Below are 115,343 nucleotides of genomic sequence, written 5' to 3' on the forward strand. Positions count from 1 at the left end.
AATTACCCTACCTACCACTCACACCCGCTGTTCTGGCGGCCATTCACAACGCTACGGGGGTATGGATGCATGCTTTTCCAGTCACCCCAGAGCGTCTGTGGCAGGCTCTCCAGGCCACCCGTACATCTTGACCTAAAGGACACTCAATGGCAGAGAACTGGCGTATCTTTATTCGGGATGCAGAAGAACAACAGGAACTCACCGAGCCGGTGGCGCAGCTGGAGAACAGTCCAACAGGCCTGATAGTGCATTTACAAAATGGCGAGACTCGTCAACTAGCGGCACAACTTGCCGAGGTAGACTTTGCCAATCACACTGTCTGGCTGACGGCTCAAACCCAGCCGCCCATCATCTCCTACATTTTCCGTCGCCGCAGTGTCCGCAAATACACCGCCGAGCCGGTCAGTGATGAAGCAATCGACCTCCTGCTCAAGGCTGCCATGGCAGCACCTTCCGCCAACGACGTACGCCCATGGGCATTTGTCGTGGTGCGCGAGCCAGAACGCCGACGCGCACTGGCCGCCATCAAGCAGTGGGCCTTTATGTGTGCAGAAGCACCGGTCGTCTTTGCGGTATTGGGCAATCCTAATCTTTCAGACCACTGGATCGAAGATTGCAGCGCGGCGGCCGAGAATCTGCTCCTAGCAGCCGCAGGGCTGGGGTTGGGAGGTGTTTGGGTGGCCATTTATCCCCGCGCCGAATACGAGAAGAAAGTGCGCACCTTGCTTAACATCCCTTCCCTCTGGCGTGTCCTTTGTTTACTGGCCATCGGGCATCCTGCGGAGCACAAGCCCCCACGCACACGGTATGAAGCCAGCAAGGTTTACTACGAAACTTTTGGAGGATAACAGCTCCTCCGATTCACACCAAATAAAAACGGGCTTCATTCGAGAAGCCCGTTTTTAGTATTTTGAGGCTGGGGGCGATGGATTCGAACCACCACACGCAGATCCAGAGTCTGCTGTCCTGCCATTAGACGAGCCCCCAGCGTTTTGAGCGTTTTTTATTCTATCATGACTCCAAAGTCGTGTCCAGAGATTTGGAGGGCGGTTCCTCGCTTTGTAGCAGACCCTCTAGGAGATGAATGGCCTGCTCCATACGTTGCAGAACCTTTTCGCGCCCGATCACTTCCATGCTCTCAAACAAAGGAGGGCTTACCTTCTGTCCCGTTATCGCCACCCGCATTAGCCCGAAAACTTGTCCGGCGGTCAAGCCGCTTTGGGCCACAAATTCGCGCATGAATGGCTCGGCAACCTCAGCACGAATATCAGGGAGGTCTTCCAGCACCTTTCGAACGCGCCGCGCCAGGTCAAGGGATTCGGCTACGTTGAGCCCCTTAACTACCAAATCTTCGGGGGCAGGAACTACGTCTTCCTTGAAGAAAAACCCTGCCATATCTGGCGCTTCGTCCAAACCACCAATGCGTTCCCGGATCAAGGGAATGATGCGAAGCAAGCGCTGATCATCTACTTGATAACCTCGTTCAAGAAAGAAGGGCTTGACCCGACGCGCTAGTTCCTCGGGCGGCAACGCTCGAATGTGAAGTCCATTGAAATGATCAAATTTGGAGAAATTGATTGCCGCAGGAGCCGGATTGAGACGTTCCAACGAGAACTTTTCAATCAGGTCCTGCATGGTGAAAAACTCCGTGTGATCATCATACGACCAGCCCATCAGGGCAATCCAGTTGACCACCGCCTCGGGCAAGTATCCCAGACCTCTCAAGTCTTTGATAAAAATGGAATAACCATCCTTCATCAGGTCCGCGGCTTCGCGCTTGCTCATTTTGCCTTTGCCGCTGGGTTTGAGAAACACTGAGAGATGCACCCAAGTTGGCTCTTCCCAACCAAATGCACGGTAGATCAAGCCGTGCAGAGGAAAGGTAGGCAACCATTCCGAACCGCGGATAACGTGTGTAATCTTCATCAAATGATCGTCCACCACTACTGCCAAATGATAAACGGCGTATCCATCTGATTTGACCAGGATGTAATCATCAATGGTGCGATTTTCTACGGTAATGTCCCCGCGTAAGAAGTCACGTACGGTGGTAACACCCTCCTTCGGGGTCTTGAAGCGAATCACATGTGGCTCCCCTGCCGCTACGCGCCGCTCCGCTGCGACTGGATCTAGCCGCCGACAGGTACCATCATAGTGCGGTGGCTCTTTACGCCGCTGCTGCTCTTGGCGCATGGCTTCGAGGCGCTGCGGTGAACAAAAGCAATAGTACGCATGTCCCTGTTCCACCAACTGGCGGGCATATCGTTGGTAAATCTCCTTGCGCTCCGATTGCCGGTAGGGACCATAAGGGCCGCCAATGTCTGGGCCTTCATCCCACTGAATCCCCAGCCAGCGCAGCCCTTGCATGATTTCCTCCTCAGCACCGGGCACTAAACGTTTACGGTCCGTATCCTCAATGCGCAAGAGAAATTGTCCCCTGGTTTTTCGGGCGAGGAGATAAGCATAAAGGGCTGTACGTGCTCCGCCCAAATGCAAGTGCCCCGTAGGCGAAGGGGCAAAACGGGTACGCGCCGGTTTCGAATAATCGTTCATATGCCTCCATTAAAAATCAAGTGTGGTGCGATGGACTGCAACACTTTCCACCAAACCAATTGCCAGTACAAGCGAAAGAAGTGAACTCCCGCCATAACTGACAAAAGGAAGTGTCAGACCCGTCACTGGGATAACATTTAGATTGACCCCAATGTTGACGGCGGTCTGGAAAAATAGCAGAGTAGCCACACCATAAGCAATCAGCGCCCCAAAGCGATCACTGGCATGGCGGGCTATATATAGACAACGCAAAATCACAAAAACGAGCAAAGCGATTACCAACATCGCCCCCACAAAGCCAAATTCTTCAGCCATCGCAGAAAAAATAAAGTCGGTATGACGTACCTTGAGAAAGCGCAACTGCACCTGGCTACCATTACCGTATCCCATCCCAAACAAACCACCTGAACCAATGGCAATCAACGCCTGTTCAACATTGTACACATTACCATGCCGGGCATTCGGGTCGGGGAAGAGAAAACTGACAATGCGTTCCTTTTGGTAATCGGCCAGGTAAGGAAAAGCCAAGACACTTCCAACGGCTGCCAGAAGCCCAAAAATCGCCAAATAATGCACCGGTAAACCACTGATCCACAGCAGGGAAAACCAAATGACCATAATCACTATAGAAGTGCTCAGATTAGGTTGTAACAGGATCCACACCACCACCCCGGCAGTCAGGATGAAACTCCGCAGCACCCAAGCCAGGTTCTTGGGTGCTTCCGCTGTGCGGGCGAAATAATCTGCCAACACCAGAATCATGATAATTTTGACCAATTCGGAGGGCTGGATCAGGATGATGCCAGTATCAAACCAACGCGCCGAGCCAAAAAGCGCCCGTCCCAGAATGTAGATCCCAATCAATGAAAGCAAAGCCAACCCGTATAGTAAGCGCGTCAATGAAGCCCAGATCCGATAATCAATCAAGGCCGTGCCTAGCAAGACCATCAACCCTATCGAAACATAAATGATTTGACGAGTGACCGATTCGGCTAGCTGGGCGTTCCCGGCAATGGCCGAACGGATCATCACAATCCCAAAAATGCACAGAATTAGAACTGCGCCGAAGAGCCAAAAATCAAAGCGGCGCCAGGTCTCACGTCGCAATAACATCGTCAAATCCTACCTCATCCACTCCGCGGGCGGCGCGCTGATTTTATGGGAATATCCGCCACCAAGCGTTGCTCACGCCCATCCTGAGTCAGATTGATGACCACCGCTCCGGGATCGATTTCCACGTGTTTTGAGATAACCGCCAATAATTCGTTTTTCAGGTTATCAAGTAGGGCTGGCGATAGATCCGTGCGATCGTGGATCAGGACGAGTTTGAGACGCTCCTTCGCCTGATCAGCGCTCTTGGTCTTATTTCCCAATAACTGCTCCAACCAGTTGCTCATCCCGTTGTCCCTCCGGAGCGGAATAGTCGTGTCAGGCGTCTCAGAAAGCCATCACTATCCTCCAGACTCAGGAAAGGTACGTTTTCTCCCATCAACCGTCTGGCAATATTCTGAAAGGCCAATCCCGCCCGTGATTTCCCATCCAGGGCCACTGGTTGCCCTTTGTTGGTGCTAATAATCACGTGCTCATCTTCCGGGACAATTCCGATCAATTCCACTGCCAGTAATTCCAATACGTCATCTGCGTTGAGCATGTCCCCGCGACGGGTCAGGTTTGGATTAACCCGATTAAGGACAAGGCGAACCGGCCCCTTTTCTTCGGCTTCCACAATCCCGATTATTCGATCAGCGTCACGAACGGCCGAGACTTCTGGATTAGTGACCACCAGCACTATATCTGCTGGAGCAAGCGCATTACGAAAGCCGCGCTCAATTCCAGCCGGCGAATCAATCAGAATCCAATCAACTTCTGGCCGTAACTCTTCACACAGGCGGTTCATATCGCTAGGAGAAATCGCATTCTTATCGCGAGTTTGAGCAGCGGGAATCAAATAAAGTTCGGGTAGACGCTTATCCCGAATCATAGCCTGGCGCAATCGGCAACGGCCTTCCACGACATCCACTAGATCATAGACAATACGATTTTCCAAACCAAGCACAACATCCAAATTACGCAGTCCAATATCCGCATCAATGCACACCACTTTTTGGCCTAATGCGGCCAAGGCCACCGCTACGTTGGCGGTCGTAGTGGTTTTGCCCACGCCGCCTTTGCCCGAGGTTACAGTTACGACCTTTGCCACCATTCCACTTTCCTCTCCGCACAATTATTTGCTCTTCCAGGGCTCCAGGACAATCTGGCCGTTTTCCAGTCGCGCCATCATCGGTTCAGTTTTACGCCGCTTCCCCGTTTGGATCACCGCAACCTGGTCTGCAATTCGCAATTGCACTGGTGCCATTTCCAAAGCGCAAATGACAGCCGCCGTATTGCCCTCAGTGCCCGCATGCACGGTACCGCGCAAACGTCCCCATACCACCACACTCCCGCCAGCGTAGATTTCTGCACCCGGGTTCACTTCGCCGATCACCACCACATGACCGCGCGTGCTCAAGCGGTAACCCGAGCGTAGTGTTCGCTGCACCAGAACCGCATTTTCTCCCTCGAGATCGGTCTCACCACGCCGCGACGGCCGCTCCAGGCGCGGCGAAGGCAAGCAAGTTGCCAACCCCAGCACCTGGGCAGTTCGCTCGGTCACAGGTGAACTGCTCAACACAGCCCATAACGAGACCCCTAGATCACTAAGGCGATCCCGCAGGCTACCCATTTCCGCAGCATGAATGATATGATTGCCCACATCAATGGCCAGACGCGCTCCCTTGAAGAAGGTAGCCTGTTCCTCAATGTAAGTAAGCAGCGCTGCCCGGAGTTCTGACCACTCGCCCTCACCAAAGGTCACCAGCAGGCCTTCCCGAATGCCCTTGATCTGAACGCGCCTGTCTACTGCGGTCGGCATGGAGGAAACCCTTGCATCATCTGGCATCATATCGCCTTTCATTATAGCAGATGTGTCCAGCGTGGCTCATATTTTGAGTGCATTGCCTTAGGGCAAGGTACTTCCGGCACCTTCTATATCCACCTCTTTCAGTTTGAAGTAAGCCTCCATAACTCGCCGTACCACGGGTGCGGCTAAGCGCGCCCCTTCATCGCCGTTGTAAACAAAGGCCACAACGGCAATTTCAGGATTGTCGAAAGGAGCATATCCCACGTACCAGGCATGTGCCGGCCAGTTCCCTGGCTGGCATAGGTTTTTAGCTTGGGCCACGTTATCGCAATATTCGGCTGTCCCGGTCTTGCCGGCTGAGGGGATCGGAAAACCCTCAAAGATGCTTGAGGCAGTGCCACTGACGACTACTTCGCGCAAACCCTCTTGCACTTTCTTGACTACCCAGGGGGCTACCGTCTTCATCTCGCCGGTTTGCAAGTAGTTCTCATCGTACACATGAATGACCGGATCCTGAGTGATATCCCACAACATCTTGGGCTCAAAGGGCTGCACCACGTTCCCTTCGCTATCCAAAACCTCACGCACAATGGTAGGTTTCATCAACTTACCATCGTTAGCGATCGTCGCCATGGACACCAGCACTTGTAAAGGCGTAGAAAGGACGTAACCCTGCCCAATAGTTGCAATATACGTATCTCCGGTAGACCAGTTTTCACCCACGTTGATGCGCTTCCAATCGGGGTCTGGGATCAGGCCATCCTGCTCCCCCGGCAACTCAATTCCCAGCACACGGCCATAGCCGATGGCTCTGGCGTATTCGCCTAGGCGCCAGATATTTAATCCCTTGGGTACCTCATTCCTATACCCGCCCCCCACCTTGTAAAAATACACATCGCAGGATTGGGCCAAACCGTGGATAAAGTCTAGATCACCATGTCCGCCCCCGGTAATTCTGTAGGTGTAACATACATAGTCGCGCGTGCGGGGGTTGGGGTCGTTCTCGAAATAGCGTTCTTCAACCGTGATCTTGCCTGGATCATTGATTTTTTGCTCGGGTGTAACAACCCCTTCGTTCAAGATTCCCAAAGCCGCTGCTAGTTTAAACACCGAGCCCGGTGGATGCTCAGCAGAAATAGCGTGATTGAGTAGCGGGCGATAAGGATCTCGCTGGAGTTGCTCATAGTAATAAGCGGGGATGAAGCGCGCCATGCGATTGTTTTCATAACTTGGGTAAGACACCATCGCCAGAATCTCGCCGGTCTTGGGATTCATAGCAATTACCACACCGCTGGTATAACGCTGCTCACCAAAATATCGATTCCAGCGATCCATCCAGTTCACCAAGGCGGCCTCGGCAGCGGCCTGTAAACGTGTATCAATAGTGAGTTTGATCGAGTAGCCCGGCACGGGTTGCTCAGGAGGCTCCAAATCGCGTAAAATCTGGCCCGCCGCGTCGACCTCAACTACCCGCTTCCCATTCTGACCGATCAGCAAATCATTAAGCGAGTACTCTACGCCGGCAAATCCCACTTTATCGCGGTTGGGGAGGAAGCCACGTGCCCGGTAATCTGCCTCTTCACTGGCCGGAATAGGCCCCAGGAATCCCACCACGGTCGAAGTCAGCGAACCTGTCGGATATTCGCGCACCGACTCAACCTCTATCCCCACACCGGGCAGATCCGCAGCCCGTTCGCGAAGGATCATCGCCGTGCGTTGGTCAATATTACATTTGATCTGAATGGGCCGGTAAGGAGCGTTGGTGTCACCAATGTACACAATTTGCGCGATCCCCAAATCGGTAGCACAAGGGGTGAAATTGCGCACAGTCTCCTTATTGATCTCCCCATTATTGACCGGTACACCGATCAACTGGGAGAGCTGGCGGTAAACCTCCTGAATGCCCCCCTCATCAGCAGGCAATTCGGCAGGAGTGATAACCACGTTATAGGATGGTACATTTTTCGCCAGGATGTAGCCGTTGCGGTCATAAATCAGGCCACGTTGGGTCGGTAAGCTAATTTCCATGGTGCGATTATCTTCCGCGCGAATCCGATAATTCGTCCCCTGCAGAATCTGCAGGTTAAAAAGGCGCAGGACGTAAAAGCCGATCACGAATGCGATCAACGCATAAAATACGGTCAATCGCCAGTGCTCAAATGGATGTGGGTGTTCCATTGGTTCATGCATTTTTCACCACCGTCTCGGGATACAGCCAGTTCGCTAGATCATTAAACAACGCGTACACTGGAAAAGCGAGCACAATGTTGAGGAAAAGGCTGGGCAAAGTTACATGGGTTAACGCACTTTCCCAGGGCAGGGGGCTTCCACTAAACTGTAGCACCACAATCGTCAAAGCATGATATATTAGCGTCCCCCAAAAGGTCACGAAAAGCATGGCCAGTAGGGGGATTTGCCACACCTGGCGACGGATCATCCTTGCCAAGGCGACAACCAAACCATATCCAATCAAGGGCAACAGCAGTGGCATTCCGGAAACCCATCCTACTAGAAGCCCCCCCGCCAACACCCAGACTAAAGCAGACCGGACACGTTCATGCAGGGCCCAGGCAATTAGTGCTAGCAAGATAAGATCACCGCTCCCGCTCAAGAGGGTGAGACGACTAATGATGGCGGTTTGAATCATTAATAACCCCCCAAGTAACGGAAAGGCCAGCCAATCTGCCAGCATACCCACCTCACGGAATGGGGGTTGGAATCAGGGGCGCGAGCTGGATCGGTCGGAAATTAGTGATGACGAGCACCGCTTGGAGGGTGCTAAAATCCACAACGGGCTGCACAACAGCCGTCTGAAACAACTGATTGGGCTGTTTACGAATATCACTGACCTGCCCCACCAGAATATCTGGGGGATAGGTGCCGCCCAGTCCCGAGGTCAACACCAGATCTCCCAACTGAATAACCGTATCCTGAGGGATCATCTCCAGGCTGATCTCCCCCGTTACCGAACCATGCACTTGGCCTTCCACCTTACTATTTTGAAGGCGCACGTTAACGATGGTACCGGCATCTGTGATCAATTGAACTCGCGCCGCACCTGCTGTCACCGCATCCACACGCCCTACCAACCCCTGGCTGGTCACTACTGGCATTCCATGACGGATCCCATCATCCGAGCCTCGGTCAATAATCACGTAATGAAGAAAAGGGCTTGGATCACGGCCAATGACATTGGCCGCCACATACTGATTTTGCGGATGAGCGCGCGCAAAGTCGAGGAGGGCATAAATGACTTGGGCTTCCCGAAGCTGTTGCTGGAGTTCAATCACTTGTGCCTGTAACTCAGCCACCTGCCGTTCTAACTCTAAGTTACGTTGCTGAAGAGAGGCCATATCGCGCGGGGCAGTAAGGAATTGGTAGGCCGCAATATAGCGGCTCGAGATCCATTGCTGTACTCCCACCAGCGGAGACATGACACCGCGCAAGAGAGGATGCAAATAACCACTTAGCGCTAGCAGTATCAACCCACTGGCAACGATAAGCACTAGAGCGGTTTGCCAAAACCGCGAGACCAGCGTTTTCATAGGCTCAAGATAACGTCAAATCGCCTTTCTGCCAATTCGACAATTGTGAGGACCTGCTCAACCTCGGCTGTTGCGATCTACATCCACTAGGAATTCGGCAAAGCGATCCAAATCTTCGAGGACAATCCCCGTACCCCGCACCACACATGTCATAGGATCTTCGGCCACCCAAACCCGCAGGTTAAGTTCATCGCTCAAACGCTCAGCGAGCCCCTGGAGCTGCGCCCCGCCACCGGCTAAACACACCCCAGCCTCCATGAGGTCAGACACAATCTCTGGAGGGGCTTCATCTAGGGCATCTTTGATCGTATCTACGATCACCTGAACCGAACCCGCTATTGCCTCGCGAATTTCCACGGATGAGACTTCCACCGACTCTGGCAGGCCATTGATAAGATTGCGACCGCGCACCACCATGGTCTTCTCAGTGGGTAAGGGATAGGCCGATCCAATATTAACCTTCACCTGCTCAGCCATGCGTTCCCCGATGAGCAGGTTGTACTTGTTGCGAATATATTGGATAATATCTTGATCCATCTCGTCGCCTGCTACCCTTAAAGAACGCGAGACCACCACCCCCCCCATAGAAAGCACGGCCACCTCGGTCGTCCCACCACCAATATCTACGATCATACTTCCACGCACATCCGCTACCGGGAGTCCTGCCCCCAGCGCTGCGGCTTTGGGTTCTTCAATCAAATAGGCCTCGCGAGCCCCGGCGGCCATCGCCGCATCATAGACTGCACGTTTTTCAACCTCCGTTGCTCCTGAAGGAATGCCCACCACCACCCGTGGCCGTGGCATGGGCACGATGGTCTGCTGGTGGGCCTTACCGATAAAATAACCCAACATTGCCTGGGTAATTTCAAATTCCGCAATCACCCCATCACGCAACGGGCGAATAGCGATGACATTTGTGGGGGTGCGTCCTACCATTTCCTTGGCTTGCAAACCAATAGCAAGCGGCTTTTTGGTGCGCTTATCAATAGCCACCCATGAAGGCTCATTGATGATGATCCCCTTGCCGCGAACGTTAACAAGCGTGTTGGCTGTTCCCAGATCAATCCCAATATCCAAAGAGAACAAGCCTAAAAGCCAATTTAGGGGGTTAATTGCCAACCTTAGTACTCCTTACTCACGTTGGTGTCAACTGAGGTTCCACAACCTTCCGCACAAATTATACCCTATAAAGAAGTAGAGATAGGTGTACACCAGCACAAGTGAGCCGCCCTAATGGGGCCATGGGGATTTACTATCCTTGACCACACCGCTCGGCCCGAGTAGAATAAATATCAAACATATGCGGGCGTGGCCAAGGGGTAAGGCATCAGCCTTCCAAGCTGAGATTCGCGGGTTCGAATCCCGTCGCCCGCTCTAGATAGTATCAACACGTCAAACACCGCCACAAGACTAAAATGTGGCGGTGTTTATGTTGCTCCAGAACTTCAGGTGGGTATTCTCTCTGCAACGGTCATTCACACTGTCTTTGACCTACCATCCATTGCTAATTCCTGCTGACGATTACCAAATCCCAATCTTGCACCGCCCCTAAAGGGATCCGGCCACAGGCCAACAACATGGCCTGCCTGTCAACTGGGAGGTCTTGATTACCTCAGCATCCACCCCTCGGCACAGTCCTTGCAATGCCCCTTAACGGTTAGAAACACCTTGCGACTACATTACAATTTAGCAAGGAACACTGTTCCTCCAGGCAAATTTCACTATAATCTGTATGAAAGCAACCCTCTTCAGGGATATTTATGGCTATTAAAGCATCCCCTTTGTGACTTGGGCGAAAGTTATGGAGACAGTGAAAACGATCCTCTACGTTGAAGACAACTTAGACAACCGCACCTTAGTGCGACGATTGTTGCAAGCCAATGGCTACCATGTCCTCGAGGCCGCTAACGCCACTGAAGCACTCAATCTTCTCAATGCTCATCGCCCTGACCTCATCCTGATGGATATTAACATGCCAGACATTGACGGCTACACCCTTACCCGTACCATCAAGTCCCAGGAACACCTGCGAGGCGTCCCAGTTGTGGCCCTAACCGCCAACGTAATGCGGGGGGATAAAGAGCGCACCCTTCAAGCCGGTTGCGATGGTTACATCGAAAAACCCATTGACGTAGATCGCTTCACCGACCAGATTGCCGAGTTCCTTCTCAACGGTCATAGGGAGTAGCCTCATGAACGCAAACGCATCACCCACGCCAACACCTGAAAATTCAGCCCCAACACCGCTTTCCCTGCGTCAGACTCATGGTACCCGCCCTCTGACCAAAGATACGGTGGTACTGGTCGTTGAGGATAATGTTTCCAATTTTGTTTTGATTGCACGTCTCCTGGGTTACCTGGGGGTTCATTGCGAATGGAAAACCTCCGGCTACGAGGTAGCCGAGTTTGCCGATTCGCTGCCCAAGGTGGATCTCATTCTGATGGACATTCGCCTGCCCTATGAAGATGGGTATGGCGCTCTGCGTAAGATCCGTCAATCTCCGCGCTTCCGTAACGTTCCTGTAGTTGCCGTTACCGCTGAGGCCAGTCTGGAACAGATGAATAAAGCTCGCCAGGCCGGCTTTGATGGCTTTTTAGGCAAGCCCTTGGACCCCGATCGCTTTCCCGATCAGATCAAACGCATTCTAAACGGTGAATCTGTTTGGGAATTGAGCTGAATTTTTTATGGAGAGTGGCCACCTATGAGCGGCGAACCCATCCCAGAAGAAACCCTCCATACCCCCCTGCCCTACACTCAGGTAATTGCAGAAGTTGCCCGCATGATCGCGGTGGCCAACCATCCAGAGGAACTCCTAACCAGCGCCGTGCATAAAATGGCTTATGGGTTAGGCATCCCTCACATAGCCCTGTATGTCCTAGACACAGACAAGACCTCAGCCACGCTAAAGGTCATCCATACCCCCACCCCAGAGCTATTCCCCGTCCATAAATTGCTCGTCCCTCTTAACTCCAACACCCTGTTTGGATGGGCCATTGCCAACCAGCGACCCTATTACCTTCCTCACCTGGAGACCGATAATGCCCACCGCCAAATGGCGCACATCTGGAGCGAAGCCCAGTCCATCTTGGTCATTCCCCTAATGGCAGGATCGCAGGTTTATGGGTTGCTAGATGTGCAATCGGGGCACAAAAATGCCTTCCCACCTGCCCTTTATAACGTCTTGTGCACACTAGCCGACCAGATGGCTCTCAGTTTTTTGATCCGTGCCACCGAACAATCTGACCAACCTCGCACCTTCCAACCGCAAAAATTCGAGACCACCGCATCGCCCCACTCCCTGCCACAAGCGTTTCTCCAAACCTTTTCCCCGGCCTTAACGCAACCTTCTGCCTTCTACACCACCCTTGCCGATTTTATTTACCAGCATTTCGGCTCGGATCTGTCATTTGCCCTTGCCCTTCTGAATCCCGAACAGCGCGTTATTACCTTTCCCGCCCTTTTTGAAAGCGGTCAACCTATGCAAGTTGACCCTCTTCCTCTTGGTGAAGGACTTACCTCTTACATAATCTTGCATAAACGCCCCCTACTGGTCAAGCATGGTGTCGAAGAAACGGCCCAAACGCTGGGCATCCGCCTGATCGGCACGCCAGCAAAATCCTGGCTAGGCATCCCAGTGCTGTGGGGGGAAGAGGTGTTAGGCGCTCTAATTCTCCAGGATCTACATCGTGAAGCCCGATTTGACGAAAATACATTGCATGCTCTAGAGGGTATAGCCCCCCTGATCGCCTGGATGCTCCAAACGCAGCACCTGCAAGCACAGGTCGAAGAAAGCCAACATCGTGCTGAGGAGGAGCACCTGCTCCTGGTCACGCTTTTAGAAGCATTGCCAGAGCGTATTGCCATTAAAGACGCAGAAGGGCGCTTCTTATACGCCAACCGGGCTTTGCTCCGCCACTATGGAGTGGATGCACTGGCTCAAATTGTGGGCAAAACAGAAATGGACCTAGAAGGAGATACGGGCAGCCTAGACTTAACCCAAGATCTCGAGGTAATCGAATCCGGTGAAGCCCGCATTAATACTCCCAATTATTATTTCAGCCTGCAGGGCGAGAACGTTTGGGAACTGGTTTCACGCATTCCCATAGCTCCCGCCGATGGGAGGAGCGCCCGGCTGATTCGCATTGCCCAAGATATCAGTGAGTACATCCGCGCTGAGCAATTGGCCCAGCGACGTGCCGAACAACTTCTGGCATCGGCTGAGATCGCACGTGAAGCGATCAGCGCCCGCGAGATTGACACCATGCTCCAGAATGCCACCAACCAGATTCGTGAGCGCCTAGGGTACTATCACGCCTCGGTTTTTCTCCTGGATCCGCTAGGGCGATACGCCGTATTACGCGAGGCCTCCGGCGAAGTCGGGCAGATCATGAAACAATCCGGGCATCAGCTAGCCGTCGGTTCACGCTCGTTGGTAGGGCAAGCCACCGCACTAGGGCGCACGGTTGTCGCGAATAATGTCCACGGCAACCCAGAATATTATCCCAATCCTCTGCTCCCTGAAACACGCTCTGAAATCGTTGTGCCGCTTCGAGTGGGGGAGCGTCTGTTGGGAGCACTGGATGTACAAAGTCGTTCCTATGATGCATTTCAGCCTGAAGACGTACAAATCCTGGAAACACTTGCCAGCCTGTTGGCAATCGCACTCGATAATACCCTGCTCTATACCCGAACTCAGCAAAACCTTACTCAGCAGCGCCTCTTCTATCGGATCATTTCCGAGGCCTCTGGTAGTCTGGTCATCGACGAGATCCTTGAAAAGGCGCTCCAAGGCTTGCATGAGGCCCTGCCGGAGAACCGCTTTGCCATCTTCCTCCTCAACCGCGAACAGAATCTAGAACTGAAAGCCTATACCGGTTATGAAACCGATGCGCTTTCACGAATGTTTTGGCAACCCAGCGAGGGGATTCCTGGTTGGGTAGCCGAACGTCGGCAACCTCTACGCATTAGTGAATTTACCCCGGAAGGGAAATTCCAACCTCTAGCGCCAGGTGCGCGTTCAGCATTAGCACTTCCGCTTGGCTATCAAAACGAGGTGCTGGGAGTAATTTGCATTGAATCCGAACAACCAGCCGCCTTTGACGAGAGCGATCAGGAGATTTTTGCCACCTTTGCAACCAATCTGGCAGCCATCCTGACCAACGCGCGCCTAGTACGCCAAATTCAGGTTCAAGTCGAACGCCAACGCCGCCTTTATGAAATCACCAGCAAGATTCGCACCTTGACCGAGGTGGGCAACATCCTCCAAACCTCGGCTACCGAAATCGGGCGTGCCCTAGGGGCCCAACGGGTTAACATCCAAGTCATACCCCCTGCACCACCCGCCGAATCCCTCAGAAATCATCCCCGCCCCAATGACCTCTCAGCCGAAAATAACGGCCATGAACGCAGGGAGGACTCCGGTCTATGAGCCTTTGGCAGCATGTGTTACCTCGAAACATTCCCCCTGAAGTACTGGAACAGGGCGAACTTCCCACGCTTCGCGAGTACCTGCTCCAACAATCCCTCCTGACCCAAATCCCCGTAGCAGGGTGGTTTGCTTTGCCTCATCTCGTTCGAGCCCTTCAGGGGGCAAATGAGCCCGGGGTGGGGATCTGGGCAACTTGGTTTGCGCTAAGTCTCCTTCTGCCGTTCCTACGCCGTTGGCCTTTTGGGCTACGAGCGGCTTTCCTTGGGGCCTTCCCTTACCTCCTGGGAACACAGACAACCCTGACCTATGGCCCTCAATCGGTAGCCGTGCTTGCTTTTGCCATTGTTATCATGATCGGAGTGCTTCTATTTGACCCGCCTACAATGCTTCCCTGGGTCGGGGTAACTCTACTAACCCCCTCGGCCATCGTTGTGGCCATGCGCCTCGGCATCCTATCCACTCCACCCCCTGAAACCATTCTCGCCCTCAACACCCCCGCTAACGGGTTCAACGCTCTGATTCTACTGGCTTACCTCGCAATTCTGGGGGGACTTGCTTTGCCTTTTCTCGGAGAGCGCCTTAATCAGCTATCTATTGACAAGACCACATTAGAGCGCCAACTGCGTTCTACTCGAACCGAGTTTGAACGCGAACTTGCAGAACGCACCAGTGCCTTACAACGGCGTATCCGCGAGCTCTATACGGCTTCAACCATTGCACGTACGATCCATACCGCCGCCGATCAATCCACATTACTACAACAAATGGCTGAACTTATTCAGCAGGAATTTAATCTTTATTACGTAGGTATCTTTCTAATTGACGAAAGTGGCAAATTTGCTGTGCTACGTGCTGGAACAGGCGAAGCCGGGCGGCGCATGCTTGCAGAGGGCCACCGACTGGCCGTGGGCGGGAATTCGATGATCGGTTGGGCTACAGCGCATAAAGAACCGCGCATTTCTCAAGACGTTAGCAGCGAATTGGTACGTTTCAGCAACCCGCATCTTCCGTTAACTCGCTCCGAACTAGCCCTCCCCATTCTGCGCCGGGGTCAGTGCTTGGGAGCCATAAGCATCCAGTCCACCCAGGTGCGTGCCTTTGAAGAAGATGACATCCTAGTTCTACAAGGCATTGCCGACAGCCTGGGCTTGGCCTTGGAAAACCTTGAGTTCTACCAACGCATCCAGCAGTTACGCGAAGAAGTACGGGTTTTGGCGAGAAAACATGTTGCCGAAGAATGGGGCGATTTTCTTAAGGAATACGGCACCCTCGAAGCAACCTACCAAAACCCATCTGCGCTTCACGAGGACCATCCACCGGCCCACGTGGCGCACTTCCCATTGATACTACGTGACCAGGTGATTGGAACGATCACATTGGAAATGGAACAGCCCAACCTTACCAACGAAGACATCGCCTGGCTGGATACCGTGGCGATGCAAACGGCCACCGCTCTTGAGAATGCCCGCCTCTTCCAGGAAACCCAGCGCCAGGCTTTTATGGAACAGCGCTTGAATGAAATCAGCACTACCCTCTCGCGTGTGGAAAGCGTGGATGAAGTTCTAAGAACAGCTGTGCAGGCGCTGGCCCAACTTCCTAACATCACCGAAACTAGCATCCACCTCATACCCCCCGACACCCCTGGCACAAAGGATAACGGGCGATGAGTCACCTCCCCCCCTCACCCTCCACTCCACACACAGCGCCCGGCGGAATTACCTTCCTGCGCGAAACCATTCTGCAACGCGCGCTCTACATCGTATGGATTAGCGCAGCATTGGGTTACCTATGGGTGGCTTGGACCCTCTTTCAGGCTCGCCAGTATTGGCCCATCCTTGGCCTGACTCTGATATTGCTGTGGCTTAGTGCCAGCGTCCTGATTCGGCGCCAGCCCCAAGGGTTACGCATCATGGCTCTGCTCATGACACTGGGAGTGCTTGGCAGCCTTGAACTTCTCTACCGAGGGCCATTGAGCACCACCTGGATTTGGCTGCTGGCGCTCATCCTGATGGCATATGCTTTCTTAGGGCAACGCGGCGCTTACATCCTTTTCAGCCTCGTTCTGCTGGGGATCGGTGGCATGGCTGCCCTCCATCTTAGCGGATGGGTCGCACAACTAGGAATTGCGGTAGGTGAGACATCCCCGCTCCCTTGGGTCGTCGCCACAGTGTCCTGGCTCCTGGTCGTTGGGTTACTTATGGCTTCATATGCCATTGCCCAACAGGAACTCTACCGCGCCCTCCAGGAAGAAAAAGCCCTAACATACGCCCTCGAAGCCGAGCGGGCTGCCTTGGAGTTGCGCATCGAACAACGTACTCGCGATTTACGCCGGCACCGCACTTACCTTGAAGTCGCCAGTTTGATTGCCCGCGAAATTTCACTTGAAGCAGATGAAGAGACCCTCTTCCGCGCTGCATTGGCACTGATTCAGCGTTATCTGGGCTTTTATCATGCTGGCATTTTCACTTTGGATGCGTCAAAAGAATACGCGGTTTTGCGAGCAGCGAGCAGCGAAGCCGGCCAGCGCATGATTGCGGCTGGTCATCGCCTCAGGAAGGGGGTCGAGGGCATTGTGGGATACGTGGTGGAAACAGGTGAGGCCCGCATTGCCCTGGATGTAGGTAAAGACGCTGTACATTTCAAAAACCCCTACCTCCCCGAAACGCGCTCTGAGATCGCCTTGCCGATTCGGGTAGGCCAAGAGATCATTGGCGCTCTGGATATTCAGAGTACAGAAGTAAGCGCATTTAGTGAAGGAGATATCCAGGTGCTCCAGGCCATTGCTGACCAGCTAGGCGTGGCCCTGGAACGACGCCAATTAGTCAACCGGTTGCAAGAATATGCTACAGAATTAGAAACTCGCTACCGCCAAGTCGTCCGTCAGCAGTGGCGGGACTATCTGCGCGCTTCTCACAAGCCCCGCGGCTACCGCTGGCACACCAACCGGTTAGAGCCGGTTACTGTGCCTCCGCCGGAAATAGGGCAGATCATCCGCCAAGCACAGCCCCTTCTGAAAGCCTCCGATGGTGAGCAGGGCTCGCAGTCTGTGCTTTATCTTCCTATTCGGGCACGCGGCGAAGCGGTGGGGATTATCTCGGTTAAGTTCAAAGGGGAAGGTGTGTCTGAAGACACGCTACGCCTGCTTAACAACACCGCCGAACGCATCGGCCTTGCACTTGAAAACGCACGCCTGCTGGAGATGATGCGCGTGCGCGCTGAACGGGAGCACCTGGTCAGTGAACTGGGGAGCCGCGTGCAGGCTGCAACTGATGTGGAGGGCATTCTGCGCGCCGCCGCCCTCGAAATTGGGCGCACCTTGGGTGTGTCTGAAGTATTGGTACAACTACGTGACGAAGATCAGGAACACAATGAGGGCCAGCCGGGAGGTGAAGCATGATTTCATCCACGGCATTACCAGCTTTTGATCCCACGCAGATTCCGATTGAGACCAAACAACGCCAATTGGCAACCGCCATAACTTTCAGCACGGCTCTGATCCTAGGTCTCCTGGCTGCCTTGTTCCTGATAGGAATGTTTTACCAGCCTCAGTTCTGGCAACTCTATGTCCTGGCACTTGCATTTGGGCTGGCCTCCCTGATCGTCCTTTCTACCATTGCCAACGCGCCTGGGCAAACTGATTATCGCCAGGCAATGCCTCGGCTTGCCCCCACTTTTCAAATCTCCCTTCTGATCCTAGCAATATTAAGTCAGTCCACCGCTGTCTACCTTGCAATCCTGTCCTTTTTGTATGGAATCATGGTTGCCACGGGGGTCTTGGAAGAAGAAGCCCGTGAATCAGCCATTAGCCGCGCCTTCTTCGTGGCTGTTGCTACCGCCTTGGTAGGTTCGCTATTCCCTCAGTTCCAGCTCTCAATTCCCCTCATTTCCGACTCGCTACCTATCCTTTTGGGCGCGCTGGTGATGATTTACCTGGTGTTGCTCAGCCTAGATTACGTAACTGTTAGTCTACGCGTCCGGCTGGTCACCAGTGCACTGGGAATGGCCATCGTACCTTTGATCCTGCTCTCCCTAGTGGATACACGCTTTATTTTCACCAGCCTGCAAAATCAGAGCAACCAAGCCTTACGCTTAGCTGCTCAACAGGTGGCTCAGGAAATTGACGCCTTCCTGACTTCCAACCGTGATTCGCTCATCACTGAGGCCAATTTAAGTGTTTTCTACGATTACTTGATCATGGACCCCGCCAAACGCCAAGGTAGCCCACAAGAAGAGCAATTGCGAGTGACTGTCAACTCTCTGTTGTTAAAGCACGAAACCCATCTGGTTTCTTACGGGCTGCTCAACCTTCGTGGACAGAACATCTACGACAGCAACCCCGCCGCCATTGGTCAGGATGAGAGCAAACGCGATTATTTCATGCAAGTGATACGCACTGGGCGGGTCTATATCTCCCCAATTGAATTCAACCCGGATAACAAAGTTGCCTACATTTACTTTGCTGTGCCCATTCGTAACGAGCGTCAGCAGATCATTGGGGTGCTGCGCCTCGAATATGATGCTCAGATATTCCAGCGTCTGCTGGAGCGCAAACTTAACCTTTTAGGATTACACTCCTACCCCATTTTGCTTGATGAAAACTTGATGCGCATTGCAGACGCAATGACACCAACGCACATATACAAATTCCTCACTCCCCCTACTTACACACAAACTCTCGAATTGGCAAAACTCAACCGACTGCCCTACCACCCTTATGTAAATTACACCAACCAAACCGATCTAGCCCGTGTTCTAAGACACGGATCGAACGTGACATACTTTACCTTGGAGGTACATCCTGACCGAGCCGGTCACCTAGAAAGTGGCGTGGCCGTGCGTTTGCAAACTCGACCATGGTATGTGCTCTTTGTGCGCGAACAGAGCACCCTCCTGGCCCTATTGCAGGCGCAGGGCCGCTTGGCGGTCATTATCGCTGCGCTCTTCGCGGCGGTTGTGGGTCTGGTGGCCTCCTGGGTATCTGGAGCTTTGAGTGCGCCAGTTGTCCAGTTAAAGCAAACTGCTGAGCAAATTACGGCCGGCGATTTGGAAGCTGAGGCCAGCGTAGAGAGCCGGGACGAGATTGGAGCATTGGGACGGGCTTTCAACACCATGACGGCACAACTGCGTAGCCTCATTAACGAATTGGAAGACCGCGTTCGCGAGCGCACCCGCGAACTGGCCCAGCAAAACGAAGCCCTGCGCTATCGCACGCGTCAACTCCAAACGGTAGCCGATGTCGCGCGAAGCATCGTTTCTGCCCAGGCGCTTGAAAGCCTGCTCAATCAGGTAACCATCCTGATTAGCGAGCGCTTTGGTTTCTACCACGTCGGCGTTTTCCTGCTCGACGAGAAAGGTGAATATGCCGTATTACGCGCTGCCAACAGCGAAGGGGGCAAGCGTATGCTGGCGCGTCAGCACAAACTGCCGGTTGGTAAAGTGGGTATTGTGGGTTATGTGACAGCAACCGGACAGCCTCGCATTGCCACAGATGTAGGTGAAGATGCCGTCCATTTCAAGAACCCCGACCTACCCGAAACGCGTTCCGAGATGGCGCTTCCGCTTATCGCCAATAATCGTATCATCGGGGCTTTGGACGTTCAGAGTACCCAACCTAATGCTTTCACACCAGAGGATATTGAACTTTTCAGTACACTGGCCGATCAAATTGCTATTGCTATCGTCAATAACCAGTTGCTTGAAGAAACCATGCACGCCCTGGATGAGGCACGCCGTGTGAACCGGCGCTATCTCCAGCAGGAATGGGAGAAAGAAGTGCGATCTCGCCGCCATCGCGCCTACATTTACACCTCCCAGGGAGTGTTTGCCCAGCCCCCGCTTTCGCGTCCTGACATTGAAGCCGCCATCCGCCGTGGTGCAGTGACAGCCACCCCCGCTGAGGGCGAGCAGGCAGCTGTCCTGACGGTACCCATCCAATTGCGTGATGAAATTCTGGGTGTTATCCGTGTCCAAGACCTGGGATCCCCAGAACGGGCCTGGACGGATGAAGAAATTGAAGCCCTTAAGGCGGTGGCAGCCCAAGTGGCCCTCGCCCTGGAAAACGCCCGCTTGCTCGAAACCACCTTGCGCCGCGCTGAACGCGAACGTAAGGCCTTGGAAATCACCGGCCGAATCCGCGCCGCCACGGATCCGCAGACCATGCTGGATATCGCCATGGAAGAACTCAAACGCGCACTGAACGCCTCGCACGTTCAAATTGTCTTCAGGCAACCAACCACCTCCCCATCCACCAATGGGGTGCCCGGCAATGGAAAGGATCAATGATCCACAGCAACTATCAGTCGTGTGGGAGGGTTCTATGAGGTGTATAGCGGTAGCGAATGAAAAAGGCGGTGTGGCTAAGACAACAACCTCCGTCAACCTTGGAGCCGCCCTGGCCGAGATGGGCTACTCAGTCCTGCTAGTGGATATGGACGCCCAGGCCAACCTCACTCTGGCCGTTGGCGCTGACCCCCAGCAAACCAGAACCACCATCCTGGATGTCATTTTGGAGAATTATCCCCCTGCAGAGGAGCTCTGGAAGCCCACCAAGATGGAACGTCTCCACATTCTGGGGGGTAATCCCTCGCTAAGTTTAGCCGAACGTCTACTCCCTCACCAACCGGGGTACGAAACTTTGTTGCAGAAGAAATTGCCCTTCATTGGTGCTACATTCGACTATGTGATCCTCGATTGTCCTCCTTTTTTAGGGGCCTTAATGGGCAATGCCCTGGCTGCCGCTGACACAACACTTATTCCCACCCAGGCCGAGTTTTTCTCAATTTACGCCCTGAGAAACATGCTAACATTGATCCGCCGTATTCGTGAGCAGTACAATCCTGCTTTGTCCTATCGTCTGCTCCTTACCTTGTTCGACCAGCGCAATCGAATTCACCGCACGCTCTATCAGTACTTACACGAGCATTTTGCTGACGGTCTCATGGAAACAGTGATTCCCGTTGATACACGCCTACGCGAAAGTGCTATAGCAGGTATCCCGATCATCCAACATGCCCCCAAAAGTCGGGCGGCACTGCAATATCGCGTGTTGGCCAAGGAGATGACCCACTATGTCGAAGAAACCCTTGCACAGCCGGCTTGATGCTCTTTTTGAACAACTTAGCCCTTTGCGGGGGGAGGAAATAACTGCGCGTCGCCCGGCTTCAGCAGAACCTGCCCCACGGGGATGGGGATTTACTTGCCAGGCCAATGGGATTTGTGTCGCCTGTAGTCCGGAAGTTTCCCACTGGTTGGGCCTTTCGCCTGAGCAATGGATTGGAAACAATCTTTTTGAGATCTTTCTGCCGGCTAGCACGGTTTCGCGTCTCCAGGCTTGGCTGAAGGCTCCCGAAGCGCCATTTGAGGAAGAATTCACCTGGCATAATCAACACGGTCTACCGCTGGTCTTGCGAATAACAGCGTACCCGCTTGGGGATGCTTCTCAACCCAATCGCCACTGGCGCGGCTATATCCAGGTTTTGGATACCTCTGCAACTCAATCTTCCCTCACACCAGCATCAGATACACCGCTTGAGTCACCATCCGCTCCGCCTTTGCGCCAACCTGCCAGCGCGGATATCAAGACCCACCCGGTTCCACCCACGGTCAAGACCATTCCACGTCACGCCCATCCCGCCACCATGAATGACCGAGGGGACTCCGGATCAAAAACCCCCTTGCATCAGCGTTCCTTAGCCCAACCGGCTCGTCTGACCGCCTCCCTCGCTTTACCAGGTTTCGGTGAGGGTCTACTAGAAGTGCTGGATGAAACCCCAGATCGTATCTGGACGGAAGACGAAATTCTGCTCGTGGAGGAAGTGCTGCGACAACTCAGTCTGGCAATTGAAAACGCCCAACTTTATGCCGCCGTACAGCAAGAACTGGCCGAGCGCACACGCGCTGAACAAGAACTGCTCCGCCGCAACCAACAACTGGCGCTCCTCAACGAGATTGGACAACAAATCTCACGGCTAACGGAAGCCGATGAGATTCTGGATTTGGTGCCTCAGGCTGTGGGGCAGATTGCTGATAATACTAATCTGATACTGGCGCTTTATGATGAACAGAGCCGCTTGCTCCGCTTTCCGTTGGTCATTCAGAACGGCGAATCACAGGATTGGCCGTCCCGCCCGCTCTCTAAAGAGGACCTCCTGGGTTATGTGATTCAGGAACGCAAACCCCTTTGGTTGGGCGAAAACCTGGCAGAGGAACTTCAGCGCTTGGGTGTGTGCCCTCCCAAACCTGCTCCTAAAGCCTTGATAGCACTCCCAATGAGTACCGGTGAGCGCATCATTGGAGCTTTGTTGGTGCAGTCCTTCACCTCACCTAATGCCTACTCACGGGTTCAGTATGAGTTGCTCTCCACCCTAGTCACCCAGTTGAGCATCTCACTCCAGAACGCGAACCTGTTCCAGGAGGTAGTAGCGGGGTTACGTGCCATTGAAACCCGCGAACGGTATCAGGCGGGCGTTGCCCGCGCAGTAACCTTATTGAGCGAATCGGGGTTCAAGGCATTGCGTGAGGTGTTGAGTCTTCTAGGCGAAGCCGCTCAATGTGATCATGTCTTCTACGCAACCGTCAAAGAGGATGAACAGGGGCTTTACTGGTCAGCCGTTGCAGACTGGTCAAAACAGGAAACCGAATTTCAACTTGAACGGAATAAGCTCCAGCACATGCCAGTAGCCCTCTTCCCTTCATGGAGCCGGCCTCTGCGCGATCAGGGCTGGGTGGCTGCCACCCTGGATGACTTAGAGGCTTTTGAACAAAACTTCTTGCGCAATCTAAATACTGCTTCAATCTTACTCCTGGCCGTTCCCGGTAAGGCCTCAGTGCCTGGTTTTTTAGCCTTTGAACAAGCCACTCTCCGCCTCTGGCAAAGCGATGAAATCAACATCTTGCGCCTAGCCGCGGATGCTGTCGCCAACACCCTGGTACGCCAAGACCTCCTGGAACAACTCCAAGCCTCGCTGGATGAAACCGAAAACCTGTATCACCTCAGCACGCGCATGTCTACCGCTGCCACCCTCCAGGAAATGGTGGCCGTCATTCCTCAGGGCATGCGCATTCCAGCCATCAATCGAGCCGTCCTGCTTCTGAACGAGAGCGACGCCGCACTGGGAAAGGATTACCTGCGTGTGGTAGCTAACTGGCACAGTGGTCGTGGAACACCGCCGCCTCCTGTGGACACCCTCTATGGCCCCGATCACCCTTATTACCGTCTAACTCGCACCCGTAGCCCACAGTTTTACGAGGATGTTTTAGAACAGATCACCGATCCAGATATGCGCCAACGCTTATTGGATCTCTCTGTGCGGGCCTTGGCGGCACTGCCTTTATGGGCGTCGCGTGAACAGTTGGGCGCTCTTCTGTTACTCTGCGATGAGCCGCACCACTTTAGTGGACGGGAGTTACGTACTTACCCTCCGCTGGCTGGTCAGATGGCCACCGAGGTCGAAAATCTGCGCCTTTTCGAGCAAACCCAAAAAGCCCTGGCTCGTACCGAGTTGCTATACACCATCAGCAACGGTATTGCCCAGGCTCGTGAAGTGCAAGAACTGGCCGATTTGCTCTTCCAGCATGCGCTACCTGCGAGCGCTGAGAATCTGGCCATTATCTTGGTCAACCGCACCCCCGAAGGTGAGGTTACCTCGCTTGAAGTTGCCGGCTTCAGCTCCAAGAATGCCTCCCTGCAACGCCAGGGAATGGTACTTCCGGCCCAGGCTTTCCCAGTGCTCAGCCATCTGAGCCAGGACATCTTGGTACTTACCAACCTCGAGCAAAGCACTTTGGATCCGATCTCGCGTAATACCCTGCAAACGCTAGGGGTTTATTCCGGCTGTTTCATTCCCCTGCGCAGCGGCGGACGTCTCCTTGGTCTGTTGACCGTCTCCGCCTCTCACCCGATGGTGCTTTCTGCGGAAGACCTTCAGATTTTGCAAGCCGCCGCCAACGGAGTCACCGTTGCTGTGGAGCGCTTCAGCCTTTTGCGCGAGGCGCAGCGCCGCGCCCTGCAACTCGAAACAGCCGCTCAGATTGCTCGCGATACCTTGAGCACACTGGATCTCAACACCCTACTTGGGCGCATGGTCGAACTGGTAGCCCAGCGTTTCAACTACTACCATGTGGGCATCTACCTGACCAATGAAGAGGGCTCTTATCTGGTTATGCGCGAAGCCGCTGGCGCAGGACGGGAGAACGTCTTGAGCACCCCGATCCGCTATGCCAAAGGCTCGCGTAACCCTATTGGGCGAGTAGCAATCACGGGGGAGCCCCTGGTTCTGAATCGCGTTCTAGAGGATCCGATTTATCAGCCCAATCCGTTTCTTCCTCATACGCGGTCAGAAGTTGTGCTCCCACTCAAAACGGGTGACAACGTCATGGGGGTTCTGGATATCCACGCCCGCAATGAGAACGCCTTCACCTCTGAAGATCTCCACGTGCTCCAGATCTTGGCCGATCAAATTGCCGTAGCCATTGAAAACGCCCGTGCCTACGAACTGGCTCAGAAAGCGGTCGAAGAAATGCGCCGTGCCGACCGGCTAAAAAGTCAGTTCCTGGCCAACATGAGCCACGAGTTGCGCACGCCGCTGAACTCAATCATTGGCTTCTCCAAGGTGATTCTCAAAGGCATTGACGGGCCCATCACCGAATTACAACGGCAAGACCTGACCTCTATCTACAACTCCGGCCAGCATTTGCTGGGGTTGATCAATGACATCCTCGACCTCTCCAAGATCGAAGCCGGGAAGATGGAACTCCAGTTTAGTGAGGTAAATCTGGGAGACCTGATCAACAGTGTCATGTCAACCGCGGTAGGACTGGTCAAGGACAAACCCATCACCCTCCACCATCATGTGCCTGCCAATTTGCCGACTGTAATTGCTGACGCCACTCGCATCCGTCAGGTGCTGCTCAACTTCCTCTCCAATGCTGCCAAATTTACCGAGGAGGGGTCCATTACGGTGGAAGCCCAAGTGGTCCAGGGGCCAAAGGGTATCCCCGAGGTCATGGTCACGGTCACCGATACGGGCATTGGAATAGCCGAGGAGGATCGCGCTAAACTCTTCCAGCCCTTCTCGCAGGTAGATGACTCCCCCACCCGACGTACCGGGGGGACGGGGTTAGGACTATCTATCTGTCGTTCCTTCGTGGAAATGCATGGAGGACGCATCGGCTTACTGTGGAGTGAAGTCAATAAGGGAAGTGCTTTCTTCTTCACTCTGCCAATCCCACAACCCTCAACAGACGAAAGCATTTCCCAAGCCTCGTCTTTGCCCGAAGGAACCCCCGTCATCCTGGCTATTGATGATGACCACCAGGTTACCCAGCTCTACCAGCGCTACCTGGAGAATAACGGCTATCGCATTGTACCTCTCCATAATCCTCATCAGGCCGTCTCTGTTGCAAAGCGTCTTAAGCCTTTTGCTATTACCTTGGATCTGATGATGCCCGACAAGGACGGTTGGCAAGTACTCTTTGATTTGAAGAACGACCCCGAGACACGGGATATCCCGGTGATTATCTGCAGCATTTTAGAGGAAGAAGAAAAGGGGTTCAGCCTAGGGGCCGCTGATTACCTGGTCAAACCCTTCCTGCCCGAGGACCTGATCCACACACTTTATCGCCTCCAAAACGGCGGCAGTGACCCACAGATTTTGATTGTAGACGATTCGGCAGAAGATGTGCGCTTGCTACAAAAGATCCTCGACTCCGATGAACGCTTTCACATTCAGGTAGCTCACAATGGTCAGGCAGCCCTGGATCACCTGGCACAGCATACCCCGGATGTCATTTTGCTGGATCTATTCATGCCCGGAATGGATGGCTTTCAGGTTCTGGAAGCGCTGCGCACTCACCCCACCTGGAACCGCATCCCCGTCATTATCATCACAGGGGCTGACCTAACCCCCGAGCAACGCGAACAACTGGCCGAATTCAGCAAACGAATGCTCAACAAGAGCCAGTTCCAGGAAAAGGAACTCTTTGCTTTGCTGGAGTCGGCCCTTCAGAAGTGGCATAAAGGCCATTCACCATCGCATTGAGGTGTATGCATGCTCAACGAACACTGTCAGATTGAGTGCCTAGATTGTGGTTTTCAGGCACCCTATCACCCTCTGGAAACGGTTTGCCCAGCATGTGGGGGAGCATGGCGGCAAGCTACGTATGACTACGCACATCTAGCCTCCGACCTTCCGCCGCGTTTAAAAGAACGGGCTTTTGACCTCTGGCGCTATCGCGAAATGCTCCCGATCACCCAACCGGCACCTGAGTTGCGTCTCTCCGAGGGGGGAACGCCGTTGATCCGCGCCCTTAACCTGGGCATGATGCTGGGGTGTTCCAACCTCTTTATGAAAGATGAACGCCAAGGGCCCACCGCATCGTTCAAAGACCGTCAGGCTGCCTTGAGTATCTCCGCGCTAAAAGCTGCCGGGGTACGCGAGGTTGTCTTGGCCTCAACCGGCAATGTGGCCATCGCCTACTCGGCCTACGCAGCCCGTGCTGGGATAAAACTCTGGGCCTTCCTTACCAGCCTGGTGCCAGCCGCCAAGATGCGGGAAGTGGCACTATATGGCACCCAGGTCATCAAGGTCACCGGTTCCTACGACCAAGCCAAGCAGGTCGCGGCAGAATTCGCACGTCAGCGGGGCATCTTTCTGGATACTGGGGCTAGGAGCATCACCAACATCGAATCCATGAAGACCATTGCCTACGAGATCGCCGAACAACTCGGTGAAGTGTTGGAACCGCCAGCCAACGGTCTGGGAACCACGCGTCCCCGCTGGCGGGCGCCTGACTGGTACATCCAAGCGGTAAGCGGTGGTATGGGCCCACTGGGGGTACTCAAGGGCTTCCGCGAGATGTACCAGATGGGGTGGATTGACCGGATTCCTAAAATCGGGGTCATCCAGGTAGAAGGTTGCGCTCCCATGGTCAATGCCTGGAAACAGGGCCGCGAGGTCGCCATTCCAATTCAATCACCACGTACCAATATCGCCACCCTGGCTACAGGGGACCCTGGACGAACCTACACGCTCTTACGCAACTGGATGCTGGAAGGATCTGGCGGAGCCTTCGAAAGTGTCAGTGATGAGGAAGCCTTTCGCGCCATTCATTTTCTGGCCAAAATGGAAGGAATGTCGGTCGAACCCGCCGCTGCTGTCGCGTGCGCTGGACTCATTAAATTGGTGCGCAGTGGGCAGATCAAACCCCATGAAGTGGTGGTAATAAATATCTCCGGACACACCTTACCGGTAGAACGCACTATCTTGGGTGAGGGATGGTCGCGTAGTGTGGTCGTGTCAGATGCCATGCATGTCGGCGCAGAAGAAGGACTGCTGGCCGCGCTCAGCAAGATCACCGTTGACCGCTTCCCACGCATTGCTATTGTAGATGACCATCCTGAGGCCCGCCGTCTGATTCGCCGCATTCTGCAATCTCAGGGAGACTACACCCTCTTCGAAGCCGCCAGCGGCCGCGAAGCCATCGAATTGGCGCGGCGTGAACACCCGGATCTCATTATCCTGGATTTGATGATGCCCGAAGTAGACGGCTTTGGCGTTATTGAAGCCCTGCAGGCTCAGCCCGAAACCGCCGAAATTCCCATCATCGTGGTCACTGCCAAAGAGTTAACCCCAGCCGAGAAAGAGCGCTTGCGCGGCCACATCCAATCTCTGATGCAGAAAGGAGACTTTTTAAGCGATGATTTATTGGATGAGGTTCGCGCTCTGCTGAAATGAACCCTCCAGCAGGATAAGGTGAAAATGCGGGCAAACCGGCGGTCTCAGGGGGTCGTAGCAGCGCTTGCTTCGGCGCTATTCATGGGCGCCATGCCCATTTTCGGCAAGCAGGCCTTCATGCTGGGATTCTCGCCTCTGGCTGTTGTTGCCCTGCGAAGCACCATTGCGACTATCCTGATGCTAGGGATGATGAATTTTCAACGCCAGTTTTTCTATATTTACCCGGTAGGTTTGCTAGGATGTCTCATTGCTGGGGTGCTTAACGGAGTCGGTTCGATTTTTTACTACACCGCCTTGAGCCGCCTGGACGCCAGTGTGGGCCATCTGATCTACTCGTTCTATCCCCTTTTTGTCGCCCTTTGGCTCTGGTTGGACCGTCAGCAAATCAGCCGCGTCACGCTGGTACGTCTGATGTTAGCCTTGCCCGGTATTTATCTTCTGATACGCACCGGGCACGACCCGGTTGATCTAGGCGGGACATTCATGATGTTGCTGGCAGCCCTCTTCTATGCTCTTCATCTGATTATCAATCAACGCATATTATATGAGGCTCCCACTCCTACGGTTACTTTTTACACCCTGCTGGCTATGGCATTAACCGTAGGTGTAGCATTCTTGGTGGCCCATCCCTCGCTCCCAGCCTTTACCCTTTCATGGTGGCCTGTAGTGGGAATGGCAGGAATTACGTTCCTGTCCCGCCTAACGCTTTTCCTTGGCGTCAAAAACCTGGGGGGGCTCCAAACGGCTCTTTTGGGCCTGAGCGAGTTGCTGGTTACCGTTTTCCTGGCTCAGGTATGGCTGGGTGAGCGTCTCAGTCTCGCTCAATGGACAGGGGCCTTCCTGATCAGTAGCAGCATGCTCCTAATAGCCATGGATCAAGCAGCACCTGAGCAGCGAACCAATAGTGGGTGGTTGCGCTGGCTCAATCCACCTCATCTCCCAGAAATTGATTTTCCCTGGCAACGGTAAGCACGTTGCGGGCTACTCGATCAACGGTCCAGGTGTCGGGGCAATTTGAAGGCTGTATCCTAATTGGCGTTGATTGCGAATCCAGCGTTGGCCTCCCATATGAGCCAATTTGTGCCGTAACCGGGTTACAACCGGACGTAACAACCGGGCAGCCTCGGATCGACTAATTGAATACCCATAAATTAGTCCCACCAGATCCTCATAAGGCATGACTAAGCCGTGTGTGGTCAACAAACTCTCCAAGAGGTAGGACTCGGTTTGTGAAAGCCGAATGCTCTGGTCAGCGACACGTAGCGTGCGCGTCTGGCAATCTATGAGACTCCCCGTATCCAAGTACACACATAGGCGCTCAAAGCAAGACACTGGGGGTGCTGTATAGAGCGCCCCCACCTCACGAACGGCCAACGCCACATCGGGAAGTTTTGCGTTCCCTTTATGCAGAGTTGCAATGGCTACCATCAAGTCACGCGGCATCAGGGGTTTGTGCAGTGTTATATATGTAAAGGGCCACTCAGCAGGCAGCCCTCGGCTATCGGCAGGAACAAGGAAGATGGCTTTAGGAGGGAAGCCATAACGAGCCAGCGCTTCGCCCAAGGCTGCCCACTCGGCCTCGTCTTTCAAATCGGCAATTAGAAAATTGAAATCTTTTATCACCAGCGATGCCCCTACCACTTCCAAGGAAGGAGCCGCCAAAATGGTATGCCCAGCAGGTGCAATCAACGAAACCAACCATAGACGGAGCGCCTGGTCGGGCTCTAGGATCAGGAGCCTACAAGAATCATTCATGATTAAGTTGACCTTAGCACAGGTCTCACGAACCGGGGTTACAGGGTAATTTCATTTTAACCGAAATCAAACAAAAGTCCAATCATTTTAGAGTGTAATTTTTGACTTATTGCCAAGATTACCCCCACTAATGACTCGGCATTGTTAACGCTCGTTTTCTGAATGCGCTCCTACTATCTACTAAGGCATTCCCCACATGTTGTCCCGTTCTGAAACCTCAACCCCTGCTGCTATTCCACCCCATCTCCACATCGTCATCCCATCTTGAGATTCCACAAAAAATTGCCAATGCTGTCAGTTTAGTGCGTGCTATCGGACAGGAAATAGCAGACATGCGTGGCGAGATCAAACCGGGGAACAACAAAGCGATTCAGCAGAAGTTAGCGACCCCTGGCCAGAAATCTCTAAATGTTATTTAATTTAGTTATTGAGGAAAAGGCTTTCAAGATAGGAAGATTAAAAAATAGGGGTGGCTGATGGGGGTCGAACCCACAACCACCTGATCCACAGTCAGGTGCTCTGCCTTTGAGCTACAGCCACCATATTTCTGGTTTTGATTTTAACACAACCCCCCAAGTTCGACAAGGAATAGATGTTTTCTCGCATTTCCCAGACTTTCTTGCCTCAAATTTCTGATTAACGTAATAGTGGTAGAATTGCTACTTGCAAAATCCTCCATGACTGTTGAAGGATAGGGCACTATGACCAACGTAATTGCTTGGGAAGCTCTCCTCACTACGCTCAAAGTCATTTATGCCCTATGCATGCTGGCCGTCCTCATCCCTGGGCTTAACAGCCTGTTCCTGGCTTGTACCTATTGGCGTCACCGCCAACGCCTCCCTCGCCCTTCCGATTTTACACCTCCCACTTCGTGGCCACGGGTCACTGTTCAACTTCCAATATATAACGAAGGGCAGTTAGTGATCCGCTTGCTACGCGCCATTACCCGCCTGGACTATCCGCGTGACCGCCTGGAAATCCAGGTGCTCGACGATTCTACCGACGAGACCTCGGCACTGGCTCGTGCGCTGGTCGAGCGTTACCGGCGCGCAGGATTCCAGATCGTGTATCGCCACCGCACCAACCGTCAGGGTTATAAAGCCGGCAACTTGGCAGCCGGTCTGCCCGCCGCTAAGGGTGAGCTGATCGCCATCTTTGATGCCGATTTTCTGCCTCCACGCGATTGGCTCAAACGAGTGGTACCCGCCTTTCAAGATCCCCACGTTGGCTTTGTCCAAACGCGATGGGTTCACTACAACGCCCACGCCAACCTTCTCTCTCGCCTAGTTGCCCTGGCCATGGATGGACATGCCATTGTGGAACAAGGCGGTCGGGCGGCCGGTGGTTTTTTCATCGGCTTTGACGGTTCGGGGGGAATCTGGCGCCGTACCTGCATTGAGACAGCCGGCGGTTGGCAATGGGACACCCTTACCGAGGACCTGGATCTCGCCTATCGGGCTCAATTGCTAGGTTGGAAAGGCCTCTATCTTCCTGATGTCACCGTCCAGGCTGAGGTACCCGAAACCATGGCCGCTCTGCGGCGGCAACAATACCGCTGGGCAAAAGGGAGCGTCCAGACGCTGCGCAAACTTGGAGCGCGTCTGTGGCGCGCCCCATTGCCCTGGCAGATCCGCTTAGAGGGGTTGCTACACCTCTCAATGTACGTACCTTTTCCTTTTGCCGTGCTGGCATTTTTGCTTATCCTGCCGATTGGGGTGTGGTCACCCTCCTACTTTAACTTCTTCTTCTGGAGCGCACTGGGCGGCCTTGGTCTGGCCGCAGAATACCTGGTAGCCCAGACCGAAACCTATTCTACCTGGCGGCAACGCCTCAGTTTATTGCCTGGAATGGCTGTGCTGGGAATCGGGATTAGCTTGACCTGCGCGGTTGGTGCCCTCGACGGTCTGCTACACGAAGGCGGGGTCTTTGAACGCACGCCCAAGGCTCTGACCCAGGAATCCGCCGCCATTCGCCCGGCACAGTCGGCCAAAACCCTCTATAATTATTTGGAATGGGGCGAGAGGCTACTAAGCCTTTATTTATTGACTTCGGCCTTGATCCTTGCCCGCCATGCTCAGGCGGCCATGTTACCTTGGGCGTTCATAGGCTTTACAGCCTTCTTACTGGCTTCCCAGGGCGCTTTTTTGGAAGAACCTCAACCCACCTCCACGACCATCGCGCCCCCGAATCACCACCTCACCTCGCTACCCAAGTAACCTCTTTTATTCCCTTCAGGAGATGTCACCATGCGTAAACCTCTAGTTGCCGGCAATTGGAAAATGAACAAGACTGTTGAGCAAGCTCGTTCCCTGGTCTCGGAGATGCTGCCAGGATTGCAGGCGGTCCATGCGGTGGAGCGCGTCCTGTGTCCCCCCTTCACCAGTTTAATGGCTATAGCCGCCATGCTAAGTGGCACCGAAATCGGGCTGGGAGCTCAGAACATGCACTGGGAAGCATCTGGGGCTTTCACCGGTGAAATTGCACCCGCTATGGTCAAGGAGTTCTGCCAGTACGTTATCCTGGGCCATTCCGAACGGCGCACCTACTTCGGAGAAACCGATGAAACGGTTAACCGCAAGGTGCACGCAGCCCTTGCGAATGACCTAACCCCCATTGTCTGCATCGGTGAAACCCTGGCCGAAAATGAGGCGGGTCGCACCGCCGAGGTTGTTTCCCGCCAGATTGAGCAGGGATTGAAAGACCTGACCCCCGAACAAGCGGGCCGGCTAGTCATTGCCTATGAACCGGTTTGGGCCATTGGCACCGGACGCGCGGCCAGCGGCGAGGATGCCAATCGTGTTGTTGGAGAGGTTATTCGTCCCACCCTAGCCAGGATGTTCGGGCAGGCAGTGGCCGAAGCGGTACGGGTGCTTTATGGCGGCTCGGTAACCGCCACCAATGCCGCTGAATTCTTCTCCCAGCCTGAAATTGATGGCGCCCTGGTCGGTGGTGCCAGCCTGAAGACGGCCGAGTTCGTTAAAATCGTCGAAGCCGCTGCCAGGTGAGAACACTTGGCTTTCGAAGGCCTGCTTGCCTTTGGACTCACTTCACTGCTGTTCCTTGTGATTCAGCGTTGGCTACATCACGAGATGCAGGCCTTCTTTTATCTTCTAACTGGACGCCCCAACTGGGCAATCGCCCTGTTTTCGATCTTTCTCTTTCCGGGAGTGTTCTTGCACGAAGCCAGCCATGCCCTTATGGCCTGGCTATTACGCGTGCCGGTGCAAGGGGTTTCACTCCTGCCTCGTTTATTGCCAAACGGACAACTGGAACTGGGGGCCGTACGCACTACCCCGGCCGATTTCCTGCGCGATGCTCTTATCGGAGCGGCACCTTTCTTTACGGGTGCGCTTCTGGTTGCCCATCTCGGACTGAATATCCTTGACTTCAAACTCTTGATCCCCCTTTTCCTTCAGGCCGAGTGGCGGGCACTTTTTCAGCAAGCCCTCACCCTAACGCAGCAGCCAGATTTTTGGCTGTGGTTTTACCTCACCTTCGCCATCAGTAGCACCATGATCCCTTCGGCGGCCGACCGTCGTGCATGGTGGGGCGTTGCGACCATCCTGGGGGCGGTTGTTCTCATAGCCTTTCTAGCCGGCATGGGGCAGTGGCTGGCGCTTACCTTATGGCCCTTTCTCAATCGGGGATTCCTGACCCTCGGGCTTATTTTGGGGATCGCCCTGACGGTACACCTGGCCTTGGCTCTGCCATTATGGGCTCTTAACCGGTTAATTGCCCATGCCCGGCGAGCTCTCTTAGCGTAAGCCCCTCTCCAAACCAGATATTCAATAAGCCAAGAACCCTGGAATTGACAAACGGGCTACTTTACCCCGTCCCAAACTGGCGATCTCCCGCATCCCCCAGACCAGGCACAATATAACCCTGATTGTTCAGACGCTCATCAATGGCTGCCAAGTAAATGGTCACATCAGGATGATGGCTCTCCAAGCGCTGAATCCCCTCGGGCGAGCCGATTAACCCCACAAACTTGATTCGCTTCACGCCCCACTGCTTGAGAATATCGACCGCCGCGATGGCGGACCCTCCCGTTGCCAGCATGGGATCCAGGATTAGACACACCGTCACCCGTGGTTCAGTGGGCAATTTGTTGTAGTACTGCACAGGCTTTAGCGTCTTCTCATCCCGGTAGATCCCCAAATGCCAAACTTCCGCAGAGGGCATGAGTTCCCAAACGCCCTCCACCATTCCCAACCCGGCGCGCAGAATCGGTACCAGACCAATCTTATCCACCAGTTCCGCACCCTGCGCCACCCCCATCGGGGTTTGCACAGTCACCGGATGGGTCAGGAGATCCTCCGTTGCTTCGTAGGCCAATAGCGCGCTCAATTCGCGCACTAACTCGCGAAATCGCTTGGGTTCGGTCTCCATTGAGCGCAACTTTGTCAGTTTATGAGCCACCAGCGGGTGCTTTGAGACATGAACGAGAGACATGCGCGGCTCCTTGTCTCAGATTTCGCTTATTATAATCTCAAATGCCTCGCCGAAAACGGTTATAATCAAACCAATATGGACGAAATCAAGCAGCGTTTAGTGCAACCCGAGAGCCGGCCGGACGACCGTCTAGATCAGGCCTTGCGCCCGCGCCGTCTAGATGACATCATTGGTCAGGACACACTGAAAGAGAATTTGGCCATCCTTATTGCCGCTGCTCGCCAGCGTGGTGAGCCGCTCGAGCATGTCCTGTTTTATGGGCCACCTGGGCTGGGTAAAACCACCCTCTCACATGTTCTGGCTAACGAGATGGGCGTAGAGATCAAAGTGACAGCGGGGCCCGCCATCGAACGCGCTGGGGATCTGGCTGCAATTTTGACCAATTTGCGTGCCGGCGATATCCTCTTTATTGACGAGATCCACCGCCTAGGAAAGGCGGTTGAAGAAGTCCTCTATCCTGCCATGGAGGACTTCGCCTTGGATATTGTCATCGGCAAGGGTCCGGCAGCCCGGTCAATCCGGCTAAAACTTCCGCGCTTCACCTTGATCGGTGCCACAACGCGTCTGGCCCTGGTGAGCGCCCCCCTGCGCGCACGCTTTGGGGCAGTTTATCGCCTAGATTACTACAGCCTTGAGGCCATCAGCCAGATCTTGACACGCGCTGCCATGCTGTTGGGGGTTCAGGCGGAGCCAGCAGGAATTGAAGAAATTGCCCGTCGCTCCCGTGGCACGCCGCGCGTAGCCTTACGCTTGCTCCGTCGAGTGCGTGATTACGCACAGGTGCGTGCTGCCGGCCAAGTCACTGCCGAAATTGCGCGTGAGGCCTTGAATCTGCTGAACGTGGACCCCTTGGGGCTGGATGACGTGGACCAACGGGTTCTACGTACCGTGATCGAGAAATACAACGGTGGACCTGTGGGGTTGAACACCATTGCGGCCTCTATCGGCGAGGAGCCCGATACCATCATGGATGTCGTTGAACCTTACTTGCTTCAACTGGGTTTTTTAGATCGCACGCCTCAGGGTCGGGTTGCTACCCCCCTGGCCTATGCCCATCTTGGCATCCCTTACACAAAAGAGAGTCCGCAGCCGCGGCTGTTCACCTGATCTATCGCCACTTCATTCGTTGCAAAAACCACCGCATCTATGGCGCAACCGCCTCTCAAAACCTCTGATTTCGATTACGACCTACCTCCCGAGCGCATTGCTCAGACCCCAGTCGAGCCACGTCATAATGCGCGCCTGCTGGTGATGTGGCGCAACCGCCGTGACCTTGTGCACACCTATTTCTGGGAAATTGGGCGTTACCTTGCCCCCGGAGACTTGCTGGTCGTGAACGAAACCAGGGTGATCCCTGCCCGCATATGGGCACGTAAGCCCTCCGGTGGTCGGGTAGAGTTATTGTTGCTTAAAAAATTAGAGGGGGAAACATGGGAGGTTCTAGTGGGCGGAAAGCGGGTCCGCCCATCCCTGACTCTCCAGGTTGAAGGCGGCCCTATCGCCGAGGTAGTAGCCGACATGGGCGGGGCACGTCGTCTGATTCAGTTTCAAGAACCAATCGAACCTTACTTGCCCCAGATTGGGCAGATGCCCCTTCCCCCCTATATCCACGAGCCCCTGCGCAACCCCGAACGTTACCAAACCGTCTTTGCCCGTGAACCCGGCTCGGCTGCCGCCCCCACTGCTGGCCTGCACTTCACCCCCGAACTCATCGAGCGCCTCAAGCAGCAGGGGGTGCGTTTTGCAGGCCTGATCCTTCATATTGGGCTGGATACGTTTGCACCAGTCACCGAGGAAGATCCCACCAAGCATCATATCCATACTGAGTGGTGCGAACTTCCTCCCGAAACAGCCGAAATGATCAACACTACCAAACGCGCTGGCAAGCGCGTGGTGGCCGTCGGTACAACCAGCGTCCGTACCTTGGAAACCGCAGCACGTTACGCTACTAGAGGAGATTGGGTCGCGCCCTTCGCCGGCCCAACCGATCTTTTCATTCTCCCTGGCTTTGAGTTTCACGTGGTGGATGCACTGGTAACCAACTTTCACCTCCCCCGCTCCACCTTGTTAATGCTGGTCAGTGCCTTTGCCGGGCGCGAGCGGATCCTTGAGGTCTACCGCGAAGCCATTCGCCTCAATTACCGCTTCTACTCTTTTGGAGACGCCATGCTCATCCTCTAACAAGAGGAACAAACTTTCCCTTTGCCCAGCAAAATCCACTTAGGGGCGGCGAGGGTATTTCAAACCATATACACGCGCTAGGGGGATTACCGCCATAATCCCAGTATTGGGTTGATTGAGGCTACCAACCACCTGTTCCGTAGCCTTTAACAGGCGCTCAACAGTAGTCTCATCCTCCACAATCGTGAACAAGGTGCGGTTGGTGTTCTCGATGTGCTCTTTGAAGTTCTCAATGGAAGGAAAGAGCGGAAAATCCTCCCGCCATACTCCGCCACTCTCCTTAAAGCGCACTAACCCCTTGCTGAGCAAAACGGTCACTCCACCTACACCCACTTTCTCCCATGCATCCAGCAAACGTTCCAGATTTTCAGGATCACTAAGGACAAACAAGACAAGGAACATGAGTGAACAACCACCTCTTCAAGATTTAGACTCTAGAGTTTCTACTGGGGCCTCGGGGGGGTTTGTCATCACTTCAGTCGGTTTACTCGCTTCCTGCTTTCGAGCAAACGTAGCACGCAGTAGGGGGGGTGTGATCAGTGTAGTAACCAACACCATGGTCACAATCGCCGGAAAGATCTCACGCGAGAGCCAGCCATTATCCAAGCCCACTGTAGCCACAATCAAACCAACCTCCCCGCGTGAGACCATCCCTATTCCTAATTGTAGCGCTTCCAGCCAGGAGTAACCCGAAAGGCGTGCCCCCAATCCCGCGCCCAGGATCTTACCGACAATAGCCACTAAGATCACCCCTACCATAACCCAAATGGTTTCAACCCGAATCAGGTGTAGATCCACAGCAAGGCCCACATTGACAAAGAATATGGGAATAAAAAAGCCGTAACCCAGGGCGCGTAACCCATTTTCAATTTGCGCCTTTAGGGGAGTGCGCGCAAACATCAAACCCGCCAGAAAAGTGCCCGTTATGGCCGCCATCCCGCCCACTACCTCCGCCGCCAAGCCATAAACCAACATGATTACAATGGCAAAGCTGAGCGCCGCTTGGCTGACCGGCAACACGGCCACCCGGCGGCTGAGCCAGGGGAGAATCCATAGCCCAAATCCCATTGAGAGGGCCAGGAAAAGCACCATGCGTAGCACAACTGGCAGAACGGTCGTCGGGGTTAGACCACCACTACCCAGGGCAAGAAAAATCGAAAGAAACAAGATAACCAGAATATCATCAAAGACAGCGGCCCCCAACAGTCCAAGTCCCACCCGCGAGCGTAAAACATTGAGTTCCATTAGGGTTTGGGCTGAGATGCTAACACTCGTTGCTCCTAAGGTCAGACCTAAAAAGAGAGCGCTGTCAAGAGGCATTTGCGCCAGTAGCCCCACTCCTGCACCCAGCGCAACTGGAACAATCACACCTAGGGAGCCGCTGAAGAAAGAAACCCGCGTATTACGCACAAAGTCGCGAATGTGCAATTCTAATCCCGCCAAAAACATCAAGATGAGAACGCCCAGTTCGCCGATTTCGTAGACAAATTCCCCCAGATGTACATCCGTGAAAATGTGCAAATGGATCAAATCAAGTAATGAAGGGCCTAACAGTAACCCTATCAACAATTCCCCTAATACCGAAGGTTGGCCCAGGCGCGTGCTCACATAACCCGCAACCTTCGCCGCAAACAGGATAATTGCAGCCACTAGGACAAATTGCAAAAAAGGCGTCATGGCGACTGTGCTCTCAGGAAGTTTGTCCAAAGTTTACCATGAAATTGTTATCTTTTCTGAGATGGGGGATACGGTATACTAACATTGCCACAACCTCCAGGCTCGCCAGGAGACAATCTATGACGGATCTCGAGAAAGAAAAACAACGGTGGGAAGCCCAAACGCTGCGCCCCTTAATTGAGAAATATCCCGAACGCAAGCCAGAATTTTTGACGTCGTCCCAAATTCCATTGCCCCGTGTTGCTCTTCCACCGAAACATTTTGATTACATGCAGAAACTGGGTTTTCCGGGTGAGTACCCCTTCACTCGTGGGGTTCAACCCACCATGTACCGTGGACGTTTGTGGACCATGCGCCAATATGCCGGCTACGCTACCGCCGAAGAGTCCAACCAACGCTATCGGTATTTGCTCTCCCAGGGGCAAACCGGACTCTCGGTTGCCTTCGACTTACCCACCCAAATCGGCTATGATGCGGATGATCCTATGGCCACCGGCGAAGTCGGCAAGGTGGGGGTCTCGGTTTCATCCCTGCGAGACATGGAGACCCTGTTCAGGGAAATTCCCCTTGACAAAGTCTCCACCAGCATGACCATTAACGCGCCCGCCGCTATTTTGCTAGCCATGTATATCGCAGTTGCCAAACGCCAGGGGGTAGATCCCAAATGGTTACGGGGCACGATTCAAAACGACATTCTCAAAGAATACGTTGCGCGCGGCACTTATATCTTCCCACCTGAGCCCTCCATGCGCCTAATCACGGATGTGTTCAAGTACTGTGCCCAATATGTCCCACGGTGGAATACCATCAGTATCTCCGGGTATCACATCCGCGAAGCCGGAGCTAATGCAGTTCAGGAAGTGGCTTTCACCCTGGCCAATGCCATTGCCTATGTCCAGGCTGCCATTGATTCCGGCTTGCAGGTGGACGAGTTCGCGGCTCAATTATCCTTCTTTTTCGCCGCTCACAACCACTTTCTGGAAGAGGTAGCCAAATTCCGGGCTGCCCGGCGTTTGTGGGCTCAGATCATGCGCGAACGCTTTAAGGCCCAGGATCCCAAATCCTGGATGCTGCGTTTTCACACCCAAACTGGAGGCTCTACACTCACCGCACAACAACCCGAGAACAACATCGTTCGGGTTACCATTCAGGCTTTGGCTGCCGTCCTGGGTGGCACACAATCCCTACACACCAATTCAATGGACGAAGCGCTCTGGTTGCCGACTGAGAAATCGGTGCGCATTGCCCTGCGCACCCAACAGATCATTGGCTATGAATCCGGGGTGGCCGATACGGTGGACCCTCTGGCCGGCTCTTATGTCATCGAATACCTGACCGACGAAATCAGCCAGCGAGCCATGACCTATATCCAGAAAATTGACGCCATGGGGGGCGCTTTGGCAGCCATCGAAAACGGTTATATGCAGCAAGAAATCCAGGAATCGGCCTACCGATACCAGCAAGCTGTGGAGCGCAAAGAGCAGATCATCGTAGGGGTCAATGCTTTCCAAATTGAGGAACAATTGGACCTGGAACGATTAACCGTTGATCCAGCCATTGAAGCCACCCAACGCGCACGTCTGGCCGAGCTGCGCGCTCAACGCGATCAGGCCAGGGTAAGCGAATTGCTGACGCGCCTAGAGCAGGCGGCTCGCGGTAGCGAGAACTTGATGCCGCTTTTCATCGAGTGTGTCGAAAACGACATCACCCTAGGCGAAATTTGTCGGGTCTTGCGTCAAGTATGGGGCGAATATCAACCTCCAACCTGGATCTAGGGCCTGTATGAGGTGAGAAGATGGCAAAAATCACGAAAATTAACCACATCGCAATTGCCGTACCAGATATCGAGACCGCCCTCGCCTTCTGGCAAGATGCTTTGGGATTACACGTTGCTCACATTGAGGATGTACCCAGTCAGCAGGCAACTGTCGCATTCATCCCGATCGGCGATAGTGAAGTCGAACTGGTTAAACCCACGAGCCCCGAGACTGGAGTAGCGCGTTTCATTGCCGAGCGCGGGGGTGGTATGCACCACCTCTGCTTCGAAGTAGATGATATCGAGGAAATCCTGGTCACCCTCAAAGCAAAGGGGATTCGCTTAATCAACGAATCCCCACTTGAACTTCCCGGGCGGAAAATGGCTTTCATCCATCCCAAAAGCACGGGCGGGGTGCTGGTTGAACTTTACCAGCTCATCCCCTAATTTCTCTCCCGCGCTCAGGCGATTCGCCGGGCCTCCATGTAGAAGCGTTTCTCAATCGCCTCACCCATTGAAAAGGTCTTGCGCGGGAGCACACCATCTAGGATGACGGTCCTGAACAACTCGGTTTTGGGCATGGCGGGCAGGTAGAAACCATAATTACCAGGTTGGCGCCCCAACCGGCTTACCACCTCGCGCCCATGAATGTAGTCTATTTTGGCGCTTTCATGCCGCTTAAGCCAGGCATCCAGAAAGGCTTGAACGGTTCCTACTGGCAAGTTTGAATCGGGATGCTGGACACGTGCCAGCCAGTTACCTTGGGCTGAGAGGATCCCAAAGCGATGTTCTCCCTGCACAGGCGGGCGATGCACCTGCTCCACCATCGCATCTTCACTGACACAAGGCTGGAGTGAGAGACGCTCCCCAAACCAGGCTTTCAAATCCTCTGTTATATCTTGTTGCACATTGAACGCCACACGGTGAATGGGTTCAAACTCTAGACCTTCATCGTAGAGATTTTCAATTTCTACCAGCGCATAACGAGCCGGGTGATCCGGGCTGGCCTGGGCCTTGAGTTCCTCCCAAACCGATTTGGCGGTTGCCAGGGAATGATTGCCATCCCCTACTGCGAAAAGCAGCACCCCTTTATCACGCTCGACCCCGTACTTAGTATAAAATACCTCAGGTGAAGCTAAGCGCTCCAGCGCTCGTATCACCTGTTGTTCTAAAGCCAGATCATCCACCCAGCGCCCTCGCAAATGCCCACTTCCCAACATCAAATCAAAATCGTAGAGCAGGGGCAAGCGCTCAGATTGCTCGGCAACTGGCTCAATCACCGTCCGTTCCGGATCATCAATTAACACCAGGATGTGAGGGAGTTCCAGCAGCGCGCCCCTACGAATGCGCATGCGCGGCGGGATGCGTTCTAGAATGGTGCCCTCAGTTGCCCGGATCAGGGACTGAGCCCCAGGAGTAAATTCATATTTTTCCAAGTCAAGGGCTAGGATCAGCCCCCGACGAGTCTTACCCGCCACTGTGCGTTCCACATAAATCAAACCGCTGTAAGTCTCAAACAAATTTGCCTCAAGGTAACGGCGCATAGTTTCCTGGGCGCTTTGAATACGCCGCGTCTCCTCGGGCGTACCCAGATAGACCTCAGGTAGGATCATGTGAAAAGTCGAAGGCGCCTCACCCACCAGGGCGGCTACCTTTTCCCAGTACTCCGGCTCGGAGGTGAATTGATCGCAGGCAATCACAGCCCATTTCTGAAGATCTATGCCGGGCTTCGGCAGCAAGACATCTGCAACCTGAACACCGATGTGAGGGTAGTTTCGCATCGCAGACCTCGAATAGTGGAATGATTGAGAGAGTTGGCACTGTGATTCTATCAGACTTTGTGCGCCACAATGGCCAAAGTCCCACCTTAAACACCTCACCTCCCTAACCGGGCAATCTTGCCCACTGTCCAGCCAAGTTTGTAGGGGGTGGGCTCAAGCGGTGACTTTCAGGAGGTGATCACATACCGGCCATGTAAGCAATGCCGACAGTGCCTGGCCCAGTATGTGTACCAATTACCGGGCTGACCTCCGCCACTACGAGTTCGGCCAGTCGCTCCTGGGGGTAACGTTGACGCACACGCTCCATCAAGGCTTCGGCCTCCTCAGGCGCGTTAGCATGCAGACAGGCCAGACGCAAAGGAGAACGCTGTCCAACACGTTCATCTAGCAGTTCCAGCAATCGCTCCAGTGCCTTGCGCATAGTGCGAATGCGCTCTACCGCTTCGACTCGGCCATCGCGCAGTTCTAATAGGGGTTTGAGATTAAGGGCCGTCCCTAAAAATGCTGCCGCTCCCCCAATGCGCCCACCACGATGCAAAAATTCTAATGTGCTGACAACAAAGACCGCCCCAGTGTACTCGACCGCTCGCTCTGCCAGTGCCTTGCATTCTTCAAAAGAGGCCCCCTTGGCTGCAGCCCGGGCTACGCTAAGCACATGGTAACCCAGTGCCATGGCCGTCACTTTTGAATCTACTAATGCAATACGATCGCTTTTGAGCATATCGCGCGCCTGGATGGCCGAATCCAATGTGCCCGAGAGTTTTGCCGAAATATGGATGCTCACAATGTCGTGGCCCTCTTCCAACAAAGTGGCATACATCTGACGGAACGCCTCAGGCGAGGGCTGAGAGGTGGTTGGCATCACTTTTGCGGTTTTGAGGCGCGTATAGAACTCTAGAGGCTGAATATCTACGCCGTCGCGGTAAGTCTCTTCACCCCAAACCACTTGCAAGGGCACCACATGGATGGGCAAACCCTCGATTAGTGATTTGGGAATGTATGCAGTACTGTCGGTGACCACGGCGACTTTGGACATACTCGGCTCCTCCTTGGCAGAATCTGTGTATCCTTTGAAGTTTAACCCCTTTCTGGCTGAAAAGTTGCCTTGTGTGCAATCTCTCGTTTGCAGTCAAAACCAATCCCTCCATCTCAAAATTACAAATAGCGGGTGACTATGCGATCCAGTTGACGCCCAGCCCCAAAGTCATTATCATAGAAGATGCTCCAGGTCGGTCGGATGATCGCGGTCTCGCCAGGTGCGAGGCTGAGGAAAGTCCGCACTCCACAGAGCACGGTGCCGGGTAACACCCGGGGCGGGGTAACCCGCCGGATAGGGCCACAGAAACAGGTAGCCCTCGCCACCCTTCGCGGTGAGCGAGTGGTGATAGTGAAAAGGTGGTGTAAGAGACCACCAGCGCCTGTAGCAATACAGGCGGCTAGGCAACCCCCACCGGGAGCAAGGCCAAGCAGGGGCAAAGCCCGCGTCAACGGGCGGGAGGTGGCTCGTCTCCCTGGAGCCCCGGGTAGGCCGCTAGAGCGAGTCGGTGACGGCTCGCCGAGATAGATGATCATCCCGGCCGGTGCCGTCTCTGGGCGGACCAGAGATACCCACCGGACGGACAGAATGCGGCTTACAGACCGACCTGGAGCCCTTCTTTATTACAGTCTCGGTTCTAAGGAGAATCTCAATCATGGATTATGAACCCACCCCCTCGACCTCGCCTTCTTCATCCGTTTCCTCCAACCGCCCCGGCCTGGCCATTGCTTCATTGGTCCTTGGCCTGATAACCTTGCTGGCCTGGTGTCTACCCATTTGTGGGGCACCTCTGGCCATTGCCGGCATCATCACCGGCATCCTAGGACTGAACAGCGCTAGCCGGGGTATGGCCATTGTCGGGCTAATCCTTTCCGGGCTGGGGCTGGTGCTTTCTATCGTTAACTCAGTAGTCGGCGTCCTGCTAGCCCCTCAATTCAGCCAGATGTTCGAAGAGTTCATGCGCCAGATACCCGTACAACCCTAAACATATTCCTTACCACCTCTAACGCACCAGTATCGGGAAGACTGCATAAGGTATATCATCCACCACCGCTGGGGTCACAATATTTCTGTTAGAGCCGTCCTTGGGCAAATTGTTGACGAATTAGGGGGGCTGAATTATCCTTAGGGTTGGGGATGGGAGGGCTCCGGTGAGCTCCCCGGTCTTCAAAACCGGTGACGGGTCGCGTGACGAGCCGTGGTGGGTTCGACTCCCATTCATCCCCGCCTGAGCCGGAATTCAACCCTCTAAGGGCCTTCTTTCGCATCTTGCACAAGGTGGATTCTTATGGAATACACATTTGACCTCCAGCGCCAAGATCTTGTCGAGACTTACGTGCGCCGTATTTTTCATATTGAGGACATCACCTTTGGAAGCGAGCGCACCCCCTATATTGTGCGTTATCGTGGACGCCTAGTAGCATCTGACTCAGCCGCCGCCTATGATACTCTGAGCACTCAATTGAAACCTCTGGGGCTAACTCCATTGTTCCGCAGCGAAGAGGGGCGGCATATCATTTACATCATCCGCGGGCTTCCTTCTGCTCGTCCCTCGAATCCTGCGGTTAACCTCATCATGTTCATTCTGACCTTGCTCAGTGTCTGGTTTACCGGTGGAATCCTGGGCAGCGAGGGGGAACTCAATGGCTCTGCGGCCCAGGTTATTCTGCAACTGCTTCGCGCCGGATGGCCCTTCGCCCTTAGCATGATGGCCATTTTGGCTGCCCATGAGTTTGGCCACTATCTGATGGGCCGCCATCACGGCGTGCACGTCACTTTGCCTTACTTCCTCCCCCTTCCCTTCCCAATCAGCCCATTTGGAACCATGGGGGCCTTTATTAACATGAAAGAAGTGCCCCGTAACCGGCGCATTTTGATGGATATTGGCATCGCTGGCCCCCTTAGCGGATTAGTGGTGGCCATACCGGTTCTGTTGATCGGTCTTTCGCTCTCCCGGTTAGAGCCGTTACCGGCATTCCCGCAGCCCGGTGTCCTCGGCCAAGCCCAATTAGAAGGTAACTCGATCCTGTACCTGTTGCTCAAATTCCTGGTATTTGGACGCTTGTTGCCCGAGCCGGCCTCTTATCAAGGCTTGCCGCCACTGCTTTACTGGCTACGGTACCTCGTGACTGGGCAACCTCTGCCCTATGGGGGCCTCGATGTTGTGCTGCACCCGGTGGCATGGGCAGGTTGGGGTGGCTTGCTGATCACAGCATTGAACCTCATCCCCGCCGGTCAACTCGACGGTGGACACATCCTCTACACCCTTTTTGGACGCAAGCGCGCCCAGGTACTTTTCCCCATCATCCTCGCCGTGCTCATTCTGATGGGCTTCATATGGAGTGGCTGGTGGCTGTGGGCCTTGCTGATCTTCTTCTTTGGGCGGGTTTACGCAGAGCCATTGGATCAGATTACCGAATTGGATGGACGGCGACGTTTGATCGGCGCAATTATGCTAATCATCTTTATCCTGATCTTTACACCAGTGCCTCTAGTGCTGATGCCATAGGCCCATGCCTCAAATGACGAACGAAGAACTGGCAGCCATCTTTGAACGTGTTGCCGACCTCCTGGAGATCAAAGGCGAAAACACCTACCGTGTACTGGCTTACCGCCGCGTTGCTGAAACCCTGCGTACATTAGGACAGGAGGCCAGCCTGTTACGCGCCCAGGGCCGCTTGCAGGAGATTCCCGGTGTCGGCAAGGCAATTGCTGAAAAGATTGAGGAACTGTTGGATACTGGCGAACTGGGCTTTCTAAAACGTCTGGAAGCAGAGGTTCCTCCTACCCTAATTGAGTTACTTCAAATTCCGGACGTGGGGCCCAAGCGGGCTGCTCTCTTCTGGAAGCACGCCGGTATTACCACCCTGGATGCCCTGGAAGAAGCCGCGCGTGCCGGGCGCTTGCGCAGCCTGCCAGGGATGGGGGAAAAATCCGAGGCTCGTATCCTAGAAGGGATTGAGGCGCTACGTCGCCGTTCGCATCGCCTGCCCCTGGGTATTGCCCGTCCGATGGCTTTGCGCTGGGTGGAATGGTTACGCCAGCAACCAGCAGCCATCCGCGTCGAACTGGCTGGCAGCCTACGCCGTTGGCGCGCCACAGTAGGCGATTTGGATCTGGTGGCCGCCTCTCATCAACCTGAGGCGTTAATGGACGCGTTCGTTCATCATCCTGACGTGGACCGCGTCCTGGCGCGGGGCGAGAACAAAACCAGCATCGAAACCACAAGTGGCACTCGCCTGCAACTCTGGTGCCAACCCCCCGAGAAATTCGGCAGCCTCTGGCAGTACGCTACCGGCTCCAAGGATCACAATGTGCGCCTGCGGGCCCTAGCCCAAAAACAAAACCTTTCCCTCTCCGAGCATGGGTTAAGCGACGAGGCAGGCCATGAACAGCACTTTGCCGATGAAGAGAGCCTTTATCAGGCACTGGGGCTGCCCTGGATCCCGCCCGAACTGCGTGAAGATCGGGGAGAGATTGAAGCCGCCCTCAAAGGCCATCTTCCCCAATGGCTGCGCAAGGAGGATCTTCAGGCCGAATTACACACTCACTCCATCTGGAGCGACGGAATCGCGACCCTAGAGGAAATGGTTGCGGCTGCCTACGCGCGTGGCTTACGCGTGATTGCCATTACCGACCACTCCGCCGGATTGGGCATCGCCAATGGGCTCACCCCCGAAAGGCTGCATCAGCAACGCACAGAGATTGAGGCCCTGCGCCAGCGCTGGGGGGATAAACTGCTGATTCTTCAAGGGGCTGAGGTGGAAATTCGGGCGGATGGCCATTTGGACTATCCGGATGAAGTACTAGCCGAATTGGACATTGTCATTGCCTCGCTTCACACCGGCTTGCGTCAACCACGTCCTGAGGTCACCCGCCGTGTCCTCAATGCCATCCGTAGCCCTCATGTTGATATCATCGGTCACCCCAGCGGGCGATTGCTCCCGAATCGCGAGGGGGCCGATTTGGATTGGGACGCCGTGCTAGCAGAGGCCCTTAAGCACGGAACAGCCCTGGAAATCAACGCCAACCCCGCCCGATTAGATCTGGACGATGTATATGCCCGCCGTGCCGCCGAAATGGGCATCCTTTTGGCGTTGAACACTGATGCTCACACGCCAAGTGATCTCGACTTGATCGAGTACGGCATTGGAATTGCGCGACGGGGCTGGGTTGAACCCCCTCAGATTATCAACACCTGGCCGCCCGAGCGCCTGATAGCCTGGCTGCGAGAGCGCGGCTAATTCTCACGGTAACGTTGCCAGATAGAGCAGGTTACCAAATGCCAACACCAGATTGCGCCCCGGCGTGATGGTAAAGGCGGTGGCCGACCGCTCCGGCAGGCGCTCACCCTCTACCAAAGAGGGGCGGTATTGCTGCTGGAGACTGAGCATCAGGCTGAAATAGTAGACCGATGGACTGGAGGAATCCAGTAGATAAAGTGCCGGATCCGGAGGTGGGGTCAACGTCCAATCCGTAAAAGCGACATTTAACCGCGGGACTTCCTGGATCTGCCCATCCTGGTTTAGCCGGAAGGGGAAAGGATCCTGACATTCAACCGTTCCCCAGCCGCTACACCGGCTGACGTGCCCATCCTCATAAAGGATAAAAATATCGTCTTGAAAGGCCGCCAGGGACACCGCATTAGAAAGAGAGATAACCTGCGCTCCAAAAAGGGCTTTGGGTTGATCCACAAAATCCCATTGGCTTCCCCGGTACTCATATAAACCATTCTGGAGCGCATCCAAAACGATCAAATTACCCTGGCGCACAGTAATGCTCTTCACACTCCCCCATCCCTGATCAGGTGGTTGAAGCGCCACGGCATCCAACACCGGTTGATTACCCTTGAAGCCACAATAGACCACGTTTCCATTGGCGTCAATGGCCATTACCTGAGCGTTATGAAAATTAGAAGCGGGAAGGGCCAGCAAATCCACAAAAGGCCCCACGATCAGGGAACCAATTTGACCCGGACGACAGGCAAATTGGGAGTCCAACGCGTAACCACTTTGCGTAGCCACCAAACGCGAGATACTTCCTCGCGAACGGTCTAAAACGTAGAGGTCCTCGCTCGAAGTTGCTACCATCTTTCCAACTTGCACATTACCCCCCATGCCTCCGGGAAGCAAGGTCTGGAAAACCAACCGCCGGACACCGTCCAGTGCATCGAGATTCTGGTAAATGCCCATCCGCAAGGCTTTAGATTCGGCGCTTTGTCCATACTGTTCTGCTTTCTCCACCCAGGTGAGCGCTGCCTCCAGGTTGACCCGTTTCAAAGCCGGGTCACTCTGCCCCAGAGCCTGGCTAGCCACCTGCTGTGCCTGCTGGAGGTAAAGGCGATGTTGCTCCAGGCGCCCCTGCCGCCAATACACAATCAGCGCCACCGTTACCACCACGAGCGGAATCGCAACCGCCAAGAAGACCAAAGTGCTTGGGGATACCCGCACCAGCGCACTATCCGCAGGCAGAAAACGAGGCAAGACTTGGCCGAGAAGGCGATTCAAGCGCCGATTAAGTTGTTCAATCCCCTGCCACACTCCCCACAAGCCCTTAGCAAGCGCACGTCCCACGATGGCAAAGGAGACCACGGGTTGTCTGTGGTTGCGCGGTGCCGTGGTCTCGGCATGGTTCGGGGTAGGGTGAGGTGCTGTCCGAGCTGCTGGTGCGGCAGTATGAGACTCGGGCGGTGCATTTTCAGGTGAGGGGGATGTTGCGTACACCGTTTCAGTAACGTGGTGACCACCTCCCAAAACCCGCACCTCCCCAGTGTGTAAAGGGGGTAATCCTTCCTGGACCATTGATGCCTTTCCTAAATCAGCACCTCGAGCTACTCCAGGGATCACCTCCGAGTCATTCGGCATTCTTTCGGCGTAACGAATTTGCCCGCTCCCAGTCACCACCTTGATCCAAACCCCCTCAACCTTCTGCCAGCCCTTTTGTCCCGGAGTGGGGGGAGAAGTGATGACCGGGCTAAAAAGACCAACGGCATGCGGCTGAGCCATCCAGTGATAAAAGCGCATACCCCAGGCCCGGCCAATACCCAACCCACGCCCCGCCAGTTCAGAGGAGAACAGATCGGTGACATCCGGACCTGAAAACAACCAAACATGAAGCGGACCGCTCAAAGCCAGGTAAATCTGCTCCCTACGCAAGACAACAGCCGCCGCCAGGAAAGGGGCTGAAGCGCCCTGGGCCTGGTTAAGAGCAAGTGCCCGCTGATTGAGATGTTCGAAGGCTTGGCGCAGAGCCAGACTCACCGAGCCGCGGGTTCGGTAGTAATGAACGGCGGCCTGATCCAGCCAAGTTTTCAGCAGAGCTTCCTCCACCTGCCCGCCCCTGCTCGCCCAGAGCGCCAGCCATAATTGCTCGCGTTCGCGCCCCCGCTCCACGCGCCGGGGCGGTATTGCCAAGTAGTAAACCGCTCGCAGGCCGGTATTTGATTGTAAGCCAGGGGTCACGACCAAATCCACCACACGCGCCTCGCGTTAATCAATCTCTTCTAATCTCATGCAACAAGCGTGCCAAAGACCACACTTCTATCCCAACCGCTGTGCCAGAATGGCTTGCAGCATCGCCTCATCCCGACGTAACAGACCTGCTGCAGGTAACCGCGTAAGCAAGTCTGCCCAGTCGGGATTACGGGCAAACACGTGTTTGAAAATTGGGAGCGCTTCTTCCAGACGCCCAAGCTCAGCCAAGGTAACCGCGTGCCAGAAGGGAAGCTCATCCAGGTGAGGCGCCATTTCCGCTGCCCGGCGATAGGCTTCCAGGGCCTCTTCCACCCGCCCTTCGGCCAGATGAGCATCGCCAGCGTTCATTTGCTGATAGGCACGATGCAATGTAACCAAACGGCGCAACTCCGCGATCGGTTGGGGATGGTCCTCTACCCGCAAATCCATGATCACCCCTTCCCAGGGACGTTCGGTACGCTCCCCTTTGACAATCAAAATGCAGGCAGATTGTTGTCCGCGGATATCTCCCCCAGCAGCCTGAGCTGCCTCCAGCGCAGCGAGAAGCCGGTCGGCCAGGTCTCCTCGAGCGGACGTATAGGCCTCCGCCATGGCGGGCCACACACTGGTGTTTTTCATCATGTTGGCCTGGACTGAAAACTCATCTCCCTGATAATGCCCAGCCGCTTCAATGCACCGCGCCCCAGTGTGCACAGCCACCTGTCCTTGCGCATCCAGCATGGCCACCTGACGCACATCGCGCCCCTCATCCATTTGGAGGAGCGCTTCTAACGCTATCGGCGCAGAAAGTCCCGCTCGCATGAGCGTCAAACCACGGGGGCCATAACTGATCTCCACCATTGACTGGGTTGCCACCACGCCTACCCCCGCCTCACCCCAAGCCACAATCGAGCCGACCGAAAACCAGTGCGATTGAACTGCTACGCCCATCCAGCCTGTTTCAGGATCACGGGCAACGATGGAAAAAGTATGTGCCAAAGGAAAGCGCGAGTTGAAATCAGAAAGTTCCATGCTTACTCTCCTCCCAATGAAACCGAAAGGGACTCTGAAGCCCGAGTTTTAGCCTGAGCGGTCTTTCCGCGTGCCAAATGCTCTAACAATCCCACCAGACTCAACCCCACCCCCATTAAGCCGATCAATCCCCACGTTTCGATCTCTCCGATGGCCGGCCAAACATTAGCCACTGCCTCCGCAAAGGAGGAGGTGCCCGCATCACCCATTTCCCACGCCTTCCAAGGCCATAAACGACGCAGCGATCCAGCCATCAGGCCACAGAGGAAGGCTAGTGTGAGATCGTGATAATGCCGCAACAAACGCGTCAGCAAACGCGCCATCAGGCTCAACCCCAAAATAGCCCCCAATCCAAATGCTAGCAACGCCCCTACCTGGAAGCCGGTTACCGCCGCAAGCACATCTTGATACTTACCGAGCATCACCAGCACTAACGCCCCCGAAACACCAGGCAGGATCATGGCACAGATGGCCGCAAACCCGCTTAGAAAGAAAGCCCACAAGGTCTGAGGAGTTGAGAATACTGTTGCACCGGCTAGGGCAAATGAGATCCCCCCTCCCAGCAGGAATAAACCACCATAAAGGGGTTTCCAGTGACGAACGCGGCGGCTTACAGCCCACGTTGAGGCCAGGACAAAACCGAAGAAGAGCGCCCATATCGCCTGCGGATAATGGATTAAGGCCCACTGCAGCCCGTGCGCCAGGGTGAACGCGCCCCCTAGAATTCCCAGTGCCACGGCCAACAAGAAGCGCCAGGGAAGATGGGAAACAAGCCAGGTCCATTCGCGGGGTTTAAGGAACCGGCGAAGCACTTCCACATCAGCCAGGGTGCGGATGGCCTGGATCAGTTCTTCATACAAGCCCAAGAGCAAAGCCATCGTCCCACCGGAAACCCCCGGCACAGCATCTACGGTACCGATCAGAAACCCTTGTCCAACCAGGCCAAGATAGTAACGCCACGAGCGCGGAGAGGAAAGTGGAGATTCAAATGACATTGAAAATCCCTAAAAATAGAGTCTGTGCAATAATGGATGTTCTTGATTTTACCATCACTACCGACTAACTTTCTTTATCCCCACCTCACACCCAAGAAACAAGAGTTGACAAATGTCACTTGAATCACTGTGAAAAATTCACTAGACTTTAAGCAAGGGGCGTTTTCTCAGATTCTCCATCATTCCCGCCGCTTCTATACACTACGGTCAACTCAGCCACTTCACAGTAGCCTCGTCCCAGCCCATTTGCTAGGAAAGGAGGTGAGAAATAGTATCCTGTTTGTGGCCAATCTACTGTGACCCTTGACAAAGGCTCTGTCGATTAGGAGGGGAGTATGGCACTCGGAGGTTATGCCAATCGGATTGCCCATGTGGATCTGAGCACGGGAACAGTAACTTATGAACCCATCCGCGAAGATTGGGCACTGAAGTACATTGGCGCGCGCGGATTGGGCGATAAATATGTCTTTGAAAACGGGTATCAGGTTGACCCCCTTTCACCTGAAAATATTTTGTGCTTTATGACCGGCCCACTCACCGGCACCGAAGTAACCATGAGCGGCCGTATGGCAATCTGCACCAAATCGCCATTGACGGGTACTATCATGGATAGCCACCACGGTGGCTGGTCAGGAGCACGCCTCAAATGGGCTGGCCTGGATGGAATCATCGTCAAAGGGAAAGCGGCCAAACCCGTTTACCTCTATGTTGAAGACGGTAAGGTTGAAATCCACGATGCAGCGGACTTGTGGGGCAAGACGGTTCATGAAACTATCAAAGCCCTGCAAGAGAAATATGGTGAGAAAGATCTGAGTGTACTGGCTATTGGCCCGGCCGGCGAGCGCCTGGTTAAGTTTGCCAACTGGATCAATGAGGATGACCGCGCCAGCGGTCGTGGTGGCACCGGCTGTGTGGGTGGAAGCAAATTGCTCAAAGCGATTGTAATCAAGGCCGAGAAGAAGATGCCCAAGGCGGTAAACCGCGAATTGTGGAAAACCGCGCATCAGCAGGCATTAGCCAAGATCATGGACCCGGCCAACGTCACCAGCCCACGCAAGGGTGGCCTCTCAGTGTACGGCACCAACGTACTGACAAACATCACTAGCACTATGGGGGCCCTACCTGCTCGGAACGCCCAACGCGCTTCCTTCGTGCCCAAATCCGAAAAAATCAGCGGCGAATGGGTTAAGGAGCATATTCTGGTCGATGATCCAACCTGTCACGCCTGCCCGGTAGCCTGCAAGAAAGAGGTAGAGATCAAAGAAGGACCGTTTGCTGGCTTACGCATGGAATCGTTTGAGTACGAGCCGGCCTGGTCCCTGGGAGCCATGTGCGACAACGACGACGCTGCAGCCATCGCCAAGATGATTGACCTTTCCAACGACTATGGTTATGATGCTATCGAAATTGGCGATGTCTTAGCCATGTACATGGAGGCCACTCAGCGCGGCTATGTGAATGGTACGGGCGGTTTACAATGGGGTGATGTATTTGGCATGATTGAGTTCATGCGCAAGATCGCCTATCGTGAAGGCGTAGGCGACATCCTGGCTGAGGGCACTGAGAGAGCCGCCAAACACTTCGGACACCCCGAACTTGCCATGACGGTCAAGGGGATGGGCATCCCCGCCTACGACCCGCGCGGCCTCAAAGGTATGGGATTGGGTTATGCCACCAGCAATCGTGGCGCCTGCCACCTCCGCGGCTACAGCCCAGCCTCTGAACTCGGCCTAATCCCACTCAAGACCGACCCCTTGGCTTGGGAAGGTAAAGGCAAGTTGCTCAAACTACTCCAAGACCTACACGCCTTCTCAGACAGCCTCGATCTATGCAAATTCAGCGCCTTTGCCGAGGCCGCGGAGGATTACGCTGCCCAATTCTCTGCCGTTGTAGGCATTCCCTTCACCGCCGATGACGTGTTAAAGACTGGCGAGCGCATCTATAACCTGGAGCGCTACTACAACAACCTGTGCGGCTTCCGCGAGGGCAGCGACACTTTGCCCAAGCGCTTCCTGGAGGAACCATCCCAGGAACAGGGCTCGTTCGGTCACGTCTGCGAACTGGACAAGATGCTCGAGGAATATTACCGCGAGCGCGGCTGGGTCAACGGCGTGGTGCCCGAGAGCAAACTCAAAGAACTCGAGATCATCTGACCCCCCACCTCAATTTCCCAACGAGAGCGTATGACTTTTCCATACGCTCTCGTGCCTTTTAAGCACACCCGCCACCTACCGGGGGAAAGATATCTAGACGATCTTCTGAGCGAAGCGATGTTTGCAACCCCTCAGGCAAGTAATGCACATCCCTACCATTGATAAAACAATGCACATACGGCAGGAGATTGCCCTGAGCATCCATCATCTGAGCCCGAAGTTCAGGATATCGCTCAAACAAATGCTCCAGCACCTGCATTACTGTTGCGCCCTCTGCCAGTGGTACCTCGACCGTCTTTCCGCCTACGATCGGCCGGAACGTGGCATAAAAATGAACTACCATTGCTATCTCCCTGTGCAACTATCCTAATCCGTTTTCTTTCCTCGCCTTGATTCTAATCAAAATTGTCCTAAGCACCAGCAAACAACACCAAGTTCAGCCGTGCTAACCTTGGCGACGCGGCGGAGCAACCTCAGGTGAAGACGCCGGTTAGCCCATACATACCCTTCCCCCGCGCGATAAATCTGTTCCACCGAATGTCACCACTATGACGAGCGCTACCAGCGCATACACAATGACCAGACTAAAAACGGATACACCTCTTATCACGACTCCAAAGGTATTCAGCGCAATGTGAACTAGCGCCACCGGTAAGAGACTGCCTTTAGTGCTATTGTAAAGCCAAGTGTAAACAAAAGTTACTGCAACCGTGCTGAGGAACCAGGGCAGAAAAGGATACGCCGACATTGGGTTGCCTCTCCAGAAGAAAAGCGGTAAATGCCACAACCCCCACAAACCACCAATAATGAGGGTAGCCACCCAAGCGGTGTAGCGCTTCTGCAGACGTGGCAAGGCAAAGCCACGCCAACCAACCTCTTCCCACGGATTGGAGAACAGAGACATGACGAAGGCAGAAATTGCAAGAGGAAGTAGTTCGCTTTGAGGCTCTGGTTGAGCTGCCGCGAAGCCCAGCCATTTCGTTATACCCTGCCCAGCAAGAAGAAGAGCAAGGGGGCCAAAAACTGCCACCAGGTACCACCCTAGACCAACACGCCAAAGGATTAGTGACCTAAGCAAGTCGCCTACTTCTGTCCTACCATACACAATTCGGGTCACGATAACAGCTGCGAGCGTGGGACTGATGGCAGGGAAGATGAGGAGGAACTGAAAATAAGGTTGGTCAAACGGTGACACACCGTGCGAACCTAGTGCCACCGGTATCCAGCCAAGCCATGCAATGCCAAACGACAGAATGTAGAACCAAACAATAGGAAATTTGCTCATTTCCTGGCCCGACTTTTATGTGCAAGGGGGTGTACTCACAGCGGACATTCTTCCCACACAATTATATGTCTAAACGTGTGAAGTAAAGCGGCTTTTATACCTGCTCCATCTTTTCTCCAACCCAAAACTTCTCGATCAGCATAGTGTAGTCCTTTGCCTAAATTGCTATCCTTACCGCACCGAGCAGCCTCAAGAGAGGGAGCAAACACTCTATTCTCTCCCATAGCCTATTATCAGACAAAAAAACAGCTCCCTTTCAACGCCATGACCAAATACAGCATGATTTACCCCCTGATGTCAGCCAAGGGTAACCGATTAAGAAGGGCTTGAGTCAGTCAGCCATTCAACCGCTATTCGCTCTGCCTTTACGCTTGCCGATTTCCCCGCCTCAACCTACAATAAATATTATAGAGCACATAGCCTGGTTTTGCTTATCTTTCGAAGGAATAACGCATGGTCTTCAAGGCCACCCCCTCTACACTAAAAATCTTAATCATTGACGATGACCGCGACACCTGCGATCTGGTGCGCCGCGTGCTAGAAAAAGAGAGTTATCAGGTGCTAACCACCACCCAGCCCCAATCTGCGCTACGCCTGCTCCAGCATGAGGCCGTTGATATGCTCATCCTCGATATTATGATGCCTGACTTGGATGGGTTGAGTTTGCTGGAGGCCCTGAGGCGTGAGACCAACGCTCCAATTCTGATGCTAACAGCGCTCTCTGACCCGCGGGTCATGCAACAGTGTTATGACCTGGGTGCCAATGACTATTTGGTCAAACCCTTTGCCATGACGCAACTTAAAGAGCGTGTGCGTCGCCTAGCCGAAAAGATTCCGCCCCGCCCCGTGCTTGATACAACCTGGCAGGCCCATTTTCGCCTGGACCCCGAACAGAACCTGCTGGTATACAAAGATCTTCCCATCCTGCTAACGCCAACAGAAAGTCGATTACTGCGTTATCTGATGGATAACGCCTTTCGCGAGGTCGGCTGGGAGGCTCTTTACCGCGCCGGCTGGGGAGAAGAAATTCTACCCGAGCCAACTGCCCGAGCACTGGTAGAAAACACGGTTCGCAGTCTCCTTTATAAGGTGCAACCCGAGTCTAGCGAAACGTCCCTGATTCAAAGTACAATGGGGGGGTACATCTTTTCACCTGACTAGGGGCCTCGAGCATTGCCATGACAACTTCTCGCCCTACTCTCCAGCACTGGCTGACCCTGCTAAGTGTCGGCAGTGGTGTTTTGATGGCCACGCTTGACTCCAGTATCGTCAATATCTCCCTGCCTACACTGGTTAAGGCCCTTAACACCAATTTTGCCACCGTTGAGTGGGTGGTGCTGGCCTATGTGCTAATGGTCACGGCGTTGATGCTCGGCGTGGCCCGACTGGGTGATCTTTACAACAAGAAACGGCTCTATCAGATAGGGCTGATCATTTTCACCCTCGGATCTTTGCTATGCGGCCTAGCCCCTACCATCACCGCGCTGATCCTTTTTCGGGCTCTCCAGGGGATTGGGGCTGCCTTTACCCAAGCACTTGGCACAGCCATTATTACAGAAGTTTTCCCACCCGAATCGCGCGGGCGTGCGTTGGGCATTATCGGGAGCATTGTCTCCGTCGGTATTGCCGCCGGACCACCTCTAGGTGGTCTGATTATTGCTTGGGCTGGCTGGCACTGGGTCTTCCTAGTCAATCTTCCCATAGGAATCATTGCCTCGCTGATCGTGTATCGCTTTGTTCCCAACTTGCACCCTGGGCATCGTCAAGAGGGCTTTGACGCCGTAGGTGCGCTGGTTCTATTTTTCACCATGGGATGCTACGCCCTGGGCATGACCCTAGGACAGGATTGGGGATTTAGCAGCCAATGGCCCAAAATCTTTCTAGGAGCCAGTCTCGTCGGACTGATCGTGTTTGTGCAGGTAGAACGCCACCAGCCCCATCCGATGGTGGATTTGAGCCTGTTTCGTAACATCCTTTTCTCTATCAACCTGTTGATGGCTTTTCTCGTCTTCATCGTCATGTCCGGGATGTTCCTGATGCCGTTCTTCCTTCAATTGGTTCAGGGCTACCCAACCCAATTGGTAGGCACCTTGATGATGGCACACCCCGTCGCCATGGGCATCGTCGCTCCCCTTGCCGGTGCCCTCTCGGATCGCTATGGCTCGCGTGGGATCAGTCTTATCGGGCTTATCATGGTTGTCGTTGGCTGCCTTTCGGTTGCCTCCATCCAGCCCGGAATCAGCCCACTGGCTTTCGTACTGCACCTGCTCCCCTTTGGCATTGGGCTGGGCATGTTCCAATCTCCCAATAATAACGCCATCATGAGTGCGGTACCACGTAACCGTTTGGGCATTGCTTCTGGTCTATTGGCCTTGATGCGAACGCTGGGGCAAACCTCTGGGCTTCCCCTCATGGGCGCATTGTTTGCCCTTCAGGTTCGCGCCTCTGCCAACTTGCCTCCTGGCTTCGAGGTGACCCAAGCCAATCCTTTGGCTCTCCTAGCAGGGTTGCAAGGTACTTACCATATTGCTGCCTTCGTTATTCTGATTGCCACTCTACTGGCCGTGCTGGCGCTCTGGTTGGATACACAGCGACGCAAGCAGGCTGCTCACCCTATACTAGAAAGCGACCGTAAAATCTGCCGGTAAACCCCAAGGAGTGTGATGGAATGAACGAAGAAACCACTCGCCATGACATTCGCCGTTTGCTAAAAACCTTTGGTGTACAGGCCGATGAAGCCATTACGCGTTATTTAGAACAAATCCCTGGCGATTTTCCGCTTCGCCTACGCATCACCCTGGAAGATCTCACCGATTATGGTCCTAACCCGCCAACTGTGCCACTGCGCTTGATCGTCGAAGGTGAAATCCACCGCACCCCTTAAGCCCAACAAAACTGTGACAGCAAGGCGCGCTCTCATGATTGCCGATCAAAGCCTAGCCACCGAGAAATTTCAGAGTGAACGGGTCAGCACCATCGCCCTAGGACATGCGGTACATGACACCTACTCCGCCTTTCTTCCCTCGTTGCTGCCTCTGCTCATTCAGCGTTATGCCCTCTCCAAGACCGAAGCAGGGGTGCTCTCCTTCTTGACTCAAGCGCCTTCGATTTTGCAACCTTTCATCGGTTATCTGGGGGACCGGGTTGGGCTACGCCCACTACTTTTCCTCGGCCCCGCCATAACCGCCACTATGATGTCACTGGTGGGCGTAGCTCCGACCTACCCGACTGCCATGATCTTGCTCCTTGTGGTGGGGCTTTCCTCTGCCGGGTTCCACGCCATTGGCCCCGCCATCGCTGGGCGACTCTCAGCCTACCGGCTGGGACTAGGGATGAGTCTGTGGATGGCAGCCGGCGAGTTAGGGCGCACGCTAGGACCACTGATCGTTGTCATCGCCATTCAGGGGTTAGGAATTCGACGGTTGCCATGGCTCATGATTGTTGGGATCTTAGTCTCTCTAGCCGTTTACTGGAGCCTGCGCAATGTCTCCACACTCCCTGACCACCCCCCTGAGCCGCTGCCCTGGAAACGGGCTTGGGCCTTGTTGCGGCCCGTCTTGATCCCGGTGAGCGCCCTGCTGGTGACGCGTGCCCTGGCTCAGGTAGCATTTTCCACTTTTCTACCTACATTTCTGACCGAAGAAGGTGCCACGCTCTGGCTGGCCGGTGGTTCACTGACGATCATGGAATTTGCAGGCATTGGGGGCGCATTTCTGGGAGGGTCCTTGAGTGATCGCCTAGGACGCAAACCCGTCCTCCTCGCTGCTGGGCTAGGCACGTCGGTCTTTGCCTTTGCGTTCCTCACCACCTCTCAACTTGTCCTTCGCCTGATCACTTTACTAGGACTGGGCGCCACCATGCTTTCCATGACGCCCATCCTAATGGCTCTTATCCAGGACCACTACCCCGAGCAACGCGCCCTGGCGAACGGCGCTTTCATGGCTGTCAACTTTGTGGTTGGCTCATTAGCCATGTTGGGGGTGGGCTGGCTGGGTGACCACCTTGGATTGTACACAGCCTTTTTCCTCAGCGCAGGCGTCCTGACCCTGGGATTGCCCATCATCTTGGCCTTGCCCAACGGACATAGCCGCGCCAAGGTAAAAGAAAATGACTCGCCAATCGGATAGCGATCACGAACGCAAGACCCCAGTATTTTTATATGAGGAGTTTACTGCGCCAATTGCAGCAAAAATTCCGGTACCCAGAACTTCCCAAACCCCCAGAGGGAGAGGGCAATAGAACAGAGCAGCATCGCCACTCCAAACGCAATTAGAGCACGATCACGTGGACGGTAGTGTAATTCGTCCACCCATGTGCGCGGTCCCACGCCAAAAGCGCGCAAATCCATGGCATCAATAATATCCTCGCTGGCCACAATGGCGTGGATTGTCACCGGCACAATTAGCGGCGCTAGTTTACGCACCTGAGCAAACAGTCCTCCGGAAATCTTCTCCAGTTCGTAACCCCGCGCCCGTTGAGCATCCAGCGTCAACTGAAAATCGCGCCCGAAGGAAGGGATAAAGCGCATGGTCAAATCCATGCCGTAAGCCACTTTATCGGGTAACCCCAAACCACGGAAAGTCACCCCATAGAGGGCCGGATTCAACGAATAAGGGATTAAGATGGTCATGCTGGCCAGGCTGAACACACGCACCATCATCGCTACGGCGTACGCAATGCGCTCCGCACTCAAGACAAGTGTAGGCCGCCAACCAAAGAGGGTAAAGCCCGCAGCCAAGCGATGAATGACATGTTCCTCTTTGTAAAGCTCAATGCCGCCTCGCCCTGTTAGCAAGGTAAGGAAGGAGAAGAAAAAGATAAAACCGCCAATGAAAAGCCAGGCACGACGCATTTCATGCCATTTGATCCCCGAGGTAAAAACCGCAACCAGCGCCATACCAAAGAGCACCAGCAAATATCGCAAGTCCCAGAAAAGCACCGTACAGGCGATGTAACACAGGAAGAAAATGATCCAGGCACGCGGATCAAAACTCTGGATAAGTGATTTACGAGGTCGGTAACGCCAGGTAACGAGCATATAACTCCTGACTACTTCCTAGAGGCAGGTGAGGGAACCAAAAGCCCCCACCTGCCTTCGCTCTAAAAAGATCAACGACCGGTTTGACGCTGCACTGAGGCAAACGCCACCACCAGCAACGGCACCAGGATAGCGGCAAAGATGGCATTCGGCCCCGCAGCGGGCAAGAATTCCCCAACAATTGCCACCGCTGGCGGATAACCGTTAATCCAAATATCCGAGATAGCGGCAAAGCCAATTCCGAGGAAGTTACCCAACAGGCTCCAGGTTACTGCAGCGGCCACATCCAGGTTTTGGGCAAAGAGAAAACGTACCAGCACTACCAGCACAAACCCTACCACTGCCGAGATGCCAGCAAAAAGGCTGATGGTAGCATCGCCAAAGATACCCGCCTCGGGGTCAAAGAACATCATGTTGGGCACATTACGATTGACAAAGAAAATGACGGTTGCCAAGGCAGCAAGCAAAGCGCTGACGATCAAAACCGCATCCACACTGCGCTGTTTATCTTTGAAGAGGTGCACCAGGCCCGCCACAAAACCGACCAGTCCATTCCCCACACTCCACTGGGGAGACAGGCCAAAACCAGTCAGCGCATCGCCGAACATGTTTCCAACCGCGCCACTAAAGAAACCCACCACTGGCCCAAAGGCATACCCAAAGAACATGGGAATAGCAATCGCCGGACGCAGAGCCACCTGGCTGACTGAGGGCACCGCAAACACAGTCCCGTTGAAGAGGAAGGAGAGCACAGCATACAAGGCCGCACCAATGGCCATATACACCACCTCACGCGTGCCCACTTCCCACACCGGGTTTTGACGGGTCAGGGCATAGATGACGAAGACGATTAACAAACCAATGCCGACAAACACAAAACGCAATACACCGGTTTCATCCAGTTGCAAGTTGGGATTGATCATCCCTCCAATCCAGACAATCAACAGGAAGAAAACCAAAACGCCAATCAAGGAAAAGAGAATTGAACGCAAACGCTTATCCATCTTGCTCCTCCTTTCAAGCCAGTGAAAAATGGGCTAGCACTTCCGCACTGAGAAAACGACGGGTTGAAGGCAGATAATCCAAATTCAGACGTAGCAACGAGGTTGGAACCAGACGGCAGGTTTCCAGCCGCTCTAGGTCACTCAGGACCTCTTCAGGCGTCCCATCCGCGACCACTCGCCCCTCATTGACTAGAAGCACGCGGTTCGCGTAGCGGATAGCCACGTCCACATCATGAGTGATAAAGAGGATGGCCTCAAAGCCAGGCATCTGCAAGATTGAATCCATGAAACTGATGTAGTTCTTATAATCCTGCCCCGCAGTGGGCTCATCCATAACCAGAATACGGGAACGCATCGAAAGAATAGCAGCAATGCTGACGCGCTTCTGTTGCCCGAAGGACATGGAGAGCGGTGGAATCTGCTCATACCCCTTTAGGTTCACAATCTCGATAGCTTCCATCACCTCCTTTCGAATGGTTTCTGGATCGTGGTTGAGGTTCCTGGGCCCAAATGCCAACTCTTCATAAACGGTTGGGGCAAAAAGCATGTGGCTTGGGCTTTGGAAAACATATCCCAAGGTGCTGGCTATTTCGGCTACGCTCATTTGGCGAGTATCACGTCCACGAATGAGCACGCGCCCGCGCTTTGGTTTGAGCAGGCCAATAGCATGTTTGATCAAAGTTGTTTTGCCTGCTCCATTGGGGCCCAAAACTGCAATGATGTCACCGCGGTAAATGGTCAAATCCACACCGTGCAAGATCTCCATCCCATTTTCGTAACCGAAATGCACCCCCTGGAATTCCACCAGCGGCTCACGCTGTCCCTCTCGCCCGCTGGGAAGCCATTGTGGCTCAGGCGGTGGAGCCATGCGCGCAGCTAGGTTTAGGATCATCGGAGCCGGCAGTTTCACCTCGCGGTAGTCCACATAATCTGCCAGTTGTTCAGCCGTGCCGTCAAATTTTATCTCTCCATCACTCATATAAAGCACCCGCTCAGGATGGATGGCCAGGACATCCTCCACACGATGCTCAATTAAGATTACCGTCATGCCCTCATCGGCCAACTGACGGATCATCCGCAAGGCATCCTGGGCACTGGCCGGATCTAGGCTCGCCAACGGCTCATCCAGCAGCAAGATGCCCGGGCGCATCGCCAACACGCCCGCCAGGGCCACCTTTTGTTTTTCCCCTCCAGAAAGATTGAAGGTCTCACGATCACGCAAATGGGCAATCTTTAACCGCTCCAGCGCCTCTTGGGCACGCCGCAGGATCTCTTCGCGTGGCAAACCCAGGTTTTCCAGCCCGAAAGCCACTTCATTGATCACGCGCGAACCCAAGATCTGACGTTCCGGGTCCTGAAGAACAGTACCCACCATCTGAGAAATGCGCGCTAAAGAGAGTCCCCGCGTGTCTTGCCCAAAAATGCGGACACTGCCCGTTAATTCACCCTTGTAACTGCGCGGGATCAAACCATTAATGCAGCGAATCAGGGTTGTCTTTCCACATCCACTGGCCCCAGCAATCAGCACAACCTGGCCAGGCTGCACCCTTAAGTTAATATTTCGGATTGCCGGCTCATTGCGGCTACGATAGCGGAAAGTGAGATTTTCGATAACCAGCGGCAATTCAGACATCGTGTTCCATCTCTTATTCGTGAAAACCACCTAAAACACAACTCGTAAAAACTGACGCTTCCCTACCTGCAAAATTCCCGGATGAGGCAGCGGCGCATTTGGATCTGTAAGCACCTGCCCATCTAGTCGCACGCCCTTTTGTTCAAGAAGCCGCCGCCCCTCGCTCTTGCTGCTGACCAGTTGCGCCTTCACCATGATCTCCAATACACTCTGACTTGCCTCAGCATGAAATTCGGGGATGTCCTCAGGCAAGTCGTGTTTTTGGAAAAGACGCACAAAGGCCTCCTGGGCGCGTTGAGCGGCTTCCTCACCGTAAAAGTTCGCCGTAATCTCAAAAGCCAGTTTCATTTTAGCATCACGCGGATGGAGGGTGCCATCGGCTAGAGCCTTCTCAAATGCCGCCACTTCATCGGGCAGCCAGCGGGTGACCAGTTTGGCGTAAGTGGGCATGACAAAATCGGGAATACTCATCACCTTGCCATACATGTCCTCAGCCGTTGTGTTGATGGGGATATGGTTGCCCAACGACTTGCTCATCTTCACTACCCCATCTGTTCCCGGCAAAATACCCATGATAATTGCGATGTTGGGTTTGGCACCCAGAAACGACATAATCTTACGGGCGGCGGTCACAATATTGAACAATTGATCGGTGCCCCCCACCTGAACATCTGCTCGCAGCATATAGGCGTCATAGCCTTGCATGATGGCATAGAAAGTTTCATGCAAGTAAATTGGATCGCCCCGTTCCCAGCGCAACCGGAAATTTTCGCGGGTGAGGAACTGCTGAAGCGTGAAATTGGCTGCCAGCGGGATCATGTCTGCCAGGGACAATTTAGAAAGCCACTCCGCATTGTAGCGAATCTTGGTCTTGGCTGGATCCAAAATACGAAAGGCCTGCTCAGCATAGGTGCGAGCGTTTTCTTCAATCTCTTCTGGGGTTAGGCGCGGGCGCAACTTATCCTTATCCGAGGGATCACCGATCAAGGAAGTAAAATTCCCAATCAAAAAGGTCACCTCGTGGCCCAGGTCCTGAAACTGGCGCAACTTGCGCATGGTCACCGTATGACCGAGATGCAGGTCGGCCTTACGCGGGTCATAACCACAATACACCCGCAGCGGACGGCCCTCCTGTTGCGCCTCAATCAGCCGCTCGCGCAACTCCGCCGCCATTGCCTGTTTGAGGGCCTCATCCCCGTATTCGGTTCCCTGCATGAGAAGTGCAACCTGCTCATCAATGTTCATGGGCATGTCCTCCGTGAGTTGGTTAATTATACCTAAAACCACACGGAGATTAACGGGTTAGCAGGTCACGCAGGGCAGCTTCTAAGTCCTCAAAGACAAAGCGGTAACCCAAATTCAAAAGCCGCTGGGGTAAGGCACGCTGCCCATCCAGCACCAGGGTACTCATTTCACCCAGTACCCACCTCAACACAAATGCCGGGACAGGTAGCCAGTAGGGCCGTCGTAATACGCGTGCCAACGTGCGGCCAAAAACCGCATTGGGCACTGGGTTGGGTGCCGTCAGGTTGAAGGGACCGGTGGCCTGTTCGTTATGAAGCAGGAACAACATCGCCCCAATCTGATCAGCCATATGGATCCAAGGCATCCACTGTCGTCCACTGCCCAGCGGCCCCCCTACCCCCAAGCGGAAGGGCAACAACAGGCGCTTAAGCACCAGACTTTCGCGGTCCAGTACGATCCCCGTGCGCAAGAGCACCCGCCGCACGCCCCAGGCCTCAACCGGCTGGGTGCTAGCTTCCCACTGCACACAGAGCTGAGCCAGGAAATCCTGGCCTGGAGGAGACGCTTCAGTGATCACCTCATCCCCGCATGATCCGTAATATCCAATGGCCGAAGCCTGCACCAGCAAGCGGGGTTTGCGAGGCGCCAGAGCAAACGCTTCAACGACCGCTTTCCCGCTCACAACCCGGCTGGTCAGAAATTCCATTTTCCGCTGTTGGGTCCAGCGACCCACGCCCAAATTGGCCCCCGCCAGATTGACCACCGCATCCATCTCGGCCAACAAGTTTGCCCAGGGCGTGCCATGGTGGCCATCCCAGGGGTGCACCGCCACGGAGACAGGCAAATGGACGGACTGGGGACGCCGACTCAGCACGCTAATGGTATGCCCCTCCTCCAGCAACCGAGTTATCAGGGCCCTTCCGATAAACCCACTTCCGCCGATGATCATAATATTCATACGCTCTACCTTTCTTCAGAGACTCACACAACATCTAATTCGTAGGTGTTCCAAATTGATCTGTGCTCAAGCGCTACCCTTGTTATTGCTCATCCTGCTTCGATTATATCCAGAAGCGCCAAAACGATCTCAGCGCGCAACGGTTGATTTTTTATGAGGTTCGTGGCATAATTTGCGCATCTCAAAAGCGATGATGGAAACGAGTAGGCTCGTTCGAGGCTGTCAGCGAACCCGGGAGAGTGCGAGCCGGGGCAGATCGGTGAGCCGAAAATCCTTCCGGAGCTGCAAACTGAACGCGAACCAACGAGTTCGTCAGTAGGGGCGCCGGCGTCGCCAGCCGTTACCCACGGCGCAGGTATCAACGGGAAACCGGGCGTACCTGGCAGAGTGCCTGCCTGCGGGCAGGAATCAGGGTGGTACCGCGAGATACCCTCTCGTCCCTGAAGCGGACAGAGGGTTTTTGTTTAGAGGCCACCCCTTATCTACCGACGGAGCACTCAAAAATCTCAGGTTAGAGGAGTGGAGTATGTTTCGACCCGTCTCGCCGAAACTCGATATCGTCTCTCTCGAAGAGTCTATCTTACGTTTTTGGAAATCTCACGACATTTTCCACGAGACCCTGCGCCAGCGCGAGGGGCAACCGGAATATGTTTTTTACGAAGGTCCCCCGACCGCTAATGGGAAGCCGGGCGTGCACCATGTCCTGGCACGGGCTTTCAAGGATGTTTTTCCACGCTACAAAACAATGCGCGGCTATCACGTTATTCGTCGCGGCGGGTGGGATACTCATGGCTTGCCAGTAGAAATTGAGGTGGAAAAGCAACTTGGTTTCAATACCAAGCGCGAGATTGAGGCCTATGGGATTGCCCGCTTCAATGAACTCTGCCGTAAATCGGCTTTCACCTATATCCGCGAATGGGAAAAATTAACCGAGCGCATTGCCTACTGGGTTGACCTGGACACGGCTTATATCACCTACACCAACGATTACATTGAGTCGGTGTGGTGGATCTTAAAGAATTTCTGGGAACGCAATTTGCTGTATCAGGGTTTCAAGGTTGTCCCTTACTGCCCACGTTGTGGAACCCCCCTTTCAGATCATGAGGTTGCGCTGGGGTATGATGAAGCCACCGATCCCTCGGTTTATGTGCGTTTACCCCTGGTAGATGAACCCGGCACCTCTCTGCTAATCTGGACTACCACCCCATGGACGCTACCGGCTAATGTGGCCGTAGCTGCCCATCCAGATGTGGATTACGTAGTGGTCGAGCGAGAAACCCCCGAGAACGGAAAAGAACGTCTGATCCTGGCCGAAGCGCTGGTGCCGGCCGTTTTCGGGGAGGAACCGGTTAAGGTCGTTGCCAGAATGAAGGGCCGTCAGTTGAAGGGCAAACGTTACCATCCGCTGTTCACCTTCCTCCCGGTAGACAAACCGGCTCACTATGTGGTGCTGGGAGACTTCGTGACTACAGAGGAGGGTACCGGCCTGGTGCACATGGCCCCTGCCTTTGGTGCCGAGGACATGAGCGCTGCTTTGGAGTATGATCTGCCCATTCTAATGACGGTGAACGAAGAAGGGGCCTTCATCCCAGAGGTGCGCCCCTGGGCGGGCAAGTTCGTCAAGGACGCCGACCCCGAGATCACTGAAGATTTGCGCCGCCGCGGTCTGCTCTTGCGTGCAGGGACTTACACGCATACCTATCCCTTCTGCTGGCGCTGCTCTACACCGCTACTCTATTACGCCCGTCCCACTTGGTATATCCGCACCAGCCAGTTCAAAGAGCAAATGGTGGCATTGAATGAAAAAATCAACTGGTACCCGGAGCATATTAAGCATGGGCGCTTTGGCAATTGGCTGGCCAACAATATTGACTGGGCGCTAGGACGTGAACGCTACTGGGGCACCCCTCTACCCATTTGGGAGTGCCGGGAGTGCCATCATCAGGAATGCATCGGCTCGGTGGCTGAACTCTCCCAAAAAGTCGGGCGGGATCTCACTGGACTGGATCTTCACCGCCCACACGTGGACGAGATCCGCTGGAAATGCCCAGAGTGCGGCGGCACCATGGAACGCGTGCCAGAATTAATTGACGTGTGGTTTGACTCGGGCGCCATGCCAGTGGCTCAGTGGCATTACCCATTTGAGAACGAAGAGACGTTCAAGCGCCAGTTTCCAGCGGATTACATCTGTGAAGCCGTTGACCAAACCCGTGGCTGGTTCTATTCCCTCCACGCCATTAGCACATTGCTGTTTAACGAAGTCGCCTATAAGAACGTTATCTGCCTGGGATTGATTCTGGACGCCCAAGGACAAAAAATGTCCAAATCGCGTGGGAACGTGGTTGATCCGTGGGATGTGATCAACCGCACCGGCGCTGACGCCATGCGTTGGTATCTGTATACCGCCAGCCCGCCCGGTCAGGAGCGCCGCTTCTCCAGCGATTTGGTGGCCGAGGTACTGCGCAGTTTTGTGCTCACTCTTTGGAACACTTATACCTTCTTTGTGACCTACGCCAACTTGGATGGCTGGCTACCTTCGGATGAGGAGCCTGAATACACTCCATTGGATCGTTGGCTACGCTCCACCTTACACGCATTGGTGCGAGAAATCACCGACGCCCTAGAGCACTACGACGTGCTGGGAGCCACCCGTCCCATCGAGACCTTTGTGGATCAACTTTCCAACTGGTACCTGCGCCGTTCACGTCGCCGCTTTTGGAAGAGCGAATCGGATGCTGATAAACGCGCGGCTTATGCCACCCTCTACGAAGCATTGGTCACTCTGAGCAAACTGCTGGCACCTACCATGCCCTTCCTGGGCGAAGCCCTCTACCAGAACCTAGTGCGCTCGGTGGATAAGCAGGCGCCTCTCTCGGTGCATTTAGTCGAGTGGCCAACGTATGATGAACAGGTCATCGACGAACGGCTCAATCGGGAGATGGCATTGGTCATGCGCCTGGCTTCGTTGGGACATGCCGCGCGCAACAAGGCCAATCGTAAAGTGCGTCAACCGCTGGCTGAGGCAGCTTTCGCGGTAGGCAACGCGGATGAAATTCCAGTGGTGCAAGCCTATGCTGACCTCCTGGCCGACGAGTTAAACGTCAAACGGGTGCGGGTTTTGGACGCTACCAGCGAAGCCGTGGCCTATAGCCTCAACCCCTTACCCAAACAACTGGGGCAAAAGTACGCCAGCCGTTTCCCCGCCATTCGCAAGGCAATCCTGGCTCTCGATCCTGAACCGGCCGCCAAGCGCCTGCTCAACAACCAACCCATTGAGGTAAGCGTGGATGGTGAAACCTACACGATCCTTCCTGAAGAGGTTGAGGTGCGCGTCCAAGCACGCGAGGGCTTTGCCGTTGCCTCTGAAGGGCCCTACCTGGCCGCGTTGGTTACGGATCTCACCCCCGAATTGATTCAAGAGGGACTGGCCCGCGAGTTTGTGCGCCGGGTGCAGGAATTGCGTAAGCAAGCCGACTTGGAGATCGCTGACCGTATCCGCCTCTACTACCAGGCCACCCCCGGACTGGAAACCGCTGTAGCCGCCTTCAGGGACTACATTATGGGGGAAACCCTAACCGTGGAAATGCTCAACCAACCCCTGCCGGCCAATCTGCCCGCCGCCGAGGATGCTTTTGATGGTGAGCGACTGCAGATAGCCCTAGAACGAATTAGCCGCTAAACTGGGTATGGCTTCATAACCCTAAGACTCGGGTAGGCTCGAGACCTACCCGAGTTTTTACATACCCTTACAACTGTCCCGTTTGTTGATAAAATCTATCAAGGATCTATTTACTCTGGAAACAATCTGTCGTCCAGGTCTATTGAGAGTCTCCCTTCGCCTGGCCCAAAGACCCTCGTCATGCCTGACAGCATAGTGATCATAAAGACTGGAGTCGCACATGAACCCCCGACCTCCTCAACCTTTACGAACCTTGGCAATCGCTTTATTGACCCTGGCTACTGCCGCCATCCACATCTCCTTGCTCTTCCCTGATTTCATGTTCATTCTTAACGGGCTGGGATACCTCGTTTTTCTGGGAACCTACCTAGTAGGGAGAGGACGACTTGGTGAGCATTTTCGCTGGGCACGATATGGCTTCATTGCCTATACTGGGTTAACCATTTTATTGTGGTTGCTAATCGGCGCGCGTACGCCGCTGGGCTACATTACTAAAATCATTGAGATTGTCTTGGTCGGTTTATTGGTCACTGATCGGACTTAATTATTAGATAGGTGAGTCAAATGGGTAACCTAGAAGTTAAATGCGAAGTTAGCACCACGCTACCCACCGCTTGGGGTAGGTTTCGCCTGCACCTTTATACCGACTCAGTAGAACACCGCGAGCATCTAGTCCTGGTGCGGGGTGACCTAGACCCCCTCTCCGCCGTTCTCACCCGTGTTCACTCCGAGTGCTTTACCGGGGACGTGTTGGGGTCACGGCGCTGCGATTGCGGAGAGCAATTGCAACAAGCCTTAAGTCATATTGCTAACTCAAGGCAGGGCATCTTGATTTACCTGCGCCAAGAAGGACGAGGCATTGGCCTACGCGAGAAACTACGTGCCTACAATCTCCAAGATCAGGGATTGGATACCGTAGAGGCCAACCTTGCCCTTGGACACCCCGTAGATGCACGCCGTTATGACATCGCTGCGCTCATCCTCAAAGACTTGGGAATATCACGCGTACGCCTCATGACTAATAATCCCCAGAAAATTCACGACCTTGAAGCCCTTGGCATCCAAGTTGTTGAACGCGTCCCCCTCCTGCCCACTGTGTATCCGGAGAACATGGCCTACTTGCGCAGTAAAGTCCTGCGCCTAAATCACTGGCTTGATTTGGGAGAATTGCCCTATGCCAGCTCAAAGCACCCTGGTGGAAATGGCCAGGAACCGCATCCGTGAGTGGCAAGCAGAAGGTACCAACCATTACCAATCTGAACAACGCCCTTGGGTAACCCTGGCCTTCGCCCAAAGTCTAGATGGGTGCCTAACCTTCAAACGGGGGCATCCAAGTGCCCTTAGTAGTGATGCGGCACTCCGCCTGACCCATGCCCTACGCGCCGAGCATCAGGCCATCTTGGTTGGCGTGGGAACAGTATTGGCTGATAATCCTCGACTCACTGTGCGTCTTGTACCGGGGCAGCATCCTCAGCCACTGGTTCTGGATACCCACCTGCGCATCCCGCTCGAAAGTCACATCTTGCACCATCCTACCACAGCACCGTGGATCTTTACTGCCACCAAAGCACCTGCCAACCGCCGCAATGCGTTAGAGGCCTTAGGCGCTCGCATCGTGCCCCTGGTGGATGAACCTGGCGACCCCATCCCTCTGCCACTAATGCTGAGATATCTGTGGGAAAACGGCATTCATTCGCTGATGGTTGAGGGGGGCGCCAAAGTGCTCACTGCATTTATAGAGGCCCACTTGCTGGATGCTGCCATCATCACCCTTGCCCCGATCTGGATTGGCGGTTATCATTATATAAACAAGTTGCTGGTTAGCCCCGAACGCAAGGCCCCTGGACTAAGCCTTTGGCAGTGGGAAATGTGGGATCAAGATTTGATATTATGGGGGAGGCCTAGAATTTACCGCATATGAAGCGCCAATCTCTCATCTTTAAAGCACCTCTTGCAGTCGAAATTCAAGAAGAGGATTGTCCCAACCCACAGAGCGGCGAGGTGCTGGTTAAAACCCTAGTCAGTGCAATCAGTGCTGGCACGGAGGTGTTGGCCTATACCGGGCAGATCCCAAGTTGGTTTAGCCTGGATGAGACTCTTCCTGCTCTCAAGGGAACTTTCTCCTTTCCATTCAAGTATGGCTATGCCTGCGTGGGTGAGGTTATTGCAGTAGGCGAAGGGGTCGAAAAAACCTGGTTAGGTCGTAAGGTGTTCGCCTTCAATCCTCATGAAAGCGCCTTTGTTGCGTCGTTAGATTCCCTTATCCCGCTCCCTGAAGGGTTGAACGAGGAGGACCTCTTATTCCTGCCCAACATGGAAACGGCGGTAAACGTCGTTCAAGATGGTCGTCCCATTTTGGGAGAGCAGGTTGTTGTCTTTGGCCTAGGCATTGTGGGGCTACTCACCACAGCATTACTCACCCGTTTTCCTCTCAATCATATTGTGGCCCTCGATCGCTACCCGTTACGGCGTAAAGCCGGAATGGAACTGGGAATCACTGCCGTATTTGACCCGCTCAGTGAGGAAGTATTACGTGGGCTGCGTTCCATCCTAGAATCGCTTGGCTACCATCAGGGCGCCGACTTAGTATTCGAAGTCTCAGGAGCGCCTGGCGCCCTCAACCAGGCGATTGAGATCACCGGCTACACCGGACGCATTGTAGTGGGCTCCTGGTATGGGCGCAAACCGGTGGCCCTGGATCTAGGGGGACGTTTCCATCGCAGCCGCATTCAAATCATCGCCAGTCAGGTAAGCACCATTGCGCCGGAACTCAGCGGACGCTGGACAAAAGCGCGTCGCCTTCAGATGGCGGTGGAAGCGCTCAAATGGTTGCGCCCCTCTTTCTGGATTACCCACCGCTTTTCCTTCGAACGTGCCGCCGAGGCTTATCGGTTGCTCAATGAATATCCCGAAGAGGCCCTACAGGTCATCCTGACTTATTCGTAAAAGGGAAGTGGGCCTTAATATGGGCTATTACAGCCTGAGTAATAGCCCTCACTTCATGAAGTGAGGATAAACGGGCAGCTTCCAACGGTGGCAGGACATGCACTGTGACATTAACCGGCCAATGACCCGGCCGATGTAGCCGCATCAAGATCCACAACATAGCCGCTAGGCGCTCACGGTCGCGTGGCGACTTGCGCAGACGGGTTATGGGATGGCGTAGAGCAGCAGACGATAAAACACCGCTAACGATAATCGGTAATATGGTTGCTTGTGGCACCGCTCGCACAAACACCCCAATACTCTCCGACCATGTATCCAGCGCACCGCACGCCCCAGGCAAAACCGCCGGATCCGGCTCAATCCGCCCAGCGGGGAAATTGAGTAGCACACCCCCCGAACGCAGATGCCGAATCGCCTGACGAATAACGCCCACGCGAGCGCTCTCATCCTCAGATACCTGAATTAAGTACCCCTTGACCGCAGGGAGGGCGTCTAAAAAAGGGCGCTCAGCGGCCAATATGCGCAGATCGTTGCGCGGTAATGCCGTGAACAACGCCAGAGCATCGCTCAATCCCGGATGATTCGCTAACACTAACAACGGCCCGTGATGAGGAATAAAACTCTCCCCCTTGATTTCAAGATAATTCACATACATAGAAATGAATCGAGAAGCGGCCCGATGAAGCCCAACCTCAGCAACCCAATGATCAAATGTTAGGATTTGACGTGCAAATTTTCGTGCCGAAGGACGCAGACTAACCGCCAGACCACGCCCTAGAGGGCTATCCCGATCCACACCTAGCGCCTCCAACACGTCCCCAAGGTTAATCTCGGTCAAAGTTTGTTCGCAGGCTTCGTCCAGATCCAGGTTCATGCTATGATTATAAGAGACTAGTGCACAATATGTCTTTTTTTGTGACCAACTTATCAGAATAGAGGACAAGCAGAAAGGAAGTGACTCATGTATCGCGTGGGTGTCTCGCGCTCTTTCATTGCCCAGCACTACTTAATTGGGGGAGATTGGGGAGACGAAAACCTGCCTCATTCTCATCATTACCGAATTGACGTTGAGGTCAGCGGAGAACACCTAGACTCCCACTTTTACCTTGTTGATATTGTGGCCCTAGAAACCGCACTGGAGGCCCAGGTGGCTCGCTATCGCGATCGCTTGCTCAATGACCTGCCTGAATTTGCCGGGGTCAACCCCTCATTGGAATTTTTTGCCCGTCTTCTGTGCCAGAATCTCACCAACAATCTGCCCACTAAGGGCCTCTCGCGCCTTTGCGTACGCTTGTGGGAACACGAAAACGCTTGGGCTGCCTTTGAAATGTCTCTGTAACTTATGCGTGTGGGATTGGTCATTTACGGCGATCTCAACACCCTCTCAGGCGGCTACCTTTATGACCGCTACTTAGTACAGCACCTGCGCTCCCAGGGAGATGAGGTGGACATCATCTCGTTGCCCTGGACTGGTTATGGGCGGACTATAATTCAAAATCTGGATCGTGAGATCGAGAGCCGACTGCGCAGTACTCATTTGGATGTATTGCTACAGGACGAATTGAATCACCCATCGCTGTTTCTCCTCAATGCCAGAATCAAAAAGAAGATCAGGTACCCGATTCTCAGCATTGTTCACCATCTCCGTAGCAGTGAACCTTACCATGCACCTCTGTACCAACGCTTGTACGGCTGGATAGAACGGGCCTATCTCAATACCCTGGATGGTTTTATATACAATAGCCAAGCGACCCGCCAGAGTGTGGAACGAATTTGCCGCGCAGCCCAAACCAAACCCCACTGCGTGGCTTACCCCGGCGGTAATGCCCATGGCGAAGGTATCTCGGACCGCCGCCTTCTGGAGGAACGCAGTCATCAACCCGGCCCCCTGCGCATCTTGTTTTTGGGCAACCTCATCCGGCGCAAGCGCCTGGATGTGCTCCTCCAAGCCCTGCACACTCTCCCCCGCTCAGGGTGGATTCTCAACATTGTAGGGCGAACCGACTTAGAGCCAGAAACCACTCGGGAGATCAACGCCTTCGTCCATCAGAATAGCCTTGTGTCTAATATCCGCTTTTGGGGGCCTTGCAGTAGCCAGACTCTACAAGCACTGCTGGTATCTCATCATGTCCTGGCCATGCCCTCCGATTACGAGGGCTTTGGCATTGTTTATCTTGAGGCTATGGCCTATGGGCTAGTTCCCATTGCAACCACCTGTGGAGGGGCTGTAGAAATTATCACTCATGGCTTGAATGGCTTCCTCATTCCCCCTAATGATCCGCAAGCCGTAGCCCAGGCGCTGCAAGAACTTTCCAACCGGCGGGATATGTTGGCCCAGATGAGCGTAGCGGCCCGAGCGCGCTACGAACAATTCCCTACTTGGGAACAGAGCATGGCTAAGGCTCGGCGCTTCTTAGAAACGAGGGTTGCCTCATAATCCATGATTTGTACCCTTGCATGATGCCTTTCTTGTTCAACTTCCAACGTTATTTAGAGGCCAAACGTAGCGTGGATGACCGTGCCCTCAACCGCCAGGTATGGGCAACTCTGTCTGAGCTCCTGGCTCGGTTTCCCCGGCGCCCTGTGCGAATTCTAGAGATAGGAGCAGGGATCGGCACCATGATCCCGCGAGTGTGGGAATGGGGACTAATTGATCAAGCCACTTATTTGGCGCTGGATATTGAAGCAGATAATTTACATTACGCACGCAACTGGTTGGCCCACTGGGCCCAACAGAACGGCGTAATGTTCGATGAATCCACGGGAAGCTGCTTTTTCCAGCAAGGCAAGCGCTGGCTCAAGCTTGACCTTTTGGTAGCCGATGCGTTCATTCCAAGCGGCCTTCCCTTTCCCCATCACCAATTCGATTTGTTGATCGCACATGCTGTGCTGGACCTGGTCAATCTGGAAGCAGGCCTGGCCACGTTGGTCAACTGTGTTCACCCAGGGGGATGGCTTTACCTGACCTTGAATTTCGACGGCCTCAGCCTATTCTTGCCACCTCTTTCCTGGGAACTTGATGATCAGGTAATAGCGCTTTACCACCAAAGCATGGACGAACGCCTTTTGCATGGTTTGCCCACCGGGGGCAGTACTACTGGGCGCGCCCTTTTTGCCACCAGTAGCGCTTTGGGATTAGAGATTCTAGCTGCCGGAGCCTCCGATTGGGTGATTTTCCCCCAGCACAACCACTACCCGGCCCAGGAGGCCTATTTTTTACACTGCATTCTGCACTTTATCGAAGAAAGCCTTGCTCAGCAGGCCCTTCTGCCCACCGAACGATTAATTAAGTGGCTAAGCGCACGCCGAGCACAAATTGCGCGGGGAGAGTTAATTTTCATCGCCCATCAATTTGATTTTCTTTTTAGCGTACCCAAATGACCCTCGCCTTGCCCACAACTCCCGGCATCTATGGTCTTATTTTTTGGCTGTCTCAAGACTGCCACACCCGCATTGGTCGTCTGGGAACGTATAATTTCCCCGCCGGTTGGTATGGTTATTGGGGCAGTGCCCATGGTCCAGGCGGTATTGCTGCTCGTGTTCGCCATCACTTAAGCCTTGCCGCCCGACCCCATTGGCATCTCGACTTCCTACGCCCGTATGGGCATATCAAGGCCGTGCTCTTCGAAACCGGCTCAGATCGCCTGGAATGCCCATGGGTCCATCAGGTGCTCACCTTTCCGAGCGCCCAGGTCCTGGTATACGGGTTTGGCAGCCAGGACTGCTCTCAGAATTGCCCGGCTCACCTGATTTACTTTGGTGCTTCTTTCGATCTACACGCTTTGACAAAACATCTCGGCAATCCCAGAATAATTTTCATAAACTAATTGCCGTATTGTCGGGACGGTTTGGCAGCGCCCATGGATTAAAATAAGGGGGTACCCTTTGGAGGCATGACGTGAATACCTGGACACGCTATCGTTTGCTTGTTCTCATTGCCGGAGGGGTTATCCTCCTCGATCAGGCAACCAAGGCCCTGATTCGCCAAAACTTGGCGCTTTACGAAACCTGGGCGCCCTGGCCGTGGTTGGCGCCTTATGCCCGCATTGTGCACTGGTACAACACCGGTGTAGCTTTTGGGTTGTTGCAAGAGCGCGGCCAATTTTTTGCCATTCTGGCTGTTCTCGTTGCCCTGGTCATTGTGTATTATTTTCCACGCATCCCCAGTCGGGAAACCTGGCTGCGTCTGGCGCTGAGCCTGCAATTGGGCGGTGCCCTCGGCAATCTCATCGACCGTTTGACCCTCGGACATGTGACCGATTTTATCTCTGTGGGAACATTTCCTGTTTTTAATGTCGCCGACGCCAGCATCACAATTGGCACCGCGTTATTAATCCTGAGCGTGTGGCTACAAGAACGCCGCGAACAGAGAGCACAAAAAGTTTCGAACTCTCACCCTGAGGAAGGCTTTTCCACCCCGGCGAACGACCAACAATGAACGCACCTGATCAGGTCATCACCTTTATTTACGAGAACGACGGCGAAGAACGTCTGGATAAGGTGTTGGTGCAGCACTTGCCTGAATTTTCACGCGCCCGACTCCAGAACCTTATCAAAGAGGGGAAGGTAAGCCTTAACGGTCGGGTGATCACAAAAACCGGTTTTGCCGTCCAGCCTGGTCAACATATCCAGGTGATCTTGCCTCCCCCCCAACCCAGCCACCTCCAGCCCGAAGAGATTCCCTTGGATATTGTTTTTGAGAATCACGACCTGATCATCCTCAACAAACCCGCTGGAATGGTGGTTCACCCCTCACCCGGGCACACCCAAGGCACCCTGGTGCATGGCATTTTAGCCTATCACCCTGACCTCGAGGGAATAGGAGGAGAACGCCGACCAGGAATTGTCCATCGTCTGGATAAAGACACCTCAGGACTGCTTCTGGTGGCTAAAAACGATCGCGCTCATCGCTGGTTACAGGATCAGTTTCGCCAGCGTCGGGTACAAAAGACCTACTTGGCTCTAGTCGATGGTCATCCTCCCACCCCACGGGGGCGAATTGAGGCGCCTATAGGCCGGGATCCACTTCACCGGCAGAGGATGAGCGTGCTCCCCCCCGGTAAAGGGCGCGAAGCCATCACCGAATACCAGACGCGGGAAACGTTCCGCCAACACACCCTGCTAGAAGTGCACCCGCTCACCGGGCGCACGCATCAGATCCGCGTGCACATGGCTTTCCTGGGGTGCCCAATTGTGGGTGATACCGTCTATGGTCATCGTCACCCCAGCCTGCCCGTGCAACGCCACTTTCTGCATGCGGCACGGTTGACCCTGCGCTTGCCCGGTGAAACAGAGCCACGTACTTTTGAAGCCCCACTCCCCGCCGACTTGGAACAAATTCTGGCGTGGTTACGCCAGTATCAACCCGCTTAAAACCTCGTCCGAAAAGGATTCGCCATGATTGATTTGCGCTCCGATACCGTGACCCACCCCACCCCGGCCATGCGTGAAGCCATGGCCCGCGCCGAGGTAGGCGATGACGTTTATCGCGAAGATCCCACCGTTAACCGCCTGGAGGCCATGGCCGCCGACCTCCTGGGAAAAGAAGCCGCACTTTTCGTTCCTTCGGGCACCATGGGGAACCTGATCGGTGTTTTAGGGCATTGCCAACGGGGCGATGAGGTCATCATGGGGCATCTAGGCCATACCTTTCTCTTTGAGGGTGGCGGTGTCTCGGCCTTGGGAGGGGTCTTTGTTCACACGCTGCCCAACCAACCCGATGGCACTTTGCGCCTAGAAGACATCTTGGCCGCCATTCGCCCTGCCGATGTGCACCACCCGATGACTCGGTTGGTGGTGTTAGAGAATACCCACAACCGTTGCGGTGGCGTGCCTCTGAGCGTGGATTACACCCGCCGGGTAGGGGACGCTGTTCATGCACGCGGTTTGGCCTTGCATCTGGACGGCGCGCGCATCTTCAACGCTGCCGTAGCCTTAGGTGTGAGGGCAAAAGCACTGGCGGAGCCGGCAGATACGGTTACCTTCTGCCTAAGTAAGGGGTTGTGCGCACCGGTGGGTTCTGTCCTGTGTGGTTCGCGCGAATTTATCGAGCGCGCCAGGCGCATCCGCAAACAACTGGGAGGCGGCATGCGCCAGGCCGGCATCCTGGCGGCGGCCGGTATCGTGGCCTTGGAAACCATGATTGACCGCTTGGCCGAAGACCACCGCCGTGCCCGTGAATTGGCCCAGGGACTAGGGCACCTGCCAGGGCTCAGCCTGCCCATGGGCATGCCGGCTACCAACATGGTTTTCCTCAACCTAGACGAGACTCTGCCCTTGGACGCATCCACCTTTGCTGCCCACCTGGCCGAGCGCGGCGTGCGAGTGGGGGTAGTAGGCCCGCGTCAGTTCCGCCTGGTCACGCATTATTGGATCGGTGACGCCGAAGTGGCTCAAGTCCTGGCCGCCTTCAAGGACGTACTTGAGCACCTTCAGTGAGTTTTGATCGGCACTTTCGCGGTGTCCCGCTTGGGTTCAGCTGGTGCAACGCTGAACTCAGCGTCCCCCTCAACCCCCCAATGGCGTGGGCCAGGCTCGATCTGATCACGTCCTCGGCTTTTCGCCCGGTAAAGACGCTGGTCGGCCAAGTCAATGAGACCAGATACCTCGCTAGCCTCACCCGGAAACACAGCAATGCCCTGGCTGACTGTAGGTAACGCAACCGGGTTGCCCGTCCGATCGCTAACGTGGACCTGACGCAAAGTTTCACGGATGCGCTGCGCCACTTGATAGGCCTGCGCACCGGTTGTATTGGGTAAAGCAACGGCAAATTCCTCGCCACCCCAGCGCCCAACCCAATCGGTGCGCTTGATGTGCCGGCGAACAGTCTCAATAATTAATTGCAACACTTGATCGCCTAACAGGTGGCCAAATGTATCGTTGTATTCTTTGAAGTGATCCACATCCAGCATGATTAGGCTCAATGGTGAGCCTAAAACTCGTGCCTGGGCCAGTTCACGCTCTAGTACCTCTAGAAAGGCGTTATGGTTAAGCACTTGCGTCAGGCTATCCAAGCGAGCTCGCTCCTCAACCTTCAAATGATGCCGGGCATTTTCAATCGCCAGCGCCGTTTGTCGCGCTAGATTCTCAAGCAGCCACAGATCACGCGCGGTGAAAGCATGTTTACGATACGATGCGATCACAATAGCCCCTATCACCTTGCCGCCCACGATCATGGGCACGCCCAACCAGGATTGGGACATGCGGGGCTGTCCCACGTAGCGCACTTGTTTCTTGTATTTGCACCGCTCGATTTCCATATCATGGATTAAGAGAGGCTTGCCCTGATGAATAACATGAGTCACAAGGGTATCTTCAAGGGAGATCTCCGTGGGTGGGAAGAACTCCCCCTGGTCGTAGATCAATTCCAAACGCATTCTATCCCCGTACACCAGACCCAGATAATATGCATCGGCCTGGAGGGCTTCCTGCACTAGGCTGCACGCCACGTTGATCACCTGATGATACTCAATCGTAGAGGCCAGCGCCTCGGCTGCACGATTGAGGGTGTTTAGGTGCGCCAATTGCTGAAGGTAAGATTGTCGCAGGCGCAAAACTGTCTCGGTCAGCAACACACTGGTAAGGAAGAACAGCATAGCTTGTTGCCACAAGTTCTTCACATGGAGCCACCCCATGGCATACAAGCCTGTCGCCGCCAAGGTTACAGTGGCAAACAGACCATACGTTGCCCGCCGCCCATACAACACCGCCGTGAGGATGATTAGGGTAATCCCCAGCACCGTGGTATAACCCGGCAAGAGGACCGTGTGAAAATAAAACGCCAGCAAGATAATCAGGGCATTCAGGATCAATCCCAAATACATGATCAAGCGAGTTCGGCTATGCGGGAAGATCCACCGGAACGCCATGCAGGTAAGAACCCAACCGCCCAACCCAAATCCAAGATTAACGCGCTTGACTTCAGGAGTAAGGGGTGCCAGAAGAGCATATCCCACCAGCACCCCATTAAGCACCAAGGTGGTTAGCACACTAGGCCAAGTGAGGTCGCTGGGCTGTGAGTTGGGAAGCCAATGCAGAAGTTTTGAGGGCAGGCGGAAGCGGAACGCCATAGGATGTCTGAACAAAAATTAGTACAATTTGCTTTCCATTATATATCACCTTTCAACCTAATAGAGGGCATTTCCACATGATCTTTAGGTTTTACACCCCCATAACCTCTCAAGAGCGCCCTCGCTTTTCTGTTATAATCGTGCACAGCAGGGATGGATCGACATAGTGGTATCACCATTGGCACGTCCTCAGACAATTCTCGCAATGACAGGGATTGAAATTGCATGGAAAGCCATACATTGGAAACCATCTACCAGGCTCGTGACTACATCCGCTCCAAAATCCACCTTGAGCCCCGGGTTGGTCTGATTCTGGGTTCGGGACTAGGCAGTTTGGCGGAGCAAATTGCCCACCCCACCCTCCTTGATTATCGGAACATTCCCTACTGGCCAGTCTCAACCGTGCAGGGTCACAGCGGGCGATTGATCGTGGGTGAATTAGAGGGCAAGGCAGTTATGGTGATGCAGGGCCGTGCCCATTATTATGAAGGCTATACCATGGCACAGGTCACCTTCCCTATTCGCGTCATGCAAAGCCTGGGAGTCCAGATTCTGATTGTCACCAACGCGGCGGGAGCCGTCAATCCTGTCTTCGAGCCCGGCGATGTAATGCTGATCACCGATCATATCAACTTGATTGGTATGGCCGGGTTGAATCCCTTGCGCGGCCCCAACCTAGACGAGTTTGGCGAGCGTTTCCCCGATATGAGCCAGGCTTATGACCGTGAGCTCATGAGCCATTGTCGTACCGTCGCTGCCGAATCTGGACTTACCTTGCGCGAAGGGGTGTACATCTGCCTGGCGGGTCCTTCCTTCGAAACCCCTGCCGACTTACGTTTCCTGCGCTTGATTGGCGCCGATGCAGTGGGCATGTCCACCGTGCCAGAGGTGACGGTCGCTCGCCACGGCAAGATGCGCGTACTAGGGCTTTCGGGCATTAGCAACAAGGCCAACCTGGATGGGAATACCTTGACTACCCACGAAGAGGTGCTTCGGGCTGGGAAGATTCTAGTGCCCAAATTGACCACTTTGATCCGGGGCGTGCTCCAGCGAATCAATGTGTGAGTCCGCCGGACCACCCCTGACCGCAGCGCCTGACCAGAAGCCATGGAAGATCTGCTGCGTTTTCTGAAAACCTACGAGGTATGGATTTACACCTTCCTGGGAATAGCCGCCCTCATTGGATTGCGCAATCTTATGCATGCTTGGGAGGCCTGGCGCAGCGCTGCCTTCGGGCTGGAACGCGAAAGCGCCTTGCTGCGTCTGCGCAGCGCGGTAACGCTCCTGGTGTTTGCCATTGGTCTGGCTCTACTCGAATTTATTACGGTATCATTTGTATACCCAGCCGCAGCCACCTTTCAACCACTGCCTACTCCAACGGTGACCTTATTAGAAACACCTTTTGCGCTTCCTGTCTCCAACCCCACCAGCGCACCGACTGGAGGTGAATCCACCCTTTCGCCGGCCACACCAACCAGCGAGGGCTGCCTTCCCGGCCAGATCGAATGGACCTACCCTCCGGCTGGAGGCACCTTGCGGGGAAAAGTCGTGCTACGGGGAACGATCAACGTACCCAACCTGGGTTTTTACAAGTACGAATACCGAGCAGTCGGGACTCAGGACTGGCTGACGATTGCAGCCGGCAACCGTCCCATCGTAGATCAGCCGCTGGGCGGCGAGGGTAGCGGCGAGTGGGATACCGAAATGGTGACTCCTGGGGATTACGAGTTACGTTTGGTCGTTTACGATAACACCAACCAACCCTTTCCCGCCTGTGTTGTGCCCGTTCGTATTCTCGCTCCTGATGGAGGTTAATCCCCATGCCTCAAATTGAGGTCCGTCCCGCCCTCTCTACTGATCTGCAATATCTGGTTGCTATGGACCATTCGGTTGAAATCCAGTACGTGTGGCAGATGGAACGTTCTTTGGAAGAGGGCCAGGTTAGCGTGGGGTTTCGCGAGGTACGCCTTCCGCGTACGACGCGCCTGCAGTATCCACGCTCGCCCGCCCTGCTGCTACAGGAATGGGCGACGCGCAGTGGGGGCCTGGTGGCCCTACTGGGCGGAAAACCGGTGGGCTACCTAACTCTGAGTGATGAACGCGCCCCTGCTACCGCCTGGGTGCTGGACCTGGTTGTAGATGCACCTCATCGTCGCCAGGGTATCGCCACTGCCCTTTTGCTGGCCGCAGAAGCCTGGGCCTTGCCACGTGGTTTGCGTAAAATGGTGCTTGAAATGAGTTCAAAAAACACTCCGGCGATTCGCCTAGCGCTCAAGTCAGGCTTCGAGTTTAGTGGTTTTCATGATCGGTACTATGCCAATCAGGATATTGCCCTTTTCTTCAGCCGTCTCCTGCGTTAGTATTGTAAAGACAAACGAGCCAACAGGTCGGGCATGTTATCTGTATTGATCACTCTGAACCAGATTCTGGTCGCTGGTGTTGCCATCACCGCGTTTGCCCTGCTTTTATACGCGTTGGCCTTTAACCTACGCGATCGGGTTGCGCGTTCTTTTGCCCTGATTTTAGTGGCAATTGTGATCATTTACACCGCGGAGGCACTAGCCAGTGTCTCCCCCCAATCGGAGCAGCAAGAACTCTGGTTGCGTGCTCAGTGGGTTGGAATTATCTTGCTACCGGCCTCTTACTTACACTTTTCGGACGCACTACTGGAAACCACCGGCAAACCCAGCCGAGGACGTCGGCGCTTCTTTGTGCGCCTGGCCTACGTGATTTCGCTGGTTTTCTTGCTGTTGCTTCCCACCCCCTGGTTTGTCGGCCCACTCGTACGTAACGGGCTACCGGCTCCCCACCTCAAACCCACACCGCTGACCGATTTCTTCACGCTTTGTTACGCGCTGGCGATGGGCATCAGCGGCTACAACCTGGTACGTGCTTTCCAACGGTCTACCACCTCAACTGGCCGCCGCCGCATGTTTTACTTGTTGGTAGGTTCCATTGCCCCCGCACTGGGCTCATTCCCTTATTTGCTTTTTGGCTCGGCCCTGGCAGCGCGCCATGTAGGAATTTTCTGGGCCCTCTCGGTCCTCAACACCTTCCTGGTCGGCGGATTGGTGGTGGTCATGGCTTACGCGGTTGCCTTCTTTGGCGTAGGCTGGCCCGACCGTACGGTGAAAAGCCGCCTGTTGAAATGGATTATGCGCGGCCCAGTTACTGCCAGCCTGACTTTGGCTGCAGTTACCATTGTGCGCCGGGCAGGTGAGCAATTCGGCAACCCTTATTCTGCCTGGGTGCCTATCACCATGGCAGCCACCATTCTGCTGAGTGAATACTTGATCACCCTATTCTTCCCGCTGCTAGAACAATGGCTTTTTGACGGAAAAGATAAGAACGACCTGGAACTGTTGCGCCGTCTGGAGACCCGCCTACTAACGCGCAACGACCTGCGCCAGTTCCTGGAAGCCCTATTAGCCGCTGTTTGCGATCGCCTACAAGTGCCGGGAGCCTATGTGGCAGCGCTCGGACCCCAGGGCCTTGAACTCCTGGTACAAGTGGGGCAAACCAGTTTGGATAACGTCCCCCCCGAGGCCCCCCTCAACCAGCTGTTAGCACAAAATGGCAGTCTGAGTGGGCGTTTTCGCTGGGGTCAGGACATGCTGGTGCCCTTGCTGGATGAGGATGAAGCAGGCAATCCTCAGTTGCTTGGGATTCTAGGTATCTGCAAGGCGGGGGATCTAGAGCTAGATAGTGCGCAGGAACAAGCCCTTGAGACTCTAACTGCTCGTATGGTACTAGCATTGCAAGATTATCGTTTGCAACGTGAGGTATTTGAGTCTTTGCGCACCCTCACGACCCAGACCGAATTCATCCAACGCCTGCGAGCAGTCGGACGTTACCACCAGAACGCCGTACCTCAGAGCATTCCGCCAGAGCCTGCAGATCTAACCCAATGGGTGCGTGAGGCGTTATCTCATTATTGGGGAGGACCCAAGTTAACCCAGAGTCCGCTTCTGCGCTTGGGCGTGGTTCAACGTGCCATTGAGGCTTATGACGGGAACGTCTCTAACGCCTTGCGTGCCGTGTTGAAAGAAGCCATTGAAAGAGTACGGCCAGAAGGCGAAAGGCGCTTTACAGCCGAGTGGGTGTTGTATAATATTCTCGAATTAAAATTTGTGCAAGGCAAAAAGGTGCGCGAAGTAGCAGCGCGCCTGGCAATGTCGGAAGCAGATCTTTATCGAAAACAAAAGGTAGCCATTGAAGCCGTTGCCCGTGCTCTCTTGGAAATGGAAGAACAAAACCAGCGTCAATCCCAAACCTCTTAGATGTGGGGGAAACCCGATCATTGGGTCGGATTTTATTTGTGTTCGTCGGGGAGGAATGTATGGTCACCAAGCGTATGGTCTCAACGACCAACGTAACATCACCTGAGCCATTGGATGAAGGGTGGTGGGCTTCTGTATTGTCTAACGAGGCAGCCATCATGCCCGACTGCCGCACGTATGAGCTCCGTCCCATGCTTCAGGCCGATCTGTGCGAAACGGATTGGCAATACGTGCAGCAGGTATTTGAGAATGACGAGGTGCTGACTCTACGCGTTTATGGTTTTAACCGAGGGGGCCTGCTGGTGCAGGGTGAACGTATCCAGGGGTTTGTGCCCATCTCGCATCTAGTTGAAATCAACGGTAACCTAGAAGGGGAAAAACGTCGCGCTGCACTCTCAGCCTACTTGAATCGCACCTTACGCCTGAAGGTGATCGAGTGCGAACCGACTCAGAACCGCGTCGTGCTTTCGGAGCGGGCCGCTCTGGCAGGAGAGGGGCGCCGGCGTGCTCTCTTCGATACCCTCAAAGAAGGTACGGTTATCAACGGGCGTGTGACCAACATTACGGACTTCGGCGTTTTTGTGGATCTAGGGGGGGTTGAAGGGCTAATTCACGTTTCTGAGCTCTCGTGGGGGCGCGTGCAACACCCCCGTGATATCGTCCAGGTAGGGGATGACGTACGGGTTATGGTTTTACAGGTTTCTGAAGAAAATGCGCGCATTGCCCTGAGCCTAAAACGCCTGACACCCAACCCCTGGCTGACGCTGGCAGCGCGCTACAAACCAGGAGATATTGTCCCAGCCCGGATCACCGCTGTTGCGCCCTATGGGGCCTTTGCCCGCCTGGAGGAGGGTGTGGAAGGCTTGATTCACGTGTCCTCGATAGATCTCCCCGCCGGTGTAAAATCCCTCGATCACTTCCTCCAAATAGGCCAGGCAGTTCAAGTGCGTATTCTGCACATTGATGTAGACCGCCGCCGTCTGGGTTTGGGTTTTGTGTGTATTGAATGAGCCTTACCTCTCGCTCGCGTCCTGAGTCGCGTCCGGGATCTTCACCCTCAATTCCACCCAAGCAAACGCGCCCGGCCTCCTGGCTTGGCTGGCTGAGCCAAGCCATGGCCTATCTGGACCGTTTTGGGCGCGATGCGCTAGGTCTGGGGCTGCTTGTCTTGGCTACGCTCAGCCTAATCGGCATGACCTCCCTCAGTCATGGCAGTCTCATCACACCTTGGGGATTGCTGCTCAAACGCGGCTTTGGCCTGGGAGGCTATGGACTGATTCTCTTTCTGGGTTATTTGGGGGTATGGGTATTGCGTGCCGAGACAAACGCTGCGCTGACCAGACTTCTGAAACGCACCTTGGCCCTGGAAGGGGCACTGTTTGCCTGGATGGCCTGGCTGGCCACTATGGAGGGGCTCAACCTGGAGCGCGCTGAAGCCGGCCTGGATGGTGGGATCATCGGCTGGGGGCTTGGCACCCTCACCGCTCGTTTGCTCCCTGCTCCACTCAACGCTTTGCTCTGGTTCATTGTGTGGGTGGGACTAGTTCTGATGGGGCTGGGACTATGGAAACGGGTCATTGTGGCCCTTAGGGCCTGGATGGAGCAGGAGCGTCAGCGCTTGTCTCAGCCTACTCCCCCCTCCGTGATGCTACCCCACCCGCCCTCACCTGCAGGAGACGCTTCTTCTTCCCCTTCACCGAGCACTGGCGGTATTCCGGTGCCTATTGTCAGCACCACTCGAGATCCGCGCCTCCCCCCCTTAAGCCTGCTCACTCAGGAAGAGACCAACGGGATTGATGAAGAGCGTATTCTGGCGGTGGCCCACAAAATCGAGCAGACTCTGGCGGAGTTCGGCATCCCGGCTCAGGTGGTGGGCTACCGGCGTGGCCCAACCGTGACCCAATTTGCCGTGGAGCCAGGTTATATTGAGCGCCCTGGGCCAGATGGTCAACCCATGCGTCAGAAAGTGCGCGTCTCGCAAATCTCGGCCCTGAGCCGTGATTTAACCCTGGCACTGGCGGCCGAACGCCTGCGCATTGAAGCCCCCGTGCCAGGCCATTCTTATGTGGGCATCGAAGTGCCCAATACGACCACAACCCCGGTGCGCCTCCGCCCGATCCTCGAATCCGAAGCTTTCCAACAGCTGCGTTCTCCCCTGGCCCTGGCGCTAGGGCGAGATGTCTCCGGCCAGCCTGTTGTGGCTGACCTAGAGCGTATGCCGCATTTGTTGATCGCTGGTACCACCGGCTCAGGAAAATCGGTTTGCCTGGCCAGCCTGATTACCTGCTTAGTGATGAATAACACCCCCGAACAACTGCGCCTTGCCATTATGGACCCCAAAATGGTGGAATTGGCGCGTTTTGATGGACTGCCCCACATCCTAGGACGGGTTGAGACCGAAACCGAGCGTATGCTGGCCATGTTGCGCTGGGCATTAAGCGAGATGGATCAGCGTTACCGCCAGTTTGAAACCGCTCATGCTCGCGATCTGAACGCCTACAACGCTAAACAAGCGCGCAAGAATCAACCCGGTTTACCCCGCATCGTCATCATTATTGATGAACTGGCCGACTTGATGATGTCAGCCCCTGACCAGACTGAACACAACCTGGTGCGTTTGGCTCAGATGGCCCGCGCAACCGGCATCCACCTGGTGATTGCCACGCAGCGCCCCAGCACCGACGTACTGACTGGGCTGATCAAGGCAAACTTTCCGGCTCGTATTGCCTTTGCCGTGGCCTCCTCAGTTGACTCGCGCGTGATCCTGGATACCAATGGCGCCGAGGCCCTGCTGGGACGTGGGGACATGTTGTTCCTGAACCCTGAGGTTGGCAGCCCCATCCGGGCCCAGGGGGTCATCCTCAAGGACTCGGAGATCAATCGCGTCGTGGCCTACTGGCATCGCCTGGCTAGCGAGCCCGAAGAAGCACCCTGGGAAACCCTCTTGCAGGAAGAGGAGAACGAGGACGATGACTTGCTGGAGCAGGCCATTGCACTGGTGCGACGCGCCCAGCGGGCCAGCGCCTCGCTCTTGCAGCGCCGTCTGCGCATTGGCTACCCACGGGCTGCCCGGCTTCTGGATGAACTGGAAGCCATGGGTATTGTCGGACCAGCCCAGGGTGGAGGGCGCGAGCGCGAGGTGTTGATTCCACCAGAAGATGGCGGGGAACACGGCACCGACACCAACGCAGAAATCCCCTAATTGCTGCGCTGGTTTGAAATGCAAACTTGACTTTTTCCCTCCGCTGGGATAGCATTTGGGACAACATGGCCTGGCAGGAAGGAGAAATCCGTGGTGACCCCTAAGGCTTCCGAGAGCTCCCCAAAAACGCTAACTGCCCTTTTGCGCCAACGCTTCAGACCCTTGCTGGAACGACTGGCACGCGGACTGGCCCGCTTGGGCGTGACCCCTAATGCTGTGACTCTGCTGGGGTTAGCCGGGAATGGGGTGGCAGCCGTATGGTTGGCTCAGGGCCGAATCACGTGGGCAGGATGGTTGCTGTTGTTCATCTGGCCGCTGGACGCCCTGGACGGCGCTCTGGCACGTTTGCGGGGTGTGCCAACCCCCTTTGGCGGTGTCTTGGATTCGGTGGTAGATCGCTATTCCGAACTGCTTGTTTGGGGTGGGCTTTTGGTTTATTATTTGTCTCAAGAAAGTTCCATACCCATTATCTTAATTTACCTGGCCGCCGGTGGCTCCCTCATGGTGTCTTACACCAAGGCGCGCGGCGAAGCCCAGGGGTTTCGGGTGGAAGGCGGGCTGCTGACGCGGGTGGAACGCTTTTTAATCCTCGTCCCATGCCTCCTTCTCAATCGCCCCCTGATCGCCATATGGGCTATTGCCATTCTGGCCAATTTCACCGCTATTCAACGCCTGTGGATCGTGTTTCGCCAGGCCTTACCCTCTGCTTCTATCAATCCTCCCACTTCCTCTCAGGAGTAAATTCCCATGCCTTCCGGTTTTAATATTGGTCCGATCACCATCCGCTTTTATGGGCTCTTGATCGTTGGTGGGGCCATGTTGGCTACTTGGTGGGCCAGTCGGCGTGCCCGTCGCTACGGAGAAAACCCCGATGCTGCGTGGGACATGTTGTTTTGGGTGTTCATCGCCGGGGTCATCGGTGCGCGCCTGTGGCACATCCTGACCCCCCCAGCCTCTCTGGTCAAACAAGGAATTACCACCTGGTATTACCTGACTCACCCACTGGATGCTATCGCAATCTGGCATGGCGGTCTGGGAATTCCGGGCGCTGTCATCGGTGGGGCGCTGGCGCTCTACCTTTACACGCGCAAACACAATATGTCCTTCGCCAGATGGGTAGATATTATTGCCCCCGGCCTGGCACTGGCTCAGATCATCGGACGCTTCGGCAACTTCTTTAACCAGGAACTCTACGGGATGCCCACCAACCTCCCCTGGGCTATTTACATTGACCCGGTTCATCGTCTGCCTGAGTTCGCAGACCAAGCCTACTATCACCCCCTCTTCGCCTACGAGGGGCTGTGGAACGCGATGAACATCGCCATCATCCTGTGGGTGGAGCGCCGCTTCCCCACCCAGCGTAAACCCGGCGATCTATTCCTGGTGTATTTGATTGTCTACCCCATCGGGCGTTTCCTGCTAGAATTTCTGCGCCTCGATCCCTCACCCGTGGCAGGACTGAACATCAACCAAACCCTGATGGCCGTGGTAGCCTTGGCAGCGGCTCTGGCTCTATTCCTTCGTCATCGCCCCCAGGCGCAAGTCTCTCAGCCGACAGTTTGAGCGAACAGGAACGGGGGAATGATACAGACTGAGGATCTGAGCAAAGCCTTTGGTGACTTCATCGCTGTCGATGGTGTTAATCTTCGCGTCGAGGCCGGTGAAGTGCTGGCGTTGCTGGGCCCTAATGGTGCCGGCAAGACCACGACCGTGCGCCTGCTGACCTCAGTTTTACGTCCCACACGCGGTCGGGCGTGGGTGGCTGGGTTCGATGTAGTTCAACATCCTCAGAAAGTGCGTGCTCACGTCGGCGTGTTGACCGAGCACCACGGGCTTTATGCGCGGATGAGCGGCGAGGAATACCTGCTCTTCTTTGCTGAACTGTATGGCCTGAGGGGAGAAGACGGCCACCAGCGCGTGCACGCTTTACTGGAACAGTTTGGACTGGCCGCAGCTGCGCGACGCCGCATCGGCGAATACTCTAAGGGCATGCGTCAGAAACTCGCCCTGGTACGTGCGCTTCTTCATTCGCCTCCGGTCTTACTGCTGGACGAACCCACCTCAGCCATGGACCCCGAGAATGCGCGCATCGTGCGCGAAACGATTCGCAGTTTACGCGCGGCCCAGCACACCATTGTCCTCTGCACGCACAACCTGACTGAGGCCGAAACATTAGCGGATCGTATCGCCATTATTCGGCGGGGTCGTATCCTTTTTAACGATACCCCCGAGGCTCTCAAGCACCACCTGCTAGGGACCCCTCTGTATGAAATCCGCCTTGCCCAGCCTTGGGATGGCTCTCTTCCTCCCCTGCCCTCAGATGTTGAGATTGTTGATCGCGGGTCTGACTGGATTCATTTACGCATTGGGGACCCACACCAGACCAACCCCCTTCTCTTGGGCGTGTTAACCGCCGCCAATATTCCCCTCCTCACTTTTAGCGAGTTACCGCGTAGCCTAGAGGAGGCCTACTTGCGTGCTATGACAGTAGAGGAACCCAATGCAATGGCCTGAAGCCCTGCAACCCATTTGGATCATTGCCCGGCGAGAGATTCGCGACCAATTTCGCGATTGGCGCATCCTGGCGCCCATCCTCTTCCTCACGGCGTTCTTTCCCTTCCTAATGAACTTTTTTGCCCAACAAATGCTTGATTTCGTCCGCCGATATGGGGCCGAATTGGTCGGGGAACGCATGGTCCCCTTCCTGATGCTTGTGGTGGGGTTTTTCCCCATCTCTATCTCACTGGTAATCGCACTGGAAAGTTTCGTTGGCGAGAAGGAACGCGGGAGCATTGAACCTCTACTTAGTGCGCCACTCGAAGACTGGCAACTTTATGCGGGTAAACTGGTTTCCTCAATGGTGTTACCCTTGTTGGCTGCCTTCCTCGGCATGGGGGTGTATACGCTGGGCTTGGCGCTCAATCGAGTGACCCTGCCGCCACTGGAAGTGGTGCTCCAGGTGTTCAGCCTGACCTTCTTTCATGCGCTGGTCATGGTCAGTGGGGCAGTAGTGGCATCTAGTCAGGCAACTTCTGTGCGTGCTGCCAACCTACTGGCTAGTTTTATCGTGATCCCCATGGCTCTCCTCATCCAGGGAGAAACCGCTATCATGTTCTGGGGGCGGCAAAACGCGATCCTGTGGTGGGCAGTTTTCGGTTTGTTGGTGCTGGCGATCTTGTTGGTGCGGGTAGGATTAGCCCACTTCCAGCGCGAGGAACTCCTGGGGCGTGAATTGGATACCTTGGATCTGGCCTGGGGCTGGCGCACTTTTGTGCGCCACTTCCGCGGTGAGGCGCGCAGTATGCTCTCATGGTACAAAGAGGAAATCCCACGCACCCTGGTGGAGATGCGCTGGACGCTGCTGATAGCCGCAACACTGGCTCTGGTTGGACTGGGCCTGGGCGTCCACCTGGCCCAACGCTTCCCTTTGCAACTCGATCTCAGTGAAGTCCAAACGAATCAACGCCTCTCCCAATGGACTACCCTCTGGCCAATGGGTTCGTCTTATACCTTCACCACGATCCTCGGGCAAAACCTACGTGCTTTGTTCTTGGGAATGATCCTGGGCAGTTTCTCGTTTGGTGTGCTGGGTGTGCTTCCCATGCTCACCACCATGGGGGCTGTGGGCTTCTTAACCCAGGCACTAAGCAACAATGGTGTTCCACCCTTTCTATTCATCGTAGCCGCCATTCTACCCCATGGGCTCCTTGAAGTTCCGGCACTGTGGTTGGCCACTACTGCCACTCTGGAAATCGGCTTAGGGATGATCACCCCCCAGCGTGGTAAAACATTCAGCGAGGCCCTGTTAGCCGGCATAGCACGATGGTTCAAAATCATGCTGGGTATGGGAATCCCGCTACTTGTACTAGCAGCTGCGATTGAAACATGGATTACTCCTCAAATCGTACGCTATCTGCTTTTTCAGTAGCATTCGCTAGGAGCAGTGCCCAAACAAGCAGGGAAGGAGATTTCACTCATGGGACGCATTGTCATTCTGGGTTCAGCCTATGCGATCGCCGATGAACATCGCGAAAATACCCATCTGGCAGTTGTTGAAGAAGATCAGATTCTGTTGATCGATGCCCCTGGCAGCCCCATTGCCCGCTTGATGCGCGCGGGCCTCTCCTGGCGCCAGATCAACAGCCTGATCATCACACACTTCCACCCCGACCACGTTTCGGGTGTGCCTCTGCTACTAATGGACCTGTGGCTCCTGGGGCGACAAGATCCGCTCAAAGTTTACGGACCGGCTCACGCCATGGAACGTTTGCAAGCCATGATGCAACTCTATGAGTGGGAAAAGTGGCCGGGGTTTTATCCGGTGGAATATATTAGCGTGACTGAACAAGAACAGACCTGCTTTATCCACACGCCCCTCTGGAGGGTCTATGCAGCACCAGTCAGGCACTTCCTGCCCACCTTGGGGCTACGCATTGAACTGGCGAGTGGAAGCATTGCCTATTCGAGCGACACCGAGCCCTGTGAGTCCGTGGTGCAATTGGCTCAGGGGGTTGATGTCCTTCTGCACGAAGCCACCGGTGAAGGACCCGGTCATACCTCCCCTGAACAGGCCGGGCACATCGCTGCCCAGGCTCAGGTGGGAACACTCTATCTCATCCACACCCCACCCCTTACCCAGCCTGAAGTGTGGGTGGCACGTGCACGCCAGGCCTTCACCGGCCCGGTCTCACTAGCACGCGATCTGATGCAAATAGTCGTATAAGGGGATTACCAGCCAGAGAGGAACGGAGCCCACTCTGCATATTCACTGAGATGGCGCCCAAAGATGTAAAGCGCGGTATTAGGTGGCTCGGTCGGCTGACGTAAGAGCGTCATGCCCGCCTCGGCTAGCGTGCGCCCACCCTTGCGGTGATTACAAGCTGCACAGGCGGTGACCACATTGGTCCAGATATGCCGACCCCCTAGGTGACGGGGAATCACATGATCCACTGTGAGATCATTCGTGCGCCGACCGCAATATTGACAGGTGTAATTATCTCGCCGGAAAACCTCACGCCGGGTCAGTTTGACCCTGGGGCGGGGGCGATGCACCATGTGCTGCAATCGGATGATTGAGGGGCGCGGGAACACCTGATTAACAGTATGAATCTCCCCACGGCCATTCAAGACAAGCGTCGCCCGGTTGGTCAGGATCAGACCAATAGCGCGCTGGAGGTTGCACACGTTGATGGGCTCAAAGTTAGCATTCAAAACCAAAACACTCTCGGACATCGCTCAATCACAAAACCGCAAGAAATCACGCCTTCATTATAGCACGCAAGATTCAGGAAGGGCAGACAAATAAAACGGTTCCACAATATTTTCATTTCGAGGCTGGATTATGGCCTGTGGTAAAATGTAATATGTATGGCTATTTCTTCTGAATCGGGACGCGAGCAACCGCCAAACATCGTGGCGGCTTTTGTTGCTGGCTTCAACGCAGTAGCTAACCACCTTTACTTGATCTTGCTTCCGGTAGGCGTGGATCTTTTGTTGTGGTTTGCTCCTCGTCTGAGGGTAGAGTGGCTTTTTATGCCCTCCATTCAGGCGATGATCACATCACTTGAACGCTACGGCAATCCAACTACGTCCATATTGTTTGCACAGGCTTGGGAAACCTTGCTAAAAGAGACCAACGTGATGGGTTTGCTCAGAACATTTCCCATCGGGGTGCCCAGTCTATTTGGTGGCCTTTCGGACAACGCTACCCCTTTGGGAGTAGCCCGCAATCTGCAATTGACAAACCTGGGAGAACTACTCGGTGTAGGGGGCCTGCTACTAGTTTTGGGTTTTACCCTAGGCTGTCTGTACTTTGCCCTCTTAGCCAACGCCACAGCAGAAGCGCCCCGCTTTGATCTCAATCGCTTCTTTGGGCATCAGGTTCCTTCGGCTCTAGCGTTTTGCGTGCTTTTCTACCTCGTCCTAGCCATCTTGAGCGTGCCAGCCTTTCTGTTGCTCGCGCTCATCGCGTGGCTCCTGCCCGGTTTAGGGAATGTGGCCTTTTTCATCGTTGCGCTAGTAATGATTATGATTTTATTTCCTCTGATCTTTACGCCACATGGAATCTTTGCTCTAGATCTCAACCCCATCCAGGCTGCTCTCAAGAGTATGGTATTGACTCAGCCCTTCCTACCCGGCCTGCCCATTTTTATTCTGATGGCCTTGATCCTGGGGCAAGGGCTGGATTTGCTCTGGCGCTCCGCCCCAGCCGACTCTTGGCTGGCCCTTGTAGGTATTTTGGGACATGCCTTCGTTTACTCTGCTATCCTGGCAGCCAGTTTCGTTTATTATCGTAATGGCATCAAGTGGATGGAATTTTTAGTTCAGCGCACGGCCACCCATCTCGCTGCCAACAAAAGCCAATGAGGCGGGCAGAGGCTGTGCAAGTTATTTGGAGGTAATTGTGGCACAGATGAATGCAACGACGAGTTACGGAGCCAAGGACATTCAAGTTTTGGAGGGACTTGAGGCAGTCCGCCGTCGTCCCGGCATGTATGTTGGCGGCACAGATCTTAAAGCACTCCACCACCTCGTGTATGAGGTCGTGGATAATTCTATTGACGAAGCGCTGGCAGGGGCGTGCAATCGCATTGTTGTCACTATCCACCCCGATAGCAGCGTTACCGTTCAAGATAACGGGCGGGGTATTCCGGTGGATATCCACCCCGAGAAGAAGAAATCTGCCCTAGAGGTGGTTATGACCACCTTGCATGCAGGCGGAAAGTTTGGACATTCCAGTTACAAGGTCTCGGGAGGATTACATGGAGTGGGCGTCTCGGCAGTCAATGCCCTCTCCGAATGGTGTGAAGTGCGGGTCAAGCGCGAGGGGAAGATTTACTTCCAGCGCTATGAGCGGGGTGTACCGCTTGAGCCGGTCAAAGTCATTGGCGTTTGCGATCCCGAAGACACGGGTACCATCACCACCTTCAAGTTCGATCGCGAGATATTCAAGGGAGACCTAGATTACAAGTTCGAAACTCTGGTGCAACGTTTTCGGGAGATGGCCTTCGTCACCCGCAAGGTCGAAATCCGTCTGGTGGACGAGCGCACCCAGCGCGAGATGACATTCTACTTTGAGGGTGGAATTATTTCCTTTGTGCGCTACCTTAACCGCAATCGCGAGGTGCTACACCCCGTCTTTTACGTTGAGAAGGAGGTGGAGAACATTGGCATTGAGGTTGCCATCCAGTACACAGATGCTTACGCCGAGTCGGTCTACTCCTTTGCCAACACGATCAACACCGTGGATGGCGGCACCCATCTTACCGGACTGCGCACAGCAGTGACGCGGGTGCTCAACGACTATGCTCGCCGCAACGGGCTACTCAAGGACTCCGATCCCAATTTCACTGGCGACGACACCCGCGAGGGCATGACCGCCATTGTCAGCATCAAGCATCCTGACCCGCAGTTCGAAAGCCAGACTAAAGTCAAATTGATGAATCCAGAGGTACAGACCTACGTACAGCAGGTGGTGGGAGAAGCGCTCACGGCCTTTCTGGAGGAGAATCCGGCTGCTGCCAAAGCCATCATCCAGAAATGCCTGACTTCAGCCCGAGCCCGAGACGCTGCTCGCAAAGCCCGCGATCTGGTTATTCGCAAGTCAGCCCTGGAAAGTCTGACTCTGCCCGGTAAACTGGCAGATTGTTCTGAGCGTGATCCGCAGAAGACCGAGTTGTTCATTGTGGAGGGCGATAGCGCGGGTGGCTCCGCCAAGCAAGGTCGCGATCGCCACTTTCAAGCCATCCTGCCACTGCGCGGCAAGATCCTTAACACGGAACGGGCCCGCTTGGACAAAATTCTGTCAAACAATGAAGTAAAGGCTCTGGTGTCCGCACTGGGCACCGGGATCGGCGAGTCTTTCGACCTGAACAACCTGCGCTACGGGCGGGTAATTGTGATGACCGATGCGGATGTAGACGGCAGCCATATTCGCACCCTGCTGCTGACCTTCTTCTTCCGCTACATGCAACCCCTCATCGAGAACGGTCACCTGTTCATTGCGCAACCCCCGCTCTATCGGATCGCCTACAAGGACATTGTACGCTATGCCTATACTGAAGCCCAGAAAGAGCAAATTCTGAAAGAACTGGGAGTTCCGGCAGAAAAGGCCTCTATTCAACGCTACAAGGGATTGGGCGAAATGAATCCCCAGCAATTGTGGGAAACCACCATGAATCCCCAAAACCGCACCCTAATGATGGTGACCATTGAAGATGCGGCCGCTGCTGACCGCACGTTTGACATGCTGATGGGCGAGGCTGTCCCCCCACGTACCCGCTTCATCCAGACCCACGCCCGGCTTGTCAAAAACCTGGATATATAAATACCTCGCGCATTCACTTACTGGAGGTTGTCCATGCCACGGGTCTTGCTCTTTCAGGCCGACGCACTAAAAGATTATATGGTGCGTTTCTTCACCCACATGGGCGTCCCCACAGAGGACGCGCTGATTGCTGCCGATGTGTTGTTGGCCGCCGACCTAAGGGGAGTAGCCTCCCATGGGATCATTCGGCTACACACTTACTACGGTAACCGCATTCGCAAGGGACTGATTGACGTTAAGTCCCCTCTGCAGATCATTCGGGAAACTCCTGCCACCTTGCTTCTGGATGGTGGACGGGGGTTGGGTCAGGTTGTAGCGTACCGTGCTATGCAACGCTGCATTGAAAAAGCGCGCGAAGTTGGGATGGCAATGGTCACTGTGCGCAACAGTAATCATTACGGTATTGCCGGCTATTACGCCATGATGGCCTTACCCCATGATATGATTGGCGTCAGTCTCACCAATTCGCAACCTCTGGTAGCCCCTACTTACGGACGCAAGGCCATGCTTGGTACCAACCCGATTGCTGTTGCCGCCCCCGCCGGACAGGAACGCCCGTTCGTGCTGGATATGGCTACCAGTATTGTCCCTATTGGCAAGATCACGGTGTACGATAAAGCCGGGTTACCCATCCCCGAAGGCTGGGGCATTGATGCCAGTGGAAAGGTTACCACTGACCCCAAGGCCGTGTTGCAGGGTGGAGCATTGCTCCCCTTGGGAGGCACCGCTTTAATGCGTGGCTACAAAGGTTACGGCCTAGCAATGGTAGTGGATATCCTTTCGGGCGTCCTTTCAGGCGCTGCCTACAGCCTAGAGGTGGCACGCCCAGGCGAGGGACAGCCGGCGAACGTGGGTCACTTTTTTGCTGCCATCCGTATCGACGCTCTCCGCCCGGTGGACGAATTCAAAGCCGACATGGACCGCCTGATACGCATGATTAAAGAATCTCCCAAAGCCGAGGGCGAACAGCGTATCTACATTCACGGCGAAAAAGAATTTGAAAACGCCGAACGATATGCCCGTGAGGGCATTCCCCTGTTAACCGAGGTGGTCAAATCGCTACGCGAAGGCGGTGAACAGGTTGGCGTGCCCTTTGATTTGGAACCACTGGGTGAGCACGAGGCAGATCTGGACGCCGAATGAACCCAGCGGCAAGGCTTACCCACCATTCTTAATCTTCTCGCTCCAGGATAATGGCTTCATTACCTTGCAAGGCCAAGAAGCCATCGCGGGGCGCGGCAGGGTCACCCCCACGCGTGGAAAGGAGTGGCCGCCAGCGCGCTACCTGCAGCGTTCCACCCAGAGCCAGACGCACAGGGCGCGGACTGAAGTTCAAAGCCACCAGGATTGTCTGGTACTTATCCTGGCGTAAGTAAGCCAAGAGACGACGCGGCTCAAAGGTTAGAGGTTGAAAAAGCCCGCGCCGTAAAGCCACTTTTTCCTTACGCAAGCGGAGCAGGCGCCGATAATAATTGAGCAGTGAATGTTCATCCTGTAACTGCGCCTCTACATTCCGTTGACGATAATTAGGGTGTACCGGCAACCAGGGAGTTCCCGTGGTAAATCCAGCATGGAGGGAGTCATCCCACTGCATTGGCGCACGACACCCATCCCGCCCTTTGTAGAAAGGCCAATAGCGCTTCCCAATGGGATCCTTAATTTCTGCCCGTGAGACGCGGATATCCCGCATCCCGATTTCTTCACCGTAGTACATAAACGGTGTCCCCCGCAGGGTAAGCAACAATGTGGCTGCAACTTTGAGGCGCGCGTCATCCTCACCTCGCGCATAGCGGGTTCCGGCGCGGGGATTATCATGATTGTTCAGCACGTAAGTAGGCCACGCCTCTGCTCCAAGCGCCTGCTCCCAGGCTTGAATGGTGCGCAGGAAACGCTCTGGTCGCCAAGGGCAATGCAAAAAAGTGAAATCAAACGTGGCGTGGAGCAAACCTGGGGCACAGTAACGGGCTGCCTTCTCAGGGGTACTTAGAAAGGTCTCTCCAACCGCATAGCGTTCAGGGTACGCATCCAGGATGGCGCGGATTTCGCGCAACAAGGGGATCATCTCGGGTTGATCAATATCAAAAATGTGATGCTGGCGGTCAAAAGCACGCAATCCAAGGCGAGGAGGATTATTGGGAAACTCCGGATGCTTAAAATAGACATTGAAAACGTCTAATCGAAAGCCGTCCACCCCCCGTTCTAACCAAAAACGAAACACGTCCAGCATGGCTTGGCGCACCGCTGGATTACGCCAGTTTAAGTCAGGTTGTTCTTTATAAAACATATGGAAATAGTATTGGCCTCGCTGAGGCTCAAATTCCCACCCCCTTCCCCCAAAGACAGAAGCCCAATTATTCGGTGGTCGCCCCCCTGGACGCGGATCGCGCCAGAGATACCAATCGTGGTAGAGATTATCCCGTGAACGTCGCGACTCCTGGAACCAAGGATGACGATCCGAGGTGTGGTTGAGCACCAAATCCAAGATCACGCGAATACCACGGCGATGAGCTGCTTCTACTAGGCGATCAAAATCCTCCATGCTACCAAAGCGTGGATCAATGGCCAGATAATCAGCCACATCGTAACCAAAATCCACATCAGGGGATGGATAAATGGGCGAGAGCCAGATAGCATCAATTCCCAAATCCGCCAAATAGTCAAGGCGGGACATGATGCCCGGCAGATCGCCGATACCATCCCCGTTGCTGTCAGCAAACGAGCGCGGATAGATTTGGTAGATGACACCGTCCCGCCACCAGAGAAAATCTGTAGGGTTTTCCATAGTTGCTGTTTTGCCTCCACGAGATAAGGGATCTGCGCTCTAGATGGAGTGGCCTAATAAAATGCTTCCTCCCGCTTCAACGAAAACAACTACTCAACAGACCTTCTGAGAATATCCAGCCGTTCTGGTCAATGCTTCAGCGATATCAATTTTCGCTCCCCTGAACAACAGAATTACGCTGACCCATCTTCTAGCACCAATCATTCTCCGATTGAGACTAACAACGTTGTCAACTAGGTAGAGCCCCATGAGCCCCCTTTCTCCTAAAGGTTTATTGAACATCGGCAACCGCTACGGCTCCCATTGATAATGAATTAACGCAAAGAGGTAGGGGTGATTTTCCACATATTCAATCCCCACCAACCAAATACGCCAATCCAGGTCCACGCCAGGAGTCCCGGGTTTATAGATTTTATACACGTGGATGTTACGATAGTGCGCAGGCCAAGCCTGCTCTTCGGTAATCCCTGGTACCGAATAATCGCCACATCGTACCTCATGCGCCGGAGCAACGGCATCACGTAGGGCCGGCAACACCACTTCCCGAAACGCCCCCCGTGTCTCCTGGCCACTAGCCGGGTGCACACCCCAGTTGTGGACGTAAGTGCTATGGAAAACCCAGCGCGCATGGGCGGCATCGAAGTTGATCGCCCCTCCAGTTCGCCAGAGCCAGACATCAACCCCATGGATGGGACTAACCAGTGAAGCCAGCAGACGCCCATCTGCCTGAACAATTGCCTGCTCAAATTGCCGGACCAAAGCCTCAGTTTCGGGGTTGCAGAAACTCTCGGCCGCAACATACTGGGTCAGAAAGTGCGCATTCACCCATCCTTTCAGGCTCCCATCTGATATGCGCTCAATTTCTGCCCAGGTTGTATGGTCCGCTTGAATCTGCCGGCCGGTTTTCCATACGTCCGTGGCATCGTAGGACAAAGTGCCCACAACGCGATGCGCAAGGCCGGGTCCCTCACGAATGGTAAGACGTTCTTCTGGCTTGACCAGAATCACCGCGTAACGCTGGATATCTGCAAAGGTAGGTGTAGCAATAACCAAGGGCAGGGTTGGCGTTGCAAGGGGCTGGGTGGAGAAGAACGTGGACGTGGGTACGATAGACGTGGAGGTCGGAAGTGGCAGTGAGGTAGGGGTAGACGTGGGTAACACCTCGACGGTCGAGATCGGCTCAGCCTTTCCACCGCATCCCCCCAAGAGCAGACTTCCCGTTAAAAACACCGAGACAAAGTGACACAACTTCACGGGGTGGTTCCTTCCCTAGCCGCTCTACGCAGTAACCCTTCAAATCTCTGTACATATTATACTTGTTTTGCCCTTGTCACCCCTGTAAGGATGTGTTAAAATGTAGGTCGTCAACGCCGCCACAGAAAGCGCAAGCACTGAAAAGTGGGCCAGTCCCACTTTTCTGCTTATAGAACACGCACCAATCTTGAGTCCATATTCTGCTAAGTGAGAGTTTGGGAGAGCGAGCAAGCATGAAGAACGAATTTACTTTGGCCTTCAACGAGGTACTTGAAGAGAAGCAATTGCCCAAAGAGGTCATTATTAAGGCCCTTGAGTCGGCAATGGTCTCGGCCTATCGCAAGGCCGTCAATGCCTCGGGGGCCCAGCACATTGAGGCCAAAATTGATATTGAGACAGGCAAGGTGACCATCCTGGCTGAAAAAGAAGTGGTGGAAACTGTACAGGACCCCCACACGGAGGTCTCGTTAGAAGAGGCCCGCAAGATTGATCCCAATGTTGAGATCGGCCAGACCATTATCGTAGACAGCACCCCCAAAGACTTTGGGCGTGTAGCCGCCCAAACCGCCCGTCAGGTCATCCAGCAGCGCATTCGCGATGCGGAACGCCAGATGCAGCTGGACTACTATCAGAAGCAACTGGGCGAAATTGTGAGCGGTATCGTTCAGGCGGTGACATCCCAGGGGTTGACCATCGGTCTGGAACTGCGGGCTGAGGGCACCATGCCACGCAAAGAGATGATCCCTGGTGAGCGCTTCCGCGTGCATGATCGCGTACGTGCCCTGGTCGCCGAGGTTAAAGACACCCCGCGGGGGCCTCAGATCATCCTCTCGCGAACACACAAGAACTTCCTGCGTCGCCTGCTGGAAACCGAGGTACCCGAGATTTATCACGGTATCGTTGAGATTCGCTCCATTGCCCGCGAACCTGGCGAGCGCGCCAAGGTCGCCGTCTCCGCCACCCAACCCGGTGTGGATCCGGTGGGCGCCTGCGTGGGGATTCGCGGCGTGCGCATTCAGGCCATTGTGCGCGAACTCCACGATGAAAAGATTGATGTCATTGAGTGGAATCCGGATCCGGCCGTTTTCATCGCCAAAGCCCTGAGTCCGGCCCGCGTAACCGGCGTGTATCTGGATGAGAAAAATCCCAATGGCAAAACCGCGACGGTTGTGGTTCCAGAGGACCAACTGAGCCTCGCCATTGGTCGGGATGGACAAAATGCTCGTCTGGCCGCTCGCCTGACTGGCTGGCGTATTGACATCAAGAGCCTGACCGAGGCGGCTGCTGATGCACTGCACAAACTTCAAAAAGACCCCACTTACGCCTCCTTGGCAGAGCAACTGGCAGATCAAATTCCCCAAATCGAGGATATGCTGGCGCGCAAGGCTGAAGGACGCCCCCTGACCCCCGAAGAGTACGACGCCTTGACCCGCTTCGTGGATCGGGTAGAGCGTCGCGTAACCCTGGGAGCCCCAGTCACAGCCGCTAAGCCCATTGAAAGTAATAAATTGGCCGAGATCAAGGCCCAAATCCCACCCGAAGCCTTTGAGACCAACATTCTCGATAGTGGACTGCCCGAGCACGTGGCCTACATCTTACAGGAAGCCGGTTATACAACTGTGGGTGAGATGGCCGTGCAGATGAAAGTGCGCCCAGAGGAAATTTTCCGTCTCAACGGCATTGGGCCGCGCGCCATGCAGGAAATCAATAAGCTGATGGCGCGTCTGGAAGAACGTATGCGCGAACGAGAAGCCCAGACCGAGACCCAGGCAGAAGCAACGCCCGTCCCTGAAGCCGAGCGGATCACCGAAGAACCCTCGGCAACAGAAGAACTCACTATCCCCACACCGGAAGTTGAGGCGAGCCTTGAGCCCGAATCCATCGCTGAAACCCCGGTTGAGACTACACCGGTGACAAGCGAGGAAGGACACGAGGAAGAAGAGATTTCCTTCGATCAGCTCTTCACCCTCAAGAGCGATATCTTCACCAAGATCACCCTGGACGAGGATGAAGAGGAAGAAGAGGAGTTAACTGTACGTAGCAAAGGCAAGAAGAAGGCCAAAAAGAAAAAGAAACCCGTGGCTTTGGAATACGATCCTGATCGGGATCAATTGGTGATTCGCAAGAAGCATAAACGTGAAGATGAAGATTGGGATGAATGGGAACTTTGAGCATAGAGTAACGGAGGATAAGGAGCAGTGGCTAAAGCCAAACCCCGGCGCACCAAACACGTGCCTCAACGCACCTGTGTGGGTTGCCGCGAGGTGCTCCCCAAGCGCAGCCTGATCCGCTTGGTGCGAACCCCCGAAGGGGTAAAGGTGGATCCAACGGGCAAGATGCGCGGACGCGGCGCCTACCTGCACAATCAGCGGTCGTGTTGGGAACGGGCGCTTAAAGGGGCACTGGCGCAGGCGCTCAGGACCGAACTATCTGCCAACGAACGAGAGTACCTGCTAGCCTTCATGACCACCCTCCCAGAAGAGGAGACCCCTCTCCAGCCCCCAACTGGGTCCCGCGATCCAGGAGCCCCCGCCGGGTAAAATCCCCGCTACTCTGGTGCTCGCCCCGATCGCTCGACCAACGTAGGAAACCAACTAGAAAGTGAGGAGTATCTATGAGCGATAACGGGTCGAAGACCATCGAATTACCGGCAAGTCTGACCGTCCGTGAGTTGGCCCAGCGCATGCAAGCCAGCCCGATACAGGTGATTCGCATTCTCATGGACAACGGCGTCATGGCCAACATTAACCAAATGGTGGATTTTGATACGGCAGCCATTGTGGCCTCTGAATTGGGATTTGAAGCCAAACCTGAGGTTCATGAGGTAGAAGAGGAGAAGGAAACTGGTGAAGTTCCACTATGGCGCCAATGGATTGCCAAGGAAGACCCCCGGCTCTTACAGCCGCGTCCCCCCGTGGTGACAATCCTAGGCCATGTGGATCATGGCAAAACGACCCTGCTGGATGCGATTCGCCATACCAACGTAGCCGCAGGTGAAGCTGGCGGTATCACTCAACATATTGGCGCTTACCAAGTCGAACACAAAGGGCGACTGATCACCTTTTTGGATACCCCCGGTCATGCCGCGTTTACGGCCATGCGTTCGCGTGGGGCCCAGGGCGCTGATATCGTGGTCCTGGTGGTGGCCGCCAATGATGGCGTCATGCCTCAAACCAAAGAGGCAATTGCCCATGCCCGTGCAGCACGCGTACCGATCATTGTGGCGCTCAACAAGATTGATCGCCCCGACGCCAATCCTGACTTTACTAAACGTCAGCTGGCCGAGGTAGGTCTGGTGCCAGATGAATGGGGTGGGAATACCATTGTGGTGCCGGTTTCAGCTAAACTCAAACAAGGTATTGAGGATTTGCTAGAAGCCATCCTACTGGTCAGTGATAGCCTGGACATCAAAGCCAACCCTAATGGACAGGTCTTTGGCACCGTTATTGAAGCCAAAATTGACCGTGCCCGCGGGGTAGTTGCCACGTTGCTGGTCTACAACGGCACCCTGGAGGCGGGGGATATTGTCGTCGCTGGGACCGCCTATGGACGCATCCGTGCTATGTTCGATTTCCGTGGTCGTAAACTGCGCAAGGCCGGGCCTTCTACCCCCGTGCAGGTCATGGGTCTTAATGAAGTGCCTGATGCAGGCGAACTCTTCCGGGTGTATGCAAGCGAGCGTGAGGCGCGCCAGGTGGTAGAAGAACGCCTGCTCCAACGGCAACAGCGGCGCCAGGCCCTACCTAAGGCCTCCCTAGAGGACCTCTTCAGCAAAGTGCAGGCTGGCGAAACCCAGGAACTGCGCCTGATCATCAAGGCTGATGTACAAGGATCACTGGAACCGATCATCTCATCCCTCAACGATTTGAGTAAGGACAGTGAGATTCGGATCAACATCCTCCATGCCGAAACCGGCAATGTGAGTGAGAGCGATGTGATGCTGGCCTCAGCCTCTCATGCCATTATCCTGGGCTTTAATGTTCAGGCCGATCATGCCGCGCGTCGACTGGCTGAAAGTGAAGGTGTCTCTATCCGCCTGTACGATGTCATCTACCGCCTAACCGAAGATATCGAAAAAGCCCTCAAGGGTATGCTGGAGCCATCTGAAAAAGAAGTGCCCATTGGCAAAGGCACGGTGCTGGCTGTTTTTCATATTTCTAAAGTTGGCAACGTTGCCGGTTGCCGGGTTCTGCAGGGTGAATTCCGCCGCGGCGCGCGTGTGCGCATCCGCCGCAAGGGCGAGGTCATCTACGATGGAGAATTTGCCTCGCTCAAGCACGAAAAGGAAGACGTGCGCGAAGTGCGCGCCGGTATGGAGTGTGGAGCCGGTTTCAAAGGTTTTGATGACATACAAGTTGGAGATGAGATCGAGTGCTACATTATCGAACGCAAAAGTCCTCAATCTTGAGAAAGTCGAGTAGAGAAAAATGCCAACACCTCAACGGTTGCAACGCATAGCCGAACGAATTCAGGAAGAAATCTCCGAAATGCTGGTCATGGGCGAGATTCGCGATCCACGCCTGAGCGGCGTCACGATCACTGGAGTTAAGGTGGACCGCGAATTTGCCTATGCCGATATTTACGTTTCAGCAGTTGAGGGCAGCCAGCGTGCGCCCGAAATCCTGGAAGCCTTCAACCACGCTAGCGGTTACATTCGGCGCTTGCTGGCCGACCGCATTGAACTGCGCGTGTTTCCACGGCTGCGCTTTCACTGGGATCCTACCCCCGAACGCGCTGACCGCATCGAACGCTTACTGGCCTCATTGCGAAGCAATCCCTCAACCGCCGAAACCCAAAATCAACCCGCATCGCCGGATGAGGGCGAAGCCAGGAATGAGACAGCATGACAGGTGCTGAGCTGGACATCATCCGCCAAATGCTGCACGCAGCTCAACGTGTGCTGATCACCACACACATACGGCCGGATGGCGATGCGGTAGGCTCCCTTCTAGGCTTGGGGCTAGCCCTGCAGGAAACTGGACGTACTGTCCAAATGGTGCTGCCAGATGGCGTCCCGCACACTTTTCGCCATTTACCTGGAACTGACCAGATTCGCCGCGATGTTCAGCCTCCATTTGATCTTTTTGTTGTGCTTGATACCGCCGATGTTCCGCGGATTGCCTCAGGCCTGAATGGCTATCAGGTGGACATTTGCGTTGACCATCATGTGACCAACCCCGGCTTTGCCCGCGTTAATCTGATTGACCCTGAGGCTGTGGCCACCTCTGCCATCCTCGCCGAACACCTCCCTGCTTGGGATTTACCCATCACGCCGGAAGTGGCCAGCGCCTTGCTAACTGGCATAATTACCGATACAATAGGATTCCGAACCTCAAACATGACTCCTAAGGCGCTGCGCCTGGCGGCCGACTTGATGGAGAAAGGGGCCAACCTGCCCGAACTCTATAAACGCGCGCTGATCCACCGCTCCTTTGAGGCAGCCCGTTTCTGGGGCTATGGGTTGGTTAACCTGAAACGTCAGGGCCGGTTGATTTGGACCACTCTCACCCAGGCCGATCGTGCCGCGGCTGGTTACCAGGGAAACGATGACGCAGACTTAACCGATATACTCTCAGGGATTGAGGATGGAGATATTGCCGTGCTCTTCGTTCAGCATGCAGATGGGCGCATCAAGGTGAGCTGGCGGGCCAAGCCTGGATGGGATGTCTCAGCCCTCGCAGCCCACTTTGGAGGTGGTGGACATCCTGCTGCCGCCGGCGCCGATTTCTATGGGAATCTGGAAGATGTGCAGCAAAAAGTGCTTAAGGCCACCCAAGAATTATGGGAACAACAAGTCACTAAGTTCAAATCCACAACGGCTAGAGGTTGAGCAGGGGAAGCAAGCATGAATGATCGAACACGTCAGTTTGATATTAAAAATGCTATTTCGGGCGTTCTCGTTGTTGATAAACCGGTGGGGTTGACCTCCCACGACGTGGTCCAGATTATTCGTAAGGGGACGAACATCCGCCGGGCTGGACATACAGGAACGCTTGACCCGCGGGCTTCAGGGGTGTTGGTAGTCCTGATCGGGCCGGCAGTGCGACTGAGCGAGTACGTCTCTGCCTCGGATAAACGCTACCAAGCCGTGATCCGCCTGGGTGAAACCACCGATACCTACGACTCCGAAGGCCGGGTAGTCAGCACCTCGCCGGTTGAGATTACCGAAGAACAATTTGCGGAGGTTCTGCAACAATTTGTGGGTGAAATTGAGCAGGTACCGCCACCTTATTCGGCAGTCAAGGTTCAAGGGCGCCGGGCTTATGAGATGGCGCGTGAAGGCGAAGAGGTGGACCTGCAGCCACGCAAGATAAAGGTATACAGCCTGGAACTGCTTGAATGGGCCCCTCCGGAGGCTGTGATTGATATCCACTGCTCGTCCGGCACTTACATCCGCTCATTGGCCAATGATCTGGGCAAAGTGCTGGGGTGTGGTGCCCATCTGGTGGGCCTACGCCGCACTCGTAGCGGACGCTTCACCCTGCGAGATGCTGTACCCTTACGGAAATTGCGCGAAGCTTTTGAAAATGGCACCTGGTACCAGTACCTCATCCCAGCAGCTGAGGCCCTTGCCGATTGGCCGGCCATCGAGTTGGACCATGAGCAGGTCGAACTCATCCGCCACGGGCATCGCATCCCCGGACAGCCTGGCATCGGCAAGATGGTGCGCGCCATCAACGAGCAAGGGGAATTGGTGGCTTTGCTGGAATACGATGAAAGCACCAATGAGTGGCAGCCCAAGAAGGTGTTCTTCTCGTAGCACGGTTTAAGGATGATAAAGCCTCTTGAGGAATCACATCACCTAAGTGAGATCTACGACGAACGCAGCAATCACCGTGCAATGGGGTTGCTGCAATTTTTTGCGGGTGCCATTCCCATCACTGACCCCTTAGGTGCGCAGATGGGCAGATAACATGAAACACGTGACCTCTCTCGACGCACTCTCGCTCCAGAATTCTTGGGTAACCATTGGTACTTTTGATGGTGTTCACCGCGGGCATCAGGCACTCATTCGCACGCTGGTAGAAGGCGCCCATCAACAAGGTCATCCCGCCGTGGTGGTCACCTTTTATCCCCACCCAACCGCCGTGTTGGGCAAGAGCCCCCCTCCTGGCTACCTTACCACCCCCGATGAGCGCGCCCGCTACTTGGGTGAATTAGGGGTGGATTGGGTGATTACACTTGCGTTTGATCTCAAGATGGCCAGCCTGAGCGCCCTGGAGTTCATGCAGTGGCTAACCACTCACCTGAGGGTGCGTTACCTAGTTATCGGCTATGATTTTGCGCTGGGACGTGGCCGCGAAGGCACCCCTGAACAGCTTCAGGTAATTGGACAACAACTGGGGTACGAGGTCATCCTGACCCATCCCATTCAGGAAGGGGGACAACCCATCTCTTCCAGCCATATCCGTCATCTGATCCTTCAGGGTGAGATCGAAAGCGCCAACCAGTGGTTGGGGCGGCTTTACTCAATTGAAGGTACCGTGATACAAGGGGATGGACGAGGACACCTCCTGGGGTTTCCCACCGCCAACCTGGCTTTCTGGCCCGAAAAGTTGCTTCCTGCTAATGGCGTCTATGCCACCTGGGCCTGGATTGGGGAAAGACGCCTGGCTGCGGTTGCCAATTTGGGCCTGCGCCCGACATTTGACTCCCCTTTGCCCAGCCGTCACTTGGAAGCCCACCTCCTGGACTTCACAGGTAATCTCTACCATCAAACGCTCAAGTTGGCGTTTGTCGCTCGCTTGCGCCCTGAACAACGCTTTGCTAATATCGAAGCCCTGAAAGCCCAAATTCACAACGACATTCGTAAAGCCCGGGAGATACTGAACCATGTGCCCTGAGCGCCAGGTTTACTTGCTGGATCCCCAATCCTTACCTCCCGAAACCATTGCTGTCACTTTCGCCAAGACCTCACGTTCCCCTCAAAGTTTTCGCGATATTGCCGCGGAATTAACGGAGGAAAAGAGCGCTGCCTTCCATGAAAAATGGGTGGTAGGGTATGGTCATGCCTCGGTTGCAGAACATGCGGTTCTTCACATCGCCATCGAGAACATCTCACGCCTGGCGATTGAAACCCTAGAATCGTGTCGCCTGGCGTCGTATACCGAAAAATCCACCCGTTATCAAAAATGGGGCCCGGAGGATTTCTATCGTCCAACGGAACTGGCAGGTCACCCTCTTGAAAAGCGCTACTTGGAGACCTGTCGAGCCCTCTTCACCCACTACCATCAGGCCCTACCCAAAGTTCGTGAGGTCATCGCTGAGCAATTTCCACGCTGCCCTGATGAGGATGAAAGCATGTGGGAACGACGCATTCGCTCCAAATATGTGGATGTTTGTCGTTTCTACCTGCCGGCAGCCGCCTTGGCCAACGTGGGGGTCACTATCAACGCCCGCGCGCTAGAACACACACTTCGCAAGATGCTTTCTCATCCCCTGGAGGAGGTACGTGCGCTGGGTGCAGAAATGAAGGCCGTCGCCCGGGCTTCTGTGCCGACTTTAGTCAAGTACGCCGAGGCCGTGTCCTATCTTCAAACTCTTCCTCACCTACTGGCACAAGAAGCTCCCGCTATCTCCCCCGAGATTGGGGATTGGTGTCGCCTGATTGCCTGGGACTGCAACGCTGAGGAAATTGCTCTGGCTGCTTGCCTGTTTCGCTATTCGCACCTGAGTTTTGATCAGGCGCGTCGGGCTATCCAAGGGCGCTCCCCTGAACAGATAACTGCCTTGGCGCAACACGTCCTGGGTGGCTTGGATCGCTTTACCCCCCCGCTCCGCGAACTGGAACATGTTGGGTTCACTTTCGAAGTTATGCTGGACCAGGGAGGTTACCTTGAACTCAAACGTCATCGGATGATGACCCTTAGCCCTCAACCCCTGAGCACCTATCTGGGTTATGCCATCCCACGGGCCATTGAAGCTGCTGGTTTGCTTGAGTCCTACGAGGACGTTATGACATTTGCCGATCAAACCTACCGTGAGCTGGCAACCTGGAACCCGGAAGTGGCTGCCTATGTGGTCCCGAATGCTTTCCACCGTCGAGCGTTGATACGGCTCAACTTCCGCCAGGCCTGGCACCTGATTGCGTTGCGGAGTGCACCTAATGCCCACTTCTCCTTGCGGCGGCTGGCTCAGCGCATGGCCGAATGCATCCGCGGAGCCACCCCTTTACTAGGCCAATTCCTGCCAATTTACCCGGAAGAAACTTGGCAGCAAATTGAGACGCACTTTTTCCTTCGGGCTTAAGGGAGATTTATGCTCATGGATAAGCAAACTCTTTTTCAGGCTCTGCAACGTAGCCGTGAGCGTCTGCTACGCGCCATTGAAGGCTTGGAACCCGCCCTGCTCACCCAACCGGGAGCAGTAGGGGAATGGTCTGTCAAGGACGTGCTGGCCCACTTAGCGATGTGGGAGGCTGAGACTGTCACCCTTTTGTATCAGGTTCGCCAGGGCATCAAGCCCACTACTCTGCACCTGAAGGCCTTTGATACTGATCGCCAGAACGCCGTGTGGTATGAGAAATCCAAAGATCGGCCTTGGGAACGCGTGTGGGCAGATTTTCAGGGGGTTCGGGTTCAAACCCTGCGCCGTCTGGAGGCTTTCAACGAGCAGGAATTAAGTTCTCCCACTCGCTTCCCCTGGCTGGGAAAAAGCCTCGCCGACCTTGTTTATGAGTGGGTGGTGCAGCATGAAGAAGAACATGCCGCCGACCTGGAAATCTGGCGTCGGCGGCAAACAGGTCAACTGACGACCACAAACTAACCCCCGTACATGTCAACGTAATCCTGAATGGCCGCCTCAATCACCTGCATCGCGTGCTGAGCATCGTAGATGCGTTCAATGAAAGTAGTGGATTCCTTACCTGGCACCAACTTATAGGTGCTGAAGTAGTGCCGCAAACGCTCCACCAGCACGTCTGGAAGGTCATTCACATCGTTGGCACTTTCCCAGAAGCGGTCATTGGCTAAAACCGCAATGATTTTGTCGTCAGCGTCGCCGTTATCAATCATCAGCATGCCCCCAATGACCCGCGCAGTTAGAATCACCTCCGATTTGGTAATTGGGCGTTCGCTGATAACGCAAATATCTAATGGATCTCCATCCCCCCGGTAAGCCCCTCCGGTCAGAGCTCCCACCCTTGCCCCACAATAAGTACGGGGAATAAACCCATACAAAGTGGGAGGCTGGGATGAGGTGCGTTGAGGCCGGTCCACCTTCAAGTAACCGGTGGTCTTTTCAACCTCGTATTTCACCAGATCAAACGGGGTTAACTCGATATAGGCATAGACCAACTGCGGGGGCTGGGGACCGGTCTCTAACCCATGCCAGGGATGTGGGCGCCAGCGATAAAACGGATTCGGAAACGTCAAGGCAGCACTCCTAAGTAACGACTAGATTTTTGTGAGAGATCACGATCGACACACTTTGCCGTTCGCCTTGTTACAGCGCCCTTATTTTAAGCCCTCTCCCCTGAATGCGCCAGTGTTCAGCCTGCCCGTTCGCTCAATCCGCGCCTACATCTTTGCTGATACGTGTTAGAATGAACCTGTTCTCGGCTAGAGAGGACAAGGCCATCTCATATCCTAAGGAGTCATAAAAGTGGAAGAAACCCCCAATGTACCTGAAGCGGTTGAGGTCAGCGAGCCGGTGCTTTACAGTAGCAGAGCACTCGTCCTGGTGACCACCTTGCTCAGCATCTTTTCATGGGTAGTCCTGGCTGCATTCCTAGCGGATGTAATCGCCCAAGTGATCAACATCCAGATCACCCTGACCCAGCAAAGCCTGAGCCTGGCTGAGGTGCTGCGTCAACCTTCTGCGGTGTCGTTCCTGATCACCAACATTAGCACGCCCCTCTTTACCGGGATCGGACTGTTCCTGGTCATGCAAGGTAGTGCCATTGGTTTAAGCCTGCTCCGCGAAATGGACCTAATGAACCGGCACGTGCTTTAAGACCCAGCCTCGCGCTCTCATACTCCGTAATACTTTGTAATCTCATCTCCAGAGCCCCTGGTCAATCACCTGAAACCATGGGCATTTGGAGATGGTTTTTAACTATTGATAAGTAATGTTTATTGAAATTCATTGTTTTTAATTATATAATGTGGTTAGATAGATGTCTGCCCGGTTATCTGGTCTTCGAGACCCTCTCAACGACGGACATCTATGGGGAGCATCCCATGTACTACGTAATCGTTGTACTCTGGGCAATCGCTTGTGTAGCGTGCTACGGGCTACGGCGATTGGAACGCAAGGTTCTCACCATTTCCTGCCTGGCCGTGCCACTGGGAGGATTGCTCATTAGTCTCTTCCTTATGAGCCTCAATATACGCACCACTGCTTACATTCTCATTGCTGTCACGGCCTATCTTTTCCTGATCTTGCTTTCCGCCATCCTCACCCAGCACCCCAAAGCCACTTCATAGATATAGATTCTGAAGCGATAAATCCTTAAGAATTTCAATGCGACTGTTTCAAAAATGGGGTTGAATAGCGTTTCCGGGGCGATTGGCGAATTGCCCCGGAAACAAAACCCTAAATCTCTTTCAATCGGGCTATTGACAAAACGCCTGAAAGCCATATAATCAAGCAAAACAAAATATTGAAAAACGTTGAAGAGGACGAGTAAGCAGCGCCAGGGCGCTCCAGAGAGCAGGGTAAAGGTGAGAGCCTGCGCGTACAGCGTTGCCGAATGGACCTTGGAGTTGCAGGGCGAACTCCCGATGAGCGGGATAGTAGCCTGAGCCGGAGTTGCCACCGTTATCAGGGCAAAGGGTATCGTGATCGGACCACTGTACCCGTAACGAGTGAGGCTGGCTTTCTTCCCCCGCGTGCTTTCACCGGGGGCTTTTCGTTAGGAAAGCCACCTAACTGGAGTGGCACCGCGGACACCAAGCGTGTTCGTCTCCAAACGAGGCGAACACGCTTTTATTTTGGTGTGCCAACAAAAAAGGCAGATCCTTCAAAAAGTATCCTTGCTCTAAACTAATTATCCAAAGGAGGCTTACCATGTCTGAACAGACCCGCTTTATCCTCAATGAAAACGACCTGCCCCGTTTCTGGTACAATGTTCTGGCCGACATGCCGGTACCCCTTAGCCCACCTCTGCATCCGGCAACTGGCCAGCCGCTGAGCCCAGATGATCTCAGCGTGCTCTTTCCAATGGAGTTGATCTTGCAAGAGGTCAGTCCGGAACGCTACATTGAGATACCCGAACCTGTACGTGAGGCCTATAAACTCTATCGCCCCACCCCGTTAATTCGCGCCCGGCGTCTTGAAAAGGCCCTCGGTACCCCAGCACACATCTACTACAAATATGAGGGGGTCTCCCCTTCGGGGAGCCACAAGACCAATACGGCCCTGGCTCAGGCTTTCTATAACAAGGCCGCTGGAACGCATGCCCTGACCACAGAAACAGGCGCCGGGCAGTGGGGGTCGGCCCTGGCCATGGCTTGCCGCTTCTTTGACCTCGACCTAGAAGTGTACATGGTCAAGGTTTCTTACCAGCAGAAACCCTACCGTCGTTTCTTGATGGAGACCTACGGCGCCCAGGTTTTCGCCAGTCCCACTGATCGCACACAGGCTGGACGTGCCATCCTAGCGACCAACCCCGAACACCCCGGCTCCCTCGGCGTTGCCATCTCTGAAGCCGTTGAGGTGGCCGCTACCTCAGGCGGAAAGAAAAAGTATAGCCTAGGGTCAGTGCTCAATCACGTTATTCTGCATCAAACTGTGATTGGTGAGGAAGCCCTCAAGCAAATGGACATGGCCGGTGAGTATCCGGATATGGTCATTGGGTGCATTGGCGGGGGTTCCAATTTCTCAGGGATTGCGTTCCCCTTCCTGCGCGAGAATCTGCGGAACGGCCAGCGCACTCGGTTGATCGCCGTTGAGCCCACCGCTGCCCCCTCACTAACTCGTGGCATCTATGCTTACGACTTTGGTGACACGGCCGGGATGACCCCCTTGATGAAGATGTACACCCTGGGACACTCATTCACTCCACCGGCCATTCATGCCGGCGGTCTGCGCTATCACGGGATGGCACCCACCCTGTGCGCCCTCTACGATGCGGGCTATATCGAGGCCGTGGCTGTGCCTCAACGATCCGTTTTCGAAGCCGCCGTGCTCTTCACCCATACCGAGGGCATCCTACCCGCACCCGAATCAGCCCATGCTATTCGGGTCGCCATTGATGAAGCCCTGAAGGCCAAGGAGGCAGGCGAGAAACGGGTCATCCTTTTCAACCTCTCTGGCCACGGGCACTTCGACCTGAGCGCCTACAATGCCTACAACAATGGGCAACTCGAAGACCTGGCCCTCCCTGAAGAGGAAATTGCGGCCATTCCCACGCGCCTGCCTCAGATTTCCCAGAGCCAGGCCGCTTAAGTAAGGGAAACGGGCCAGCACGGGCCTCTCCACACACTGCACCTGCTGAAATGCCTCCAACGGGGTTATCCAACACTGACCCCGTTGGAGGTCTTAAGTCCGCTTCTTGCTCACTTACGCCCAAAATCGGCAGGGTTCTCACCCCACTGCGCCGTTTCCCACTTGAGCAGGGGATTGTGGAAGGTATGGGTCTGTAGCCATTGTTCAGCCCGCCTAATGCGTTCAAAAAGAGCGGCGCGCTCCGGGCGCTCAGGCAATCGCGTACGGCAGCGTTTCAGAGTTACCCACAGCAAGGCAACCTCCGAATCCGAGTATACCGGGGCCGGGTCATTGCGCTCCACCAACATCATCAACGTCTCGACAATAGCCAAGAACTCCCCGATATTGTTGCTCCCATCGGGTAAGGGGCCTACGTGAAAAACCTCACGGCGCGAGGGAAGGTGCACACAGCGGTATTCCAGTCGCTGGCGGGCAGTGTCGTAGGCCGCATCCACGCAGTAACCCTGTGACGGTGCTGGCGAATAAGACTGGCGCGGAGGGCGCTGACGTTCAGCCAAAACCTCGAGATAAGGCCGCTGCAACGCCCGTTCCGCGGCCTCGCGCGTGTCAAATCCCATGTACTGAGCGCCCGGGAACCCCTCCACCTGCGCCTTACAGGCCTCCCAGGAATCAAACACTCCACGTTCCCGTCCTTGCCAGACGGCATAAAACTGCTGCCTCTTTCCCACGGGACCTCACACAGGCTGATGCGGCTTAGCTTCCCCTGCCTGGGGATTGGTCTTTTCGGCTTCAAGTTGCGTCAGCAGGGCTTCATCCTGACGCAAATGATGCCAGCGCACTACTAAACTCACCAGGTAGGCGAGCATGGCCCCAAAGATGATCACATACCCTGTTATAAAGTAGTTAACTGTATTGGCTGGCTGATCCATGGTCTTTTCCTCATTACGATTGCAATTTGAGACGCAATTGTTCCACCCGCTCGCCTAACTCGCCCAAGCGCAGACGATGCCACAGCAAAGCCATAAACAACAACGAGAACGCCACCAAACTGACCATCAACGTCTGAGTCATTCGGGGGGTCATGGCAAAAGCCCCGGTGACCGTCGGATCACCCCCTCCCAGCACAACCGGATGAATGGTGCGGAAAATGCGGATGGAGAAGAAGGTGAGCGGGACGCTTAGAAAGCCCACAATGGCATAGACGGCTCCAAAACGCGCCCGGCGTTCCGGATCCTCGATGCCCTGGCGCAGCATAAGATAAGCAACGTAAACCAATTCCATAATTGTAGCCGTCGTCAGGCGCGGGTCCCATGTCCACCAAGTGTTCCAAACCGGGCGTGCCCAAATCATACCCGTTACCACGTTGATCAACGTAAACACCAGGCCGATCTCTACGGCGGCCACTCCAAGCAAATCCCAACGGCTGCGACGGGTCACCAAGTAAGCAATACCTGCCACTGCCGCTAGCCCAAAGCCCAGCATACCAACCCAGCCAGCAGCCACATGAAAATAAAACACCTTCTGAACCGCTCCCATAACCCGCTCTAACGGAGCGTAAAAGAAGACCATGCCAGTTGCCACTGCCAATGCCAGACCGGCGGCTACATCCATTGCCACTAAAGCACGGGGAGTTGTTGACATGGAAACCTCCTCAATCACTCTTCCAAAATAGAATCAAATACCATAAACGCTACCGAAGTGAAAATTACATCATAAACCCCTAAAAGGTTTAACCAAGGACGAATTTCTTCCAAAGGTAAAGTCTGCAAATAACCACCTGTGGCTTTGACGGCGGCCACCACCACTGGGATCACTACTGGAAACAGCAAAATTGGGAGAAGGATATCGCGTGTACGAGCCTGGACTGCCATGCTAGCCAATAGCGTCCCTACCGCCACATAGCCTTCAGAGCCTAAAAGCACCACCAGGACAACGCCGGGTAAAATCAGAGAGGCATTATAAAAAAGCCCAAACAGCGGGAGCATAATTGCGGCCACAATGAGCATGAAAACCCAATTAGCCAACGCCTTGCCCGCGTAAATTGCGGCCCGATCCACCGGCGCCAGCAAAAGGCCATCCAAGCAACCTCGATCCTTTTCAACCGCTAGTGAGCGGTTCAGCCCCAATGTGCCTGCAAAGGTTAGGGTAACCCACAGCACCCCCGCGCTAAGACTAGCGCGCAACTGAGTTTGCAACTCGAGAGCAAAATTGAAAATAAAGATGACCAATAAGGCAAAAACCAGCATTGCCGAGAGCAACTCACGGCTGCGCCATTCGGCTGCCAGATCCTTCCATAACACAGCCAGGGTGGCCTGCCAGAACGAAACCGCCCCCGTTGCCTTCACGGAAACACCTCCTTAGAAACAGAAGCGGCATTTTGAGGCCCCAACGCCTGCCGGTAAAAGGTCAACAAGGCATCGCCGGCCAGATCTTCGCGCCGCGCGCTCGCCTGGATACACCCCCCGCTAAGCACATCAAAGCGCGAAGCTAGGTCTGCCGCGCGCGCCAGATCATGCGAGGTCATGACCACTGTCCGCCCCCTGGTGGCCACCTGGCGCAACAGGTGATCGAGCATGTCACAGGCCTCCTGATCCAGCCCAGTATGTGGCTCATCCAACAAAAGCACTTCGGGATCGTGCAGAATAGCCCGCCCAATGGCCAGTCGTTGCTGCATCCCACGCGAAAAAGTCCGCACCAGGTCACGCCGCCGTGCCCAAAGCCCCACTAGGGTCAGGACTTCACGAATGCGGGTCTCTGCATTTCGCAATCCGTAGAGCCGGGCATAAAAGCGCAAGTTCTCCTCGGCGCTTAAGTCTCCATAGAG

Annotated in this window: 101 protein-coding genes, 4 tRNA genes and 1 other RNA gene (2 of these 106 cut by a window edge); 68 read left to right on the top strand and 38 right to left on the bottom strand. The window is 54.7% G+C overall.

The window, feature by feature from the left end:
- Together Q0721_RS02275 and Q0721_RS02280 are read left to right on the top strand one after the other, a co-directional pair.
- Positions 1-131 carry the 3' portion of a xanthine dehydrogenase family protein molybdopterin-binding subunit gene (locus Q0721_RS02275; RefSeq protein WP_299024870.1) on the top strand. 2,080 nt of this gene lie to the left of the window's left edge, so only the last 131 of its 2,211 coding nucleotides appear in the window; its start codon lies off the left edge, out of view; the stop codon is at positions 129-131.
- Positions 132-146: 15 nt separating this feature from the next.
- Positions 147-848: a nitroreductase family protein gene (locus Q0721_RS02280; RefSeq protein ID WP_299024873.1), complete on the top strand. Its 702-nt coding sequence runs from the start codon at positions 147-149 to the stop codon at positions 846-848.
- 68 nt (positions 849-916) lie between these two features.
- Here Q0721_RS02280 and Q0721_RS02285 read toward each other — a convergent pair.
- The 10 genes from Q0721_RS02285 to Q0721_RS02330 form a co-directional block, all read right to left on the bottom strand.
- A tRNA-Gln gene (locus Q0721_RS02285) sits at positions 917-987 on the bottom strand.
- Between the two features lie 24 nt (positions 988-1,011).
- The gene (gene gltX, locus Q0721_RS02290) at positions 1,012-2,553 is read right to left on the bottom strand and encodes a glutamate--tRNA ligase (RefSeq protein WP_299024874.1); all 1,542 of its coding nucleotides are present in this window, start codon (positions 2,551-2,553) and stop codon (positions 1,012-1,014) included.
- A gap of 9 nt (positions 2,554-2,562) precedes the next feature.
- Positions 2,563-3,666 (bottom strand): FtsW/RodA/SpoVE family cell cycle protein, encoded by a 1,104-nt coding sequence (locus tag Q0721_RS02295; RefSeq protein WP_299024876.1) that lies wholly within the window; start codon positions 3,664-3,666, stop codon positions 2,563-2,565.
- A 14-nt stretch (positions 3,667-3,680) separates the two neighbouring features.
- Positions 3,681-3,950 (bottom strand): cell division topological specificity factor MinE, encoded by a 270-nt coding sequence (gene minE / locus Q0721_RS02300; RefSeq protein ID WP_299024878.1) that lies wholly within the window; start codon positions 3,948-3,950, stop codon positions 3,681-3,683.
- Positions 3,947-4,753 carry a septum site-determining protein MinD gene (minD, locus tag Q0721_RS02305; RefSeq protein ID WP_366519157.1) on the bottom strand — a complete coding sequence of 269 codons (807 nt, stop codon included), beginning with the start codon at positions 4,751-4,753 and terminating at the stop codon, positions 3,947-3,949. The genes minE and minD overlap by 4 nt, the downstream gene beginning before the upstream one ends.
- A 24-nt stretch (positions 4,754-4,777) precedes the next feature.
- A complete protein-coding gene (gene minC, locus Q0721_RS02310) occupies positions 4,778-5,494 on the bottom strand; it encodes a septum site-determining protein MinC (RefSeq protein ID WP_299024882.1) in 717 nt (238 codons plus the stop codon).
- Between the two features lie 57 nt (positions 5,495-5,551).
- Entirely contained in the window at positions 5,552-7,642 is a 2,091-nt protein-coding gene (gene mrdA, locus Q0721_RS02315; protein WP_299024884.1) for a penicillin-binding protein 2, read from the bottom strand.
- Positions 7,635-8,144: a hypothetical protein gene (locus Q0721_RS02320; RefSeq protein WP_299024886.1), complete on the bottom strand. Its 510-nt coding sequence runs from the start codon at positions 8,142-8,144 to the stop codon at positions 7,635-7,637. The genes mrdA and Q0721_RS02320 overlap by 8 nt, the downstream gene beginning before the upstream one ends.
- A 7-nt stretch (positions 8,145-8,151) precedes the next feature.
- On the bottom strand, positions 8,152-8,997 hold the full coding sequence (gene mreC / locus Q0721_RS02325) for a rod shape-determining protein MreC (protein ID WP_299024889.1): 846 nt from the start codon (positions 8,995-8,997) through the stop codon (positions 8,152-8,154).
- 57 nt (positions 8,998-9,054) lie between these two features.
- Complete coding sequence (locus Q0721_RS02330; RefSeq protein ID WP_299024891.1) at positions 9,055-10,116, bottom strand: rod shape-determining protein; 1,062 nt, start codon at positions 10,114-10,116, stop codon at positions 9,055-9,057.
- Between the two features lie 183 nt (positions 10,117-10,299).
- On the opposite strand from Q0721_RS02330, the gene Q0721_RS02335 reads away from it, so the two are divergent.
- The 11 genes from Q0721_RS02335 to Q0721_RS02385 all read left to right on the top strand — a co-directional run bounded on the left by Q0721_RS02335 (position 10,300) and on the right by Q0721_RS02385 (position 29,128).
- Positions 10,300-10,371, top strand: a tRNA-Gly gene (locus Q0721_RS02335).
- A gap of 427 nt (positions 10,372-10,798) precedes the next feature.
- Positions 10,799-11,185 (top strand): response regulator, encoded by a 387-nt coding sequence (locus tag Q0721_RS02340; protein ID WP_299024893.1) that lies wholly within the window; start codon positions 10,799-10,801, stop codon positions 11,183-11,185.
- A 4-nt stretch (positions 11,186-11,189) separates the two neighbouring features.
- A complete protein-coding gene (locus Q0721_RS02345; RefSeq protein WP_299024895.1) occupies positions 11,190-11,675 on the top strand; it encodes a response regulator in 486 nt (161 codons plus the stop codon).
- Between the two features lie 24 nt (positions 11,676-11,699).
- The gene (locus Q0721_RS02350; protein WP_299024897.1) at positions 11,700-14,426 is read left to right on the top strand and encodes a GAF domain-containing protein; all 2,727 of its coding nucleotides are present in this window, start codon (positions 11,700-11,702) and stop codon (positions 14,424-14,426) included.
- The gene (locus Q0721_RS02355; protein ID WP_299024900.1) at positions 14,423-16,093 is read left to right on the top strand and encodes a GAF domain-containing protein; all 1,671 of its coding nucleotides are present in this window, start codon (positions 14,423-14,425) and stop codon (positions 16,091-16,093) included. Before Q0721_RS02350 ends, Q0721_RS02355 begins: the two co-directional genes overlap by 4 nt.
- The gene (locus Q0721_RS02360) at positions 16,090-17,823 is read left to right on the top strand and encodes a GAF domain-containing protein (RefSeq protein ID WP_299024903.1); all 1,734 of its coding nucleotides are present in this window, start codon (positions 16,090-16,092) and stop codon (positions 17,821-17,823) included. The genes Q0721_RS02355 and Q0721_RS02360 overlap by 4 nt, the downstream gene beginning before the upstream one ends.
- Complete coding sequence (locus Q0721_RS02365; RefSeq protein WP_299024905.1) at positions 17,820-20,708, top strand: GAF domain-containing protein; 2,889 nt, start codon at positions 17,820-17,822, stop codon at positions 20,706-20,708. The genes Q0721_RS02360 and Q0721_RS02365 overlap by 4 nt, the downstream gene beginning before the upstream one ends.
- A 34-nt stretch (positions 20,709-20,742) precedes the next feature.
- A complete protein-coding gene (locus Q0721_RS02370) occupies positions 20,743-21,525 on the top strand; it encodes a ParA family protein (protein WP_299024907.1) in 783 nt (260 codons plus the stop codon).
- On the top strand, positions 21,494-26,464 hold the full coding sequence (locus Q0721_RS02375; RefSeq protein ID WP_299024909.1) for a GAF domain-containing protein: 4,971 nt from the start codon (positions 21,494-21,496) through the stop codon (positions 26,462-26,464). The genes Q0721_RS02370 and Q0721_RS02375 overlap by 32 nt, the downstream gene beginning before the upstream one ends.
- 9 nt (positions 26,465-26,473) lie before the next feature.
- Complete coding sequence (locus tag Q0721_RS02380; protein WP_299024911.1) at positions 26,474-28,159, top strand: pyridoxal-phosphate dependent enzyme; 1,686 nt, start codon at positions 26,474-26,476, stop codon at positions 28,157-28,159.
- 24 nt (positions 28,160-28,183) lie between these two features.
- A complete protein-coding gene (locus tag Q0721_RS02385; RefSeq protein WP_299024913.1) occupies positions 28,184-29,128 on the top strand; it encodes a DMT family transporter in 945 nt (314 codons plus the stop codon).
- Positions 29,129-29,140: 12 nt separating this feature from the next.
- On the opposite strand, the gene Q0721_RS02390 is transcribed toward Q0721_RS02385, so the two are convergent.
- Positions 29,141-29,914 carry a winged helix-turn-helix domain-containing protein gene (locus Q0721_RS02390; protein ID WP_299024916.1) on the bottom strand — a complete coding sequence of 258 codons (774 nt, stop codon included), beginning with the start codon at positions 29,912-29,914 and terminating at the stop codon, positions 29,141-29,143.
- 468 nt (positions 29,915-30,382) lie between these two features.
- Positions 30,383-30,454 (bottom strand) — tRNA-His (locus Q0721_RS02395).
- A gap of 161 nt (positions 30,455-30,615) precedes the next feature.
- Between Q0721_RS02395 and Q0721_RS02400 the strand changes: the two genes are divergently transcribed.
- The 3 genes from Q0721_RS02400 to Q0721_RS02410 are packed head-to-tail and all read left to right on the top strand — an operon-like array spanning position 30,616 to position 33,678.
- Positions 30,616-32,130 carry a glycosyltransferase gene (locus Q0721_RS02400; protein ID WP_299024918.1) on the top strand — a complete coding sequence of 505 codons (1,515 nt, stop codon included), beginning with the start codon at positions 30,616-30,618 and terminating at the stop codon, positions 32,128-32,130.
- 30 nt (positions 32,131-32,160) lie between these two features.
- On the top strand, positions 32,161-32,919 hold the full coding sequence (gene tpiA / locus Q0721_RS02405; RefSeq protein WP_299024920.1) for a triose-phosphate isomerase: 759 nt from the start codon (positions 32,161-32,163) through the stop codon (positions 32,917-32,919).
- A 6-nt stretch (positions 32,920-32,925) separates the two neighbouring features.
- Complete coding sequence (locus Q0721_RS02410; protein WP_299024922.1) at positions 32,926-33,678, top strand: hypothetical protein; 753 nt, start codon at positions 32,926-32,928, stop codon at positions 33,676-33,678.
- A gap of 61 nt (positions 33,679-33,739) precedes the next feature.
- On the opposite strand, the gene upp is transcribed toward Q0721_RS02410, so the two are convergent.
- A complete protein-coding gene (upp, locus tag Q0721_RS02415) occupies positions 33,740-34,366 on the bottom strand; it encodes a uracil phosphoribosyltransferase (RefSeq protein WP_299024925.1) in 627 nt (208 codons plus the stop codon).
- Positions 34,367-34,441: 75 nt separating this feature from the next.
- Between upp and ruvB the strand changes: the two genes are divergently transcribed.
- Positions 34,442-35,473: a Holliday junction branch migration DNA helicase RuvB gene (gene ruvB, locus Q0721_RS02420; protein ID WP_366519158.1), complete on the top strand. Its 1,032-nt coding sequence runs from the start codon at positions 34,442-34,444 to the stop codon at positions 35,471-35,473.
- Between the two features lie 39 nt (positions 35,474-35,512).
- Entirely contained in the window at positions 35,513-36,547 is a 1,035-nt protein-coding gene (gene queA / locus Q0721_RS02425) for a tRNA preQ1(34) S-adenosylmethionine ribosyltransferase-isomerase QueA (RefSeq protein ID WP_299024929.1), read from the top strand.
- Positions 36,548-36,586: 39 nt separating this feature from the next.
- Here the strand turns inward: queA and Q0721_RS02430 are convergent, their stop codons facing one another.
- Both Q0721_RS02430 and Q0721_RS02435 read right to left on the bottom strand, forming a co-directional pair.
- Complete coding sequence (locus Q0721_RS02430; RefSeq protein WP_299024931.1) at positions 36,587-36,949, bottom strand: hypothetical protein; 363 nt, start codon at positions 36,947-36,949, stop codon at positions 36,587-36,589.
- A gap of 18 nt (positions 36,950-36,967) precedes the next feature.
- The gene (locus Q0721_RS02435) at positions 36,968-38,224 is read right to left on the bottom strand and encodes a cation:proton antiporter (protein ID WP_299024933.1); all 1,257 of its coding nucleotides are present in this window, start codon (positions 38,222-38,224) and stop codon (positions 36,968-36,970) included.
- 119 nt (positions 38,225-38,343) lie between these two features.
- Here Q0721_RS02435 and Q0721_RS02440 point away from each other — a divergent pair, with 119 nt between their 5' ends.
- Together Q0721_RS02440 and mce are read left to right on the top strand one after the other, a co-directional pair.
- The gene (locus tag Q0721_RS02440) at positions 38,344-39,999 is read left to right on the top strand and encodes a methylmalonyl-CoA mutase family protein (protein WP_299024935.1); all 1,656 of its coding nucleotides are present in this window, start codon (positions 38,344-38,346) and stop codon (positions 39,997-39,999) included.
- A gap of 20 nt (positions 40,000-40,019) precedes the next feature.
- Positions 40,020-40,427 (top strand): methylmalonyl-CoA epimerase, encoded by a 408-nt coding sequence (gene mce / locus Q0721_RS02445; RefSeq protein ID WP_299024937.1) that lies wholly within the window; start codon positions 40,020-40,022, stop codon positions 40,425-40,427.
- Between the two features lie 14 nt (positions 40,428-40,441).
- On the opposite strand, the gene Q0721_RS02450 is transcribed toward mce, so the two are convergent.
- Together Q0721_RS02450 and Q0721_RS02455 are read right to left on the bottom strand one after the other, a co-directional pair.
- Entirely contained in the window at positions 40,442-41,761 is a 1,320-nt protein-coding gene (locus tag Q0721_RS02450; protein WP_299024939.1) for a DUF1015 domain-containing protein, read from the bottom strand.
- A gap of 178 nt (positions 41,762-41,939) precedes the next feature.
- Complete coding sequence (locus Q0721_RS02455; RefSeq protein WP_299024941.1) at positions 41,940-42,797, bottom strand: DegV family protein; 858 nt, start codon at positions 42,795-42,797, stop codon at positions 41,940-41,942.
- Between the two features lie 189 nt (positions 42,798-42,986).
- Between Q0721_RS02455 and rnpB the strand changes: the two genes are divergently transcribed.
- From rnpB to polX, 5 genes are all read left to right on the top strand, one after another.
- Positions 42,987-43,411: RNase P RNA component class A (gene rnpB / locus Q0721_RS02460), an RNA gene on the top strand.
- A gap of 41 nt (positions 43,412-43,452) precedes the next feature.
- On the top strand, positions 43,453-43,782 hold the full coding sequence (locus Q0721_RS02465) for a DUF4190 domain-containing protein (protein ID WP_299024943.1): 330 nt from the start codon (positions 43,453-43,455) through the stop codon (positions 43,780-43,782).
- A 148-nt stretch (positions 43,783-43,930) separates the two neighbouring features.
- A tRNA-Sec gene (locus Q0721_RS02470) sits at positions 43,931-44,024 on the top strand.
- A gap of 61 nt (positions 44,025-44,085) precedes the next feature.
- Entirely contained in the window at positions 44,086-45,306 is a 1,221-nt protein-coding gene (locus Q0721_RS02475; RefSeq protein ID WP_299024945.1) for a site-2 protease family protein, read from the top strand.
- Between the two features lie 4 nt (positions 45,307-45,310).
- Positions 45,311-47,041, top strand: coding sequence for a DNA polymerase/3'-5' exonuclease PolX (polX, locus tag Q0721_RS02480; RefSeq protein ID WP_299024947.1), 1,731 nt, complete (start codon positions 45,311-45,313; stop codon positions 47,039-47,041).
- 3 nt (positions 47,042-47,044) lie between these two features.
- On the opposite strand, the gene Q0721_RS02485 is transcribed toward polX, so the two are convergent.
- The 3 genes from Q0721_RS02485 to Q0721_RS02495 all read right to left on the bottom strand — a co-directional run bounded on the left by Q0721_RS02485 (position 47,045) and on the right by Q0721_RS02495 (position 51,276).
- Positions 47,045-49,273 carry a hypothetical protein gene (locus Q0721_RS02485; RefSeq protein WP_299024949.1) on the bottom strand — a complete coding sequence of 743 codons (2,229 nt, stop codon included), beginning with the start codon at positions 49,271-49,273 and terminating at the stop codon, positions 47,045-47,047.
- 63 nt (positions 49,274-49,336) lie between these two features.
- The gene (locus Q0721_RS02490; protein WP_299024951.1) at positions 49,337-50,281 is read right to left on the bottom strand and encodes a DUF1028 domain-containing protein; all 945 of its coding nucleotides are present in this window, start codon (positions 50,279-50,281) and stop codon (positions 49,337-49,339) included.
- 2 nt (positions 50,282-50,283) lie between these two features.
- Positions 50,284-51,276, bottom strand: a complete 993-nt coding sequence (locus Q0721_RS02495; protein ID WP_299024953.1) for a DUF368 domain-containing protein — start codon at positions 51,274-51,276, stop codon at positions 50,284-50,286.
- A 335-nt stretch (positions 51,277-51,611) separates the two neighbouring features.
- Between Q0721_RS02495 and Q0721_RS02500 the strand changes: the two genes are divergently transcribed.
- Positions 51,612-53,429, top strand: coding sequence for an aldehyde ferredoxin oxidoreductase family protein (locus tag Q0721_RS02500; RefSeq protein WP_299024955.1), 1,818 nt, complete (start codon positions 51,612-51,614; stop codon positions 53,427-53,429).
- A 58-nt stretch (positions 53,430-53,487) separates the two neighbouring features.
- Here Q0721_RS02500 and Q0721_RS02505 read toward each other — a convergent pair whose 3' ends face one another.
- Together Q0721_RS02505 and Q0721_RS02510 are read right to left on the bottom strand one after the other, a co-directional pair.
- Complete coding sequence (locus Q0721_RS02505) at positions 53,488-53,772, bottom strand: ubiquitin-like small modifier protein 1 (protein WP_299024957.1); 285 nt, start codon at positions 53,770-53,772, stop codon at positions 53,488-53,490.
- 147 nt (positions 53,773-53,919) lie between these two features.
- Positions 53,920-54,714: a type II CAAX endopeptidase family protein gene (locus tag Q0721_RS02510; protein WP_299024959.1), complete on the bottom strand. Its 795-nt coding sequence runs from the start codon at positions 54,712-54,714 to the stop codon at positions 53,920-53,922.
- Between the two features lie 453 nt (positions 54,715-55,167).
- Between Q0721_RS02510 and Q0721_RS02515 the strand changes: the two genes are divergently transcribed.
- From Q0721_RS02515 to Q0721_RS02530, 4 genes are read left to right on the top strand one after another with little or no spacing between them, the layout of a single operon-like run.
- Positions 55,168-55,875, top strand: coding sequence for a response regulator transcription factor (locus Q0721_RS02515; RefSeq protein ID WP_299024961.1), 708 nt, complete (start codon positions 55,168-55,170; stop codon positions 55,873-55,875).
- Positions 55,876-55,892: 17 nt separating this feature from the next.
- The gene (locus Q0721_RS02520; RefSeq protein WP_299024963.1) at positions 55,893-57,362 is read left to right on the top strand and encodes an MFS transporter; all 1,470 of its coding nucleotides are present in this window, start codon (positions 55,893-55,895) and stop codon (positions 57,360-57,362) included.
- Positions 57,363-57,382: 20 nt separating this feature from the next.
- Positions 57,383-57,598 (top strand): DUF6494 family protein, encoded by a 216-nt coding sequence (locus Q0721_RS02525; RefSeq protein ID WP_299024965.1) that lies wholly within the window; start codon positions 57,383-57,385, stop codon positions 57,596-57,598.
- A 34-nt stretch (positions 57,599-57,632) separates the two neighbouring features.
- Positions 57,633-58,841, top strand: coding sequence for an MFS transporter (locus Q0721_RS02530; protein WP_299024968.1), 1,209 nt, complete (start codon positions 57,633-57,635; stop codon positions 58,839-58,841).
- Positions 58,842-58,882: 41 nt separating this feature from the next.
- On the opposite strand, the gene Q0721_RS02535 is transcribed toward Q0721_RS02530, so the two are convergent.
- The 5 genes from Q0721_RS02535 to Q0721_RS02555 all read right to left on the bottom strand — a co-directional run bounded on the left by Q0721_RS02535 (position 58,883) and on the right by Q0721_RS02555 (position 64,592).
- Positions 58,883-59,752, bottom strand: a complete 870-nt coding sequence (locus Q0721_RS02535) for an energy-coupling factor transporter transmembrane component T (RefSeq protein WP_299024970.1) — start codon at positions 59,750-59,752, stop codon at positions 58,883-58,885.
- 71 nt (positions 59,753-59,823) lie between these two features.
- Positions 59,824-60,756: an ECF transporter S component gene (locus Q0721_RS02540; protein ID WP_299024972.1), complete on the bottom strand. Its 933-nt coding sequence runs from the start codon at positions 60,754-60,756 to the stop codon at positions 59,824-59,826.
- A gap of 13 nt (positions 60,757-60,769) precedes the next feature.
- A complete protein-coding gene (locus Q0721_RS02545; protein WP_299024974.1) occupies positions 60,770-62,389 on the bottom strand; it encodes an ABC transporter ATP-binding protein in 1,620 nt (539 codons plus the stop codon).
- Positions 62,390-62,419: 30 nt separating this feature from the next.
- Entirely contained in the window at positions 62,420-63,634 is a 1,215-nt protein-coding gene (gene tyrS / locus Q0721_RS02550) for a tyrosine--tRNA ligase (RefSeq protein WP_299024976.1), read from the bottom strand.
- 49 nt (positions 63,635-63,683) lie between these two features.
- A complete protein-coding gene (locus Q0721_RS02555) occupies positions 63,684-64,592 on the bottom strand; it encodes a TIGR01777 family oxidoreductase (RefSeq protein WP_299024978.1) in 909 nt (302 codons plus the stop codon).
- 526 nt (positions 64,593-65,118) lie between these two features.
- Between Q0721_RS02555 and ileS the strand changes: the two genes are divergently transcribed.
- The 5 genes from ileS (at position 65,119) to Q0721_RS02580 (ending at position 71,217) form a co-directional block, all read left to right on the top strand.
- Positions 65,119-68,271, top strand: a complete 3,153-nt coding sequence (gene ileS, locus Q0721_RS02560; RefSeq protein WP_299024980.1) for an isoleucine--tRNA ligase — start codon at positions 65,119-65,121, stop codon at positions 68,269-68,271.
- 220 nt (positions 68,272-68,491) lie between these two features.
- The gene (locus Q0721_RS02565; protein WP_299024982.1) at positions 68,492-68,815 is read left to right on the top strand and encodes a hypothetical protein; all 324 of its coding nucleotides are present in this window, start codon (positions 68,492-68,494) and stop codon (positions 68,813-68,815) included.
- Between the two features lie 20 nt (positions 68,816-68,835).
- Positions 68,836-69,495 carry a GTP cyclohydrolase II gene (gene ribA / locus Q0721_RS02570; protein WP_299024984.1) on the top strand — a complete coding sequence of 220 codons (660 nt, stop codon included), beginning with the start codon at positions 68,836-68,838 and terminating at the stop codon, positions 69,493-69,495.
- Positions 69,446-70,192 carry a RibD family protein gene (locus tag Q0721_RS02575; protein ID WP_299024986.1) on the top strand — a complete coding sequence of 249 codons (747 nt, stop codon included), beginning with the start codon at positions 69,446-69,448 and terminating at the stop codon, positions 70,190-70,192. The genes ribA and Q0721_RS02575 overlap by 50 nt, the downstream gene beginning before the upstream one ends.
- Entirely contained in the window at positions 70,189-71,217 is a 1,029-nt protein-coding gene (locus tag Q0721_RS02580; protein WP_299024988.1) for a zinc-binding dehydrogenase, read from the top strand. Before Q0721_RS02575 ends, Q0721_RS02580 begins: the two co-directional genes overlap by 4 nt.
- Here Q0721_RS02580 and Q0721_RS02585 read toward each other — a convergent pair.
- Positions 71,198-72,091, bottom strand: coding sequence for a lysophospholipid acyltransferase family protein (locus Q0721_RS02585; protein ID WP_299024990.1), 894 nt, complete (start codon positions 72,089-72,091; stop codon positions 71,198-71,200). The genes Q0721_RS02580 and Q0721_RS02585 overlap by 20 nt on opposite strands.
- An 87-nt stretch (positions 72,092-72,178) precedes the next feature.
- Here Q0721_RS02585 and Q0721_RS02590 point away from each other — a divergent pair, with 87 nt between their 5' ends.
- The 7 genes from Q0721_RS02590 to ltaE all read left to right on the top strand — a co-directional run bounded on the left by Q0721_RS02590 (position 72,179) and on the right by ltaE (position 77,655).
- Positions 72,179-72,556, top strand: a complete 378-nt coding sequence (locus Q0721_RS02590; RefSeq protein WP_299024992.1) for a 6-carboxytetrahydropterin synthase — start codon at positions 72,179-72,181, stop codon at positions 72,554-72,556.
- Between the two features lie 3 nt (positions 72,557-72,559).
- Positions 72,560-73,654, top strand: a complete 1,095-nt coding sequence (locus Q0721_RS02595; RefSeq protein ID WP_299024994.1) for a glycosyltransferase family 4 protein — start codon at positions 72,560-72,562, stop codon at positions 73,652-73,654.
- Positions 73,655-73,674: 20 nt separating this feature from the next.
- Positions 73,675-74,598 (top strand): class I SAM-dependent methyltransferase, encoded by a 924-nt coding sequence (locus Q0721_RS02600; protein WP_299024996.1) that lies wholly within the window; start codon positions 73,675-73,677, stop codon positions 74,596-74,598.
- Positions 74,595-75,044: a GIY-YIG nuclease family protein gene (locus Q0721_RS02605; protein ID WP_299024998.1), complete on the top strand. Its 450-nt coding sequence runs from the start codon at positions 74,595-74,597 to the stop codon at positions 75,042-75,044. Before Q0721_RS02600 ends, Q0721_RS02605 begins: the two co-directional genes overlap by 4 nt.
- A 71-nt stretch (positions 75,045-75,115) precedes the next feature.
- Entirely contained in the window at positions 75,116-75,655 is a 540-nt protein-coding gene (gene lspA, locus Q0721_RS02610) for a signal peptidase II (protein WP_299025000.1), read from the top strand.
- Entirely contained in the window at positions 75,652-76,590 is a 939-nt protein-coding gene (locus Q0721_RS02615) for an RluA family pseudouridine synthase (protein ID WP_299025002.1), read from the top strand. The genes lspA and Q0721_RS02615 overlap by 4 nt, the downstream gene beginning before the upstream one ends.
- A gap of 24 nt (positions 76,591-76,614) precedes the next feature.
- Positions 76,615-77,655, top strand: a complete 1,041-nt coding sequence (gene ltaE, locus Q0721_RS02620) for a low-specificity L-threonine aldolase (RefSeq protein WP_299025005.1) — start codon at positions 76,615-76,617, stop codon at positions 77,653-77,655.
- On the opposite strand, the gene Q0721_RS02625 is transcribed toward ltaE, so the two are convergent.
- Positions 77,649-79,286: a sensor domain-containing diguanylate cyclase gene (locus Q0721_RS02625; RefSeq protein ID WP_299025007.1), complete on the bottom strand. Its 1,638-nt coding sequence runs from the start codon at positions 79,284-79,286 to the stop codon at positions 77,649-77,651. The genes ltaE and Q0721_RS02625 overlap by 7 nt on opposite strands.
- 225 nt (positions 79,287-79,511) lie before the next feature.
- Here Q0721_RS02625 and Q0721_RS02630 point away from each other — a divergent pair, with 225 nt between their 5' ends.
- The 11 genes from Q0721_RS02630 to Q0721_RS02680 all read left to right on the top strand — a co-directional run bounded on the left by Q0721_RS02630 (position 79,512) and on the right by Q0721_RS02680 (position 91,491).
- A complete protein-coding gene (locus Q0721_RS02630; protein WP_299025009.1) occupies positions 79,512-80,351 on the top strand; it encodes a purine-nucleoside phosphorylase in 840 nt (279 codons plus the stop codon).
- A 42-nt stretch (positions 80,352-80,393) separates the two neighbouring features.
- On the top strand, positions 80,394-81,101 hold the full coding sequence (locus Q0721_RS02635) for a hypothetical protein (protein ID WP_299025011.1): 708 nt from the start codon (positions 80,394-80,396) through the stop codon (positions 81,099-81,101).
- Positions 81,102-81,106: 5 nt separating this feature from the next.
- Complete coding sequence (locus Q0721_RS02640) at positions 81,107-81,646, top strand: GNAT family N-acetyltransferase (RefSeq protein WP_299025013.1); 540 nt, start codon at positions 81,107-81,109, stop codon at positions 81,644-81,646.
- Positions 81,647-81,679: 33 nt separating this feature from the next.
- Positions 81,680-83,566, top strand: coding sequence for a histidine kinase N-terminal 7TM domain-containing protein (locus tag Q0721_RS02645; RefSeq protein WP_299025015.1), 1,887 nt, complete (start codon positions 81,680-81,682; stop codon positions 83,564-83,566).
- 59 nt (positions 83,567-83,625) lie between these two features.
- Positions 83,626-84,576 (top strand): S1 RNA-binding domain-containing protein, encoded by a 951-nt coding sequence (locus Q0721_RS02650; protein ID WP_299025017.1) that lies wholly within the window; start codon positions 83,626-83,628, stop codon positions 84,574-84,576.
- Positions 84,573-86,768: a DNA translocase FtsK gene (locus Q0721_RS02655; protein WP_299025019.1), complete on the top strand. Its 2,196-nt coding sequence runs from the start codon at positions 84,573-84,575 to the stop codon at positions 86,766-86,768. Before Q0721_RS02650 ends, Q0721_RS02655 begins: the two co-directional genes overlap by 4 nt.
- A 90-nt stretch (positions 86,769-86,858) precedes the next feature.
- Positions 86,859-87,509: a CDP-alcohol phosphatidyltransferase family protein gene (locus tag Q0721_RS02660; RefSeq protein ID WP_299025021.1), complete on the top strand. Its 651-nt coding sequence runs from the start codon at positions 86,859-86,861 to the stop codon at positions 87,507-87,509.
- 6 nt (positions 87,510-87,515) lie between these two features.
- A complete protein-coding gene (gene lgt, locus Q0721_RS02665) occupies positions 87,516-88,331 on the top strand; it encodes a prolipoprotein diacylglyceryl transferase (protein WP_299025024.1) in 816 nt (271 codons plus the stop codon).
- Positions 88,332-88,349: 18 nt separating this feature from the next.
- Positions 88,350-89,282, top strand: coding sequence for an ABC transporter ATP-binding protein (locus tag Q0721_RS02670; RefSeq protein WP_299025026.1), 933 nt, complete (start codon positions 88,350-88,352; stop codon positions 89,280-89,282).
- Positions 89,269-90,696 carry a stage II sporulation protein M gene (locus Q0721_RS02675; RefSeq protein ID WP_299025028.1) on the top strand — a complete coding sequence of 476 codons (1,428 nt, stop codon included), beginning with the start codon at positions 89,269-89,271 and terminating at the stop codon, positions 90,694-90,696. Before Q0721_RS02670 ends, Q0721_RS02675 begins: the two co-directional genes overlap by 14 nt.
- A gap of 48 nt (positions 90,697-90,744) precedes the next feature.
- Positions 90,745-91,491, top strand: coding sequence for an MBL fold metallo-hydrolase (locus Q0721_RS02680; protein WP_299025030.1), 747 nt, complete (start codon positions 90,745-90,747; stop codon positions 91,489-91,491).
- Positions 91,492-91,496: 5 nt separating this feature from the next.
- Here Q0721_RS02680 and Q0721_RS02685 read toward each other — a convergent pair whose 3' ends face one another.
- Positions 91,497-92,000, bottom strand: a complete 504-nt coding sequence (locus Q0721_RS02685) for an HNH endonuclease (protein WP_299025032.1) — start codon at positions 91,998-92,000, stop codon at positions 91,497-91,499.
- A 135-nt stretch (positions 92,001-92,135) separates the two neighbouring features.
- On the opposite strand from Q0721_RS02685, the gene Q0721_RS02690 reads away from it, so the two are divergent.
- Genes Q0721_RS02690 through Q0721_RS02700 form a run of 3 tightly spaced genes read left to right on the top strand, consistent with a single transcriptional unit; the run spans position 92,136 to position 96,237 of the window.
- Complete coding sequence (locus Q0721_RS02690) at positions 92,136-93,134, top strand: hypothetical protein (protein ID WP_299025034.1); 999 nt, start codon at positions 92,136-92,138, stop codon at positions 93,132-93,134.
- Between the two features lie 46 nt (positions 93,135-93,180).
- Positions 93,181-95,094 (top strand): DNA topoisomerase (ATP-hydrolyzing) subunit B, encoded by a 1,914-nt coding sequence (gene gyrB, locus Q0721_RS02695; protein ID WP_299025159.1) that lies wholly within the window; start codon positions 93,181-93,183, stop codon positions 95,092-95,094.
- A 33-nt stretch (positions 95,095-95,127) separates the two neighbouring features.
- Positions 95,128-96,237 carry an Ldh family oxidoreductase gene (locus Q0721_RS02700; RefSeq protein WP_299025036.1) on the top strand — a complete coding sequence of 370 codons (1,110 nt, stop codon included), beginning with the start codon at positions 95,128-95,130 and terminating at the stop codon, positions 96,235-96,237.
- A gap of 28 nt (positions 96,238-96,265) precedes the next feature.
- Here the strand turns inward: Q0721_RS02700 and Q0721_RS02705 are convergent, their stop codons facing one another.
- On the bottom strand, positions 96,266-97,876 hold the full coding sequence (locus Q0721_RS02705; RefSeq protein WP_299025038.1) for an alpha-glucosidase: 1,611 nt from the start codon (positions 97,874-97,876) through the stop codon (positions 96,266-96,268).
- A 291-nt stretch (positions 97,877-98,167) separates the two neighbouring features.
- The gene (locus tag Q0721_RS02710) at positions 98,168-99,130 is read right to left on the bottom strand and encodes a hypothetical protein (protein ID WP_299025039.1); all 963 of its coding nucleotides are present in this window, start codon (positions 99,128-99,130) and stop codon (positions 98,168-98,170) included.
- A gap of 233 nt (positions 99,131-99,363) precedes the next feature.
- Between Q0721_RS02710 and nusA the strand changes: the two genes are divergently transcribed.
- The 9 genes from nusA to Q0721_RS02755 all read left to right on the top strand — a co-directional run bounded on the left by nusA (position 99,364) and on the right by Q0721_RS02755 (position 108,895).
- On the top strand, positions 99,364-101,301 hold the full coding sequence (gene nusA, locus Q0721_RS02715) for a transcription termination factor NusA (protein WP_299025040.1): 1,938 nt from the start codon (positions 99,364-99,366) through the stop codon (positions 101,299-101,301).
- Positions 101,302-101,328: 27 nt separating this feature from the next.
- Positions 101,329-101,670, top strand: a complete 342-nt coding sequence (locus Q0721_RS02720) for a YlxR family protein (protein ID WP_299025041.1) — start codon at positions 101,329-101,331, stop codon at positions 101,668-101,670.
- 74 nt (positions 101,671-101,744) lie between these two features.
- Positions 101,745-103,538, top strand: a complete 1,794-nt coding sequence (gene infB / locus Q0721_RS02725; RefSeq protein WP_299025042.1) for a translation initiation factor IF-2 — start codon at positions 101,745-101,747, stop codon at positions 103,536-103,538.
- Between the two features lie 19 nt (positions 103,539-103,557).
- Entirely contained in the window at positions 103,558-103,977 is a 420-nt protein-coding gene (gene rbfA, locus Q0721_RS02730) for a 30S ribosome-binding factor RbfA (protein ID WP_299025044.1), read from the top strand.
- Entirely contained in the window at positions 103,974-104,960 is a 987-nt protein-coding gene (locus Q0721_RS02735; protein ID WP_299025046.1) for a DHH family phosphoesterase, read from the top strand. Before rbfA ends, Q0721_RS02735 begins: the two co-directional genes overlap by 4 nt.
- Before the next feature lie 15 nt (positions 104,961-104,975).
- Entirely contained in the window at positions 104,976-105,890 is a 915-nt protein-coding gene (gene truB / locus Q0721_RS02740; protein WP_299025048.1) for a tRNA pseudouridine(55) synthase TruB, read from the top strand.
- A 154-nt stretch (positions 105,891-106,044) separates the two neighbouring features.
- Positions 106,045-106,974 (top strand): bifunctional riboflavin kinase/FAD synthetase, encoded by a 930-nt coding sequence (locus Q0721_RS02745; protein ID WP_299025051.1) that lies wholly within the window; start codon positions 106,045-106,047, stop codon positions 106,972-106,974.
- Entirely contained in the window at positions 106,964-108,379 is a 1,416-nt protein-coding gene (locus Q0721_RS02750) for an FAD-dependent thymidylate synthase (RefSeq protein ID WP_299025053.1), read from the top strand. Before Q0721_RS02745 ends, Q0721_RS02750 begins: the two co-directional genes overlap by 11 nt.
- 15 nt (positions 108,380-108,394) lie before the next feature.
- Positions 108,395-108,895 carry a DinB family protein gene (locus tag Q0721_RS02755; protein ID WP_299025055.1) on the top strand — a complete coding sequence of 167 codons (501 nt, stop codon included), beginning with the start codon at positions 108,395-108,397 and terminating at the stop codon, positions 108,893-108,895.
- Here Q0721_RS02755 and Q0721_RS02760 read toward each other — a convergent pair.
- Positions 108,892-109,503 (bottom strand): inorganic pyrophosphatase, encoded by a 612-nt coding sequence (locus Q0721_RS02760; RefSeq protein ID WP_299025057.1) that lies wholly within the window; start codon positions 109,501-109,503, stop codon positions 108,892-108,894. The two genes, Q0721_RS02755 and Q0721_RS02760, sit on opposite strands and share 4 nt — an antisense overlap.
- A 229-nt stretch (positions 109,504-109,732) precedes the next feature.
- Between Q0721_RS02760 and Q0721_RS02765 the strand changes: the two genes are divergently transcribed.
- The 3 genes from Q0721_RS02765 (at position 109,733) to Q0721_RS02775 (ending at position 112,519) form a co-directional block, all read left to right on the top strand.
- A complete protein-coding gene (locus tag Q0721_RS02765) occupies positions 109,733-110,083 on the top strand; it encodes a hypothetical protein (protein WP_299025059.1) in 351 nt (116 codons plus the stop codon).
- 227 nt (positions 110,084-110,310) lie between these two features.
- Positions 110,311-110,556, top strand: a complete 246-nt coding sequence (locus Q0721_RS02770) for a hypothetical protein (protein ID WP_299025061.1) — start codon at positions 110,311-110,313, stop codon at positions 110,554-110,556.
- Between the two features lie 583 nt (positions 110,557-111,139).
- Positions 111,140-112,519, top strand: a complete 1,380-nt coding sequence (locus Q0721_RS02775) for a TrpB-like pyridoxal phosphate-dependent enzyme (RefSeq protein ID WP_299025063.1) — start codon at positions 111,140-111,142, stop codon at positions 112,517-112,519.
- A 110-nt stretch (positions 112,520-112,629) separates the two neighbouring features.
- Here the strand turns inward: Q0721_RS02775 and Q0721_RS02780 are convergent, their stop codons facing one another.
- The 5 genes in view from Q0721_RS02780 to ccmA are tightly spaced (at most 14 nt apart) and all read right to left on the bottom strand, a layout consistent with a single transcriptional unit that may run on beyond the window.
- Positions 112,630-113,247 carry a ribonuclease H family protein gene (locus Q0721_RS02780; RefSeq protein ID WP_299025065.1) on the bottom strand — a complete coding sequence of 206 codons (618 nt, stop codon included), beginning with the start codon at positions 113,245-113,247 and terminating at the stop codon, positions 112,630-112,632.
- Between the two features lie 6 nt (positions 113,248-113,253).
- Positions 113,254-113,448, bottom strand: a complete 195-nt coding sequence (locus tag Q0721_RS02785; protein WP_299025067.1) for a hypothetical protein — start codon at positions 113,446-113,448, stop codon at positions 113,254-113,256.
- 13 nt (positions 113,449-113,461) lie between these two features.
- Entirely contained in the window at positions 113,462-114,160 is a 699-nt protein-coding gene (gene ccsA / locus Q0721_RS02790) for a cytochrome c biogenesis protein CcsA (RefSeq protein WP_299025069.1), read from the bottom strand.
- Between the two features lie 14 nt (positions 114,161-114,174).
- A complete protein-coding gene (locus Q0721_RS02795) occupies positions 114,175-114,864 on the bottom strand; it encodes a heme exporter protein CcmB (RefSeq protein WP_299025071.1) in 690 nt (229 codons plus the stop codon).
- Positions 114,861-115,343 carry the 3' portion of a heme ABC exporter ATP-binding protein CcmA gene (gene ccmA, locus Q0721_RS02800; protein WP_299025073.1) on the bottom strand. It continues 258 nt past the right edge of the window, so the window shows 483 of its 741 coding nt (coding positions 259-741); its start codon lies beyond the right edge, outside the window; the stop codon is at positions 114,861-114,863. Before ccmA ends, Q0721_RS02795 begins: the two co-directional genes overlap by 4 nt.

Source organism: uncultured Thermanaerothrix sp., from assembly GCF_938028735.1.
GTDB lineage: Bacteria > Chloroflexota > Anaerolineae > Anaerolineales > Anaerolineaceae > Thermanaerothrix.

Excerpts from the sequence above, each read along its gene's own strand:
- Q0721_RS02280 (WP_299024873.1), top strand. The coding sequence starts at position 147 with ATGGCAGAGAACTGGCGTATCTTTATTCGGGATGCAGAAGAACAACAG.
- minE (WP_299024878.1), bottom strand. The coding sequence starts at position 3,950 with ATGAGCAACTGGTTGGAGCAGTTATTGGGAAATAAGACCAAGAGCGCT.
- nusA (WP_299025040.1), top strand. The coding sequence starts at position 99,364 with ATGAAGAACGAATTTACTTTGGCCTTCAACGAGGTACTTGAAGAGAAG.
- Q0721_RS02440 (WP_299024935.1), top strand. The coding sequence starts at position 38,344 with ATGACGGATCTCGAGAAAGAAAAACAACGGTGGGAAGCCCAAACGCTG.
- Q0721_RS02520 (WP_299024963.1), top strand. The coding sequence starts at position 55,893 with ATGACAACTTCTCGCCCTACTCTCCAGCACTGGCTGACCCTGCTAAGT.
- Q0721_RS02500 (WP_299024955.1), top strand. The coding sequence starts at position 51,612 with ATGGCACTCGGAGGTTATGCCAATCGGATTGCCCATGTGGATCTGAGC.
- tpiA (WP_299024920.1), top strand. The coding sequence starts at position 32,161 with ATGCGTAAACCTCTAGTTGCCGGCAATTGGAAAATGAACAAGACTGTT.
- Q0721_RS02585 (WP_299024990.1), bottom strand. The coding sequence starts at position 72,091 with ATGAACCTGGATCTGGACGAAGCCTGCGAACAAACTTTGACCGAGATT.
- Q0721_RS02675 (WP_299025028.1), top strand. The coding sequence starts at position 89,269 with ATGCAATGGCCTGAAGCCCTGCAACCCATTTGGATCATTGCCCGGCGA.
- queA (WP_299024929.1), top strand. The coding sequence starts at position 35,513 with ATGGCGCAACCGCCTCTCAAAACCTCTGATTTCGATTACGACCTACCT.
- minC (WP_299024882.1), bottom strand. The coding sequence starts at position 5,494 with ATGATGCCAGATGATGCAAGGGTTTCCTCCATGCCGACCGCAGTAGAC.
- Q0721_RS02590 (WP_299024992.1), top strand. The coding sequence starts at position 72,179 with ATGTATCGCGTGGGTGTCTCGCGCTCTTTCATTGCCCAGCACTACTTA.
- Q0721_RS02615 (WP_299025002.1), top strand. The coding sequence starts at position 75,652 with ATGAACGCACCTGATCAGGTCATCACCTTTATTTACGAGAACGACGGC.
- mce (WP_299024937.1), top strand. The coding sequence starts at position 40,020 with ATGGCAAAAATCACGAAAATTAACCACATCGCAATTGCCGTACCAGAT.
- Q0721_RS02750 (WP_299025053.1), top strand. The coding sequence starts at position 106,964 with ATGTGCCCTGAGCGCCAGGTTTACTTGCTGGATCCCCAATCCTTACCT.
- tyrS (WP_299024976.1), bottom strand. The coding sequence starts at position 63,634 with ATGAACATTGATGAGCAGGTTGCACTTCTCATGCAGGGAACCGAATAC.
- Q0721_RS02495 (WP_299024953.1), bottom strand. The coding sequence starts at position 51,276 with ATGTCATTTGAATCTCCACTTTCCTCTCCGCGCTCGTGGCGTTACTAT.
- infB (WP_299025042.1), top strand. The coding sequence starts at position 101,745 with ATGAGCGATAACGGGTCGAAGACCATCGAATTACCGGCAAGTCTGACC.
- Q0721_RS02755 (WP_299025055.1), top strand. The coding sequence starts at position 108,395 with ATGGATAAGCAAACTCTTTTTCAGGCTCTGCAACGTAGCCGTGAGCGT.
- truB (WP_299025048.1), top strand. The coding sequence starts at position 104,976 with ATGAATGATCGAACACGTCAGTTTGATATTAAAAATGCTATTTCGGGC.
- Q0721_RS02785 (WP_299025067.1), bottom strand. The coding sequence starts at position 113,448 with ATGGATCAGCCAGCCAATACAGTTAACTACTTTATAACAGGGTATGTG.
- Q0721_RS02435 (WP_299024933.1), bottom strand. The coding sequence starts at position 38,224 with ATGACGCCTTTTTTGCAATTTGTCCTAGTGGCTGCAATTATCCTGTTT.
- mreC (WP_299024889.1), bottom strand. The coding sequence starts at position 8,997 with ATGAAAACGCTGGTCTCGCGGTTTTGGCAAACCGCTCTAGTGCTTATC.
- Q0721_RS02745 (WP_299025051.1), top strand. The coding sequence starts at position 106,045 with ATGAAACACGTGACCTCTCTCGACGCACTCTCGCTCCAGAATTCTTGG.
- lgt (WP_299025024.1), top strand. The coding sequence starts at position 87,516 with ATGCCTTCCGGTTTTAATATTGGTCCGATCACCATCCGCTTTTATGGG.
- Q0721_RS02510 (WP_299024959.1), bottom strand. The coding sequence starts at position 54,714 with ATGAGCAAATTTCCTATTGTTTGGTTCTACATTCTGTCGTTTGGCATT.
- polX (WP_299024947.1), top strand. The coding sequence starts at position 45,311 with ATGCCTCAAATGACGAACGAAGAACTGGCAGCCATCTTTGAACGTGTT.
- Q0721_RS02365 (WP_299024905.1), top strand. The coding sequence starts at position 17,820 with ATGATTTCATCCACGGCATTACCAGCTTTTGATCCCACGCAGATTCCG.
- ileS (WP_299024980.1), top strand. The coding sequence starts at position 65,119 with ATGTTTCGACCCGTCTCGCCGAAACTCGATATCGTCTCTCTCGAAGAG.
- Q0721_RS02680 (WP_299025030.1), top strand. The coding sequence starts at position 90,745 with ATGGGACGCATTGTCATTCTGGGTTCAGCCTATGCGATCGCCGATGAA.
- Q0721_RS02735 (WP_299025046.1), top strand. The coding sequence starts at position 103,974 with ATGACAGGTGCTGAGCTGGACATCATCCGCCAAATGCTGCACGCAGCT.
- gltX (WP_299024874.1), bottom strand. The coding sequence starts at position 2,553 with ATGAACGATTATTCGAAACCGGCGCGTACCCGTTTTGCCCCTTCGCCT.
- Q0721_RS02475 (WP_299024945.1), top strand. The coding sequence starts at position 44,086 with ATGGAATACACATTTGACCTCCAGCGCCAAGATCTTGTCGAGACTTAC.
- Q0721_RS02640 (WP_299025013.1), top strand. The coding sequence starts at position 81,107 with ATGCCTCAAATTGAGGTCCGTCCCGCCCTCTCTACTGATCTGCAATAT.
- ruvB (WP_366519158.1), top strand. The coding sequence starts at position 34,442 with ATGGACGAAATCAAGCAGCGTTTAGTGCAACCCGAGAGCCGGCCGGAC.
- Q0721_RS02770 (WP_299025061.1), top strand. The coding sequence starts at position 110,311 with ATGTACTACGTAATCGTTGTACTCTGGGCAATCGCTTGTGTAGCGTGC.
- Q0721_RS02655 (WP_299025019.1), top strand. The coding sequence starts at position 84,573 with ATGAGCCTTACCTCTCGCTCGCGTCCTGAGTCGCGTCCGGGATCTTCA.
- Q0721_RS02515 (WP_299024961.1), top strand. The coding sequence starts at position 55,168 with ATGGTCTTCAAGGCCACCCCCTCTACACTAAAAATCTTAATCATTGAC.
- Q0721_RS02355 (WP_299024900.1), top strand. The coding sequence starts at position 14,423 with ATGAGCCTTTGGCAGCATGTGTTACCTCGAAACATTCCCCCTGAAGTA.
- Q0721_RS02345 (WP_299024895.1), top strand. The coding sequence starts at position 11,190 with ATGAACGCAAACGCATCACCCACGCCAACACCTGAAAATTCAGCCCCA.
- Q0721_RS02505 (WP_299024957.1), bottom strand. The coding sequence starts at position 53,772 with ATGGTAGTTCATTTTTATGCCACGTTCCGGCCGATCGTAGGCGGAAAG.
- Q0721_RS02450 (WP_299024939.1), bottom strand. The coding sequence starts at position 41,761 with ATGCGAAACTACCCTCACATCGGTGTTCAGGTTGCAGATGTCTTGCTG.
- Q0721_RS02600 (WP_299024996.1), top strand. The coding sequence starts at position 73,675 with ATGATGCCTTTCTTGTTCAACTTCCAACGTTATTTAGAGGCCAAACGT.
- Q0721_RS02670 (WP_299025026.1), top strand. The coding sequence starts at position 88,350 with ATGATACAGACTGAGGATCTGAGCAAAGCCTTTGGTGACTTCATCGCT.
- Q0721_RS02535 (WP_299024970.1), bottom strand. The coding sequence starts at position 59,752 with ATGCTCGTTACCTGGCGTTACCGACCTCGTAAATCACTTATCCAGAGT.
- Q0721_RS02565 (WP_299024982.1), top strand. The coding sequence starts at position 68,492 with ATGAACCCCCGACCTCCTCAACCTTTACGAACCTTGGCAATCGCTTTA.
- Q0721_RS02650 (WP_299025017.1), top strand. The coding sequence starts at position 83,626 with ATGGTCACCAAGCGTATGGTCTCAACGACCAACGTAACATCACCTGAG.
- Q0721_RS02700 (WP_299025036.1), top strand. The coding sequence starts at position 95,128 with ATGCCACGGGTCTTGCTCTTTCAGGCCGACGCACTAAAAGATTATATG.
- Q0721_RS02705 (WP_299025038.1), bottom strand. The coding sequence starts at position 97,876 with ATGGAAAACCCTACAGATTTTCTCTGGTGGCGGGACGGTGTCATCTAC.
- Q0721_RS02320 (WP_299024886.1), bottom strand. The coding sequence starts at position 8,144 with ATGCTGGCAGATTGGCTGGCCTTTCCGTTACTTGGGGGGTTATTAATG.
- Q0721_RS02430 (WP_299024931.1), bottom strand. The coding sequence starts at position 36,949 with ATGTTCCTTGTCTTGTTTGTCCTTAGTGATCCTGAAAATCTGGAACGT.
- Q0721_RS02540 (WP_299024972.1), bottom strand. The coding sequence starts at position 60,756 with ATGGATAAGCGTTTGCGTTCAATTCTCTTTTCCTTGATTGGCGTTTTG.
- upp (WP_299024925.1), bottom strand. The coding sequence starts at position 34,366 with ATGTCTCTCGTTCATGTCTCAAAGCACCCGCTGGTGGCTCATAAACTG.
- Q0721_RS02605 (WP_299024998.1), top strand. The coding sequence starts at position 74,595 with ATGACCCTCGCCTTGCCCACAACTCCCGGCATCTATGGTCTTATTTTT.
- Q0721_RS02370 (WP_299024907.1), top strand. The coding sequence starts at position 20,743 with ATGAGGTGTATAGCGGTAGCGAATGAAAAAGGCGGTGTGGCTAAGACA.
- Q0721_RS02465 (WP_299024943.1), top strand. The coding sequence starts at position 43,453 with ATGGATTATGAACCCACCCCCTCGACCTCGCCTTCTTCATCCGTTTCC.
- mrdA (WP_299024884.1), bottom strand. The coding sequence starts at position 7,642 with ATGCATGAACCAATGGAACACCCACATCCATTTGAGCACTGGCGATTG.
- Q0721_RS02690 (WP_299025034.1), top strand. The coding sequence starts at position 92,136 with ATGGCTATTTCTTCTGAATCGGGACGCGAGCAACCGCCAAACATCGTG.
- Q0721_RS02555 (WP_299024978.1), bottom strand. The coding sequence starts at position 64,592 with ATGAATATTATGATCATCGGCGGAAGTGGGTTTATCGGAAGGGCCCTG.
- Q0721_RS02390 (WP_299024916.1), bottom strand. The coding sequence starts at position 29,914 with ATGAATGATTCTTGTAGGCTCCTGATCCTAGAGCCCGACCAGGCGCTC.
- Q0721_RS02360 (WP_299024903.1), top strand. The coding sequence starts at position 16,090 with ATGAGTCACCTCCCCCCCTCACCCTCCACTCCACACACAGCGCCCGGC.
- Q0721_RS02625 (WP_299025007.1), bottom strand. The coding sequence starts at position 79,286 with ATGGCGTTCCGCTTCCGCCTGCCCTCAAAACTTCTGCATTGGCTTCCC.
- ccsA (WP_299025069.1), bottom strand. The coding sequence starts at position 114,160 with ATGTCAACAACTCCCCGTGCTTTAGTGGCAATGGATGTAGCCGCCGGT.
- Q0721_RS02350 (WP_299024897.1), top strand. The coding sequence starts at position 11,700 with ATGAGCGGCGAACCCATCCCAGAAGAAACCCTCCATACCCCCCTGCCC.
- Q0721_RS02545 (WP_299024974.1), bottom strand. The coding sequence starts at position 62,389 with ATGTCTGAATTGCCGCTGGTTATCGAAAATCTCACTTTCCGCTATCGT.
- Q0721_RS02525 (WP_299024965.1), top strand. The coding sequence starts at position 57,383 with ATGAACGAAGAAACCACTCGCCATGACATTCGCCGTTTGCTAAAAACC.
- Q0721_RS02530 (WP_299024968.1), top strand. The coding sequence starts at position 57,633 with ATGATTGCCGATCAAAGCCTAGCCACCGAGAAATTTCAGAGTGAACGG.
- Q0721_RS02580 (WP_299024988.1), top strand. The coding sequence starts at position 70,189 with ATGAAGCGCCAATCTCTCATCTTTAAAGCACCTCTTGCAGTCGAAATT.
- ribA (WP_299024984.1), top strand. The coding sequence starts at position 68,836 with ATGGGTAACCTAGAAGTTAAATGCGAAGTTAGCACCACGCTACCCACC.
- Q0721_RS02645 (WP_299025015.1), top strand. The coding sequence starts at position 81,680 with ATGTTATCTGTATTGATCACTCTGAACCAGATTCTGGTCGCTGGTGTT.
- Q0721_RS02635 (WP_299025011.1), top strand. The coding sequence starts at position 80,394 with ATGGAAGATCTGCTGCGTTTTCTGAAAACCTACGAGGTATGGATTTAC.
- Q0721_RS02380 (WP_299024911.1), top strand. The coding sequence starts at position 26,474 with ATGCTCAACGAACACTGTCAGATTGAGTGCCTAGATTGTGGTTTTCAG.
- Q0721_RS02385 (WP_299024913.1), top strand. The coding sequence starts at position 28,184 with ATGCGGGCAAACCGGCGGTCTCAGGGGGTCGTAGCAGCGCTTGCTTCG.
- Q0721_RS02400 (WP_299024918.1), top strand. The coding sequence starts at position 30,616 with ATGACCAACGTAATTGCTTGGGAAGCTCTCCTCACTACGCTCAAAGTC.
- Q0721_RS02295 (WP_299024876.1), bottom strand. The coding sequence starts at position 3,666 with ATGTTATTGCGACGTGAGACCTGGCGCCGCTTTGATTTTTGGCTCTTC.
- ltaE (WP_299025005.1), top strand. The coding sequence starts at position 76,615 with ATGATTGATTTGCGCTCCGATACCGTGACCCACCCCACCCCGGCCATG.
- rbfA (WP_299025044.1), top strand. The coding sequence starts at position 103,558 with ATGCCAACACCTCAACGGTTGCAACGCATAGCCGAACGAATTCAGGAA.
- Q0721_RS02575 (WP_299024986.1), top strand. The coding sequence starts at position 69,446 with ATGCCAGCTCAAAGCACCCTGGTGGAAATGGCCAGGAACCGCATCCGT.
- Q0721_RS02455 (WP_299024941.1), bottom strand. The coding sequence starts at position 42,797 with ATGTCCAAAGTCGCCGTGGTCACCGACAGTACTGCATACATTCCCAAA.
- Q0721_RS02340 (WP_299024893.1), top strand. The coding sequence starts at position 10,799 with ATGGAGACAGTGAAAACGATCCTCTACGTTGAAGACAACTTAGACAAC.
- Q0721_RS02630 (WP_299025009.1), top strand. The coding sequence starts at position 79,512 with ATGGAAAGCCATACATTGGAAACCATCTACCAGGCTCGTGACTACATC.
- Q0721_RS02375 (WP_299024909.1), top strand. The coding sequence starts at position 21,494 with ATGTCGAAGAAACCCTTGCACAGCCGGCTTGATGCTCTTTTTGAACAA.
- Q0721_RS02775 (WP_299025063.1), top strand. The coding sequence starts at position 111,140 with ATGTCTGAACAGACCCGCTTTATCCTCAATGAAAACGACCTGCCCCGT.
- gyrB (WP_299025159.1), top strand. The coding sequence starts at position 93,181 with ATGAATGCAACGACGAGTTACGGAGCCAAGGACATTCAAGTTTTGGAG.
- Q0721_RS02490 (WP_299024951.1), bottom strand. The coding sequence starts at position 50,281 with ATGGAACTTTCTGATTTCAACTCGCGCTTTCCTTTGGCACATACTTTT.
- Q0721_RS02595 (WP_299024994.1), top strand. The coding sequence starts at position 72,560 with ATGCGTGTGGGATTGGTCATTTACGGCGATCTCAACACCCTCTCAGGC.
- Q0721_RS02685 (WP_299025032.1), bottom strand. The coding sequence starts at position 92,000 with ATGTCCGAGAGTGTTTTGGTTTTGAATGCTAACTTTGAGCCCATCAAC.